The sequence below is a fragment of the Aerococcaceae bacterium zg-252 genome (genome assembly GCA_016237705.1).
Lineage (GTDB): Bacteria > Bacillota > Bacilli > Lactobacillales > Aerococcaceae > Globicatella > Globicatella yangjingiae.
Map to the genome: position 1 here is coordinate 1379726 of CP066204.1, position 115343 is coordinate 1495068.

Consider the following 115343-nt stretch of genomic DNA (forward strand, 5'->3'; position numbering starts at 1 on the left):
CAAACCACGTGCATAAGTATCCATTCCGGCAATGTGTGCTAAGAATAAATCTTCCATTTCATGTGATGAACGTCTTACTTTCGCATCAAAGTTAATACCACCTGGTGCAATTCCACCATTTTCTAAAATTTCATACATTGTAAAGGTTGTATCGTAAATATTTGTTGGAAACTCATCAGTATCCCAACCTAATAATAAATCACCTTGGTTGGCATCAATTGAACCTAATGCATTGTAGTTGCGTGCTACATTTAATTCATGCTCAAATGTATGACCAGCCAATGTCGCATGGTTCGCTTCTAAGTTCAATTTGAAGTAATCTGTTAAATCATATTGTTGTAAAAATGCCATTGTTGTCGCTGCATCGAAATCATATTGATGTTTTGACGGTTCTTTTGGTTTTGGTTCAATTAAGAATTGTGGTAAATGACCAATTTTCTTACCATATTCCACTGCCATTTTGAACAGACGAGCGATATTATCTTGTTCTAATTTCATGTCTGTATTCAATAATGATTCGTAACCTTCACGTCCACCCCAGAATACATAATTTTCGCCACCTAATTTTTTAGATAAATCTAATCCTTTTTTCACTTGTGCTGCTGCATAAGCGAATACATCAGCATTATTTGATGAAGCTGCCCCATTATTGAAACGTGGGTGTGAGAACATGTTGGCAGTATTCCATAATAATTTAATTCCTGTCTCATCCATTTTTTCTTTGATTAAATCAGTAATTTCATCTAAATTCGCAAAAAATTCTTCTAATGAATCACCTTCTGGTGCAATGTCCACATCGTGGAAACAGAAGTATTCAACACCTAATTTTGTTAAAATTTCAAAGAATGCCTCTACACGATTTCTTGCTGTATCCATTGGCGTTTCACCCATCCATGTACGAATATTCGTTGGATTACCAAACGGGTCACGACCATCTTGAGTCATTGTATGCCAGTATGCCAATGCAAAACGTAAATGCTCTTTCATTGGTTTACCTAATACGACTTCTTCAGCATTATAATGACGGAACGCAAATAAGTTTTTACTTTCTTTACCTTCAAATTTAATTTTTTCAATATTTGGGAAATAACTCATGTCTAAACACTCCTTAAATTTTATCATCTCGTTGGTTAGTTTGTTCTCTAAACCAACTTACAAAGTAATCATAATGTATCCAATTTAATTTGTCAACTGTTTTTTTGTAAATGTTTACAAATTTTTATAAAAAATGCATCGCAGGTACCTCTAGTACCTCAGCAACAAAATGAAACAGCCACCTAACGCAATTGTTAGATGACTGTTTCAAGGTCGTTCAATTTTGCACCCAAAACAATATACTTTTGGGTGCAAAAATCAAATGAAATATCTTACAAAATGAAAAAAGTTACCTAGAAGACAATGAACATCTAACATATTCAACCACCCCAACAATCCGACAACCTCAAAAAGAACCCAAACATCATGTCTGAGTTCTCGCTTATATATACAAACTATTTTTGCTCTAAAATATCTTCCATTAAACGTTCATTGAACTGCCCACTTCGCAACATTGCAATTTCCTGTTTATAAGGTGCAACCTTGTCTTTCGGATTATTCGGTAATGGCACCCAAGGTGTTTCTAAAATTTTGGGAATCTCCATTAACTGTGGGTGATGAACAATTTTATTTAGCGTTTCAAAACCAATCGAGCCTTGTCCGATATTCGCATGACGGTCTTTATGACTACTAAATGGATTTTTAGAATCATTGATATGCAATACTTTCAGACGGTCTAAGCCGATTACTTTATCAAATTCATTTAAAACACCGTCTAAATCATTGACAATATCATACCCTGCATCATACACATGGCACGTATCAAAGGTAACCGATAATTTTTCATTATGCGTGACACCGTCAATCATGCGTGCAATTTCTTCAAAAGTACGACCTAATTCCGTTCCTTTTCCTGCCATTGTTTCCAAGGCAATTTGTGGCTGTTGATCTGCACGTAAAACAGCATTCAAGCCAGCAATAATTTGATTAATCCCCACATCAACACCGGCTCCAACATGGCTACCAGGGTGCAGTGTTACTTGATTTGCACCCACTGCTTCTACTCGTTCAATTTCTTGTCTTAAAAAATCAACTGCAAAGTCAAAATACCCTTCCTTAGTCGTATTTGCCAAATTAACAATGTATGGTGCATGAACGGTAAAAAATTCAATTCCATTTTCAGCCATAAACGCTTTAGCCTCTTCAATACGAAAAGTTGAAATTTCTTTTCTTCTCGTATTTTGTGGTGCACCAGTATACATCATAAAGACATTTGCTCCATAAGATGCTGCTTCTTTTGCCGACCCTAATAACATTTCCTTGCCACTCATCGACACATGTGAACCTAAATACATGCTCTCACTCCTTTAATCTTGGTTTACTTAGACTGCCCTTGACGTCCACCTCACAAAGCTCTTGAAGTGCCTTCGCACTTCTACAACCTTTGCTCCAGTGGTTCATTTCAGAACGCTCATTGTCGCACTATTTATATTCCGGCTCGCTCAGCTTGGCTTGACGTCCACTTCGCAAAACGCTTGGAGTGCTTATCGCACCCCGACGCATTTTACTCCAGTGATTCAAGCCAGAACAGCCTCGCTCGCACTATTTATTGCTCTTGTATGCGTAAGTGTAATTCACGTACTTGTTCTTGTGCTACATAGCTTGGTGCTTGTGACATTAAGTCGATACCACGACCTGTTTTAGGGAATGCGATGACTTCACGAATATTCGGCTCTTTTGCTAATAACATAACCAAACGGTCTAATCCTAATGCCAAACCACCATGTGGTGGGAATCCATATTCAAAAGCATCCATTAAGAATCCAAATTGATTTTTCGCTTCTTCTGGTGTAAAGCCTAATAATTCAAACATTTGTTCTTGCATTTCACGTGTGAAAATACGAATACTTCCCCCACCGATTTCATAACCATTCAAGACAATATCGTACGCTTGTGCTAATGTATTAGCAGGGTCTGCTTTTAATGCTGCAATGTCCATATTTTGTGGTGCAGTGAATGGGTGATGCATTGCAACATAACGTCCAGCATCTTCATCATATTCAAACAATGGCCAATCCGTAATCCAAACAAATGCCAATGCATCTTCGTCGAATAATTGATGTTTTTTCGCTAAATGAACACGCAACTCACCTAATGATGCCGCAACTACATTTGGTTGGTCAGCTACAAAGAATAAAATATCACCTGGTTGTGCTGCTAATGGTTCAGCTATTGCTTGATAACTTGTCTCATCAGCAAAGAATTTTGCGATTGGTCCATTAAATCCTTCTTCAGTTACTTTTAACCATGCTAGACCTTTCGCACCATAAGGTTTCACCACTTCTATTAATTCATCAGCAGTCTTACGAGTGTACGCATCAGCTAAGCCTTTTAAGTTAATTGCCTTAACTTGTCCACCATTTTCAATCGTTGATTTAAAGACACCAAATTCAGATTTACCAGCAAATTCAGATAAATCAACTAATTTCATCTCAAAACGAATATCTGGTTTATCAACACCATATTCTGCCATTGCAGTCGCATAAGTTAAAGTCGGAAAGGCATCAGTAATCTCATAACCTTTTGTTGCTTTCACCACACGTTTTAACATTTCTTCGACTAGACCTTGAACTTCTTCTTGCGTCAAGAAACTAGTTTCTAAGTCTACTTGAGTAAATTCTGGCTGACGGTCACCACGTAAATCTTCATCACGGAAACAACGGACGATTTGATAATAACGGTCGATACCAGCACCCATTAATAATTGCTTAAAGATTTGTGGTGATTGCGGTAAGGCATAAAATTTACCAGCCTCACGACGTGTCGGCACTAAATAATCACGTGCCCCCTCTGGTGTAGATTTTGTTAAATAAGGTGTTTCAACATCTAAGAAATCTTCACCATTTAAATACTCACGAATCGTTTGAGTCACTTGATGACGTAGACGTAAATTCGCAAACATATTCGGACGACGTAAGTCTAAGAAACGGTGACGTAAACGTACTTCTTCATCAACATCTAATTCTTCTTCAATATAAATCGGTGGTGTTTTTGCTTTGGATAGTACGGTTAATGAACTTGCCATTAATTCAAAATGTCCTGTTGGAATATTCGGATTAATTTGTTCTTGTACACGACGATTTAACACACCGGTTACTTCAACAACATATTCACCACGCAAATGGTCAGCTGTATACATTGCCTCTGGTGTTAAATTTTCAGCATTAAATACTACTTGGCAAAAACCCTCGCGGTCACGCAAATCAATGAAAATAACGCCACCTAAATCACGTCGTTTTTGTACCCAACCTTTTAATGTAATTTCTTGTCCGACTAGCGAATCATTGACTAGTCCAGCATATACTGTTCGTTTCATATTCTGTTACTCCTTTTTGCTATTAGTTTCAATGAGCTAAAATAATCTCTACTTGTGCATTACACGTATGGCAAAAAATTTCATGTCGCTCACACTATATTATCTAATTAAAGTATTTATCAATTGTTGAAGTATCTGTCGTTAATTGGCGATAATAATGTTCAAAATCGTCTAATAAATCATCAATTACAATCTCTTCCTGTTTATTTAAAGCTTTATTTTTAACAATCACTTTACCTGATGCTAATTCATCTTCACCTAAAGTCAATGTTAATTTTGCTTGTAACTTATCGGCAGTTTTAAATTGCGATTTCAAGCTGCGTCCCAAATAATCTCGCTCAGCGATATAGCCTGCTTGACGTGCAGCTTGAACAATTTGTAAGGCTGTTAAGTTGACATCGTCCCCCATACTCAAGACAAATAAATCAGTTGGTTCTTCTGCTGGAATTTCAACTGCTTGTTGTTCTAACAATAGTAATAAGCGTTCCATCCCTAAACCAAAACCAAATCCTGGAGTTTGTGGGCCACCTAGTTGTTCCACTAAACCGTCATATCGTCCACCACCGACAATAGTCGATTGCGAACCAGTTGACGCATCATCAACCATAATTTCAAAAATAGTATCTTGATAATAATCCAAGCCACGTACAATTAATGGATTCACTTTGAACGGTATTTCTAGTGCTGTTAACATCGCTTTTACTGCTTCAAAATGTGCCTGACTCTCTTCGTTTAAGAAATCTAAGATATTTGGTGCATCAGCAACTAAGGCTTGGTCTTCTTTCGCTTTACTATCTAAAATACGCAATGGATTATCTTGCAAGCGTCGTTTAGAGTCTTCACTTAACTTATCTTGCAATGGTGTAAAATAGTCCACCAATGCTTGACGATATTTCAAACGGTCTTCTGGTTTTCCTAAAGAATTCAAGTACAAGGTTACATTACGAATTTCTAATTCTTGTAAAATATCCCAAGCTAATGCGATAACTTCAGCATCAATAGCTGGATTAGTACTACCGAAAACTTCCATACCCACTTGATGAAATTGACGTTGTCGCCCTGCTTGTGGACGCTCATAACGAAACATTGGCCCCATGTAATATAATTTCAATGGTTGTGGGTGCTCTGGGCCAAATAATTTATGTTCTACATACGCACGAGCAATCGCCGCCGTTCCTTCTGGACGTAACACGATTTCACGGTCACCTTTATCTTTAAAATCATACATTTCTTTCGATACAATATCAGTCGTATCCCCTACTGAACGTGCAAATAATTCCTTTGCCTCAAAAATCGGTGTCCGAATTTCTTTTACTTGATACGTATCAAAAATAGCACGAATTGTATCTTCTAAAAATTGCCATTTATAACTATCTTTAGGCAGAATATCTTCTGTCCCTTTCATTTTCTTAATCATCTAAGTCTTACCTCCATTAATCTTTTGTACCCGATGCGTCAAAATAAAAAATCGCCCTAGAGTCATTCATACTCTAGGACGTCAAATTATAACGTGGTACCACCTATTTTTATAAAGCATGAGTTATCTCATCGCTTTATCTCAACACTTTATCGCAGTGAACGGAATAACTTTGCATTATTCTTCTCGATAGTGTCTTCATTTATTCCGGGTATAACTTTTTCAGCCACGAAGTTATTCTCTTTAATAAGTGGATAAACTACTTGTCTACGTTATCGAATAGCTATTTACTTTACGTATACCTTACCGTTAGTTTTAGTTTTTGTCAAGTAGCTCTTAATGATTTTTATTAACAATTATTAAAAATCACTGCATTCACTTTAATAAAACTTTTAGAATTCAACTTAGCAAACGAATTACTCTTTGACTACAAATACTTGACCGTCATGTTTAACCACTTTGAGATTATCGACTTCATAGATAATCTCTTCTTTTTCATACGCAAGCATTTCAGTCGGAATTAAGCGTTCATCAAATGGCATTTCTGCTGAAACTTTCTCACCAAAGACAACCATTCCGTCATCTGTTAATAAGACAAATTCATTAGCCGTAATCCACACTACTCGTGCAGTACTCGCCATGCTTTTACTATACTCTTCATAAGTAGTCTCTTCTTCATAAGTTATCGGCGTATCATCAGCTAAAGATAAGTCTGCTTTTAACTGCACAATCGCTTTAGCATCTTTTGGGTGAACATCATGCGATTGTAACATCAATTCATCAGTCGTGCGAATCATAGTTGCTTGTTGTATATCTTTGACATACAGCAAATGCTTTTTACCTACTTTGACAATGAAACCGTCTTTTACTTCACTGACCACATCATCTTCTTTAAACTCATACTCTTTCGGCACAAGCAAGGATTCACTGAAAATTGATTCATACGGCACTTGACCATTATAATAATGATAATGGTCACCATGTGATGTCACATAACCGTCTTCTGAAATATTCACAACAATTTGCTCTGCCGGTAATAAATCATCTGCTGTGCCCTTATTTTCTGCCTGTGTCGTCTCATCTGATGACTTCGGCACATATTGAATTTGGGCATGGGTAACCACTGTCGTACTACATAATGCAGCAAGTGCTAATGCCACTAAGCCTTTCATTTTGCGATTCATTCGATTTCCCCCTATTGCTCTGCTGCCAGTGCATCACTTAATGTTTTTAATACATTATCTAAATTTTCAATAAAGCTCAATGTATTTTGTGGGTCGCTTTCCAATGGACTAAGCGATACAATGCTTACTCCCGTTGCTTTCGCAATCACTTGAGCAATTCGGTCACTCACATTTGGCTCTACAAAAATTGTTTTAACATCGTATTGTTTAACAAATTCTTGAACTTCCCCAATTTTTCTAGCTCCAGGTTCTGCGTCCGATGAAATTCCAGCAATTCCTAATTGCGTTAAACCAAAGCGATTGGCTAAATAGTAAAAAGCAGTATGCTGCGTCACAAAAGTTTTCTTCTTCATCGAATCAAATACTGATTTGTACTTCTCGACCAATGCTGTTGTTTCTTTTTGAAAAGCATCTGCATTGACTTTAAAGTCACTAGCATGGTCTGGGTCAATTTCAGATAATTGTGCAGCAATCAATTGAACTTCTTCACCAGCTTTCACTGGGTCTAACCAAGTATGTGGGTCGTACAATGAGGCTTGTTCTTGACCTTTTACAGATTCCACTGTTTCTAAGCCCGATACTTTATCCATTTCCAAATCACGTGCCGACTCAACTAAAATAACTTTTGCATTCCCTTTATTTTTTTCTAAATTTTTCGTCCAAGACTCGAGTGCTACCGAATGATATATAAAAATATCCGCATCATAAATCGCTGCAATATCATTGGCAGACGGCTCAAATTGATGAATGCCATTACCAGAGTTCACCATATACACATCATATAAATCGCCGACAACAGCTTTGGTCATCGCATACATTGGATAAAAACTTGTTACAATGGATAATTTTGATTCCTGTGCCTGTACGGTTATAGGCATCAGACATAATAACATCAGTATCGCTAATATTTTTTTTACTCTCTTCACTTTATGATTATTCCTTTCTATTTCGTTAATCAAAAAACTACTTATTACACTGATTTTCATGAAAACCACTACTCTTGATAGTAACGATTACTGATTTGTTTGTCAAGTTTTTAACCTGTTCAACTCCCTAGAGAAATTGTGTCATCATTATATCAACCATATTAATGTTTTGTAACAATAATAAAATGATTATGAATTTTTTATGAATTTCGCATATAATATGTACTAGAAATATTGAGCGTATAAGAGTTTGAAACTGCTAGATACATACCCTTTTTTAAGCAGACGTTTCAAAACATAGGAGGTCAAATGGATAATCAATTTAAACGTTATATCAACATGATACTATCCCCTAAATATTTTCCGCCTATCATCACTTTTACTATCTTATGCCTTTCACTTTTAGCCTTATCACAATTAATTACACATAAAACCATTGTGATTGAGCGTGAACAGGTAACGGTACGTTTCGAACCGGCAACCAATGCTGAAAGTGTCGGCGAAACTAAAAAAGGCGATGAATTAATTGTCTTAGCCGAAGATAATGGGTGGATAAAAGTTCGCTTAGACTCCCAAAAAGTTGGTTGGATTCCAAAATGGTATTTAGAAAACACAACATTAAAAGATGACCAAAATCTTGCAGCACAACTCTTAGTTGATACACCAATTTATATGGAAAAAGATGATAAATCTTCTGTATTAGCTACCGTATCGGCTGAAAATTATTTAATTGTACGACACGAAACAAAAGGTTGGTTACAAGTTGAATACAATGGGCTTTATGGTTACATTCGTACACGCATGGTCAATGTCATCAATCAATCGGATATTCCAAAATCTGAGGAAGAATTAGCTAAAGAGGCTGAACAAATTGTCGTTGTTCGTTATGCAGGAGAACCACTCTTTGAGAAACCAGCATTTGATTCAACACAACTCTACTCCATTGCTTATGGACAGAAATTCAAATACTTAGATGAAGTAGAATCGTATGATGCGAATGGCGTGTTAACTTACTTCCTACACGTAGAAGATAGCGAGGGGTTACAAGGATATGTCGAATCTCGTATCAGTGCCATGGAATCTGACTCCATTGGTCACGTAACTGAGAAAACAGTTAATTCATTAGCGAATGCCACAATTATGTTAGACCCTGGACACGGTGGTGCCGATAGTGGTGCTGTAAGTACTGACGGTACAACCTATGAAAAAAATGCTGCATTAGCTACTGCCCTTACTTTAAAACAAAAACTAGAAGCTATAGGAGCTAAAGTTATTCTAACACGCTCTACCGATGAGTTTATTGATTTAATTCCACGTTCGGATTTGAGCAATGAAAAAGAAGTCGATGCCTTTATTAGTTTGCACTATGATGAAGGCCCTTATGCTGACTGGCGAGGTACAACAACGTATTATTTCCATGAGGCAGACCATGAATTAGCTAAAAAAATTAATGATGCTCTCAAAACATCGTCCTTGCCAAACAATGGTGCACTCTTCGGTAACTATTCAGTCTTACGTGAAAATAAACGACAAGCTATTTTAATCGAATTAGGATATATGTCCAGTCCAGAAGATTTACAATATATTCGTTCGGATAAATATTATGATGAAGTAGCCACACTGATTACTACGGCATTGGAAAATTATTTCAAAGAATAAGAGTAAAAAACATAGTAGATTTTCTCACTGTTTTGGGTGGGACTACTATGTTTTTATTTGTCTATTTTGTTTGCATTGTCATATTTTTTATGGTTCTATAATATTTGAGTTGGCTGGGCGTCCACTTCGAAAAGTTCGAAGCAAGAAGCCTTTGCTCGCACCATGTTTATGCCGGCTCCATTGAGCTGAAATGACGTCCACTTCAAAAGGCATCTTTGTGCGATTCTCGCACAAAGATGCCTTTCTCCAGTGATTCGAAGCAAAACGCCTTCGCTCGCACCATGTTTTAATTTTCTAGGATTTCTGCTTCTTTTGCTACTGTTACTTTTTCTAGTTCTTTAATTGCGTTATCAATGATAGTTTGAATATCTTTTTCGTAGTTTTTCACATCATCTTCTGTCAATTCATTGTTTTTTTGCATTTTTTTCGCACTATCAATCGCATCACGCCGAATATTACGCAAAGCAACTTTAGCATTTTCTTGCTCTTTTCCGACTACTTTTACTAATTCTTGACGACGTTCTTGTGTCAATGCTGGAATTACTAAACGGATAACTGAACCATCATTAGACGGTGTAATACCAATATCTGATTGCAAAATAGCTTTTTCAATATCTGCTAAACTTGATTTATCATATGGCGAAATCATTAACATACGAGCTTCAGGAACAGTAATTCCTGCTAATTGATTCAATGGTGTTGGTACTCCGTAATAAGTCACATTTACACGGTCTAAAATACTCGCATTCGCACGTCCTGCACGGATTGATGCTAATTCACGTTGATAAGCCTCGATTGATTTAGCCATTCTTGCTTTTGTATCTTTTAATAAGTCTGTCGACATCTTTCATTTCCTCCTGATAATCGATTTAGTTTCATTTAAAATTATATCATATTTAACATTAGATTGCTTAATAAATTTAATTTATCGTAATATTTCAACAACATTTTTCCTTGCAGCTGACCTTGCAGGGAATACACTGAAAACAATCCCAATCGTAACCGAAATTGCTACACTTAATACAGCTGTCGGAACATCAATCGACGCTTTAAAAGGTAAAAAGTTCCCAGCAATCGTAGCAATTAAGACACCTAAATTATAACCAATTATTCCACCCAATGTGGTAATCGATATACCCTCTAGTAAAAATTGCCATTGAATGCTTTTTTGAGTTGCTCCTAGCGAACGACGAATCCCGATTTCTTTGGTGCGTTCAGATACAGAAATATACATCATATTCATAACCCCTACACCAGCAATAAATAATGAAATACCTGCAATTGAACTAATAAAGTAGGTAACCAATTGAAGTTGCTCACCAATTGTTTTCATTATTTCAGATGTATCATAGTACTCATAAGAGCCGTTTTCTTTCTCTGGTCCGTTCTCTTTCAAAAATTCTGAAACAATATGATTCATACCTTTAATGTCAACTTCTGGTTGATAGTAAACCGTTATCGAATAACTAATATTTTCAAATGGTCTAAATTGTTCATATGTTCCCTTTGGAACAACTAATTGCGGAATATCAGAAGAACCATATCCGAATTTCGAAAGTGATTCTAGTGCTTCTCCCGTCAACTGAGTAGGATACACACCTACAATGATGTAGTTATTTCCATCAATTTTTAACGTTTTTTCGAGTGCGTCTTCAATCGAATCAAATAAATTCATCGCAACAATATCATCCACAATTACATAACGACGATAGGCATTTGAATCCATTTTATTCAAATTACGCCCAGCAAGCATCTGATAATTAGTTGATTCAAATAATCCTATATCATAAGAAACTTCATCTTTATTTAAATACTTTATTGTAGAACGACTAGTAGGACTAGCAACTTCTTCAGATGTTTTCACTTCGTCGACACCCGGAATTTCTGCAATTTCTTTTAAAAATTTATCCGTAAAGGGTTTTATTTTTTCAGAGTTAATCTCAAAATTAGATAAATTAAAATAAAAATCTTGACTTGGTCGTCCTTTTTCATCTTTAGCTAATTCTTCAACCATTTGTTTACGATATCCATTACCCAAACTTAATATGGTAATGACAGCAGCAATACCAATGATAATACCAATCATCGTTAAAAATGTACGTCGGCCATTCATTTTCAAGGTTGATAATGACGATTTAAAAATTTCACTCATCCTCATGATTCATCACCTCATCAAATATTAGTGGCTTATCAGGTAACTCATAGGTTGGGACACTCACTTCATTGTAGTGAATTTTACCGTCAACAATTTTAATGCGTCGAGTAGCATATTGTTGTAAATCTGGTTCATGCGTCACCATGACAATGGTAACACCTTTTTCACGATTTAAACGAGCTAAAATATCCATAATGACACTTGACGTCTTCGTATCCAAAGCCCCTGTCGGTTCATCTGCAATGATAAATTTAGGATTATTAATCAAAGCTCTCGCAATTGCAATCCGTTGCTTTTGCCCCCCAGATAGTTCGCTCGGTTTATGATGATATTTATCTGCTAATCCGACACTTTCTAGAGCATCTTTTACAATTTGTACTGTCTTACGAGCAGAGAAACCACTATACAATAATGGTAAGCGGATATTTTCACCAACTGACATGGTCGGAATCAGATTAAAATCTTGAAATACAAATCCTACCATTTTGTTACGCAAGTGCGATATTTGCTTGTCAGTACGTTGCTCTATTGGTTCCCCAGAAAAAATATAATCGCCGTCAAATTTATTATCTAAAAAGCCCATAACATTAATAAAGGTTGATTTCCCTGAACCTGACGGCCCCATAATCGTTACAAATTCTTTTTCATAAATTGTCACACTTACATCTTTTAAGATATGCAGTGACATTTCACCCATTTGATAATATTTATTAATGTTTTTCATTTCAATGAGTGGCTGTTCCTTTATTTCTTGCAGCATCAACATCACCCTACCCTTTATTTAAGGCTGGTTGTTCTGTTTCATCAAATGGCTGTGTTTCAAGAATTTTAATTTCTTGTCCATCCTGTAAATCATCTGGGAACATCACTAAGCGGTCGCCGGCATTTAATCCTTTTAATACAACTTTTTGTAATCCTTGTTGAATTAAATCAATCGCTGTTTTCTTCACACGACCGTCACGATATACAAAGACATAAAAATGATTATTTTCTTCAACGACAGCATCATTTGGAATCACAAATCCTGGTAGCGAAATATTCACTTTCGCAGTAAATCCAGGTTGAATATATTCAGACGGTTTGACCACAAAACCGAAGTGTGCCGAATTATTACTGCTATTACCACCAGAGCCGAAATTCGTATTTTGTTGATTGTCTGAACTACTATTAGCAGCACCGCTATAGGCAGGAATTTTATCATAGTTAATAATCTTCCCTTGTATCGTGCGATTTTCTGCTGGGACAAAAATTGTTACAGGTCGCTCATCAGCTAATGCGTAGAAATCATACTCATTGACGCTCCCCACTACTGATATATCTTCAGATACAATCCGTACTAATGGAACAGAATTACTATCTTTTCCTTGTTCATTTAATAAAACTACACCGTCAGTATTGGCAACCACTCGATTGTTTTGTTTTTCTTTTTGACGAACGAGTTTTATTTCAAGCTCTTCAATTTGTTGATTCACTTGACGGATTTGTGCTTTAATCCCCTCGCCGTCACCCATATCCATTTCACTCATTGAATCACTTGCACTGTCTTGATTTGCATTATTAGATGAAGTAGTCGCTGGTGCATTACCAATCGCCTCTACGATATAATAATTTTGTTTACCATTATCGCCCCAATAATAAGCAATTTGGTCGCCTTTATAATTATATAAATTGCCTGTTGCTTCTTCTAATTGACTAATTAACTCTACTCGTTGATTATATAATTTAGTTTGCTCTCTCAATAAATCTTCTAGGGCATATTGCGTGTCTTTATCTGTCGATACATAGGTAAATAACACTGCCCCTTTCTTCACTTTTTGACCGTCTTTTACAAGAACTGTATCAATTTTTCCATTTTGAGCATCATAAAAATACGCTGAATCTGTCTGCAATTTAACACTTGCATCAACTGTTACTGGGTCTTGTTGGTAGACATCAAAGGTCGTATATTTAATTTCTCCGTCGTCCATTGTCCCGTCAGCATTCATCATGCCTATTTCGGATTGATTATTCATAAATGCATTTGGGAAGAAGATTTGTTTAAGGGCAAAAGCCATTGACAACAATGCCACTAAACCGATGATTATTCCAATTATTAATTTTCGTTTTAAACTCATTATTTCTACGCCCTCCATTATCCAAGATTGTTAGCTTTATTATACTTAACTTTCTGCAAAATGAAAATGCTTTACATTGAATTTTGTTTGACTTTATTAATAATTTTACACTCATTAAAAGCAAAAAAAGAATAGGGTTGTTGGACTCTTTCCAAAACAACCCTATAAATAACCCAAACATAATCTACTTTCTCAAATCAAGTAAACTATTACATGGCACGTTTTTCTCTCAATGCTTGTTCAATAGTTTCCTGTTGCTTATCTAAACTTGAAAATTGTGAAACACTCAATGCCATTAATACCATACCTATCATTGGAATAATACTATATAATATTTTAATCATTAAGAGTGTACCCTCTGTTTGAACTGCAACCGAACCTTCATAACCCGCCATACCTAATAAAACACCAAGTAAAGCCGTCCCTATTCCTCCACCAATTTTTGCAAATGCCCCTCCGAGTAATCCAACAGAACTATCTAATCGTGACAATCCAATATATTCATTATAGTCAGCCATTTGAACAGATAAATTTGCTTGTAAATATACAAACGGAAATTGTCCTACACCAGAAACAAACGCACCGATGAGTAAAAGTGCCATATTTCCGCCTGCAAAGAAATAAATCAAATAACCTACAGCACTAATTAGTGCTCCACCTGCTATCATCTGTGAAACAGTGTACTTTTTCATTAAATACGGAAATAGTAATGTAATCGGTAAGACTAAGATTCCAATAAATTGAATCGTACTATATAAACCAATATCCCCTACTATATATGAAAAATAATATGTAGCAGCATTCATACCAATAACAACATTATAAAATCCCGTCATGCCTGCTGTCGCCCAAGTATATTTATTACGTTTCAACATTATCAGAATATCTTTAAATGAAATTTTGTCTTGACCACTTGTTTCATCAATAATTGAATTTTCACTGACTAAGAAGAATCTACCTAATCCAATCAATAATAGTGGTAAGGCATAAATCAAAATTAATGATTGCCATCCTTCAGGATTAATAGCTAATTTTGCCATCATAATTGGAAATGAAACAGAGACAATCATTCCTCCTACCATTGTTAATAAACCAGCATAGATTCCTACCTTGGCAATTTTTTCATTATCATTATCAAACGCTCTAATCATATAAGGCGTTTGACTAGCTAAAAGTAAAGTTGTAAATATCGAAAAAACCATAGTGTACATTACAAAAACCCAAATTGCCTTTATATACAAACTCCAACTAACTGGTGTATAAAATAGTGCAATCGTACATAGCCATACTCCAACAATACACCATTCATACGGTCGCCCTTTCCCCCATCTAGTTTTTGTATTATCTACCATAAATGAAGCAAAAAAATCAGTAATTCCATCAAATATTTTACTCGCCATCATTAAAGAACCGACTAATGCTGCTGGCATTTTTAAAGTGTCTGTGCAAAATATCATCAAATATCCTATGATAATTGTGTTTGCAGCAACTGAAATAGCTCTACTAGACCAACCTAAAACTTTTACAGCACCAATATTATTTTTTTTCTGTTTTGAATTAATTTTCTTTTTAAACATTTTGATGTCCTCCACATCTAGAATTAACAACAGATAAAAGTCGCCCAACATTATCTTTGAGTCTCAATAAATCAATTTCCCCTTGTTTAACAGCCTCAATGATTGGCTTTGTATATGTATCATCTGCAGAACCAGGTGTTATCCAAGTATTTCCAGCACTAACAGCTTTGATAATATCAATCGAATCATATGAATTCCAATCCGTCATTACAAAACCTTCAAATCCAAACTCTTCTCTAAATATTCCTTGCAACAATTCTGAGTCCTCTGCTGTAAATACACCATTACATGCATTATAAGCTGTCATTATTGAATCTGGCTTATGAATCGTCATAGCAATTTCAAATACTTTTAAGTAGATTTCTCTAAGTGCTCGTTCGCTAATAAAACTATGATTTCTCTTTCGTGATGATTCACAATTATTCGCAATAACATGCTTATAACAACCTGAAATACCATTTTCTTCTAGTCCCTTAGCGTGGTATCCAGCCATATATCCTGCCAATAAAGGATCTTCGCTATAATACTCAGGATGTCGACCATTTAATGGATCTCGATGTATATTCATGGCTGGGGCTAAAATCATTTGAATATTTTGTTCTTTAGCTTCTTTTGCAATCACTTCACCAACCTGATAAGACAAGTTTATATTCCAACTAGAGCAAACTGTATTACTGCAAGGCATACCAATATTAGGTTCGTGTACATTCACACCATTATTTCCGTCTGAAACAGCAAAACGTGGTAAGTTTCTATTTTCTAACGAATAAATTCGACCCGCTTCACCAGTCTCATGCATACCCCAACCTGCTGATGCACATACACTAAGTCGAGCCAATTCTTCAATAGAATAATCTTCAACCAATTTTGTAAAATAATTTTCCTCTAATGTAAAACTTTTTCGAGCTGAATATGGTTGTAATTTTTTGTAATGTTTCTTCATTCCAGATTTTTTTCCTAATGGAAATTGATTATTACTTTTCGTCAGCACATCTATTTCTACAGGTGAAATCATATAATGCTGAGATTTCCGATAAAGTACTTCATCCTGAATCTTAATAGTGCCTACCTGAGTTGTTTCTTGTACATTTTTACCCACAGAAATTAGATAGTCACCTGATTCTAAAATCCAATTTGCAGATGTTGTATCAAAAGAAGTTAAATATTCCTCATTTATTTCAAATACTAACTCTTGACTTTCTCCAATATCTAAAATATCTGTCTTTTTAAAGGCTATTAATCGTTTTTTCGGTTGTTCCATTTTACCTTCTGGTATCGTCGCATATACTTGAATAATATCCATACCAGAGTAATTTCCAATATTTTTAACATTAACTACTAGTTGATTATTTTCTAAACTGGATTCCCAACTAAAATCTGTATATGAAAGACCAAAACCAAAAGGAAAAGCAACTTCTTTGTTAAATGTTTCAAAATAGCGATAACCAACATAAATATCTTCTTCATAATATGTATCAATAAAGTAAGGTGAATCGGCTTTAGCCTTGGATTCTCCATTAGCTGGTTGATAAAAATTTGAACTTGACGGATAGTCATAATAGTCTAATGCCCAAGTATCAGGAAGTTTAGCCGAAGGAGAAATACGTCCGTCTAATATTTCAACAAGAGCTCTTCCTCCAAGCATACCAGGAAAACCACACCATAATACTGCATCTACCTGATAAGTTTCTATCCAAGAAACATCTATCGGATAACCTGAGTTAATTATGACAATTAGTGAATCACTTGTTCTTCGCAATGCTTTTAGTTGTTCTTCTTCCTCATTCGTCAAATAATACTCGCCTGCTTTGGCTTCATTGTCAAAATTTTCACCAGATGCTCGGCTAATAACTATCAAACCAATAGCAGCATCAGAAGAACGCGTAAAATTAGAAAACTCATCAATTGCACGTCTAAGATTAATTTGATATCTTGGATTAATTTTTCCTGCTCCCACAGCTGCTAAACGAAATTGATTCTCATTTATTACATTTAAACTGCTATTCTTAGGAATAGGTAAAACATTATTCGTATTTTTTAATAAAACAATACCTTCTCTAGCAGCTTGTAAAGCAACATTGTCATTCTCTTCATACTCTAAATTAATTTTTGGCTTATCCTTAGTATGAACAATTATTTTTTGTGGTTCCATTTCATTGCCATCAATATCAATATATCCGTCAACCAGTAACTCATAATCCATATTATATTCTAGGCAAATATCTCTCAATGGAATACCTAACATCTGTACTCCACCTGCATCTTCTATACTTGTTAATAATGTATTTGGTATGCGGGTTCCATTATAATACACATTACCAGAGATTGAGAGATCCATTTCTTTAGTGAATCTCACAATCAAAGCCCCAGCAAATCCTTTTTCAAGCATATAAAATTTTCCATCTACATCGTCAATATCATAAATAAACGGCTCACTTGTATTAATCTCAGGTTTAATAAAACGTCGATCACGAATAGTTACTGTGACTTCCTCACCATTAGCTAATTGTAAACATGCATTAAGAATATCTTCAAACTCCGGTGCATTACTGATTAATATTGAAATAGGAACAGTACTTATATATTGATAATTCGGTCCATCAATAATTCCTGGTGCAAACTGATTAAAAAAATCTAAAACCTCTGGTTTTTCTAAAAGCTCATACAATGGTGTATCTAATGTATAGTGTTGCATAAATATACCTCCTCGTAATATATATATAGTTAAAGGGAATCTTATGCCCTTTACTATCATTATTATTTTTGTTTGCAAATATTCATTTATGCATCTGTAATTTTTTACGGTATGTTATTTTTCAAATTAACGATTCGAATATTTGCTTACCTGTATTTCCAAGAAAATGTAAACTAGGCTTAATCTGTCTCGCTTTATTTTCTCTATCCACACCTATCAGTCCAAATTTCATACCAAAACCTTTTTGCCATTCAAAATTATCTAGCAAACTCCAATACAAATATCCCATTAAAGGAATTCCATCTTGATAACATTTTTTTAATCCTTTTAAAGCTTCGTGAATAAATTCATTTTTTAAATTATCATCTTCTGTAGCAACACCATTTTCCGTCACAAATATCTTACCTTTAAAATCTTTTGCAACTTTTCGGACAACATTTGCAATTCCTTGCGGATAAAATTCATAGCCCATTTGAGTTAAAATGCTATCTTCAGGAGCCGCTTGTACGCCATTTTTCCCAATGATTACTCTTGTATAGTTTTGAACTCCGAGAAAATCATCTTTTTCGAATGCTGGCTGAAAATCTAAAAAATCATTTTTCCATTTTTCTTCAGCTTCTGTAATTGCTTCCGGTGAATCATCAGCTAATTGAATATCATATAAACTGAGCGTTAGACCTACTTGCAATTTAGAATTTATTTCTTTAATTTTTTCACGAGCTTGTATATGTGCTAATCTGATTACATCATTACCACTTTTAGTTCTCATTGATAAAAATGTATTTGCCATTTCTCCTTCAGGAAATCCTAATATTTTTCTTGCTTCATCCTGTTCTTTTTGTAGATGCTCTGGTAAACCAAAATTTAAACCGACTTGTGGATCGATTCCCATTTGTCTCATAAACATTTTTGCAACTTCAGCTATCTGAACCCCCATATTCGCTTCATTGATAGTACAAATATAATTTAGTTCAGATCCTAACTCTTGAGCGATATACTTGGCATAATTTGCAAAATAAGTAGCTGTTTGAATGTTTTCCCATCCACCTTCACCAATTAACCAAGCAGGACTTGAAAAATGATGTAATGTAACAATAGGCTCTATTCCTTGTTTCTTACAATATAAGATTACATTGCGATAATGTTCGAGTTCATTGCTGTCAAATGTGCCTTTTTGAGGCTCAATTCTAGCCCACTCAATAGAAAATCGGTAGGCATTTAATCCCGCCTCTTTCATTAAATCAATATCTTCCTGATACCGATTATAATGATCACATGCATCTAATGATGGTTCAGTAAAACTAGAATATTCTAAATTTTCCATTACCCAAAAATCACTATTTACATTATTCCCTTCAACCTGATGAGCTGCTGTAGCTGCTCCAATATAAAATTTCATAAAACCCTCCAATGAAAACCTTTTCTTATTTATGTCCGTATTATACAATAAAGATAATTTAGCAGTTATAACATATTAGTTTTTAATATAAAAAATTAGTCAATTTGACTGTTAATAATTTTTACAGTAAATTTCAAAAATATGTTATTCGTAACATCAACACATCAAGATGATTTAATGACATTATTCTGTCTGAATCTTGAATTTTAAAAACAATTTATGTAGTATTTTTTTAGAGGTATTATATATGGATAAATTTAATTTTTTTAAATCAATGATATTATTTTCACATCACTTAGAGATTACCAGTTACGATATGAACGGTACTCCGTCAACAGATAACTCTTCATTATTAAATATAATTTTAAATGAAGATGAATTGGTAACTGCAGCAATTAATAAAGCTAAAATAACTGATAAACCTTTTATTTTATCAAATAGTATAAATTTAACATGGTTTGTAGACATAAAACTTGAAGAAAAGCTTAAATATATTTATTTCTTAGGTCCTATCTTTTTAACGGATTCTAGTTCAAATATTATTTCATCCTATGCTCAAAAAATGTCTCTTCCTTTTAAAGAAAGAATGGAATTAGAAAAATATATCAAATCAGTTCCAATTACTCCCATTCTCAATTTACTTCAAATAGGATTGATGCTTCACTATACATTAACTCAAGAAAAAATATCTTTACACGATATTTTCTCTCATAATAATTCAATAGAAGATATTACACAGAGCAAAATAAATGTATCCGCTGAGCACAGTGCTTGGATAGTTGAATCTCAAATTATGTCCTTAGTTGAAGAAGGAAATACAAATTTCAAAAAGAAACTTAATGACTTATCATTAAATATTAATGTTGGTAAACTTAGTGAAAATGATTCATTGAGGCAAGCAAAAAATATGACATTGGCAAGTATTGTACTTGTATCTAGAGCTGCTATTAAAGGAGGACTTCATCCGTCCATTGCATACCCATTAAGTGATTACTATTTTCGTTCTACTGAAAATTGTCATACAATTTCAGACCTGACAAATATTAACAATATTATGATGGAAGATTTTGTAAATCGTGTCCATCAAATTAAGGAATATCCACTTTCTAATAAGCATCTATTATTAGTGAAAGAATACATTGACAGCCACTTAGATACACCATTATCAATTGATAAATTATCACAATTAGTGAATTATTCGCCTTATTATCTTTCTAGAAAATTTAAAACAGAATTCAATATTGATATTACCCAGTATATTCGCAATGCTAGATTAGAATATTCGAAAAATTTACTTCGCTATACAAATTTGCCGATTCAAGAAATAAGTTCTACACTACACTTTACATCGCCGAGCTATTTCACTAAACTTTTTAAAAAACATTATAATTGCACACCAAAAATTTTCAGAGAGAAATTTATATAAATTAATTTATCTTATCAGTAAGCGTCCAATAACTAGGTATCATAAAATTTTGATAAAAAATAAGACATATGAGGTAGGCAAAAAGTAAAAATTCTAACAAATTGAAGAACAAAGATGTTATTAAATCAGCATCTCTAATTTTATTTATTAAAATTTGTGGACTTTTTGCCTAGCCCATATGTCATTTCTGATAAAATCAGACTTTCTATCACTGCATCAAAAGCACTGATGTATATTCACCAAACAATCTAAATTAAGCATTTCGTTTTGGTTGCCATTCATTTAATATCGTTGCACACAAAATCATCATCGTACCGATTAATTGCATAACAGTCATACCTTGTTGTAAAAACAATAGAGAAAATAAAATGGCTGTAATTGGGTCAAGATACGTTAATAATGATGCAGTCTGTGACGGTAGACGGTCAAAAGCTGAAAATAACAGTACATAAACAAACCCAGTATGCAAACTACCAATAATGAATAATAATACCCACTGTGTAGGTGAAATCAACCATTCTCCCATAGGAATCGTATTGGCAACATATACGCTCATAACAATAGCAGCAATCAGTAATTGCCAAAAGGTTTTCACCATGACATCTAATCCTTTAATCAGTTTATTAACAATCATAATACTCGCATACAAACTAGCTGCAATTAAACCATATAGAACTCCTTGCAATTGAGTTTCCTGATGACCAGTTAGCACCCCAGAAATAAGCACTGCCCCAATGACTGCAAATAGCGTTAACCCAATTTGACGCTTTGTTAAACGCTCTTTAAAAAATAATGGCGACAATAAGATAATAATAATTGGTGCCATATAATAACATAAAGTAGCAATCGCAATAGTCGTATATTGATAGGCCTCAAAGAGAAAAATCCAATTAAACCCCATTGCAAAACCCGAAATCAATAACCCTAATCCATTTTTCTTAATGCTTTTCCAGTCAAATGAGCGTCCTGTTACTTTTATCCAAGCAAAAATGAAAATCGACCCAATAACAGCACGACATAGTGCAATAAAAGCAGACGGCAATTGAATATAATGTACAAAAACACCAATACTACCGACAACTGTCATTGCAAAAATTAATTTCAACTTATCATTCATATATACCTCACTGCTCCTTATTATAAATTAATTCGTTTTTTAGTCGATGCGAATACAATTATCAATCTTCACTTTTTCCATTAAAATATTGATTCATCACATCAACTAATCCGTCATCATCATTCGACTTGGTTATTTCATCTGCTAATGATTTTAAATAGTCCGTTGCATTTGCCATTGCCACTCCGACACCGGCAACTTCAATCATTGACGCATCATTATTGCCGTCACCACACGCTACTACTTGCTCGACCGTATAACCTAAATGCGATACTAATTTCTTTATCGCATCTCCTTTTGATACTTCACGGTGCATAAATTCAATAAAATATGGTTTGGAAGTTGTCGCATAAGTAGACTGACCAAATTGACCGTCTAATGCTGTATTCACTTCTTCAACGATTGTTGGATTGCCCACTCCAATTAATTTAAGTTGTGGTGTTTCAATTGAAGATATATATTCCGGACTATAATGATACGGAATACCTGTTAATTCCGCTTCAATATGTGAGTAATCATTCTCATAATCAATAATAATTTCATCATCTGTATAAGAAATCACTGATAAGGATTGTGCTTGAATATAGTCAATAATTTCACGTTGCTCTTCTAATTCTAAACGTTTACTATATAACTCACTTTCATCGTCCATTTTCGTAATGACTGCTCCATTAAAGGAGATAATATACGAATGATACTGGTCTAATTTTAACTCTTTCGCTGTTTCAATCATCGACTTAGTCGGACGTCCACTCGCTAAGACTAAATAATAACCGTCTTCTTGCAATTGCATTAAACGTTCACGTGTCTTAGGGGTGATTTGACGCTGACTATTCAGCAATGTATCATCAATATCCAATATTAAAAATTTGTAATTCATTATAGTCCTCCTATTTGACTCAAATGTAATAAAACAATGCCCATGTCATAAGTTTAAGTCAGAGCATCCTCGCTCTCACTATTCATTAAAATAACGGTAAAACAAAGTGTTGCCACAGCCAACTAATTGGTATGACTAACACCATTGCCGGTATCATCTCTGCTGTTGGCGTTCGTTTTAAATCTAACATTCGAAAAGCAACTGCTAAAATTAAAATACCCCCACAGGATTTAAAATCATTAACCATTATCGGATTCATCAATGGTGCAATCCAATGCGATAGCATAAAAATGGATAGAAAAATAATGGTTTGTGGTATTGCAATCATACTGACAACAAGTCCTAAATTACAGGCGAAAATAGCCGCAGTAAAAAAATCTAAAATCGATTTGGTAATCAATAAACTATGGTCACCCTCAATCCCTGAAATTAATGTGCCGTATAATCCCGTTCCACTCGCACAAAATAAAACTAAAATCGTTAACAATTCATTATCAAAGGTTTTCCCTTTTAACCCATTATGTTGTATCGGCAGCACTTTTTGAATCATTCGATTAAGCCATTGCCCCATTTTAACCATTAACTCTTCTAAATTAAGTGCAACACCTAAAATCGTACCAAAAATAATAGCAAAAACAACGGCAGACAAATTTTCCATTAAAATAATGGACGGAATCGCCATTGCAAATGAACAAATACCAAACACAATTACTAATTGTTGTTTCATACGCTCACTTAAATAGTTGCCGAACAAGCCACCAAATAAACCACCTGCAATAATGGACAGGGAATTAATCAAAACTCCTATTGGCATACATTTAATCCTTTCTTGCTAAATAAATTAAACAACCTTGTGGTAGGACATTATTTCCTTGCCCCACTTGATGATGTAAGAGTATTTGCTCTATATTAGGCACTTCAATCGCTCGATTATCCGTTCGATTCCAAATCGCTATCAATTGATGATTTTCTTCATCTACATCATCAAAACTTACTACCAATCGTGTATTATCCCATTCGATACGTGATACTTGATAGGTAATGGTAGGTTGATATTGTTTTCTCAACTGAATCAAAGCGACAAACCACTGATACAACTCACCTTTTTGTGCAACTTTATCCCACAACATCACTCGTCGACAGTCAGGGTCATGTGCCCCCTCCATTCCGATTTCTGTACCATAGTAGATACATGGTGAACCGGTCATTAAAAATAGAAAAGCAAATGCCGATTGGACGGCAGCGACATTACCATTAGCTGCTGTCATCACTCGTTGCGTATCATGCGAGTCTAACAAATTAAACATCACTTCAACGGTTTGTCGGCGATACAACATTTCATAATCAGCTAATCGCTCAACGAACGCAGCAGTCGAAAGTGTCTGGTCGATAAAATATTCTTTGATGTAATCCGTATAGGCATAATTCATCACACTATCGAGTTCATCACCATTCAACCAACTTTGTGAATTGTGCCAAATTTCTCCTAAAATAAACACGTCAGATTTAACGGCTAAAACTTCTCGCCTAAATCTCTTCCAAAAAGCATGGTCAATTTCATTCGCCACATCTAATCGCCAGCCGTCAATATCAAATGTTTCAATCCAATATTTTGCTATGTCGATTAAATAATCAGCTACCTCAGGATTCGCCGTATTTAATTTCGGCATTTTTTCAACAAATGCAAAAGTATGATACGCTGGATTATCGACATTAAACACTTCGTCCATTGGCCAGTGTTGAATATGAAACCAATTATAATAACGAGATTCTGTTCCATGTAATAGCACATCTTGCCACTGTGGTGAACGTATTCCTATATGATTAAATACAGCATCCAACATAATGCGAATGCCTCTTTGATGTGCAGCTTGTACCAATTCAGCAAATACTTCTTTTGTACCAAAATGAGAATCAATTTCATAATAATTAATCGTATCGTATTTATGATTGCTCGGCGATTCAAAAATCGGACATAAATAAATCCCATTAATTCCCAAAGCACTCAAATCATCTAAATGCTGAATCAGTCCCCTTAAATCGCCACCATAAAATTGATTACTCGATAACACTGGACTATCTTCCCATGCAAGACTACCTTTAGGACTAATAGTAGGGTCGCCATTAGCAAAGCGTTCTGGAAATATTTGATACCAAATGGTTTCTTTCACCCATTTAGGTGCGTCAAAACGGTCAATCTCATGCAAATATGGTAAACGGAAATAATCCGACGGATTAGCAAAGTTATCAAATGAGAAAAATCCTTTTTCCCCATAAAAATACGCTACTTGGTCTTTCATCAGCTCAAAAAAATACATCAGACGCTGATGTGGCATCGTCAAACTTACTTGCCAATAGTCATGGCAAACACCTTGTGCAATCCGTTGCATCTCTAGCACTCGAATTGCTGCTGGCTGGTTAAATAAATATGGGTCGACTACATGTACACGTACTAATTCAACATCATTTTTTGCCGTTCGAATTCTAAGATGAACTTGTTGCTGCTTATATAAATAGGCAAACTCTGATTCTGGACGATGATAGACACCTGCTTGATTCATTAACTCACTCTTTTCTAGTTTACTTAGGTTGACTGGGCGTTCACTAAAGCATAGCTCTTATATAAATAATACTTCAGTGGTTCAAGTCAAAACACCCTCGCTTGTCGCACTTTTGTAATCCGGCTCGTTCGGGCAACCTCGACATCCACTTCGCATAGCTCTTGAAGTGCTTGCACACTTCTACGACCTCTGCTCCAGTGATTCGAGGTAAAACGCCCTCACTCGCACTTTTGTTTATAAAATTTGGGCATTAAGTATCACAATGACTTGCACGCTATAGCTGATACATCATGCTATTGACAAGTAATATAAACACTTATGCCCTACATAATCGATATGGGCTGATTAATAACACCTTTAAGCATTATTAATCCACCCATGTCCAACTAATTATTTGAAACTCGATTGACTTCATAAACATCTGGAATATTACGCAACTTATTCATTAAATCATTCAATTGCGTAGTATTAGAAATCGCAATTTTTACCGTTACGGTAGCCGTACTATTACTGTCCACTTTCCCATTTACACTGCGTAAATTTTTAACCGTATGGTTCACAACATGTAGAACATCATTGATTAATCCGGAACGATCAAATCCAGTAATTTTGATTTCTGTTTCATAATCAGCAGTTAAATCAGCTTGTTGTTCCCATTCCACATCAATCGTACGATTCATTAATTCTGGTTCATTTAATAAATTCGGACAATTTTTATGGTGAATCGAAACTCCACGTCCACGTGTAATGTAACCGACAATTTCATCACCAGGCACTGGATTACAACAACGACTCAAACGAACCATTAGATTTTCAACACCATTGACTACCACACCACTTTCATGGACAGTTCGCACTACTTTATGTGCCGGTAATTCTTTCTTGACAGTCTGCAAATTATTTTTTGATTCGCTTGCCTCTTCAACTGGTCGTAAACCTAAATAATTAATAATCGTTTGTGGCGAAATCTCATTTAAGCCGACAGCTGCATATAAATCTTCAATTGTATTGAAATTAAAGCGTTCTAACAATTCTTTTTCACGATTTTTCTTCGTCAATGCTTTAACTGATGAACCAACTAATTTTAAGTCACGATCTAACAAATTTTGTCCTTGCTCGCTATACCGGTCACGGTCCAATAATTTGAAATAGCGTTTAATACGATTTCGAGCTTTACTCGTATGCGTCATTTTCAACCAGTCACGACTTGGCCCATTCGAATTCGGATTTGTTAATATTTCAATAATATCGCCATTTTTCAATGTATAATTCAATGGCACAATATTCCCATTAATTTTAGCCCCAATAATTTTATTACCCACTTCCGTATGGATATGATAAGCAAAATCAATTGGCCCAGACCCAGCTGGCAATTCAAATACATCGCCTTTCGGAGAGAAAATATACACTTGGTCTTTGAAAATATCTTCTTTTACAAAGTCCATAAATTCACTTGCATTTTGTGCATCATCTTGCAATTCTACAAGATCTTTAAACCATTTCATTTGACGCTCAATTGTATCTTCCACTTGAACTTTTTCAGTTTTACCCTCTTTATAAGCCCAATGTGCTGCTACCCCGTACTCGGCTACTTCGTGCATTTGATGAGTACGAATTTGAATTTCAACTGGTTTTCCGTATGGTCCAATAATCGTTGTATGAATTGATTGATACATATTCGCTTTCGGCATTGCAATATAATCTTTGAAACGTCCTGGCATCGGCTTCCATTTAGTATGGATAATTCCTAAGACGCTATAACAATCCTTAATAGTATCCACTAATACACGAATCGCTAACAAATCATAGATATGGTCAAAGTCTTTGTTTTGATCCACCATTTTACGATAAATTGAATAAATATGTTTTGGTCGACCATAGACATCTGCCTTGATACTCATATCTTCAACCGCAATATTAATTTCATTGATTGCTTCTTGAATATATTTCTCACGTTCATTACGCTTAGAGTCCATTAGACGAACGATTCTGTAATATTCAGCTTGATTAATATAACGTAACGCAATATCTTCCAATTCCCATTTAATCAAGTTCATACCAATACGGTCAGCTAATGGTGCATAAATATCAATCGCCTCTTGAGATTTCTCCACTTGTTTTTCCGGCTTTTGAAACTTCAATGTACGCATATTATGCAGACGGTCAGCCAGTTTTACCATGACAATACGCATATCTTTCGCCATAGCGAGTAACATTTTACGGTGGTTTTCGGCTAGTGCTTCTTCTTTACTTTGGAATTTAACTTTACCTAATTTAGTAACCCCGTCTACCAAAAAGGCAACCGCACTACCAAATTCTCGTTCAATATCTTCCAATGTATATTCAGTATCTTCGACGACATCATGTAAAAAACCTGTCGCAACTGTGGCTGGATCTGATTGTAATTGTGCTAATATCCCAGCTACTTGAATGGGATGCACGATATAAGCTTCACCAGATAACCGCACTTGATTTCGGTGGGCATGTGTCGCATAATCCAATGCTTTTTTCACAAAAGCGACATTTTTCTCGTTCATATAAGTTGCACAAATATCAATAACTTCTTGTGCTGTTAAATCTTGTGTTCTTGCCATCTTCTTCACCCCATTCACATTTATTATGTTTTCTAAATTATACGACAAAATATATTATTCCACAATGTTAAAAGCATATTGCTCCAATGGGTAAAACGTTTACTTTTTAGCCACTCTGCCCTACCAAAAAAGGAGTCGGTGTTCCCAACTCCAAAATAACTTTAACTTATTAAGGTTCGTTCGGCTTGGCTTGACGTCCACTTCGAAATCTTCCTCTGTGCGTTTCACGCACGCCGTCTGTTTTCTCCAGTGATTCAAGCCAAAATAGCCTCACTCACACCATGTTAATTAAGGTTCGTTCGGCTTGGCTTGACATCCACTTCGAAATCTTCCTCTGTGCGTTTCACGCACGCCGTCTGTTTTCTCCAGTGATTCAAGCCAGAACAGCCTCACTCACACCATGTTAATTAATATCCACTTGTATCAGCGGGTGCTTGATTTGTTACAATTGCGATTCCTTTAGACGCACCGATACGGGTTGCACCGGCTGCAATCATTGCTTCTGCTTCGGCAGTTGTCGATACACCACCACTCGCTTTCACACCTAAATCTGCCCCTACTGTTTTACGCATTAAACGAATATCTTCCACTGTTGCACCACCAGTAGAAAATCCAGTTGATGTTTTAACAAAGTCTGCACCAGCAGCAACTGCTGCTTGACAAGCTTTCACTTTTTCTTCATCAGTCAATAAACATGTTTCAATAATTACTTTAACAATAACTTCAGTCGGAACTGCCTCTACAACAGCTCGAATATCATCTTGAACTAAATCCCAATTACCCGCTTTTGCTGCGCCGATATTAATCACCATATCAACTTCATCTGCACCTAATTCAACCGCCTCTTTCGCTTCAAAGGCTTTTAATGTTGAAGTATTAGCACCTAAAGGAAAACCAATTACTGTACAAACTTTAACATCTGTATTTTTTAATGCTTCAGCTGCTGTTTTAACCCATGTTGGATTTACGCACACCGACATGAAATCATACTGTGCTGCTTCACTACATAAAACAGCAATTTGTGCTGCTGTTGCGTCTGCTTTTAATAAGGTATGATCGATATATTTCGCTAATTTTGTCATCTTAATTCCTCCAAATTATAATTCTAATTGATAACTTATCGCACTTAAAAAGACAATCGGTGCTGTTTCTGCACGTAAAATGCGTGGTCCCAAACTACACGAAACAAATCCTGCTTGGGTTAATTGCTCAACTTCTTCTGCAGCCAATCCACCCTCAGAACCAAATACCATTACAATCGAATCGGTTGGTTTAACAGCTAATAATTGTGATTTTAATTGTTGATGTTCCCCAGCTTTTGCCGTTTCTTCATAGGCAATTAATTTAACTGTATAATGTTCTGTTTGCTTGATAAATGTTGATAAATTCTGCTGCGACTCAATGACTGGCATCATCACACGATGACTTTGTTCAGCCGCCTCTTTGGCAATTTTCGTTAATCGCTCAACTTTTTTATCGGCTTTATTTTCTTGCCATTTCATCACATCACGTTTCAGTGCCAATGGATAAAATTGATGCATGCCACATTCTGTCGCTTTTTGCACAATCCATTCTAATTTATCATTTTTAGATAAACCACACGCAATCGCAATATGTGGTGCTAATTCAACTCGTGTATCCATTAACTCTAACATGACTAAACGTGCCTGAGCCGATACTTCTTCGAGTAATTCAGCCACGAAAAGTTGACTCGCACCGTCAACTAGGTATACCTTTGTGCCAATTTTAGCTCGCATCACTCTTAATAAATGATGACTATCTTCTGCTGATAATAATACTGTATCTTCTACTGCCAAATTCTCTGATACAAAATATCGTTGCATGACTTATGCCTCCGATTTTTTAAGCAATAGTGATACCCACTCGTGCATGATTGTTTTTTGTTCTAATTGCCAACCACGCTTTGCCAGTTCCGATTCTAATTCCGAACTCTTCTCTTCTAAGATACCACCTAAAATCAGCCAGCCATTCGGTTTTAATAGTTTTGCAGCATCATCGAATAAATTCACTAAAATATGCGGCAAAATATTGGCTACAATCACATCTGCTTGATGTGTAATCCCCACTAATAAATCATTGACTGAGAATTCAATATTCGATTGCTCAGGTTGTAAGAGTAAATTTTGTTTCGCACTATCAATCGCCTGTGGGTCTAAATCATAACCGTAAATGTGTTCAGCTCCTAATTGTTTCGCTACAAATGCAAGAATACCAGAGCCCGTTCCTACATCTAGCACCGTTTCGCCACCACGCAACACCATTTCCAATGCCTGTGCACCTAATTTAGTAGTCGGATGATTTCCTGTACCGAAAGCAACACTTGGGTCTAAATACACCACTCGCTCATCTAATCTAGCCTGATAATTCTCATACCATTCCGGCACAATTGTTAAAAAACGGCTAATCATTTGTGGCTGATAATGTGCCATCCAATTTGTTTGCCACTGCTCGTCTTCTTGTTGTCCTTGTTCTAATTGAAACGGTAATTCGCCAAAAATCATAGCTAATTCTGCTTTTATATCTGCTAAATCCACTTCATCTTCAAAAAAAGTAATAATCTCTGTATCATGATTCAATTGACTTTGAATTAATTCATCTCGTATCTCACCAAAAAGATTCGGATGATTATCTAAATAACCTGGTGCGTAATTTACTTCTACTCCAATTGAGCCGAGTTCAAAAAATAAATTGCTCGCTAAATCAATTAAAGACGCTTCAGTCGTATTTACAGTTAACACAACTTTATTCCATAATTGTTGTTCCATAATCGCCTACTTTCTACTCCACTTTTGGGAATAATAATCGCTGTTCATTATATCGATGTGATGATTTCATTCCTTGTCGAATTTGTTGGAAAGTCTGCTCATTCCAACTTAAAGAAAAATCGGTTGAAGAAGATTCTAAAAATTGCACTCGTGCTCCTGCTAGCAATTGTCGTAAATAATGGATAATAGCATTTACTTCTCCAATCTCAATCCCCTTATTGTAATCGACTGCTGCAGCATATAAGTAATCACCTTCCACAATTTTAACTCGCTCTACATCATAAAAAAGCACCGTAATCGGCTTAATTTGTTGATTCAGTAGCACCAATTGAAATTTTAGCTCAATATACGGCCAAGCTTCTTCCCAATACAATTGCCATTCGTAATGAAAATACGTTGTCTCTAACATTCTTTTCAAATGCACTAATAATTCTTGACGCTTCATCTCATCACCTTCTTTACTTATCATTATGCGTTATCACTATAGGAAATTCAACCGAAAACAAAAAAATGTGAAAAGTTTATGCATTTTTAATGAAACTCTACTAGATATTTCGATACTATCATGTCATAATATATGATATATGATTTTTTATTGAAGAAACGATTTATATCATTCTATTCTCATATAATGTATAGTATACTTTGATATATGGAAAACATTCGAAATTAATGAGGTGATAATGTGGCAGAAAAAAATTTAACCGCTAAAGATATTCTACAAAAAGAATTTACACGTGGTATGCGTGGCTACAGCACAGCTGAAGTTGATGAATACTTAGATATGATTATTCGTGATTACGATGCGTATCAAAAAGAAGTAGCCTATTTAAAAAATGAAAACGAACGTTTAGTAAGTAAAATTGATGAATTAACTAAGCAATTAGCACTAAACAAGAAAACGGCACCGACAACTCCAGGTAGTGGTGTCACAAACTTTGATATTTTAAAACGTCTTTCTAATTTAGAAAAACACGTATTTGGATCAAAGATTAATAATCATGATAATACGATTGATTATTCTAACTTAATGAAATAATCATCTTTGCAAGTTTCAGGTAATCGCGGCTAATGAATTTTAGTTGAGGAAAGTCCATGCTCGCACACGCTGAGATGCGTGTAGTGTTCGTGCTTAGCGAAACAATAAGCTAAGGCAATGTAAAAATTGACGGCAGTGGAAAATGCTAAAGTCTTCATCGACCATGTATGAGTACACTTGAAAGTGCCACAGTGACGAAGCATTATCGGAAACGGTAATGGTGGAACGCGGTAAACCCCTCGAGCGAGCAACCCAAACTTTGGTAGGGGCACTTTTTCTAATGCGGAAATGAACGTATGAAAGAGGCACAATATATGTGTAGATAGATGGTTACCCATTGATAAAGATACCTATGCTTTATCAATTGACAGAACATGGCTTATCGAAACTTGCATTAATAGGTTTTTTAGCAGGACATAGTCTTGCTTATTTTTTTATAAAAGTGTGAGTAAGGGCGTTTTGCCTCGAACCACTGGAAGAAGTCACTGACGTGCGAGCAGCGCACAAAAGGGACTTCTGAAGTGGACGTCGAGGCTGCCCGAACGAACCGGATTAGACATGGTGCGAGCGAGGCTGTTCTGGCTTGAATCACTGGAGCAAAAATGTGCAGGAGCGCATTAGCGCTACCAGCGTTTTTGTGAAGTGGACGTCAAGACAAGCCGAGCGAACCGGATTACAAAAGTGTGAGTGTAGGCATTCTGCCACGAATCACTCACTCCCCTACTCAAATTTAAACGAAAGGAACAATCAATGAAAACTTACTCACTTATCGCCACTGCAGCAGCAGGAATTGAAAGTTTAGTAAATCAAGAATTAAAACAGCATGGCTACCAAACACAAACCGAAAATGGTCGTGTACGCTTTTCAGGTACTGCACGTGATATTGCTTTTACTAATCTATGGCTGCGAACAGCCGACCGAATTAAACTATTGTTCGGCGAATTTAAAGCAATCAGTTTTGAACAATTATTTGACCAAACCTATGCGCTACCTTGGGAAGATATTTTGCCTTTAGACGCTGAATTTCCTGTCAGTGGTAAATCACAAAAATCAAAATTATACAGCGTTCCAAATTGCCAACGTATTGTAAAAAAAGCAATCGCTAAACGCTTAATGGACTACTATCACCGTCGTACCCCACTCCAAGAAACAGGAGCAAAATATCCAATAGAAGTAGCGATTAATAAGGACATTGTCATGCTAACTCTTGATACAAGTGGTTCTAGTCTCTTTAAACGTGGCTACCGTATCGATAAAGGTGGTGCACCATTAAAAGAAAACATGGCAGCTGCTCTCATTCAATTGACGACTTGGCACCCAGACCGTCCCTTATATGACCCAACCTGTGGTTCTGGTACGATTCTAATTGAAGCAGCATTAATCGGTCATAATATTGCACCTGGATTTAATCGTTCATTTGCTGCGGAAGAGTGGTCAATGCTAAATCCTGAAGTATGGCAAGAAGTGCGTGACGAAGCTGAATCACTCGCTAATTATGATATTGAACTCGATTTATTAGGAACAGATATTGATCATCGCATGATTGAAATTGCTAAACAAAATGCACTCGAAGCCGGTGTCGCTGACAGTATTACCTTTAAGCAAATGCAATTGAGTGATTATGTACCTGATAAAGAATACGGTATTTTGATTTCAAACCCGCCATACGGAGACCGTTTATTAGACGAAGAAAAAGTTCACGAACTCTACCGTCAAATGGGGGAAGTCTATCGCAAAATGCCAACATGGAGTAAATACATTTTAACTAGTGACGAAGCATTTGAAACCTATTATGGTGAAAAAGCTACTAAGAAACGCAAATTATATAATGGTGCGTTAAAGGTTGATTATTACCAATTTTGGTCAACAACCAAACAATAATTTCGATTTTATTAGTCTCAGTCCCCCTAACTTTAAGGGCCACTGAGACTTTTTATTTTTTTGCTAACAAAATCATAACCACCCGTCTAACGGGTGGTTTGAACAGGGGCTATAAGCCCAAAAAGCCAGCCAGCGCCTAAAGACGCTGGCTTTCACTTTGTTCAAGCCTTATTGCTCTTGACCCGTCACTCGCCTCTCAAAGAGGCGTTTGTATTACTTACCACTATCCCTAAAGGGATTTTCATATTCCTTCACACTCAATTTATCCAAGGCTATATCATGTTTCTCTTGCTCTTGAATATATTTCTTTATCGTGGCTTCATTTAATCCCACCGTACTCACATAATATCCTTCTGCCCAAAAATGTCGATTCCCAAATTTATATTTCAAATTTGCGTGTTTATCAAACATCATTAACCCACTCTTACCTTTTAAATATCCCATAAAACTCGATACGCTTATTCTTGGTGGAATACTGACCAACATATGTACATGGTCCGGCATCAGATGTCCTTCTATAATTTCGACTCCTTTGTAACTGCATAATCGTCGAAATATTTCTCCTAAACTACTGCGATATTGATTATAGATGATTTTTCGTCTATACTTTGGGGTAAACACAATGTGGTATTTACACATCCACTTTGTGTGCGATAAACTATGTGCCTTTTGTGCCATACATTTTCTCCTTTCACTTTACAGTTGGCTTGAACACCACTATTGTATCGCGTTTGGAGTTTTTTTTGGTATAACCGTCGTTGCGCACCCGCATAGCGGGTGGTTTATTTGTCACTCACCTTACGGTGCGTGACGGACTAAAGTCACAAAAAAAAAAAAGCTCTTGCGAGCCCTTTTCTGTGATAGATTGTTATATTTTTTAGGAGAGAGAGTTATTGTAATTGGGTGAATCATCGCTTTATCAATTTCTTTTAGGCGACAAATCTATTAGTTAATCTATCACTTTATGTCATCATTATATTCCCTAAACCTAAAATAAAACTAAAATGATGAACTAATTTTTATTCAATCACATCAATAAGTGGCACAATTTCGATTCCCTCATCTTGAAATGCTGTTCGAATCGCTTGTACAAAAGCTAATGCTTTTTCTCCGTCACCATGCACACAAATAGAATCTGCTTTAATCGCAATTTCCTTACCATTCACACTCGTCACTGTACCTGTTTTCACCATTTGAATGACACGAGTAATCGCTTCGTGCTCATCATGAATCATCGCTCCTGATAAATGACGTGCTACTAAAGTTCCGTCATCATTATACCCACGATCAGCAAACACTTCACTCGCAACCTTTAAACCACAGTCTTTAGCTGCACGAATCATTTCACTACCAGATAATCCTAAGAATATTAAATTCGAATCAAATTCAGCGACTGCCTGTGCAAGAGCCAATGCTAATTCGTAATTTGTCGCTGCCATATTATATAAAGCACCATGTGGCTTTACATGTTGGAGTGCTGCACCATTCGCCTTAGCAATCGCAGCCAATGCTCCTAACTGATATAGCATATAGGATTTAGCTTCCTTTGGTGTAATCATCATCTGACGGCGTCCAAATCCTTGTAAATCTGGTAAACCAGGGTGAGCCCCTAGCCCAACCGATGCATTGCTGAGTAATTGAATCGTATCACCCATTACTAGTGGATCTCCTGCATGGAAACCACAGGCAATATTCGCTGATGAGATGAGCGGTGCTAATTTGTCATCTTGCCCGATAGTATAAGCACCAAAACTCTCACCTAAGTCTGCGTTTAAATCTACTTTCCACATTTTACACTCCCCCTTTCTGCTTTATTCCGGCTCCAATGAGCTGAAATGACATCCACTTCAAAACGCTTATTGTCGCACTATGTTTATTCCGGCTCGCTTGGGCTGCCTCGACGTCCACTTCGCATAGCTCTTGAAGTGCTTATGCACTTCTGCGACCTCCGCTCCAGTGATTCGAGGAAAAGCGCCCTCGCTCGCACTATATTATGACATCATTCGTTCTATAAATCCGGTGTCTGCTCTGCCTTCAACGAAAAGTGGGTGGCGTAATAATTGATATTGAAAATCTAAATTCGTTTCGACACCGATAATCACCATTTCATCTAAAGCAGAACGCATTTTTAATATTGCTGCTTCTCGTGTCGGTGCGTGAACTAAAATTTTCGCAATCATCGAATCGTAGTCAGCTGGAATACGGTACCCTGCATACAACGCTGAGTCCACTCTGACTCCATTTCCAGCAGGAAAATGCAGATGCTTCACTAGCCCTGGATTTGGCATAAAGTTTTTTTCCGGAATTTCTGCATTAATGCGACATTCAATCGCATGTCCTTGCAGCTGAATCGATTCTTGTGTAAAACTCAATGTTTCACCATTCGCAACACGAATTTGCTCGATAATTAAGTCCAGTCCAGTCACTAATTCCGTTACACCATGCTCAACTTGAATACGAGTATTCATTTCCATAAAGTAAAATTCACCTGACGAATCTAAAATAAATTCAATTGTCCCAGCATTTGTATAACCAACAGTTTTGGCAGCTAAAATCGCTGCTTCATTCATCGCTTGGCGAGTTATTGCATTAATCGCAGGTGACGGTGATTCTTCAATTAATTTTTGATGATTTCGTTGCACCGAACAGTCACGTTCACCTAAAGCAGTCACATTACCATGTTCATCTGCCATAATTTGTATTTCCACATGCTTTGGATTTACAATATAACGTTCTAAATACATCGCATCATCACCAAAGGCATTGATTGATTCCCTTTGAGCAATATTAAATAATTGCTCAAATTCATTGGCATGATGTGCCACACGCATACCTTTTCCACCGCCACCGGCAGATGCTTTAATCATCACTGGATAACCAATTTGTTTGACTGCTTCTACGGCACTTTCGACATCATGTAAAGTTCCGTCTGTCCCCGGAACAATTGGGACACCTGCTAATTTCATAGTTTGACGCGCTCTCGACTTATCTCCCATGCGTTCCATCACTTCAGCAGTTGGGCCGATAAATTTGATACCATGTTCTTGGCATAGTCGTGCAAATTCCGGATTTTCCGATAGGAAACCAAATCCTGGGTGAATCGCATCAGCTCCAATATTGAGTGCTGCCGTCAAAATGCTTTCCTTGTTCAAATAGCTATTACGAACTGGCCCCTCACCGATACAAATACGTTGATCAGCCAACTTTACATGTAGACTATCTTGATCTTCCACTGAATAAATAGCCACACTACGAATGCCCATATTGCGACAGGCACGAATAATCCGAACTGCAATCTCGCCACGATTGGCAATTAAAACTTTTTTAATCATACACTATTCCTTTCTCAATACTTGAACAGTTGATTAGCGTTTTTTGATACGAAATAGTGGCTGTCCGTACTCAACCTTTTGCTCATTACTTACTAAAACAGCTTCAATTTCACCGTCATAAGGACTTTGCAATTCATTCATTAATTTCATTGCTTCTATAATGCAGACCGTCTCGCCCTTTTTCACCGTATCACCAGCACGTACATAGGCTGGAATATCTGGACCAGAAGCAGAATAAAAAGTTCCTACGATTGGCGAAGTAATATATAATTCTTCTTCCACCTCTTCTTCTGCTATCTCATCGCTTACTTTTGTCATAGCAACATTCGGTAGAACAGCAGCACTACCTACTTCTCCTTTACGACTCATCGCAATCTTCAAGTCTCCTTCTTCAATTGAAAATTCCAATAAAGACGAAGCCTCCACGACTTCGATTAATGCTTTAATTTTTTCTAAATCCATTTTTCGTTTACTCCTCGTCTAATCCTGTTTCTTATCAAATAAAGTTGCCACTCGTTTTGCCACAAGACGTACATCTAGTACTTCTTTACTTGGTTGATGTATTTTCTCACGCATTCGATTAAATTCTTTTTGTTCAGCTTGCAATAATTGTTGTGCCTGCTCAATCGTAATAGCAACAAAACGTACTTTATGATCCGTTTTACGCTGAACCAATTTAGGAATATCCACCGATGCGATTGTCGCCATTTTAGTATATCCTCCAGTTGTTTGGCGGTCTGCCAAGAGAACAATTGGCTTGCCATGAGCTGGTACTTGAATAGCACCAAATGCAATTCCCTCTGAAATAATATCGGCTGATTCTTTATGTGCAATATAAGGTCCTTCTAATCGAAATCCCATACGGTCAGCGTCACTGGTCACTGTATATTCTTCAGATAAAAAGGTTTGACGACCCTCTTTCGTAAAATATTGGTCTTGCGGCCCCATTACAACACGAATAACAGCCTCTTCTTGATTAAATTCATCAATGTCCAAAGTACGAGATAAGAAATAAGGCAAATAACGACGTTTAATACGGAAACCAATATAATCATCTTCTTTCAAACGACGTCCCTTAAAACCACCAATCGCACACTTAGTATTGGTAGAGCGACTTCCCATAACAACTGGAATACTCAAGTAGCTTGAAAAGGCAATGTAACCCCTTGTCCCAGTTCGTGCACCTTGAAATGATAGCACATCACCTTTATTCATGTATATCGCCGTATACATGGCTGCTGGCTCTCCATTTATCAATGGCTGAAAATCCCCACCAGTAATTGCAATAATCGTTTCAGCCGTAAATTCTAATGTCGGCCCAGTCAAAGTAAATTCTAACACTGCCTCATTTTCAGGATTATCAATTAATAAGTTCGCAATTTTAAATGAACGAACGTCCATTACACCGGAAACACCAAATCCTTGACTTTGATAGCCCACTCGGCCTAAATCTTGAACCGTCGTATACAAACCTGGTTTTAAAATACGAATTCCCATTTTTAAGCCTCCTCTTCAATAACTTGATATTCATAGGTACCATTCGCAACCATTTTTGCAATTGCCACAAATTCCTCCGGAGAAATTGGCACAAAACGAATATAATTGCCTGCCTCAAACAAAATCGGCTCTTTTCGAATTGGGTCATACGTTTTAACTGGAGTTTGTCCAATCAATTGCCAACCACCTGGTGAAGTCAATGGATAAATTCCTGTTTGCGAACCACCAATTCCAACACTACCTGCTGGAATCGCCATTCTTGGATTGGCTAAACGTGGTGTATGAATCCGTTCATCTAAGCCACCTAAATATGAAAATCCTGGTAAAAATCCTAACATATAAATTAAATAATCAGGCTCTGTATGCAAAGCAATGACTTCGTCTACACTCAAGTTTGCATTTTCAGCAACAAATGGTAAATCCGGCCCATATTCACCACCATAACAAACTGGTATTTGATAAATTCGCTTAATACGTTTTGCTTGTGATAGTTCCATTTTTAAAAGTGATTCCACTTTTTTGACAAGCTGCTGATACCGAATCACACGTGGATCGTAGTTGACTAAAACCGAACAGAATGCTGGAATTAAATCAACGACACCCTCAATTCGTTGTTCACGCATTAATTGCACAAAAGCACTAATACGATGATTCATTTCAGGAGTAATCGTTTGCTCCCAACTAATTAATATCGCCGCATCTCCTTGCGTTTGTATTGTTACATTTTCCATTATTTCACCTTTTCTATCGGTATTGTAGTAAGCATAAGAGAGTTTCCCCAACACTTACACTATATTAAAATAATTGAGCTAAATTTCCTAATGATTGAATGCCTATATAAGCAGTTAAGCAGACTACAATAATTCCAGCAATCAATAACCAAGTTGGGTGTTTATAATCATCACCCATAATGTCACTACGTTGTGAAGCCACTAAACAAATACCTAATGTTACCGGTAAAATTAAGCCATTTAATGACCCGGCAATCACCAATAATGTAGACGGACTACCTAACAATGCCATTACAACTGTTGAAATAGCAATAAAGCCAATAATCACCCATTTTTCATGCTTTGCAACTGGCTGAATTAACGTCTTTAAGAAAGATACTGAAGTGTAAGCTGCTCCAATAATAGACGTAAGAGCTGCCGATAATAAAACTAATCCAAAGAAACGATAACCCAATTCGCCAGCACCTTGACGAAATGCATCAGCAGCAGGATTCGCTGTATCTAATGTTACACCTTTGACTACCACACCTAAAATCGCTAAAAATAAGAAAATACGAACAATTGATGCAATTCCAATTCCCATTATAGAACTTTGTGTAATTTGAGCTAAATTTTCTTTCTTCGTAATACCAGCATCAATTAAACGGTGTGCTCCAGCAAACGTAATATATCCCCCAACTGTTCCACCTAGTAAAGTTAAGATAGCTGGAAATAAACTTGACGCTGGTACACTTGGTAAAATCGTTTCTTTTAATGCCAAACCAACTGGTGGCTTAACAATTAAAATCACAATAAAAATAACAGCAATCATAAGACCACCTAATATTTTCGTTAAATTATCCATTGCTTTCATCGCATTTTTTAATAAAAACAGAACAATTGCTAACCCACCTGCTAAAAAGTATCCAATTGATGTTGGAATACCAAGCAATGCATTAAATCCTAGTGCCGCTCCACCAACATTTCCGATATTAAAAACAAGACCACCTAACACTACTAAAGCTGCAACAAAATAACCTAAACCTGAAAATAAACGATTTCCAATATCTTGCCCACGCATACCACTCACACATAGCACACGCCAAACGTTTAGTTGAACAATCATTGCTAATAATATGGTAGATAAAATAACAAATCCAAAACTTCCTTGTAAATCACTTGTAAACTTTGCACTCTGAGTTAAAAAACCCGGTCCAATTGCTGAGGTTGCCATAATAAAGGCAGCTCCTATTAAAGTACTTGTATTCTTCCTTTTATTCATAATAATTCCCCCTCGTTCTATTGATTAGTACGATTATAAGGGTATGAATTTTTATAGTCAATTTTAATGTTACTTGGTATGTAATAAAATATAACATGGATTGTGTGGGGAAAATAGCTTTCAACTAATTAGCTCGGTACTGTTCTTTAAATAGATATTACGCATTCCTGAACCTAGTTCATCATTCAAACCAATTTCTCTAAACACATTTGAAATCATTGACTTTTAGAAAAACATCTAAATATTTCCTACACAAAATTTATTGTGTATATAAAACCACAAACCGAATTGAAATGACTTTCATCTTGTCATTCCAATTCGGTTATAATTTAATTCATATCTTTTTTTCTACTACTATTACTTCAACTTCTCCAACGTCGCCATTAATAATTGGTTAACAACTTGTGGATTAGCTTGCCCTTTAGTCGCTTTCATAATTTGACCGACAAAGAAACCTACTGCTCGGTCTTTACCATTACGGTAATCTTCCAATGACGCTTCATTTTTACTAATAATCTCGTCGATAATTGGTTGTAATTTCGCAGGATCGCTTAATTGAACCATACCACGTGCTTCAACGATTTCTTTCGCATCGCCACCTTCAGTCGCTAAAATCTTGAAGAGTTGTTTAGCAATTTTAGATGAAATCGTGCCGTCTTCAATTAATTGAATCATTTGAGCTAAGTTTTGTGGTGTTAAAGCAATTTCTTCTAATGTTTTCTTCTCGCTATTTAAGTAAGCCGACACATCACCCATTAACCAGTTTGATGCCAATTTAGCATCTGCACCAGCTTCAACCGTTGCATCAAAGAAATCAGACATTGTTTTAGACAAGGTTAACACCATTGCATCATAATCAGGCAATCCATATTCCCCAGTATAACGTGCACGACGCACATCTGGCATTTCTGGAATTGATGCTTTAACTGAATCAATCCACTCCTCACTAATGTGTACAGGTGGTAGATCTGGTTCTGGGAAGTAACGATAATCAGCTGCCCCTTCTTTCGTACGCATTAAAATCGTTTTACCAGTTGATTCATCATAACGGCGTGTTTCTTGTTGAATTTTATCACCAGCTAATAAAATTTGTGCTTGACGTTTTTCTTCAAATTCTAATCCTTTACGCACAAAGTTGAATGAGTTTAAGTTTTTCAATTCTGTTTTCGTACCAAATTCAACTTGACCAAATGGGCGAATCGAAATATTACCGTCACAGCGTAATGAACCTTCTTCCATTTTCACATCTGATACTTCGGTATACATAATTTTTTCACGTAATGCTTCTAAAAACGCATAGGCTTCTTGTGGTGAACGAATATCTGCTTCGGTAACAATCTCAATTAATGGTGTTCCTTGACGGTTAAAGTCCACATAAGAGTATCCGTCTGTACCATGCGTATTTTTACCCGCATCTTCTTCTAAATGCACACGTTCAATGCGAATGCGACGTTTATGTCCGTCTACTTCAATATCAATGTATCCATTGCGTCCAATCGGTAAATCCGCTTGAGAAATTTGGTAAGCAGTCGGATTATCTGGATAGAAATAGTTTTTACGGTCAAAACGCATTTGACGAGTAATTTCGCAATTTAATGCCAATGACGCACGCATACCAAACTCGATAGCTCGCTTATTCATTACCGGTAAAGCTCCAGGATAACCCCAGTCCTTTTCATTGGTATTTGTATTTGGCTCGGCACCAAAATGAGCTGGTGACGTACTAAAAATTTTTGAGTCAGTTTTTAATTCCACATGGACTTCTAAACCAATTACTGTTTCAAAATTCATCTTCCAACCTCCTATAATACTGGTGCTTTAGCAGCGAAATCATGGCTGCGTTCAAAATCATATGCTACTTGATACAAGGTCGCTTCATCTAATGGTTTCGCCATTAATTGTAACCCAATCGGTAAGCCAGCTTGATCAAATCCTGCAGGAATTGAAATACCAGGTAATCCTGCAATATTTGCCGTAACTGTCAATAAGTCTTCCACATACATTGCGATTGGATCTTTAACACGACCACCAATTTCAAAGGCTGTACTCGTTGTTGTAGGTCCCATAATCACATCATATTCTGCAAAAACTCGGTCTAGCTCTTGTTTAATCATTGTTCTTACTTGAGCTGCTTGTTTAAAGAATTTGTCAAATTGACCTGAACTTAAACTATAAGTTCCTAACATAATACGACGTTTTACTTCTTCACCAAAACCTTCGCTACGTGATTGCACATATACTTGCTCTAATGTTTTAGCAGATTCAGAACGATAACCGTAACGAACTCCGTCAAAACGTTGCAAGTTAGATGACGCTTCTGCAGATGAAATGATGTAATACACATTAATACCGTATTTCAATAATGGTAACGATACTTCTTCTACAATCGCACCTTGACTTTGGAAGTATGCAGCAGCTTGTTCCATTGCTTCACGAATTTCGGGTGCAATTACTTCTGCTTTATATTCCTTAGGAAAAGCAATTTTCATACCTTCAAGTGATTGTCCAATTTTAGCACCATAATTCATCGGTAAATCTGATAAACTCGTTGAGTCATGCACATCATGTCCTGCAATCACATCTAATAATAAAACATTATCTTCAACAGTTAATGTCATTGGCCCGATTTGGTCTAATGATGAACCAAATGCAATTAATCCGTAACGTGATACTGTTCCGTAAGTTGGTTTTAAACCAACAATCCCATTAAATGCTGCTGGTTGACGAATACTACCACCAGTATCTGTCCCTAAACTTGCTGGTACTTGACGGCTGGCAACAACCGCTCCTGAACCACCAGATGAACCACCTGGTACACGGTCTAAATTCCACGGGTTACGTGTAATTTTATATGCTGAACGCTCCGTTGATGCTCCCATCGCAAACTCATCTAAGTTCACTTTTCCGATAATGATTGCACCGGCTGCTTTTAATTTTTCAACTACTGTCGCATCATAAGTTGGCACAAAATCTTCCAACATTTTACTGGCTGCCGTTGTCGTTAAGCCTTTCGTTACGATATTATCTTTGACAGCAATCGGCACACCATTTAATACTGGCGCATCATCACCATATCCACGTTCATCAGCCAATCTCGCTGCTTCTAAGGCTGCTTCTTTATTCAATGCTAAAAAACTTTCAACTTTTGCATCAATTTCATCGATTTGGCGATAAGTATGCTCGACTAATTCAACTGCTGTAAAATCGCCTTGTTTTAATCCTTTTTTGATTTCAGTAATCGTTTGTGGAAAAACCGTCATATTATGCCTCCTCACTTTCAATAATTGCTGGTACTTTAATAAATCCGTCTTGTGTCGTTTTAGCATTAGCTAAGAAGTCTTCACGCTGCGTACCACGAATCACTTTATCTTCACGAAATATATTAATTAAATCATTACCATGATATGTAGGCTCAACACCTGTTGTGTCTACTTCTTGTAAATGTTCAACTAATTCAATAATACTACCAAATTCACTTGCAAAGGCATCTAAATTCGCTTCATCAAACGTTAATTTTGCTAAGTTGGCTACACGTAGAATTTCATCACGTTCTGTCATTGGTTAACCCCCATTATTCATTCTTAGTTATTGTTCATAAATATGTGCTTTAAATTGTGTATCATTTGCCGTTTTAGAAATCAATGCTTCTGCTCCATGTGCAGATACAATACTAATTTCAATCGGTACTCCCTCTGGAAGTTGACTATTCGCCACATCTGTAACATGCTGAGCTAAAGCCGTAATCTCAGTCTGTTGATAAAACTGCGTTACAATTTTAATATTCAATGATGCTAATGCATTATCAATATAAAGAGCATCCCCAGTAATTCCATTTAAATGCGGGAAGAAATTATTTACTTGGCTCATAAAATTATTAAAATAATTATACTGCTCATTATAATCAGAACGATTTACCATTGGTAAAGCGACACGATATTCATTTTGTTCAGTCCAATCAGAAATATAATTTCCTTCACGTGAAATACCATGCATTACATAGGTTCCACCGACAATATCATTAGCCCCAGACTGTCTAAATAATCCGACTACAATCGGAATCGAACGCAAAGCTTCCGTATTACGCAAACGACCCACGATGATGTTCGCATACGAACGTGCTCGTTCACGCATTTCACCTAATGAAATTTCTTGCTCATAATGAACCCCTTCACTGTCCGTATACTCATAGACACTATTCATTGCTAAACCAATAACAATTCCAGCCAATGCATAACCGTCTTCCGTCTCAACCATTAAGTTTTTTTCCATTACTTGCGTTAAATAAATTGGGGTTGAAGATGAATCAACAATCACCTGTGAATTGTCTTGTGTTGTTTCACTATTTTCTGTTTCATCATTTTCATCTGTTGTTTGGTTTTGCGTTTCTCTTTCATTGCGTGCTAATGACGGATTCAATCCTTCTGGATTATTTTCTGATTCACGTGCTAACCAACTCGTCATCGTTTCTTCATTAATAATCTGACCTTCACGCAAGAAATATTGTTCCGTAGGGAAAATCCCTTTACTAATACGCATTAATCCCTCTTCAAAAGCTAACACATTTCCTGCTGAACTAAGATTAGTATTACTGCTAGCAACAATTCCCATTTCATAACGTCCATCAGTAATGACGGCACGATAAAAATCACTCGACAGCTGATTTTCTGTTGATTGCACGGCTACTTGGTCTGCTGAACTAGAAGATTCACTCACTTCTTCATCCAAATTACTCAAGCAGCCCGACAATAGAGCTACGAGCGAACAATATGTCGTCACTTTTAGCCATTTTTTATTCATTGATTCACATCCTTTATTACTAACATCGTCGCTTTAATACTTATTGCAGTTTTAACTCCTGCAATAACATAGCTTCGTCCATGATGTCGATGCCTAATTCCTCTGCTTTAGTTAATTTACTACCGGCAGCTTCTCCTGCCACTACTATATCCGTTTTTTTCGAAACACTACCCGTCACTTTCGCACCTTGCTGCTCAAGGATTGCTTTCAAATCATTACGACTAAATTGTTCAAATGTTCCGGTAATCACAACCGTTTTATTTAACCAAAAACTATCTGCTAAATCGGCTGCTTCTATTGTAACACCTTGATACGATAATTGCACTCCTAGCTGAGAAAATCTTTCAATTAACGCTCTTGAAGTTGGCTGACTAAAATAGCGTATCACCGATTGACTAATAATCGCACCTAAGCCCTCTATCGCACTCAGTTCTTCCTGTGTCGCCTCCATGATTCGAGTAATATCACCAAAGGTTTCAGCCATTAATCTAGCTGCTTTTGCGCCAACATGACGTATACCTAAACCAAATAAAAGTCGCTCTACCGATTGATTTTTACTATCTTCAATGGCTGCAAGCATTTTTTGAGCAGACTTCTCCTTAACCTTATCTAATGTAAGAAAATCTTCTTGCATTAAAGCATATAAATCAGCTGGTGTCTGTACTAATTCTTTTTGCACTAACTGTTCAATAATACGTTTGCCTAATCCTACAATATTCATCGCATCACGTGATACAAAATGCGACAATTGTGCTACTTGTTGTGCTGGGCATAATGGATTTACACAACGCAATGCCACTTCCCCGTCAGCCTGTTCCAATAGCGTTTGACATTCAGGGCAATGGGTAGGAATCGCTAATGGCTGACTATCACTCGGTCGCTCTGCTAATACCACTTCAATGACTTCCGGAATAATATCGCCTGCTTTATGTAAATGAACCGTGTCCCCAATACGTACATCTAAATTTTCAATGAAATCAATATTATGCAAGGTTGCTCGTTGAACAGTAGTCCCTGCTAAAAAGACTGGATTCATCACTGCTGTCGGTGTGACAACACCAGTACGACCTACTGTCCACTCAACTTGTTGCACAACTGTCTTAGCAATCTCCGCCGGAAATTTATAAGCAATCGCCCAACGTGGTGCTTTGACCGTAAAACCTAAAGCTGCCTGCTGCTGAAAATCATTGACTTTAATGACAACACCGTCAATATCATAAGGCAAATCATGACGAGCCTGTCCTACTTCATGGATAAATGCCATAACTTCTTCTTTAGTATCACAGAGTCGTCGAAAAGCATTCGTTCGCAGTCCCATTTCTTGTAATTGGTCAAATAAATCGGCTTGAGAATTGGGATTAAATGACTCATTTACCACTGCGCCATATAAAAAGATATTCAATTGACGCTCTTTAGCTGCTTGTGGATTAATTTGTCTAAGTGCACCGGCTGCTGCATTGCGTGGATTGGCTAAAGGTACTTCTCCTTGTTCATCACGCTTAGCATTTAAGGAAGCAAATACTTCTTTAGGCATATACGCTTCGCCACGTACTTCCACAGTGGCAGCTTGACGTAAAGTCAATGGAATTGACGGAATAGTACGCAAATTTGTCGTAATATCTTCTCCAATAGTACCGTCACCACGAGTTGCACCTCGAACAAAACGTCCATTTTCATAAGTCAATGCGACAGCGAGACCGTCAATTTTACATTCACACATAAATTGCACAGGTCCAGTTGCCGCTTTAGTCACACGGTCAATAAAACTTTCAATATCCGTCTCGTTAAATGCATTCCCTAAACTATACATCGCTTGCGCATGACTTACTTTTTTAAATCCGTCCAACAATTGATCACCTATTCGTTGAGTTGGCGATTCTGGCGTAATCCATTCTGGATGTTGCTTTTCAATTTGTTCAACTTGATGATACAAGGCATCATATTGGGCATCAGTCGCAATCGGTGCGTCAAGTACATAGTAATGATACGCATAATCATTTAATTGTTGAATTAATTGTTGTAAATCCGTTTGAGTATAATGATTTGTCATCGGTTCACCTCACCATTATAGTTTTGTAATCGGCGCATAAGCTGCAATTAATTGTTTTATTCCTTGATTTGGAAAGGCAATGCTCAAAGTAGTATCCAATTTGTTTTCAGTTACTTGTACAATCGTGCCGACACCCCATTTTGGATGTTCTACTTTATCACCGGCTGTCCAAGCTTGATTGCCATTTGAAGTCGCACCTATTTTCGTCACAGGTGTCGGTCGCTTGCCACTGAGTGCCACCTTATTCGCTGCTAATTGTGCTGCCTTTTGTGCTGTCGGCTGCGGTTTCGGTGTTATGCCTAATCCTCGTTGCATCATTGCTTGTTGTGATGCAAAATAAGGATCACTGTCTACTCCTATTTTTTCTAATAAAGTCGCATCAATTTCATTAATAAAACGGCTCGGTAAATTATGTTGATACCGTCCATATAGTAAACGTGAACGTGAACCAGATAAAAACAATTGTTTTTCTGCTCGGGTCATTCCTACATAAGCCAAGCGACGTTCTTCTTCGAGTTCATCATCATCTTCCATTGCACGTGATAATGGGAATAAACCGTCTTCCATACCTACCATAAATACAACTGGAAACTCTAATCCTTTAGCAGCATGGAGCGTCATTAAAGTAACCAAATCTTCCATTGTTTCATCTTCGACCGTATCACTCACCAGTGAAATATCCGTTAAAAATCGTGTTAATTGCGTCACCGACTCTGTATCATTTTCATCTACTGCCAAAATAAATTCAGCTTGTGCCTCATCATTTTCTACTTGAACCGTTGGTTGCATAAAATCTGGGTCGACTTCTTCTGCACCTAAACCGTCTGATTCATCAAATTGTTTCGTAACTGAAGCAAATTCTTCTAAGTTTTCAATACGGTTCAATGATTCAATATCTCCAGCCTTTTGTAATGCCTCGATATAACCGGTTTGCTCCCACACTTGTTCTACTAATTCGCTCATATTCAAAAATTCAACCTGTTGTTGCAACTGACGAATCAATTTCGCAAAGACAGCTAATTTCATTTGAGCCGACTTACTTATCGTTGACTGATTCAAATAGTCAATCGCTTTAAACCAACTAATATTTAATTCACTAGCAAAACTCGCCAATTTATCAATCGTTGCTTGCCCAATCCCACGTTTTGGTACATTAATAATTCGATTAAAACTAAGATTATCATCAAAGTTATCAATTAAACGTAAGTATGCCAATGTATCTTGAATCTCCTTGCGTGAGTAGAATTTCAAGCCCCCAACAATTTTATAGGGGATATTCGCATGCAAAAACTGATCCTCTAAGTTACGAGACTGGGCTTGTGTCCGATATAGTACAGCAAAATCACGATTTTTATACGCAAATTCTTTCTTAATTTCGTGAATATTTTTAATTACAAATTGTGCCTCTTCACGATCTGTTTCAGCTTGATAATACTTCACTTTCTCGCCTGACTCTTTATCCGACCACAACGCTTTGTCTTTGCGTTTAACATTATTAGCAATCACACTATTCGCTGCTTTTAAAATCGTTTGCGTTGAACGATAATTTTGTTCCAGTAATATTACTTTCGCATCTGGATAATCCTGTTCAAAATTCAAAATATTTTCCATATTTGCACCACGCCAACCGTAAATACTTTGGTCTGCGTCCCCTACCACACAAACATTACGTAATAAACCTGATAATAGTTGAACTAAGTGATATTGACTGTGGTTTGTATCTTGATACTCATCGACATGAATATATTGAAATTTTTGCTGATAAAATTGACGAATCATTTCATTTGTTTGTAACAAACGTACCGTCAATAAAATTAAATCATTAAAATCCATTGCATTGGCAGCTTTTAAACGTGATTGATACTTTTGATACACATCTGCATGAATATTATCGATATAATTTCCAGCTTCATTCGCAAATTCTTCCGGCATCTTCCCCTCGTTTTTAGCCGTATCAATGACCGACAATAGCTGCTTATAATTGAAACGCTCACTATCTAAGTTAAGGTCTTTTAATACTTGTTTCATTAGGGTTTGTTGTTCACCAGTATCAATAATCGTAAAGTTACGGTCATAACCGATATGTTCAGCTTCACGACGCAAAATACGTGCACACATCGCATGGAATGTCGCCACCCATATTTGACCCGCCTGTTCTCCTACGAGCTGTTGCACACGCTCACGCATTTCACTCGCTGCTTTATTGGTAAAGGTAATCGCTAAAATATTCCATGGATTCACCCCTACTTCTTCAATTAAATACGCAATACGGTGCGTCAAAACACGTGTCTTCCCACTACCTGCCCCGGCTGCGATTAACACTGGCCCATTAGTCGTCAGCACAGCTTCTCGTTGTTTATCATTTAACTGTTCAATATTTTTTAATAATGTTGACACTTTTTCGCCCTCCAATACTCATCTTTTGGATACGTGTCAAAAATTCACACATCGTGTTCAATTATAACAAAAAAAACAGCTTAAATCACGAGAATAATCGTTCTTCCAAACGAATTATCCACGCTAAGCCGTTTGACTTTTGTTGAAAGATATTAGTACTTTATTAGTGCTTATTCATGCTTTAAAGTTTGAGTCGCCACTTCAAGCATGCGAATCGAATTTTGGTAACTGGTAATCATTAAATTATAGACAGCATCTTCAGATAAGACATCATGAGCAATCCCTTTATATTCATCAGTTTGGTTTGATATTTCAACATCACGATGATACTCTTCACTATAATAATACTCACGCAATGCTAACATTTGTGTTTCATTATCAGCAATTTTTTCCAATAAATCTTCTAATTGGTCATATAATACTTGCGATTCATTTAATATTTTTTCAAAACGGATAACGTCTGCTTTCATAATTACACCACTCTCTTTATTTGTGAATATTATACTATAAAAATTACATACATGTCCTATACTTACTATTTTGTTTTCGCCTAATTTTATATATTTTTAGGCGATTTAGTTACATTATATATACAATATGATTCAACAATTTTCAAATATACATATGCTACGTACATGATTATCGTTTTGAAACTTTTACAAGTAAAAAATCAGGCTTGTGATACAAATCAACATAATTAGGATACTTTTGAAGAAGTACTTCATCAGGAAATGGTTCTATAATTTTTTCAAGACTAAATCCTTCTTCTATCAAATTATTGATTACAGTTGAAAATGTCCGGTGGTATTTCTTTATTCCTTTAATAAACCACTCTGAATTTCTTACCCCTTCGATGCCATAATTAGCTAAATTTGCATATTGCTTATTTCCATTTTCATTCATTGTCCAACGTTTGAATTCATAACTTTCATATGTGGTATTAATCGGATGTTCTTGAGAAAAAACAAATAATCCTCCTGGACGCAACCTATGATAAATTTTTCTCACTAATTCTCGATAATCTTCAACATAATGAAATGCCAAGGAACTAACTACTACATCAAATTTCATATTTAATTCATCAATATTTTCCATAGGTATATTCATGTACCCAATGGCAGAATCACTATTTTCACTATTAGCTACTTCAATCATTTTTGAAGATATATCAATACCGATAACTTTTAAGGCCCCTTTCTCAATAAAAGCTTTACAATGTCCACCATATCCACAACCAAGGTCCAATATTTCTTTACCCGATAAATCACCTAATAGTGAGAATAATGCTGGAATCTCAAACAAAATATTAGCATTATCACTCCGATTTCTAACTTCTGAATAACCTTCAAAAAAAACTTCGTTATCAAATATATTTTGTTTGGACATATTATTTCCCCCATACTAACTAGTTGCTATATAAACCATTTAAGTGTATTTAATTTTTCTGCAATTCCCTATCAAAATTTAAACTTTTTTACGTAGTAAGTTGCAAGACCTTTGCCATGCCTTTCAATATATGCTTCCTCTACCTATTGTTTCAACATATTTTCAATCGTTGCTTTTCTTACACTTGGTACACGTTCCATAATATCAGACTTAGTAAATTTGCCCAATTTATTATCAACTGCACTTCTTACTAATTCAATTGTTGGTTTCTTTTCACCAACATAATCCACTCTTTCTTCAAAGTCGATATAACTTGCAAGAATCATTCTAAGTATATATTTAATGAAATAAGTAACATCTTCTTCATTTTCATGCCAATGAATACCACTTCTTTCAAGAGAGAAATAGTAACTACCTTGATTTTTTTCGATTTTACTCTCTAAACTGATATATTTTCCAATGACATATCCCTGTCTGTAAAGTAATAGAGTGGTTAATAGACGACTCATTCTTCCATTTCCATCATTAAAGGGATGAATACATAAAAAATCATGAATAAAAATTGGAATAAGCAATAATGCATCTACTACTTTTTCATCTAATGCACGATTTAACTCCCCACAGATATTATTAATTGCTAGTGGTGTTTCATACGAAGATAGTGGTTTAAACTTCTCGATAATCAATCCATCTGCATGCTTTTCAATAATTGAATTTTGAGTATTTTAAAATCTTCCTCCTATACTTTCTTCTTCATTTTTAGTTTTAGGTGTCGTTTTTTGATTCATTAGTTCTTTAATTCTTATTGCTGTGGTTACAATCCCTTCAATTTTATTTGAATCTTCTATACTTTGAATTTTTGCAATTTCAACCAACCTATCTAGAACAGCAGGCTTTCTTTGTAAATAAAGTTCTTGTTTTCCTTTGTGTTCATGGATTTTTACTAACAAATTGATAATTTCACTGTCCCACTTATATTCTTTATATTTACTATAATTAAAATATTTCATAGACCTAAACCATTTCTTTTCGCCTAATTTTATCATATTTTTAGGCGATTAAAGGAATAGTACACCTTAATTATATTTCATTTTCGACTTCTTCAAAAGAATGTATTCTTCCATTCTCAAAATCATTATGAGCTTTTAACATTTCCATATCAAATTCTGTTTCTGATAATTCAGTTAAAGAAAGTGGTTTTGCATTAGGAATTTTAACTTCAAAAGGCAAAACATTTTGCATTACAACCTGTCTTAAAAAAAATAGATACAGCATTTGACATAGGAATGCCCAGTTTCTCAAGCACAGCTTCTGCCTGTTCCTTAATATTAGGTTCTATTCTTACATAAATATTTGATGTTCTTGCCATATTTTTCACTTACTTTAATTTGAATTAAGCCACTTTTTGATTGCGAATAGCAATACATTCAATAACGTAGAGTTCTTGAAAAATCTTGTCATAAAGATATTTAACCGCTATTAGTTCCCAACCCAAAAAGGCTAGCATATGCTAACCTTTCAACACTCTATACTCGTTTTAACTCGTCCAAATGATATTTACGCTTATGATATGTAATCGCTAATGGAACGGCTGACCCAATCCATGCCAATGGACTTGATAATGCAAGCCCTAAAAAGCCCCATAAATTTCCTAAGACAATAGCTGCAACTACACGCATGATTAACTCCATAATACCAGCAAAGGTCGGAATTTTACTATCACCCAAACCTTGTAAAGTGTAACGATACACAAACAGTAAACTAAGCACCCAATACATAGGGCCATTCATTTGGAAGTACATGAAACCATAATCAATCATTTTTTGTGAATCTTCACCATTAACAAATAATGCCACTAATTCTTTACCGAAAATCCACAACACAATACCTGCTACAATCGCTACGGCAACCGATAAAATTGAAATCGAACGTACCCCTTGACGAATTCGATCAAATTTACGTGCACCGAAGTTTTGCCCAACATAAGTAGCCATTGCGACACCAAAGGACATTAAAATCAAGATGACGACTTGGTCAACTTTTTGTGCTGCTGAATAACTTGCGACTGCGACTGCCCCTAATGCATTCAATGCCATTGTCACAGCAATCGTACCAATTGCGATAATTGATGATTGAAATGCCATTGGCAAGGCGATACGTAAGTGATACATTAATTCTTCTTTTTTAATGCCCACATCTAAACGCACTTTTAAAATAGGCCATTGTTTATGAATCGCAATTAAACATAAAGTAACAGCTAAACCTTGCGATAAAATTGTCGCAATTGCCGTACCAGCTACTCCTAATCCAAAATAAATAATAAAAGCATAGTCCAACACAATATTGGTTAAAGCTGCGACAATCAAGAAATATAACGGAGTGCGACTATCGCCTAATGAACGCATTAAATTATTTAACATATTGTATAATACCGTTACAAACATAAAACCGAAAATAATCGATAAGTAGCTGTAGGTATATTCTACAATATTGTCTGGCGTTTTCATAAACGTTAAAATGGCTCGTAATGAAAATAAACTAATCGCAATCAAAATAGCAGATACACTTAATGCGAGTATCCAGTTGAGCAACACACTGCGTTGTAATTTCCGATAATCTCGTGCCCCATAGGCTTGAGCAATCGGAATCGCTAAACCCGCCGTAAAACCTTGTGAAAATCCTAAAATCAAAAAACTCACACTTCCTGCTGCACCAATCCCTGCTAGTGCCTCAAGTCCCATTGTACGTCCTACAATCAGCGTGTCCACCATATTATAAAGTAGCTGGAATAAATTTCCGATAATTAATGGTATCGAAAAAATAATGACTTTTTTCAGTGGTGATCCTGATGTCATATCATTCACACGATAACCTCCTCAATTATTTATGATATCCTTTAACATTGTAAAGTTTTCTTGCAATAATGTAGTATACGCTGAATTTATTAAAACTTCAATCTGTTTTAATAATTTTTGTTTATATATTTAATGATATTATCGCATTTAATAGTATAATTTTTTCTCATATTTTCTATAAAAAATGATTCCCCAATTAAGATGGGAAATCACTTTAAATTTGTAACATAAAAAAGTTACACTGCTATAAAATATACAACATTTATTCAACTGAATACTTTTGTTATTTCTTCAAAATACCAGTAATACCACGTGTAATCGCACGTCCAAGTTCACGACCAACCGAACTCATAATGTTTTTAGTCAGGCGATCCATTGGCGAATCAGAGCGACGGCTAGATGATTTAGGCACAGATTTTTCTTGTCGAGTACGTGCTTTCTCGGCCTCTTTTGCCAAACGTTCTTGTTCACGCTGATATTCTTTATTCAAACGCTCTTGCTCTTTTTCAGCCTCTTTACGTTCTGCTTCCAACACCATTTCTTGCTCACGCTCAGCCGTTTGTGCCAAAATCATTTCATGTGCACTTTCGCGGTCAATCGGTGTTTCATATTTTGGTAATAATTCAGATTGATTAATAACACTCGCTTGAACCGATAAATCAACCGAACCAAGATGGCTTTGTGGTGGCCAAATGGTAACAATGTCTGCCACTTTAGGAGTACCGTCCTCATTCAAGGTAGATACAACCGCTTGCCCTACTTTTAATTCTTGAATGGCACGTCCTAAATCAACTCCGTCTGCTTGACGGAAACTCTCTGCCACAGCATTAACTGTTTTTAATTCTTTCGGTGTAAACGCACGTAAACCATGTTGAATCCGATTCCCTAACTGTGACGCAACACGATCTGGAATGTCCAATGGATTTTGCGTTACAAAAAAGACTGATACACCTTTGGAACGAATTAATCGAACAATTAATTCAATCTTCTCTAATAGAACATCTGAAGTTTTATTAAACATCAAGTGGGCTTCATCAAAGAAAAAGACCAATTTAGGTTTAGATAAATCGCCTACTTCCGGTAAAGTTTCATAAAGATTTGCTAGTATTGCTAATAAGACAGTCGCATAGAGTGTTGGCTGCTGACTTAATTTTACAGCATTTAAAATATTAATTACACCTTGTCCTTGCTCATTCGTACGCATCAAATCAGACAATTCTAAGGCTGGTTCGCCAAAAAATTTACTTGCACCTTGTTGTTCCAGCACGACAATCGACCGTAAAATCGCACCTACTGAAGCTGTGGCAATATTCCCATAATGTTGACTTAATTCTTTGGCATTCTCTAAAATATAATTCAACATCGCACGTAAATCCATTAAGTCAATCAATAATAAGCCTTTTTCATCTGATACCGAAAAGACAATGTTTAAAATACCTGTTTGTACATCATTAAGACCTAAAATACGTGCCAATAAAACTGGGCCAATTTCAGAAATCGTCATTCTTAATGGAATACCATTTTCGCTGAGTGCATCCCATAACTCTACTGGAAACTCTGCCGGCTCATAATCATTATACTGCGTTTGAACTAGACGGTCATTATCCACTTCACCAGTTCCTTGTTGTGCCAAACTAGTTAAATCCCCTTTAATGTCCGCTAATAAAACAGGTACACCAGCTTTGCTTAATTGTTCTGCTAAAACTTTTAATGTCACTGTCTTACCAGTTCCGGTAGCCCCCGCAATAATACCATGACGGTTTAATTGGTTTAAATTCATTAACGCAGGTGCTGTCCCATATCCAAATTGAATTGTTTGACTCATACATTCCATCCTTTCAAAAATTTTCAAGTGTCTTGTTTAATTGTTCAAATCTTCTATGACTATCATAACATATTTACATCAAAATAGCCCTTTCATTTGATATTTTTTGTGCATACTGTCGCTCAACGTATCGTAAACGAAAGACCAATCCAATCCCAACTGACAGCAGCCCAATAATTAAACCAATCCAAAAACTATACGGCCCTAAATTTGAAAATTTGGATAATAGTACACCGGTTGGAATGCCGATACACCAATGTCCAATAATTCCGATAACAAACGGTACAACCGTATCTTTATAACCACGTAATACTCCTTGAATCGGTGCTGCAAAAGAATCCCCTACTTGAAAAAGCAATCCATATCCTAAAAATGTTTGTGTCAATTGAATAAATTCTGGCGTCTGTCCATATAAATGTGCTACTCGCTCTCGATTGAAAAATAAGAAAGTCATCGTAAAGACAGCAATTCCTAATGACATCGCCAACCCAATTCGTGTTATTTTTTTCGCACGCTCATAAGAACGTGCTCCTACTTCTTGAGCCACTGCAATCATCAATGCACTTGAAATACTCAATGGAAAACTATAGAGAAACGAAGTAAAATTCATCGCTGCTTGATGCCCTGCAATGACTTGTGCACTATACAAACTCATCAACAAGCCCACAAAGGAAAAGATACTCGTTTCAGCAAAAATCGCTAATCCGATTGGAAATCCCATTTTTGTATAAGATTTCCATGTAGTTAAGTCAATCTTTTCATAATGCAAAATACGATAATCAGCAATACCTGGCTGATATTTAATAATTAATAAAATCACACCTAAAACCAGCCAATAGCTAATCGCCGTCCCTAAACCTGCTCCACCACCACCTAATTCTGGAAAGCCGAAACGTCCATAGATAAATAGATAGTTTAAGACAACATTAAACGGCACTAGTAATAACATAAAGAGCATGGATACACGTGTTTTCCCTAAGCCGTCAACAAAGGAACGTAGAACGGTAAATAACATTGACGGAATAATCCCAATTGATAAATAAGATAAGTATTGAAAGGCAATGCCACGTACCTCATCTGTTAATGTCATCATATTTAAAATGGGACGTAAAAATAACCCCCCCATAATAAAGAAGATAATACTCAATACCAAACCTATCCACATAAATTGACGCACTGAATAGGTAATATCTTTATATTGTTTCGCCCCAAATGCTTGCCCGACAATCGGAGTTAGTACCGAAATAAAGCCTGTAAATAGAGTGAAAAAGGGCACCCATAAATTACCACCAATTCCAACACCTGCAAGATGAATTTCATGGTAATTTCCTGTCATCATAGCATCAATAAATTGCGCAGAAAAACTGGCTAATTGATAAATTAAAACTGGAATCAGCAGCTGTGCTAGGCGTTTAATTTCTTTCAGCATCTGAAAATCTTGTGTTGATTGTTCATTCATTCGATTTTATTGAGCCTCCTTTTTATTCCAATAATCTCGACTTTCTTGATAAGCTAATTCTAAAATTTGCGTGTCTAACCCTTGTTTTTGATAGGCTGACTCGATTGTTTTATAATATCGTTCACTTGGAAAACCATAATCATTTTCAGGTTGCATATAATAATACATCACCACTTCATCATCTAGTTCTAAAGTCGCTTTGCCATAAAGTTCAGGCACACGTTCATATTGGTCGAGTGTCGCCTCATCTTGTGCATTTATCTCCCAAATCATCACTGGAATACGTGACGATGTGTCTTCAACAATTGTTGCATAAGCTTGTTCACGTTCTCCCTTAAAGACAAGACGATACCCCTCTAACCACGTAACACGCTTGAAGATTGCCTCAGGGCAGCGAAATGCCATTTGTTCTAAATTCATATTACTGCCATACGCTAAATAATTTGTTGTCATTTATATTCTCCTAATTCTCGTTTGATCGGACTGCTACAGCATCCACTTAACTTAGTTCTCAAAGTGCATTCGCACTCCGGTATTATTCTACAGTGATTCAAGCCAAAGCAACCTTGCTCTTATTATGCTTCAAACAATGCCGACCCTACTCTAACGAAGGTAGCTCCCTCTGCTACGGCAATTGGATAATCTTGACTCATTCCCATACTCAATTCATGGCAAGGTGCATGAGAAAGTTGCTTTGCTGCAATCATTAATTGTAATTGTTTCAAGGCACTAAAATATTGATGTAAAGCTGCGTCATCAGCGTCAATCGGTGCCATTGTCATTAGACCAATGATGTGAAGATTCGGATAATCTGCCAATTTATCAATCCAAGCGTGCGTCAACTCGGCAGTTCCACCAGCTTTACTTTCTTCCCCACTAACATTCACTTGCACAAAGCACTTCACTGGTTTGGTTGCACGTTTATTTATTTCTTCGGCTAATGACGGTCGGTCTAAGGCATGAATATAATCGATATATGGCAATACGGCTCTCACTTGTCTAGTTTGTAAGCGACCAATATAATGCCATACAATGTCCGGACAACTCTTCAACACTTCATATTTTTCTAAAAATGTCGTCACACGATTTTCAGCAAAATGACGAATCCCTAAGTCATACAATTGTTTCATAGTTTCAATATCCACCGTTTTCGTCACAGCAACCAATGTTACTTGCTGATTTTCAACTTGATTGGCACGAATTTGTTGCTCAACCGATTGTAAATTTTTCGCTAATTGCTCGACTTTCATTTACTCACACCTTTCTCATTCGTCAGCTTATTATAGCATATTTTAAGATGAAGTTTAAAAATGATTTTCGTCTTGAATTACCTATCATTTAACTCGCATTTCATAAAATTTAAGGTATAATAGAAATAAAGAATAGGCTTACATTTTCTAGTAAGCTCTGTTTTGAATCAAATGAAAGGACGATATGACGATGCAAACAGTATATACCAATTATTGGATTAATCAACGTGTAAACGTGAAAAAAGAACATGGAAGTTATTTAACTGAAGAAGATGCGATTAAAGGTATTGAAACATGGTGGGAAATTCATAAAGAGCACTATAAAGAAGTCGAGCATAAGCGAACTAATTCTGGTGCACTTGAAATCTATTATGGCGACCCACACTATTACTACCGAATTGAAAAACGTCAACTGACCGAACCTTTGCCAAGCCGAACTTATCGTCTTAAATCAGCTGGCGAAATACAATCAACTCGTAAAATGAATCAACTACGTGATGGTGTCTTTCTTTTTGATGAATTAGCAGAACCGTATCGTGACCGTCTAATCGTTACAATGGCTGACGCTCAAAAAGTACGAGAGTATGTCTATACCGACCATGGCGAACCGATTATTAAACTGGCTGATATCAAACAACTGAAATAACAGAAAAAACTGCTTAATATACACAAACACCCCACTGCCAATCGAACCATTTTTGCAGTGGGGGTAATAGTTTATTTATTAAACTAAATCATCAGTCTTTTCATTCAAACGATATTCTTTACCATAATCATCTCTTACAAGGAATCCATAATCCACCAAATAACGTCTAATAATCGCATAATCATCATAAATTTCTGCAATAATTTGATTTAATTCTTTTTCAGTGAATGTTTCTTGTGGCTGTTTTTTCAAGGTTTCGGCAAAAAATTGAAAAATCTCAATTTTATTTTTTTCTTTTCTAGGAATTACCTTTAGTTTTCCGTCTTTTAAATATTTTTCAATATTTTCCATTATAAGAGTTCCTCCTCACTCATCATCACGATGTATTCAAATTGGGCACGCATTAGATAAGGATTGATTTCTTGCTCCAATATCTCAGCTTCCTCATCCATTCCTAACATAGCTATCAATTGATTTGCCCACATTTCTGCAGTTAATCCAGTCCGTTCATAATATGGAAAAAGAATCATCGTTTGAGCCGTAAAATATTCTAATACCATTAATTCCATATGGGGATTGTCTTGCTCTAAATAATCTAATAATTTTGCTTTCACTTCTTTCACAAGTGGATACTCATTACTTATCACAAGCTCTGACAATTCCAATGTTTCTACTTGTCCAAACCAATTATATTGCACCTGACCACTTGCTCCATTGATAATAAAATAATGCAGCACATCATTTTTAATAAAATTCAAAAAGGTATCTGATTTCAAAACCCACTCGAAAACAGGTCGTACAATGGTACTCTCTAATTCATATAAAGGTTTTAACTGTACTAATTGTTCATATGGATCGCCTTTAAAATAATTAGCTAGCCACTGTTCCAGTTTGCCTTGTTGTGATACCGTTTCAATTTGCAACTGTAAAACAGATAAATCTTTTAGATAATCTAATTGCTCATCTACAATATCAGTAGCTAAATGCTGTTCATGCATCGCTGTCTTTAATGCCGTTAATGTCAATAAACGTTGTTTAAAAGGCTGCAAATGTGGTAAACATTCGATGTATATTGGAATTAAGTTTGGCACTAATGCAATAGCTTCTACCGTATTAAAATATGTAGTCCAAAGCTGTTTCATCAGTGGTACCCTTGCAAAAATTAAGGTCGCTTGAATTAATTCCTGAAAAACATCATCTTGCCATTCAAGTATTAATGATTTTTGTAAATATTCTAGCCCCTCATCAACTTTCCCTGCTTCCAATTTCTGCATACCTATGCGATAAAAAGCCTTATCATTTTCTGGTAACTCTAAAATATCATGCATACATCTTCCCTCAATTATTATATTATTTTCGTAATGTGTCACGTTCGATTAATCGTGCATCACAAAAGTTAGCGACATTTTCCAATTGTTTTCCGTCAATTCGTTCCATAAGTAACTGCACACATTTTTTGCCCATTGATTCAATATCTTGCTTCATGGTCGTCAACTTAGGCGATGCGATGCGATCTAAAAACACACCGTCAAAACCGGTAATGCCATACTCTTCCATATTTAATTGCTGACTAATTAAGGCTCGCTGAATACCGATTGCGATTCGGTCAGTCGCACAAATAAAGCAACTATTTGGTTTAAGTGACAGGGATTCTAATAATTGTTCTGCTGCCATTGATGAATTTTTAATACGATGTACATCATAACGGACGTCTTTCGCTTTAGACATTGCCTTTAAAAATCCTTGTTGGCGTGATTCAGCAAATAGTTCCGGTACATCAATTCCAACAAAAATAAAATGTTCGTACCCTTTCGATAGTGCAAAGGTCGTTATTTCTTCCATTGCCTTTTGATTATCCGAATCAACAAATGGCAGCTGAATGTCATTTTCACCGAAAATAATGACAGGATCCTGAATCTCTTTTACCCAGTCATAATCGGCACGTGTCATGCCGGTAATAATATAACCGTCGCCACCACCTAATTCATAGGTGTTTTCAGTTACGAGTTGCAAAGCATAATGATACTGATCCAAAGCCTCCGCAATCCCTTTAAGCAAATACATGTAGTATGGTTCTGTACTATCCCACTCTTCTAAAATAAGCACCTTAACAATCATAGTACGATTTTGAGCCAATGCACGTGCAACCGTATTTGGTTTATATCCCAGTTCTGTCATCGCTTGATGAACTAATGCTTTTAATTCATCGGTCACAAGCTCTGGATGATTAATCACTCGAGACACCGTCATTTTAGATACATTCGCTTTTAATGCAACATCCTTTAATGTTACCAAAACCTCACCTCAATTTCTTGTCACACTATTTTATTATATCGTATTTTATCTATTTTTGTTAGAGTATCACTGATAAAAATCGCTTTATACTTGCTTTCTATACGAAAAAACTGGCAAAATCTCCTTTTACCAGTCCTATTAATTCATTATTTAAAATCATAGATGCGTTGCTGATTCGTCAATTGTTTAAAGTAATGACCTGTTTCAATCGCCTCATACGTTTCTTCTTCAGTCACTTTACTTAAAAATACTGTTTCATACTCAGCAACCGTTAAGGCTTTACGTCGCTCTAAATGATTAAGTATTGCTTGTTTATCAATCATCGTTTCAAATCCAGCTTGCAAAGTACCAGTAATTAATTCTGCTACTGCACCTGAGCCATAACTAAATAATCCCAATTTTTGTTCTGCTTGTAGTGATTCGTCCATAACTAATAATGATAATAAACTTAAAAACATCGAACCAGTATAAATATTACCAACCATACGATTCAAATAGCTCGACTCATCATAGTGCGATAGCCAACGTGAAATTTGTGTTGCTGGTGCACCCGATTCTTCATATGCTTTTAAGGCTTTACGTCCCATTTTCGTAAACGGCAAATGGAAAATCATCGCTTCTAATGAATCTAGTAACATTGGATTTTGTCGGGTTGCTTCTTCGAGTAGCGTCACAAATTCTTCTTGATATAATTGTGTTGAAAATTGACCGTCCACTAGAGCATACTCTGCATAATTAGGTCGCCAAAAATCATATTGATGATTCGTATGCATATAACTCTTTTCATCAAACGCTAAAATACGTGGATTAGCACTGACTAACATCGCTACCGAACCTGCACCTTGTGTTGGTTCACCACCTGTATTTAATCCATAACGTGCAATATCCGTTGCGATTACTAATACTTTACGTTCCGGACGCAAACGAACATAATCACATGCCATTTGTAAACCAGCTGTTGCCCCATAGCATGCTTGTTTAATTTCAAATGCTTTGGCAAATGGTTGAATACCTAACATTTCATGGACGAATGTTGCGATTGACTTAGAAAAGTCAACACCCGATTCTGTTCCGACAATTACTTGATCGATCAATGCTTTATCTTCTTGCGTTAAAATAGTGGCTGCTGCATTGGCTGCCATAGCCACGACATCTGAAGTCAATGGTGCAACTGCCATTTTCTCTTGTCCAATTCCGATCGTCCACTTATCTGGATCTACTCCACGATAAGTCGCTAATTCACGCATATCCATATAATAATTCGGTACATAAAAACCAATTTTATCAATTCCTGTTTTCATTTGATTTTCTTACCTCCTCAGTTCACTGATGTACTCACGACATCTAACTAAAAATTTTCGCTTATCATCATAACATTATTAAACTTAACTTGCTAGTTTTTTCGCTTTTGCTTTAAAAATCGTTTGAGTAAACGCTATTTGTTCTCATTAATCAAACTGCTTTCGTCACGTTTATTTTGTCGCACGCATTTGTTCAAGCAATTCTTTAGCAATACTGTGACTCATCGCTGGAGCTGCTTTCAGTTTTGCGACAAGTTCTCGTTGCTCATGTTCCGTTGCACCAGCTTGAATCGCTAATTGCCGAGCATGCAAGCCCATGTGGCCTTTTTGAATCCCCTCAGAAACAATGGCTCGTAAAGCTGCAAAATTTTGTGCCAAACCGACAGCTGCAATAATGCGACTTAATCGTTCTGCAGTAGGTCGTCCCAATAATTCTAGTGCCCACTGTGCTGTTGGGTGAACGGATAAAGTTCCCCCAACTGTTGCTACTGCTAATGGCAATTGAATTTTACCAACTAAATAATCATCTTCCACTGTCCATATCGTTAAAGGTTGATAATGGCCGGTACGACTTGCATAAGCATGTACGCCTGATTCTACTGCTCGCCAATCATTACCGGTAGCCAATAAGACCGCATCAATCCCATTTACTATCCCTTTATTATGAGTAGTCGCACGATAAGGGTCTAGTTGTGCATAACGGCTCGCTGACGCAATACGCTTAGCTAGCAATTGTGCTTTTTCAAGGTCATCATGCAAAGTATGAATTGGCACACGGCAAATTGCTGTCACAACCGAATCTGGTTGATAATTTGACAAAATGCGCATGAGAGCAATCGCATCACTATGTGATTCAATCATCGGACTTAACCCTTCTAAAATATGATTGATGACATTAGCTCCCATCGCATCACAAGGATTAAATCCTAAGTAGCAAACAATAAATTCTTCCTTACAGTCAAACCAAATGCGTGTAGGCCCACCACCACGTGCCACCATAGACGGTGATAATGCTTTTGCTTGCTCTAATAATTCTGGCACTATCTCCTCTAATTGTAATACAATCATCGCACTATCGCTTTCACATTCAAATACCATTTGACCAATTAATTCTCTCGGTTGTGCTGACGTTTCAATATTGCCAATCCGCTTAGCACCATTGCTCGCAGCTGCTATAACGGACGGTTCTTCAATTGCCATTGGTATAGCATACGTTTGTCCGTCAATAATAAAATTAGTTGCAATCCCTAATGGTAATGCATATTGACCAATGTAATTTTCAATCATCGCATCTCCAATTGTCTCTTCCAACATACAATCCGATAACTGAGGTAAATGTGGTAATGCTTGTTCAATCGCCTTAACTCGTTCCTTAGGTGATAATCGATATAAACCAGATAATTTCATCTGTAATACTCCTCGTAATATATAATTAAAGGGATATTTCACGCCCTTATTTATCACTGTTATTTCTGTCATTATCTCCACTCTAGTGTATCATAATTGATTTAATTTTTCCTGCTGTTAACTATGCGAAAAAACTCTTTTAAAAATCAACACGATTCCTTAAAAGAGTTTCTTCGTATTATTGAGCTGATGTGGTTTCTTCCATAGTAGTTGTTTCACTTGTTGGTGACATTTCTTCTAATTTTGATACAACCTCTAATTTGTCATCAATAAATTGTTTTAGCACAGGCACCCAACCAAATTGCGCAGTATACACCGTTTCGCTATCGGCTGCCAATGTCGTCGTTTCATCTTCTGAAATAAATTCTTCTACCTGTTCAACATTGTTATTTTGATTATTCACAGCTGTGTCGTCAACTTCTGATTTGACCGGTGATAATAGAATATTTAACAAGATTTCTTTATTTTGCCAATTTTGCTGATATGTTTTCTTGTCGAGTGCAAATGATTTAATAATAGTTGTAGACTGCCATGGTTCTAAACGCTGGCCATATAATTGATTAATTAGCACATAATCACTATTGATAACATTATTATTAATCGTTAGCATCACTTGACTATCCACTGGTAACAGGACTTTCTCCGTCCGATTTACCACTTCCATTTCGACTGACACAATCACTTGCCCATTTGGAAAATATTGGAACGATTCCTCATGATGTTCTTTTGGAGCAAAATCAGATACTTCAATCCGTTTCAAATTGAATGTGACCCCATTATCCGTCACCGTCATATCCAAGTTTTCATCGGCAAGTACATTTTTCGTGCCCCACCACTCTGCCGTCACACGGTCTTGAATGTGTGTCGCATTTTCGAGTAATTCTGCCTCAACTTTTTCGTTCAGTGGTAAAAACAATGGTAATTCAGAACCTAAGTCATTCGCCTCTAAGCCGACAATCGCATCATTTGATGCAACCGGTGGTACAACCGTCAAGTAAAGCGAACCTAGCGCTTTAGCTTTCTCTAAATCATCTTTTGACAAAGCAAAAGCAAGATAACCCTCCACCGTCGAACCAGCTGCCATTTCACCTTTTCCATTATTTAGTAAAATCTTTTGTAAATTACCAGATTCCATTGGATATAAAAATTGACTTGCATAATGTGCTACCGGTGCGTCAGCATAAGTTAAACGCAATTCATCAATTGGAAAATAAAATAATGTTTTCGTTGTATTGGTGATAGCCACATTAATAAGAACAATCGCCCCACCATCCTTAGATAATCCAGAAATCGTCTCATCAGATGACGCTTCAAAGACGACCATTTGCTTAACAGTTAAATCAAAGCCTGCTTGCGAATGTAAAATCGGTTGCTTCAAACGGTATAGTTCTGATTGAACATCAAGCTTTTCGATTGCTTTTATTGCTTGTTCCACTTCCATTTGCTCCGGTACAAAACGAATATCAACCACTTGTGATGTTTCATCATCTGCATTAGTAGTAATACTTTGCGTCGTCGATACCTCAGCCTTCTTTTCTATAAATGATTGATACTGATTACTAATACGACTACAACCCGAAATTAATAAGGAAGTCATCAAAATTAACATCAGTTTATTCGACTGTTTCATCCGTATTCCCTTCATTTTCTATTTCATTATTTGCTTCATTAACTGAGTGCTCTGGAGCCTCAGTTGCCAACACCAGTTTTTGATACTGATACAAATATTGGTCATCATCACCATAAGCATCGCTTGATTCACGATACCATGAATAAATTTCAGTAGCAATTACTTTTATCACCGCATACATCGGCACTCCAATAATGACACCAACCACTCCGAATAATTTTCCGGAACCTAATAAAATAAATAAAATGGTTACTGGGTGCACTTTTAAACTATTTCCTAATACTTGTGGTGAAATAAACCGTCCTTCAATGGTTTGTTCTACAATCATCACAATCACTACTTTCAATAACATTATCGGTGAAGTGATTAAGCCAACAATAATAGCCGGTATAACTGCAATGATTGACCCTAAAAATGGAATAATATTTAAAATTCCAGCTAAAATAGCTAATGTAATCCCATATTCTAATCCGATAATTGCATAGCCAATCGCAAACATGATAGCGACACAAATCGCAACAATAATTTGACCACGAATATATTGCGATACTTGGTAATTTCCTTGATATAGCATACGACTAACTGACTGACGATATTTCGTTGGTACATAGTAGAGTAATTTTTTCGGAATACGCTCACCGTCAACTAATAAATAATATAAAATAATCGGAATGGTAATCAATCCTGTTACTGCCGAAATCACCGTTCCTAAAATATTTCCGATTCCCCCAAATGTAGAAGACACAATCGGATTTAAGCGTGCCGTCAAATTATCAAGCGAAAAATTATCTAATAAAGGTTGTAAATCAAAATCTTTAAATAGTTTTTCCAATGAAAATGGCAAATTATGAATCATTGACATCAATGTTTTATAATAAACCGGTGAATTTTCAACAAATGATTTCGTTTGATTTTGCACAATCGGTACAATTGACCCGATACTCAAACTAATCGCTAAAATCAAAAGAATAAAAATTCCAAAAACCGAAATGGTTTTATCGACCCCTTGTCGCTCCAATGAATTAACCACTGGTGCAAATAAATAATATAACACCGCACTAGTTACAACTGGAAATCCAAAGAGACTGACAACACTTTGTAATGGTGCAAATAAATAAGCAATTTTGGTAAAAATAAAAATAATTATTAAAATTAATAGCACAATCAGCAAACTACTGACTAATTTATTATTTAAAATAACTTCCCAAAACACTGGCTTTTTACCCAATGGCTTGGTTTCAAACTCACGTTTTTGAGGCATTCTATACTCCCCCACTTCTTTTGTCATTATGTATATTTTAGCACAATTCACAACTATTTACTTCATAATTCACTTTACAGAACGATAACAAATTACAGCTCTGACGCTCATCTTTCATTTAAAAACGAAGTAAAATAACTCGCTTCCCAGTAAATTTCCCAATTTTTCAACAATCCATGTTATACTATTCTTAAAAACTAATGGAGGTACCATATGGCTGAAACATTTTTACTAGGTGGATATACAAAACGAACTAACACAGGAATTTCAAGCATTCAATTCGATGAAACAACTCAAACTTTTTCAAATTTCCAAGCGATTGCACCATTAAACAATCCAACATGGGTTACATTATCAAGCAATCAAACTTATTTATTTGCGATTGATAAAGAAGAACTTGGGGGACTCGCTGTATTCAAAAAAGATAGTAACCAAGAATATGCACGTCTAACTGCTTGTCACGCAACCGATGTGCCTGGCTGCCATATTAGTTATCATGAACCAAGTGGTGCTGTCTATGTTTCCAATTATCACCAGGGTAGTGTCGATATTTACCGCTTTAATGATGAAACATTAACTTTTGTTGAGCAAGTAAAACATAGTGGTAGCAGTGTCCATGCAAATCAACAATCGCCACACGTCCATATGACACATTTTAATGCAGATGAAACACAATTATATGTCTGCGACTTAGGTACTGACGAAGTAGTGTTGTACAATATTTTACCAAATGGAACATTGGAAAAAGAATTTGTGGCAAATGTCCCAGCGGGAACAGGTCCACGACACATTACATTCCATCCAACATTAGCGATTGCCTATGTTATCGGTGAATTAGCCAATACCGTATCTGTCTTTACAGTGGCTAACAATGGTCACTTGAACTTAATTCAAACTGTGACAACAACACCAGACGCTTTTGCAGCAACATCAGCTGGTGCTGCCATTCGTGTCACACAAGACGGAAACTATTTATATACTTCAACTCGTTTCTATAATATTATTACGGCTTACAAAATCGAAACAGATGGCACATTAAGCATGTTACAACAAATCGAAACAGGTGGCGAAATCCCACGTGATTTCATTTTAAATGCTAGCGAAACTTATTTATTAATACCACATCAAGATACAGATAATATTACAGTGCTGAAACGTGATGCACAAACTGGATTATTAACACAAACTGATATCACTGCGACTGCTCCAGAATGTGTCAATATCGTCCCTATAATGCCATAAATTTCAGTATCAGTGCGATAAGCATTAACGTTTATCGTACAATAAACAAGGGAGAATCTAGTTAAATGAATACCCAATACAAAAAATATGCAGATGTGGCAGCATTAGCCGGACGCATTATGCTCGAAAGCCATGCTGAAAGCTATCGTGTAGAAGATACGGTACGGCGGATTATGCAGACCAGTGGTTTAAACATTACCGAAGTGGTATCGACAACGACTGGTTTATATATGACACTCGATGATACCAACCCGGAAATTACGCCGATTACACAAGTTCGCCGGATTACAGAGCGTGGCAATCATTTGCGAAAAATATATCATGTTAATAATGTTTCACGTCAATTAACAGCTGGACACATTTCAATTGATGAAGCAAAACAAAAGCTAGAATATATCGATGAATCAGAATACACAGCTTACAGTAAAGATATGGCGATTATTCTTATGGTAGTTGCTTTTACTTTACTACTCGGGGGTAGCTGGCTCGAAATGTTAATTTCTATTATTGCTGGAGCGATTGTCGCTCTATCACGAATTGGACGTGAACTTACTGGAATGAATCACTTGATGTTTGGAACATTTGCCACTGCCTTAACAGCGTTTATCATTCCGATTGTGCTATCATTTATTCCACAATCGCTCAATAGTGATATTATTATTATCAGTGCTTTGATGCCCCTATATCCTGGAACTGCCTTTATGAATGGTATTCGTGATACCTTGAAAGGCGACTATAATTCTGGTCTGGCTCGTATCGCAGATGCACTCGTTATCGCAGTCAGTTTAGCGATTGGAGTAGCGATTGGCTTATCGCTATCATCGGGGGTGATTGGCGCATGATGACCTTATTACTACAAGGCATTGCTGCTTATGTGATTACCGTTACGGCTGCAATGCTAGTTGAAGCACCTAAATCCTTAATTTTTAAAACTGGCTTTTGTGGAGCAATTGGTTACATCGTCTACTACTTAATTTTACCGTATATGAATAGCATCAGTGCCACTCTTGTAGCCTGTATTGTCATTTCAATGACCGGTCAATTATTCGCTAGATTATTTAAAGCACCCGTTACTATCTTCTATATTCCGAGTTTTTTTACCTTAGTACCTGGGGCTGCCATTTATCGTACTGCTTTTTATTTAATTCAAGGAGATAGCGAAAAAATGGGCTATCACTTTATTCAAACACTACTCATTGCCGGTGCTATCGCCTTGAGTGTCTTTATTGTCGATTCTTTTATAGAAATCTACCACCATTTCAAACGATAGGAGCAAATATATGTCAATGAACACGATTGATTTATCACAAAATGTGCATCAAACGATACAAGAACACCCCGAGATTAAGCCATTATTGATTGAACTAGGGTTTAAACTACTTGCTAATCCCCTACTATTCAATACAGTTGCACGAAAAACTAGCATTAAACAAGGGGCAAAACTTATTGGTTTATCTCTCAAAGACATTCAACAGCAATTGGAATGGAATGGGTATGAAGTGATTGGAGTGCAAGACGATGAGTGAACGGATTGAAGTTTTAAAAAATATTTTATTAGATTTACATCATGGTGCAACACCTGAATCTGTTCAAGCTCAATTTGACGAACACTTTACCGGAGTCAGTGCAATCGAAATTTCAATGATGGAACATGAATTGATGAGCAGTGACACAGGAATTACCTTCGAAGATGTGATGAAATTATGCAATGTCCATGCCAATTTATTTAAAAATGCCGTACAAGAAGTCGGTGTAGCAGATAGCGAGCAAGCTGGACACCCAGTCCATACCTTTCGCATGGAAAATATGGCATTACGTTCTGCTATATTGCGTATCAAGCGTCTGCTTGCTGCTGTCCAAGCACAACCTAATGTAGAAGACGGATTACTCGCCGGACTTAAACGTCAATATGAGTTACTCGGGCAATTCAAACGTCATTATAGTCGCAAAGAATATGTGATGTTTCCGATTATGGAACGTTACGGTCATGATGCACCACCAAAAGTAATGTGGGGAGTTGACGACCAAATTCGTGATTTATATGACAAAGCCTATGCTGACTTATTGGATTTTCCAAATATTCCGATTACACAAGTGATTGAAAGCTTTGAAATATTTGAACATGAATTTTTGGAGATGATTTTTAAAGAAGAGTCAATTTTGCTAATGATATTACTCGAAACTTTTTCGCAAGATGATTGGTTAGCAATCGCTAAAGATAGTGAACAATACGGCTATGCGATTATTAAGCCAGAAAAAGAATGGGTGCCAGAACGAGTGGATTTTACTCAAGCACAACCGTCTTTAAGCGTTGAAACGGACATTGCTAACAAGGAACAAATCATCGAAACAGAACAAGGAACGCTAACGATTAAATGGGAACCAAAAACTGATGCACCACAATTAAATGACCCACATCAGTTATTACCTTTTGGTCATGGGCATCTAAGTTTGCATCAAGCCAATTTAATTTTAAATCATTTACCAATTGAGCTAACCTTTGTCAACAAAGATGATATTTTCCAGTATTATAATAATCATGTTCCATTTGAAGAAATGATATTCAAACGTAATCCAAGCCAAGTAGGACGTAATGTTGAATTATGTCACCCACCCAAATTGATTGAACGTGTTAAAAAAGTCATCAGCTTATTACGCTCTGGTGAACGTGATAAAGTCACCATGTGGTTTAAACGTGACGAACAATTCGTCCATGTCACCTATATGGCAGTACGAAATGATAACGGAGAATTTGAAGGTGTACTCGAACTCGTACAAGACATACAACCCTATTTTGACTTAGACAATGAAATGAATCGAGAAATAACATAACAAAAGTGGACACACCTGAAACGAGATAAGTCATTTCAGGTGTGTCCACTCTTTTTTCGTTCGCCTGAGCAGCCACGCTCTCACCATGTTCTAGTTACAATATTTAGCTCGTGCATCTTGAATCATTTGATGTGCTTTATCAATGATTGGTGTATCTGCTTCGGTTACTTGTGCTAATGGACCACGTACGTGACCGATATTCAATCCTTCACGTTTTAAAATAGTTTTCATTACATCATACAAATTACCTTGGCATTGAACCATAGTGAAAATAATTTCTGTAATTTTCATCTGAATTTCTTGCGCAAGTACCAAGTTATCGTTTCTAAATGCAGCATCTGCAGCTAAAAATAGTTCTGGCATTACACCATATGTACCACCGATACCACCTTGAGCACCCATCGCACGTCCACCGATAAATTGCTCATCTGGACCATTAAAGACAATCACTTCACGATTTGCTTCTAAGCAGAATGTTAAAATGTCTAAAACTGGCATTGAAGAATTTTTCACACCGATAACATGTGGGTTTTCCAACATTTTTTTGTATAATCCAGTTGATAACGCATATCCTGTCGTTTGAGGAATATTATAAATGATGAAATCAGTTTGTCCTGCCTCAATCATTGCATTCCAATATGCTTCAATTGACGCTTCTGGTAAACGGAAGTAAATTGGTGGAATTGCTGCTAATGCATCAACGCCTAAACTAGCCGCGTGTTTTGCTAATTCAACACTATCACGTGTTGACGGTGCTGCTACATGGGCAATAATTGTCATTTTACCACCGACAGCTGCCATAACATTTTCTAATACTAATTTACGTTCTTCAACATTTTGGTAAATACATTCACCTGAAGAACCACCAACATATAACCCTTTAACGCCTACTTCTAAATAGTGTTTAGCTAATTGTTGAATACACTCTGGGCTAATGTTGCCCTCTTCATCATAACATGCATAAAATGCTGGGATAATACCTTGATATTTTGCCAATTTACTCATAATTAAATAATCCTTTCGTTTTAGACACTTCAATGTCTGTTGATACTAACCAATTAAATACCACGTCATTTACTAAGACATTTAAGGCTTCATGTGAATACTCACGTAATACATGAACTTCTTTTTCGGATTCAATGCGATTGTAAATGGCGAACTGTGTCGACGGTGGACACACATCATCTTGTAAACTCACATGCATTTGTACAGGTACTTTAATGCGATGCGCTAAGTTTTTCACATCAATATACGCTAATGTATCTAACAATTGCGCTTCTGTTTCATGATATGGGTCAAAGAATTTAAAGTAACGGAACAATTCATTGTATGCTTCTTGTTTGTCACCTAATTCCAATACACGTGCATAATCTGATAAAAACGGATAAATCGTTGCAACACGTGTAATCTTCGGATTCAAAGCACCTGTTACCACTGCTAAGGCACCACCTTGTGATGCACCATAACTCATTAAAGTGTCTTCATCTGCCCAATCCAATTGTGCGATGATATTCACTAATTGATAACAATCTAAGTAAACATCTTTAAAGAACAATTTATCACGACCTTCGATTGCACCACGAATAATTTGCCCCTTAACAGTATTTCCTTTGACTTGCAATTGGTCAATTGAACGACCAGATTGACCACGCACGTCCATGCAAACAACAGCAAAACCAGCCGCTACATAGTTTAAACATTGTGACCAGTCTGGACTTGAGCCTTGATAGCCATGGAAGTAAAATAACACCGGCACTTTTTCTTGACTAGACGGTTTTACCACTTTCGCAAATACTTTTCCTCCATTAGTACCGTCAAACCATAATTCAAAGCATTCGCAATTTGGAATTGCAAACGACTTTGGAATCAATTGATAGGCTGGTAATTCAGCTACTTTCGCTAATTCATTGTCCCAAAACTCATCGAAGTCTGCTGGAACTTCTCTTTTACCACGATACCGATACATATCGTCAAGCGTCATTGTATCGAACATATAAACACCTCTTTGCATTTATAAAACTTTTTATTGCCAACATTTACTCAATTGATACATCTCGTAAATATTAGTTCATTTTGATAATGGTCCTTCTTCATTTTGAATCGGAGAGTCATGCAAAGGCTGACCACGCCGAATGAGCCATAGTACAATATTGAACACGACACTCGCTGCAACAATCGGCATATAAACAAAGAATACACTCGTCAAAAATTGATCTCCAGTAAATTGTTTCAAATACAGCATTAGCATTAATGCAATGACACCAAAAGCGTTAATGATTAATGGCGCTGTAAAATAACGTTTTGCTACACGATTAATAATCACTGTTGCCATAATTGATAAACCCATATAGAAAATTCCATAATAGAACCAACCAATAATTAACTGTCCTAATGACATTTCATGACCTCCTTTTCTTAAAAATTTTCGTACACTTTGCTTAAAGCATCGTACCTTATAGACAACTCTATGCTTCTGGAACTACTGCCATAAAGCGTCTTGCGATTTCCAATGGACGAGTAATCGCACCACCTACCACAGCCGTATGAATTCCTTGTTCAAATGCTTTAGCTAAATCTTCTGGCGAATGAATTTTTCCCTCTGCAACAATCGGAACATTCGTTTGTTCCACTAGTTGCTTCATCAATTCGAAATTCGGCCCTTTTGATTGTCCTTCTGTATACGATGTATAACCATTCATTGTTGTCCCAATCAAATCAAAGCCTAATTCTGCAGCATTTAAGCCCTCTTCTAAATTCGAAATATCTGCCATTAATAATTGTTCTGGATATTTCGCTTTAATGGCTTGCACAAATTCATTGACCGTTGAGCCGTCACCTCGCTGACGTAATGTCGCATCTAAAGCGATAATGTCACTACCAGCTTCAACTAAAGCATCTACCTCATCCATTGTAGCAGTAATATAAGAATCATATCCTTCATAATTCTTCTTAATGATACCAATCACAGGTACATCAAAAGCTTCTTTAATTTGCTTAATATCTGTAATACCTTGTGCTCGAATCGCCACAGCACCTGCTTCAAGTGCTGCTTTTGCCATTAACACCATAATACCACCTTCTGGACGATATAATGGCTCGCCTGGTAATGCTTGGCATGAAATAATTAATTTACCTTTTATTTGTTCAATTAAAGGATGTACCATTAGCCCTTCACCGCCCCTACAGTAATACCTTGTGCGAAGAAGCTTTGGAACATTAAGAACACAATAATCATCGGTAATGACGCTACTAACGCCCCAGCCATTAATAAACCATAGTTCAATGAGAACTCAGCTTGTTGTGCCATTGATGCCAAACCTAATGGTAAAGTTTTCATCGCTTCAGAGTTCGTGAATACTAATTGTGAGAAGTAATCGTTCCAACTTGAAATGAACGTAAAGATTGCTAACGCACCGATACCTGGTTTTACAATTGGTAATACAATATTGACGAATTTTTTGATTTCTCCACAACCATCAATATCAGCAGATTCCAATAATGAATCTGGAACTGAATGTGAGAACTGTTTCATCAAGAAAATACCGAATGGCCAACCAACAGCAGGTAAAATCAATGCACGATATGTATCCATTAATTGCATTTCAGTAATCAAACGTAATAATGGAATTAAGATTACTTGTTTTGGCAATGCCATTGCACCAATAAAAATGGCGAATAATAGTTTCACACCTGGGAAATGTTTCTTAGCTAGAGCATAACCAGCTAATGACGCAGTTGCACAAACTAAAACCGTAGTCGCTAATGACACAAACACTGAGTTAAAGAACCATCTTGCAGTTAATGGCACTAATAATTGTCGAAAGTTATCGAGCGTTGGTGAAGTAGGAAACCATTGCGGTGGCAAAGCAATCGCTACATCTTGTAATTTAAACGCCCCTGTCGCAATCCAATAAAATGGAAAGATGAAAAAGATTGTTAAAGCTGATAACAATGTAAAAGATAAAATATTATATAATCCAAATTTTTTAAATTCCATAATTGTTACCTCCTAATCAATATCGCGGTTCAAGTATTTGAATTGTAAAGTAGAAATTACCGCAATAATTGCTGCTAAAACAACACCCATTGCACTCGCTTTACCATAATCTTGAATCTTGATTCCTGTTTCATATACTAAATACATAACGGTTGAAGTCGCATAATTAGGCCCACCTGCCGTCATCAATTGAATTAACGCAAAAATTTGGAAACTATTAATTGTCGTTGTTACAACGATATATAATGTCGTTGGAATAATTAATGGCCAAATAATATTTTTAAAAATCACCCAGTTTGATGCTCCATCAATTTTAGCTGACTCTATCAATTCAACAGGCACATTCCCCAATGCAGCGATATATAAAATAATCGGTTGACCAATACTTGTTGTAATTAAAACGATAATAATTGCATAAATTGCAGTTGCTGAATTTCCCAACCATTGTACATTTCCGTTAACAACATGCATTGATTTTAAAACATAATTTAAAATCCCAAAGTCTGGGTTATAAATCCATAACCATACTACCGTAATTGAAACAACAGATGATACTGCTGGTAAGTAAAATACTCCACGGAAGAAACTTCGAACAGCAGCTGATTTATTATAAATATTGATGGCAATAAAAAGTGATAGTACAACAACAATCGGTACGGCGATTGCTACGATAAACATGGTATTACCCATTGAACGTAAAAATACATTATCAGATAGTAATTTGACGTAATTTTCAAGACCTACAAATAATTGTCTGCGCCCACGAAAACGAAACAGTGACATATGCATCCCTTTTAACATTGGATAAAGGACAAAGGTCACAAAGAATATCATCGACGGAGCAATAAATAGGTACCCACTCAAATCATACTTACGTTTTAAACGATTTAACATGTATACTCAACTCCTTATATCATTTTTAAGAGAAAAAAGCCCAAATTCATTCGTCGACAAATACACGATTTCGATAAAACAAGATGAGTAACAACTCTGCACCAACACAATCGTTGTAGCAAGGAATTTACGAGTGATATTAATCTCAACGATTAGTGCAATCTCTGTTAACTCATCTTATTTTAATGTCAATCTTACGTCAGTCTAGAATGAATTTGAGCTCTCAATTCATCTATTTATTATTGTTTTAATAATGCAGCTTCTTCTTCATAGATTTCAGTTGCTTCTTTTACGAAAGCATCTAATGCTTCTTTTACATCTTTAGTATCGCCAGATAATACACCTTGTAATAATGGGAACCATAATGGACGCATTCTAGCATATCCAGGGATAGTATTGTAGTATGCACCGAAGTGAGCACTTAATTTTTCAGCAAATGCTAACTCTTCATCATCATACAATCCAGTTTCATCTTTCTTAGCAGAGAAGTTACCTGTTGCTTTTAATGTACGAATACCCCATTCTTCATCGTTAATCATGAAGTCAACGAATTGTTGAGCAGCTTTAACTTTAGCTTCATCACCATTGTCAAATACTGCTGGACCAGCTACTAAATATTCATATTTAGGTGCTTTGTCAACGTTAGGGAATGGTAAGAAACGAGCAGTTAAGCCTTCAGCATCTTTCCATTGAGCTAATAAACCAGGACTTGCTAAAATTGTTAAAGCAGCTTTACCAGATTTGAAGTATTCTAAAGCATCTTTAGCTTCTAAGGCAGCACCTTGTCCGATAATTCCTTTAGGTGCTTGCTCTTGAATCCATTCCATAGCTTTAACACCAGCTTCGTTGTTAATTGTGTATTCTGTTACTTCATCATTTGTAATCCATGATCCGAATAAGTTTGAAACAAATGCACGTGGACCTTGGTCCCCAGCAGCTGATTTAGAGTAAAGTACAGTCGGAATCATTTCTGAATCTTTTTCTTGCACTGCTTCTAAGAATTTTTGGAATTCATCAACAGTCCAGTTACGATCTTCTGAATTAAGTGGTAATAAATCAGTAACACCTAATTTATCTGTTACTTCAGTGTTAACTGCCATTAAGAATGGTGCAATACCTTGTGGATATAAGTATAATTGACCGTCGAATGAGCTTGCTTTAACTGCTGATTCATTTAATGTAGCAGTATCTACATCTGAGAATGGTGCTAAGTATCCTTTACTTGCCCAGTCAATAACACGACCTGGTGCATCATAAATAACATCTGGGTTTGTTTGTGATTGTAATGCAGTTTCTACTTTAGCAGGACCGTCAGTGAAGTCTAATTTTTGATACTCTACTTTGATGTTAGGATATTTAGCTTCAAATGCAGCGATTAAAGCTTTGTCATATTCTTCTGGTGTTTTGAATTCGCTATCACTTGTAAAGTTAGGGAAGTTCCAGAATTTAATTGTTACTTGGTCTTCAGCATGAGCAATTGCTGGAGCAAATTGAGCTGTAATACCTGATAATAAAGAAGCTGACATTGCTAAAGCAACTAATTTTTTAAATTTATTCAATTTCATGATGTTAAATCCTCCGTAAAATTAGTATTTTGTAAAATTTCTTGAACCGTTGTCTTCATTTTTGTTGCATAAGTTTGATTTTCTAATAAATTAAGTGTAATCACATCGACCAAATAGAAAAATGGCAATTGTGTGTTTGCAAACTGATCATTATTAACAAAACGACTACTATGCACAAATAAAATCTCGTCTGATAATTTTGTAATTGTACTACCTTTAATACTTGTGATACTAATGGTTGTTGCTTTATTTTGTTTGGCATTCTTTAATGCATGAATCACTTCCTTCGTTTCCCCTGAATTACTGAACCCTATGACGACATCACCTGCTTGCGTAATCGCACTTCCGATAATCATCATATGAGAGTCTGATTCTCCAATCGCATTCAATCCCATTCGAGATAGACGAATCGCAAATTCCTTTGCCGTAAGCCCTGAACTTCCCATGCCATAAATGACAATCCGATTGGCATTCATCAACAAATCAATCACACGACTAATCTGCTCTTCATCAAGAAGTTCTGCTGTCCGTCCGATGACACGATTGTAATACTGTAATACCGTATGAAATTCATCCAATTCTTTCGTATCCACTACCGGATTAGCACTAGCTTGTAGTTCCATCTTTAATTCGACAAAACTTTCGCAGCCAATCTTGCGACAGAATCGTGTAATCGTAGCTGCCGATGTTCCGATTGAACTGGATAAATCATGGATACTAATATTTTTTAACTGATGCTGTTCTTGAAGCAAATAAGTAGCAATTAAACGCTCTTTTGGCGAAAAATTTACGAAGTTCGCTTCAATCTTTTTAACCAAATTCATTGATGCATCCCCTCAAAATTAGTTTGCTTCATGTAAATGGTAATATAAGGCTCCTAACATTCCTGCATTGTTACCGAGTTGTGCTGCTGAAATTTTTGCAGATAAAAAGCGTTGGTCGATAACAATTTCTGATAAGCGTCGTGTGAGTGCTGGTAAAATAACTGTTTCTTGAGCCAACACTCCTCCACCAAGAACGATTTGTTCCGGATTGAGAAGATAATGTATCGTCAGTAACCCTTGAGCTAAACTGTCGATAAACGAATCAAATACCACTTGTACTTTTTCATCATTAGCAGCTAATAGCTCAAAAAATTGTTCGCCTGTCACCTGATAACCGAGTGCACTTTCAGCCTGTGCTAAAAGAGCTGTTGTCGATGCAGCATCTTGAAACATTTTTCCATTCGCTAATGGTAAGTAGCCAACTTCTCCTGCCATGTACGATGAACCTTCGTACAGATGACCGTCAATAAAGACCGCTCCCCCGACGCCTGTTCCAATCGTCAAACAGACAAGTGATTGTGGACGATTCGCTTGTCCAAACCCTTTCCAGTATTCCCCTAAACAAGCAGCATTCACATCATTGATAACCGTACACCGTCGACCTGTTGCCGATTCAACTTGTCGCTTAATCGGTGTTCCTGTGTACTCAGGAATCGTATATCCTGCATAAGCAATTGAGCCATCACTTGAATTTACAACGCCGGCTGTTCCCACTGCTACACCTTTAAAATCATACTTAGCTTGCATTTCTTCGCAAATCGCAATTACTTGCTCTAAAATATAATTCGTTGATTCGGTACAATGCGTCTTTACCTTATACGTTTCTGTTAATGCCTCACCTTGTTCATCTAATAAAGCATATTTGATAAATGTTCCGCCGATATCTATCCCTAGATATGACACATTCACACCCCCAAACATTGTTTAATCTGTTTCCAACTGTTCGAAATCAGCATACATATTAAACGCTTTCTTGATTACGGTTTCATTATAACATGTACGAAAATAAATTTCAACACTTTTTTTTATGAAATTTATTTTATTTTATGAAATTTTATTTATTCGCCTAAAACGCACTTTTAGCAACAAATCACCATTGGCATCGCACTCCTATGTAAATAAGCAAAAACTAAGAAAACCTCTTAGCCTTTGCTCATAAATACTATTGAATTACTTTTACAATGGTACGTCCAACATGAGCCCCTTGTTTTAATTGTGCCAATGACTCAGCAATTTCTTCTAATGAAATTTCATTAACCACTAAATCATTCAAAACATCCCATTCAGTTGCAAATTTTTCTAATATCGCCATGCGTTCTTCCAATGGAATATTAACTGAATCAATACCCAATAAATTCACACCACGCAAAATAAATGGTAAAACTGTCGTATGCAATTGGATGCCACCTGCATTACCACACAGAGCCATACTACCACCATAGCGTATTTGTGGAATCAGATGTGACGCTACTTCTCCACCTACATTATCAATGATGAAATCAAATTTCTCTTTTAAAAGTAATGGATTTTCTTTAATGAATACTTCGCTAGCGTCCATAATAGCCGTCGCCCCAACCGAACGAACTACAGTTTCTTGATATGACTTACGAATAAGAGCTGTTACTTGCTCAAACCCAAGTGCACGCAATAAGCGAATTGCGACACTTCCTACTCCACCAGATGCACCCGTCACTAAAATTGATGGTTGCTGTTCCACACGCATTCCATTTGCTAATAATGCTTGAACAGCTAAAGCTGCCGTCAACCCCGCAGTCCCCATTATCATCGCCTGTTTTGCTGTCAGCCCATTTGGTAAAGGCATAATCCATTCTTTTGGCACTTGAGCATATTCACTCAATCCCCCAGTATGCGAAACACCCACACCATATCCAATTACCGAAACCAATTGTCCCGATTGATACGTTCCAGTCGAATCTTCCACTACTTCTCCGCTTATGTCAATTCCTGGAATCATTGGATACTGACGAATCACTCCCCCTTTTGGAGTCGCCGCTAACATATCTTTATAATTAAGCGAACTATAATGAACTTTGATTAATACATCTCCAGCACTTAATTGAGTTCGTTCTATTTCTTTTAACTCAAACGAATGTTGTCCATTGATTTCATCTACTATCCATGCACGAAATGTCATAAAAATTCCACCTTATCATTTTATCATCTATATGTATGTCCTTAAAGATATCGACATACTCGACTATCACTTTCACTTTACACAAAAATCACTTGCATTTCCAACGAAACACAAGTGATTTATTAAACTATTTTTAATCCTGTACAGCTTGAACAAAATGTCCCGGTGCAATTTCCTTTAGTGGTGCATTCGCATTCATTTGTTGCTCATCGAAAATAATACGTTGACGCTGACGCTCATAATCCGGATCCGGCAATGGAATCGCTGATAATAAACTTTTCGTATATGGATGTTGTGGATTATCATATAAAGTTTGTGCATCAGCTAACTCTACTAATTTTCCATGATACATCATTCCAATACGATCACTGAAATATTTTACCATTGACAAGTCATGGGCAATAAATAAATAAGTCAGACCATGATCTTGTTGCAGTTTTTCCAATAAATTAATCACTTGTGCTTGAATGGATACGTCCAGTGCTGAAATCGGCTCATCACAAACGATAAATTCTGGCTCAACTGCCAAGGCACGTGCAATCCCAATCCGTTGACGCTGCCCACCCGAAAATTCATGTGGGTAACGTGACGCATGGTCAATATTCAAACCAACCGTTTCCAACAATTGATTCACTCGGTCATTACGCTCCTTAACATTCGCTGCTAAACCATGCACATCAATACCTTCAGCAATAATATCACGCACTTTCATACGTGGATTAAGTGACGCATAAGGGTCTTGAAAAATCATTTGAACCTTTTTATTAAATGCACGACGAGCAGCTAATGATTGTTTAGCATTTACCGTTTCGCCGTCATAAATAATTTTCCCGTCGGTCGGTTGCAGCAAATTAACAATCGTTCGACCAATTGTCGATTTCCCACTACCCGATTCACCAACGAGCCCAAATGTTTCGCCCTTATAAATATCAAAACTCACATCGTCCACTGCTCTAACTTCTTGCGGAGTTCCTTGATTATAGTAAAGTTTTAATTCTTTTACTTGAATTAATTTTTTGCTTTCTGTCATCATTGCACTCCTTTCTGTTTTGTTTCAAAATATTGATAACGTTCTAAAATCGTTTGTGGTGGTGTAACCTTAGGTGCTTCGGGATGTAACAACCAAGTTGCAGCATAATGTCCCGGTCCTACTTCAAACATCGGTGGTTGCATTTCAAAATCAATCGCTAGCGCATACTCATTGCGTAAAGCAAACGCATCACCCTTCGGTGGATTCAATAAATCTGGTGGTGTACCAGGAATCGCATATAACTTACCTTTTTGATTAGGTGTCGGCATCGCACTTAACAAGCCCCATGTATATGGATGTTGTGGATGATAATATATGTCATCCACACTACCAATTTCCACCAACTTGCCAGCATACATTACAGCCACACGATTCGCCACATTGGCTACTACACCTAAATCATGCGTAATAAAGATAATTGACATACCTTTTACACGTTGAATTTCTTGTAGCAATTCAATAATTTGAGCTTGAATCGTCACATCTAATGCCGTTGTCGGTTCATCAGCAATTAAAATTTCAGGGTCACCAGCTAACGCAATCGCAATCACTATCCGTTGACGCTGACCACCAGAAAATTGATGTGGATATTGTTTCAAGCGTGACTCTGGTTCACGAATACCACAGAGAGTGAGTAAATCAATCGTTTCTTTTATTGCCTCAGCACGTGACATTCCACGTTGTTTCGTCAACACTTCCATAATTTGTTGTCCAATCGTTAAAGTAGGATTTAACGATGTCATTGGGTCTTGGAAAATCATCGCAATTTGCGTTCCACGAATATTACGCATTTGACGCTCTGAATACTGCAATAAATTTTCACCATTAAAAATAATCTCACCAGATTTAATATCTGCATTCTTCCCAAGCAATCCCATAATCGAACGCGTCGTCACCGTCTTACCAGAACCAGACTCCCCCACAATAGCTAGTGTTTCTCCCTTTTTCAATTCAAAGTTCACACCACGAATCGCCTGTACCTCACCAGCAAATGTCTTAAAATGAACGTGTAAATCTTTCACAGTTAAAATTGTTTCACTCATCATTACACCTACTCTTTCATTTTAGGGTCAAAGGCATCACGCAACCCATCTGCTAATAAATTGAACGATAACATCAGAACCGAAATAACAGCAGCTGGATACCACATCAAGTGTGGTAAAAAACGAAATGTTTTATAACCGTCATTAATTAAGGTACCCAATGATGCATTTGGAGCTGGAATCCCAATTCCGATAAAACTTAAAAATGCCTCGAAAAATATTGCTGACGGCAATGCAAACATCACTTGTACGATAATAATACCAACCATATTCGGTAAAATATGTTTCAACATAATTTTAACCGGATGCTGTCCTAATACTTGCGCAGCTAACACATATTCTGTCTGCTTTAAACGTAAAGTTTGTGCTCGTACAACACGTGACATCGTAATCCAACTTGTCAAGGCAATTGTTATGATAATCGACGTAATCCCTGGTTTTAATACTAGTAACATTAACACCACGATAACTAAGTTAGGGATACCGGATAGTACTTCTAAAATACGTTGCATCACCGTATCGACTTTTCCCCCAAGCCAACCAGAAATCAAACCATACACAATACCAAATACTAAGTTAATTAGCGCTGCTACAAAAGCAACCAGTAATGAAATACGAGTCCCATATAAAATACGTGATAATAAATCACGACCTAAGCCGTCAGTTCCCAAGTAATAATACACTCCCTCAGGAATCCCAGCTTTTTCATAGCCGTCAACTAATTTCCCACCACGATTGAGTGATTTACCGTCAAACCAAGACCAAGATTCCAAACCTGGAATTTTTGGTGCTAAATTCGCATGAGCAGGGTTTTGAGTAAATGGCGATGCTGGAGCAATCACCGGAGCCAATATAGCTACTAAAATAATTAATAGTACAATCACTAAAGAAATCATGGCACCCTTATTCTTTTTCAAACGACGCCAAGAATCTTGCATGAAGTTAAGTGAGGGCACATGAATCGCTTCACTTTCTTCTTTGGTCTGACGCTCATCAATTCGCAATAAATTCGAATCAATTGCTGCTAAATCATTTAAAATAGCTTCATTATAAGATGTATTTGCGATACGTTCACTCATCTACTTCCCTCCTTGTCCCATTCTCAATCTAGGATCAACCACTCCGTATAAAATATCAACAATTAAAATCATAACAACTAATAATGTAGAATACATAATTGTAATCCCCATAATCGTTGGATAATCATTGACTAAAATGGATTTGGTAAATTGTTCCCCAATACCTGGAATTGAAAAAATTTGTTCAATAACTAAGGACCCTGTCATCAAACTAGCTGTTACCGGCCCTAAAATCGTCAATAACGGAATTAAAGCATTACGCAAGGCGTGTTTAAAAATAATATAAAATTTTGAAAAACCTTTTGCTCGTGCCAATTCAATATAATCACTATTTAATACTTCAATCATTTCCGTACGGATAAAACGTGCCGCTTCTGCCATTGGTGAAATCGATAACGCAACTGTCGGTAAAACAGTTGATGCAAAGCCATTACGCCAAAATGCAATTGGCAATACATTTAACCATACTGCAAAAATAAATTGTAAAACCACTGCAAAGACAAAGTTTGGTACACTTCGTCCACCAATCGCAAAAACAGACGTAAACGTATCAATCCACGTATTTTGCTTCACAGCTGCAATGACACCCAATAACATTCCTACTATTGTTCCCAATACCATCGCTTGTAATCCTAATTGCATGGATGGACCAGCACGGTCAGCAATAATTTGCGTTACTGGTAAGTTATTAAATTGAAAGGAAACTCCGAAATCTCCACGCGCGACATTAGAAAGGTATGTAATATACTGTTTGAAAATCGGTTGATTTAATCCATACTTTTGATTCAATAATTCCAATTGCTTTGCTGTCAATAAATCTTGGTTCGCAAACGGCGTCCCTGGAAGAAATTGTAGCAATAAAAATGTTGCCGTTATAATGACAAACAATGTCAGTGCCATATATATAAAACGTCTTAATAAATATTTCCAATAGCCATTCATTCTTTCACCTTCTTTTTAAATTGTTGTTTGAGCTTTATTCAAGTTCTGCAAGTGCGTGTTGTTTAAATAATGAGAAATAGTCAAACTTGCTAGCTGAGTCGTTCGCTTGATGTATTGAGTGTAGGTTCAAGGCAGACACTCATTATCGCACTATATTGATTCCGGCTCGTTCGGACTGCCCCAACATCCACTTCGCATTGCTCTTGAAGTGCTCATGCACTTCTTCGACCGCTGCTCCAGTGTTTCGAGGCAGAAAGTCCTCTCTCGCACTATATGGTATTATATAATTTTTTTAGGTTTTAGTTAAATAATTTGTTTCAGTATGTTAAATTTTCAGGGAAATATTTGTGTTTTTAGTTTATTCTGATTGAATACTGAAGTTGATGATAATTGACATACATAAAGGAGCTAGAATAATATGCCCTAGCTCCTTCTCATTTTATGTCGATAACTCGTTTATTTAAACGTTAATGTAGTAAAATCAACACCTGACCCATTCGGATTTGCCTCAATATTATCAATACGATCCGATACTAATAAAGTAGTATTGTTTTGAATTAACGGAATTAATACACGACGGTCTAACAAGTAATTTTCAGCTTCGTGCAATAGTTCATAACGGCGTGCTGGATTGGCAACAGCCTCCGGTGAGTTTGCTTCTTTTACTAAAGCATCAAAATCCTTATCAAAGAATTGAGCGTGATTGTGTTCTGCATTCGTTAAGAAGTTGACTAAATATTCATCCGCATCTCCTAAGCTTGCACTCCAACCACCAACAGCAATATCAAAATCAAATGACATCATTTCAGCAAAACGGTTTTTAGCTGGTAATGGACGTAAACTTAACTTAAATCCTTCTAAATTACTTTCAACTAAACCTTGAATAAATTCACCAATCATTTTAGTTGTTTCACTATCTGTAACTAATAGCTCTAACTCAACAGTATCCGTACCTAATTCTTCTTTGGCTTTTTCCCAATGTTCTTTTGCTTTTTCAACATCAAACACACCGTAATCTTGTTGGTCCTCAACATAATCTTTACCTGTAACAGTATTAAATACAACATTTTGTGGTACTAAACCTTTTACAGCTTCTGCTCCTCCACTTAAAATATTTTTTGTTAATGTTTGACGGTCAATTACATAAGATAATGCTTTACGTAAATTTTCATTTTGTAACGGTTTGCTTGAACTAATGCCCATTTCAATATATGAATGTGATAATCCTGGGAAACTTACTAAGTTTTCACTGTCTTTAAATTCAGCTAATAATGGTCCAGAAATCGCAGCTGCATCAATCTCTCCTGCTTCAAACAATTCAACAGCAGTGTTAGGATCCTTTACAACGTCAATATGAATTTGATCAACTTGAATCTTATCAGCTCCATAATATTCTGGGTTTTTAGTGTAAGTCCATTCCAATGCTGTTGCATTCCAATTTTCAACTGTGAACGGGCCATTACCTAAAAACGCATCACTTGATGTACCATAAGCATCACCAGCTGCTTCAACAGCTGCTTGATTTTGTGGGTAATAGTTAACGTGAGCAACATAATTTACAAAGTTCGCTTTTGGCTCTTTTAATGTTACTTTTAATTCATAATCACTAACTGCTTCAACACCTAAATCTTCGACAGCAGCTTTACCGTCTGCGATTTCAGCTGCATTTTTAACAACAGTGAATAAAAAGGCATTGGCAGACCCTACTTCTGGATTTACAGCACGACGCCACGCGTAAACATAATCCTTGGCTGTCACTGGTTCTCCATTAGACCATTTCGCATCTTCACGTAATTTAAACGTATAAGTCAAACCGTCCTCACTAATTTCAGGTAATTCAACAGCTCCTGCAGGTTGAATACTTCCGTCAGTTGCAGTACGTAATAAGCCTTCACCAAGTTGACGCAACGCTGTATAAGCTACAGTATCATATGATTTTGCTGAATCTAATGTTGTAATCTCAGATGCTTGAGTCCATTTTAACAATTGTTGCTCTTGAGCTTGTACAATCGCTACATCCGATGTATTTAATAGTTGATTGGCTGGTATAACACCACTGACTGTTGCTAATACTAATCCTGAAATACATAAACCTTTAATCCATTTTTTTGACATATTCTCTCTCCTCCATTTTGTTACTTTATATTCAATAGTGTATATGCGAGTGTTACAATCAAAAAACGCCCATCCCGCATAATATGCTAAGGATGAAGCGTTCACTCCATGGTACCACCTTAATTCGTGATTTTATTACTAAAATCACCTCTATGAGTACATTCTTATTTAGAAGATACTCGCTCTCGCTATCGGGAGAACCCGGTTGACTCTCACTAATGAATTAACTCAATTTCTCACTAGCTTAAATCAACTTGACTCCAAGACCATCTTCATTATTATTCCAGACTTGTTTGCACCCTCCACAAGCTCTCTAAACTGTTCAAACAACTACTCATCTCTTCACTGTCACTTTATTAAGTTTATATATTTATCATAAAGTCTATAGCGTTGATAGTCAATAGTAATCATTGTTATTGGTAATAGTTGTTTTTTATGGTTGTGTATAGGTGGGGGTTATAAGAAATTGGAGATCTTATGACATCTTTTCTTTCACCTCAATAAACTATCTCTACTATGCTTGTGATACTCCACTCAATGCCTATACTTTCCAAAAACTAAAAACCACCACCCATATAATATGAGTAGTGGTCGCTATGACATAATAATCTTATCCAAATGCGCCTCCGTGGCCAAATTCATTAAAATGAACAGTATCTGATTTAAGATAATTGATAATATGTTCTGGAATTTCAATTCCATGTTTCAAGTGTTGTTCTGTCTTGATAATAGCAATTTCCCCAGGGTAATACACTTTATCAAAACCTTTTGCAGGTTTTATTCCATGTAAATCACTAACCATTGTTTCAATATTGGCTGTAAATTTCTCCAAAGTAGTAAATTTCTCAGGGGCAACTGTTATATAAACATGTCCCAAATTACGTCCTTTATCCAAATTCAAATACATAGAAGACACTTTATTTCCAAAAGGTAAGTCAAAAATCATTCCAGATAATATATCCACCATCATCATTAACCCATAGCCTTTAGGCCCAGCAATTGGTAATAACCCAGATACTTCATGTGGATCAGTTGTTGGATTTCCTTCTGAATTTACTGCCCATGTATCAGGTATCGATTGACCTTTTGAGCGTGCATCTAATATTTTACCCCACGCTTGAACAGTTGTTGCCATATCGAAAATAATTGGACGCCCATTTTTTCTTGGTGCTCCAAATGCGATTGGATTGGTACCATAGTAGTTTTCAGCTCCTCCAAATGGAACAACCATAGGGTCAGATTGTGTCATGACAATTGTTACAAGACCTGCATCCGCAATTTTTTCAGCATAATACGCCAGCATACCAGTATGACTTACATGAGTTACACCGACCATTGAAATCCCATTTTCTTTAGTCAATTCAATTACCTTATCAACTGCAAGATTAGCAATATAATGACCTTGACCATTATCACCGTCTAATACAGCAGTTCCTGGACCTGTTTTTGTATATGTAATGTTTGGATTTAAAGTAACTCCACCCTTAGCAAGACGCTCTGCATAATAGGCAACACGAACCGCACCATGTGAATGGATGCCAGATAAATCAGCATAAACTAAATGTGTTGCTGTTTCAAGAGCTGCATCTTCTGGTAACCCAGCTTGCATTAATTTATTTTGTATTAATTGTCTTAGCTCTTGATGCTCAATTCTCAGCAATTTATTCATATCAGCCATGTCATCACCTATTATAAAACAGGATTACGATTAGCGTCTTTAGAATAAATATATGCTAAAGGCTCATCACGTCCTACTGCATACGCACATTGCAATGAATAACGTCCCATAAAGATGTAATCACCTTTTTCTACTGGGAACCATTCATTATCTAAGTTGTACATACCTTGTCCAGATAATAGGTAAGCACCATGTTCTTGATAGTGTGTTTCAACATATCCATGACTAGCACCCGGTTGAAATTCTAAAATATGAATGTTCATATCAAAACCAAAATCACCTGTCGGTAAGAAATCCCATAATAAAACATCTTTCATGCCTTCATATTCAATCGGTTGTAAATCAGCTTTATTACCTACAACTTTATAAGCACTATATCCTTCAAGTGCCTCATATCTTCTTTGGTATAAAAATACTTCCGTTGTTTCAGTTTGAGCATTTGCAAAATACATTTTTTCATTTACAGGGAAGAATGCATATCCCCCATCTTCTAGTAGATACTTTTCTTGTGCATCATTCGATACTTCTAATTTACCAGAAATAACATACACAAATGTTTCAAGACCTTCGCCACCAAAACCTCTAGTATTTCTACCATTTTCTAAAAATTCTGCAATATAATCGTTGAAACTTGCACCTAAAGCTGCTGATCCTAAAATAGAAATTCTAACATTTTCAAATCCCGGAATCGAATTATTGACTAAACCATCATGTGGTAAAATTGCATATAAACCTTTTTTTACAACAGCACGTGTTTCTAATAAACTATCTCTGTACCCAATATTATTATTTTTATAGCCCATTATCTTAACCTCCTACATCATTTGTTTGACAATACTGTCGCAGAACCACCATTAAAGTAATTTTGAACATTCGTTAATGATGTTATAACTGCAACACCGTCTGCTTTGTTTTCCACAAATTCTATTGCCGCTTCAATTTTAGGCAACATACTTCCAGGAGCAAATTGTCCCTCTTCTATCCACTCTTTTGCTTGTTTAATTGTAATATTTTCAAGTTTTTGTTGATTTGGTTTATTAAAGTTAATATATACGTTATCGACACCAGTCAAAATTAATAACACATCAGCATCGATTAATTCAGCTAATTTCGCAGATGCAAAATCTTTATCAATAACAGCCTCAACGCCTACCAATTGCCCTTCTTCTTCAACAACTGGTATTCCACCACCACCAACAGCAATTGTAATCACATCATTATTAACAAGTTTTTTAATCACATTTGCTTCAATAATATCAACCGGTTTTGGAGAGGCAACTACTTTACGAAAACCACGTCCAGCATCTTCAATAAATTTATCATTTGATTTTGCTTCTAGCTCTATTTTTTCTGCTTCCGAATAAAAAGGTCCAATTGGTTTTGTTAAATGCGTAAATGCTGGGTCATTCTTATCTACTTTTACTTGTGTCACCACAGAGATAACTTCTTTTTCAATATTTAACGAAGTTAATTTTTTCTTCATTGCATTTTGTAACCAAAACCCAATGCTACCCTGTGTCATCGCAACGCAGGTATCAAGAGGCATGGCAGGATTTTTTTCAGAATCAGCTGCCACTTGTTGTAACAAGATGTTTCCAACTTGTGGGCCATTACCGTGACTAATAATAAGTTGATGACCTTCTTTAACCAATTCTACTAAATAATCCATTGTCTTTTCAACAGCTTGAATTTGTGCTGCTGCTGACGGATCATCAGATAAAATAGCATTACCACCTAAAGCAACTAATACTTTTTTCTTCATTTTTTCAACTCCATATTTTTGTTCGTTCGGACTGCCTCAACATCCACTTTGCAAAACTCTTGAAGTGCTTATGCTCTTCTGCAACCTTTGCTCCAGTGATTTGAGGCATATCGTCCTCCCTCACTCCATGTTTTGTTATATTTTATCAATCAGAGATAGAAAACCTATTAACATATCCTGTCCAGAGGTATGTCCAATGTTCAAGATAGTATCAATCGCTTTTTCCGCTTCCCTTATATTCTTACTTTTTACTGCTCTTACCAAATTCAACCACATTGTTGAAGTATATTGCCGACTGAGTGCTGCGTAATATGCCCAACTCACATCAGTAGTTGTATGAGTCAGTAATAAATCAAACAATATCTTTTCAAATTCATCTGAATTTTGTCCTGTTAATTTTAACGCCAATAAATATCCTTGCAAAAAATCATCACCAGAAGGAGTCAGCCCTTTTCCATTACCGATTAGTTTCTCGATTAATGGGAAGAATTTTTCAAACGCATCTTTATGAAATCCTAACGAATGCCACTCCTTTAATATCTGATTTAACCTTGGCAAGTCAAATCCAGATTGATGAACATAATGACAGTATGAGAGATTTTCCTTAAAATAAATTAAATCATCCTTACTTAATTGGCAGTCTAATATACTCGTATCAATATAATTTATTTGCTTTAATTTTATTGAGATTAATTGATTAATCGAATATATCACCATTTTTTTAGGGGTAAAAACAATTCGATCATCCAGATGTAAGTTTTCAAGTATATATTTAAATAATTCAATATCTTTTAATCCACAATTTAAAACTGAAAATCGATTTTCATCTGAAATTGAAACATAAATTAAATCAAACGGTCGACTACTTTTAACAGGCTTAATATTAAAGCCACTTTTAAAAATTGATACGACCCTAAATAGTTGATGTTCTAATAGTAGAGAGTATAAATAATTACTCACATCTATTGAATCCGTCACTACAATTTGATTAATCATCCACTTTAATACCTAATGATTCTGCATAAGCCACTAAAGCTTTTTCGAAACACGCAAGTGGAGCTGTAACAGTTCCGGCACCTACTTGACCGACACCAGCATTTTTATGTGCAATCCCTGTATTAATAATTGGTTCAATACCAGTTTCTACAACTTTACGAATATCAATACCTAAATTTGCTCCTTTGAAATCCCATGTTGGAATAGTCCAAGCAGAATTTTGACTTGATACAATTTTAGCTTGTTCATTGGAAATTCGAACAGCATCTTGGAATCCACCAGCTCCAATAAAACGAGTCACTCCTGGTGCTGCTACAATAGCTGAACCACCCAATCCAATCGTTTCAGTAATAGCAGAGTCACCGATATCTTTATTTCCATCTTCTTCACTAAATCCTGTGAAGTATAGACCTTTTGGAGTATTTACCGGTGCAGTGAACCAACGATCTCCAAATTCTGCAATACGGATACCAAAGTTTTCACCATTTCTCGCCATAGTTGTAACAATTGTACCTTTTTCAAATTTTCTTGCATAATCCACAATTGCTTTTCCTGTCGCCATTGCAATATTTAAGAAAAATTGATCTGTATCTGCTAAAAATTGAATTACAGCTTGTTTTTCTTCAGCAGGTATATCTAATCCCACAATAATAGGAGAAATCTCTTTTAAGAACACTAATGATGCAGCAATATTTCGTTGATGGAATTCATCTCCCATCGCAATTGCTTTTGCAATCATAACATTGACATTAATGCCTCCATCAATAGTACGTAATGCTTTTCCTAATACTGGTCCTAAAACATCACGCATCCAGTTCAAACGATTAATTACTTCTTCATTATTCGCACCGAATCGTAAAACAGTACCGATACCTTCATTCATGATACAGTATCCCGTTGTACCGTCTATTTTATTTTCCACAACCAATACAGGGAAATTCGCAGTTGTTATACCACCCATAGGTCCAACGGCTCCAACATGATGACATGGAATAAATTTAACTTCTCCTGCCTCAAGTTGTACTCGCGCTTCTTCATGGTCTTTTGCCCAACCTTCAAAAATCATAGCACCAATCACTGAACCTTGCATCGGACCGGTCATATTTTCAAATAGAATTGGTGGACCTGCATGTAAAACTACTTTTTCGTCAGTATTTAACTCTGGAATCACTTCTTTAGCATATTTTACATCCACTAAATATGGCTGTGATTCCTTCATACGTCCAATCACTTTTTCATTTGCTTCATTAATTGCTTCTGCATGCTCATTTAACTGATTCAAAATACGAATTAATTTTTTATTTCCACCAGCAATTGGTCTCCATGTATATTGAATGGCTTTACCACCAAATTTTTCAATTGGTTCAACAAAACTTTCTAAACCAATATTGATAACACGTGGTGTACTATTCAATAATTCTAAAACTTTTTGACTTGGTGTCGGTAATTCTTTTTTCTCACCAGTAAACGCAGTATGTTTCTTATCTGCAAATCTATATTGAACTCCCATTAAATGTAGAGCCAATCGAACTGCTTTAGCATTCGTTGATTCTACTAATACACCAGCATCTTTTAAATCATTAACTGCTTTATTATAATTTTGAGGGTCATTATTAGTACCTGTCACAGTCCCAACAATATATAGTTCACGATTTGCTACTCTTGCTTTTTCAAGATACTCTTTAATCGTCGGTGCTAATGCATTAGCCATATCAGGATGTGAACCGTATCCTAATACAACATCTAATAAAATAACACCGGTTGTCGTATCTTCAAATGCTTCTTTCAACTTCGCAACACGTACTGACGGATCAATCATTGGATGTGGTTTACCTTGAGTATAGATATCATCACCCAAATCCATTACTTGGAATCCTTGCGTATTTAATATATATCCTTCTTTATTTTGAATTGAGCCTAAATCTAATGCATCAGCAATTAGAGTAGCTGCTTCATTCGCTAAAGTTCCTCCGGAATACAAACCTTTAACAGTTTTTCCTTCTAAGGTTGAATTTACTTGATTACTCAATTCCTCTGTATAGTTATCTTTAATAATTGATCCATTTGCTAAATCAACTGCAATTTTTGCTGTTTCTTCAAGCGTATATCCAAAATAAATATTTCCAATATGTTCAGTTGGTTTTTCTCCTAAAAAGATTGCTACTACTGGTTTTGAAATTGATTGTAATAATGCTACTACCTCGTCACGTACAGCTTGTGCAGGTGGTTTTGAAATAATACAAATAACATCTGTCAAAGGATGATGCTCTAAAGCAATTATTGCATCCATCATTGTTCTTGCTCCAACAGGTTCTTTCAAATCACGACCACCTGTACCAATCGCATGAACAACACCACCACCTAAACGGTCAATAATTGTCGTCACTTCTTGAATACCTGTACCTGAAGCTCCAACAATTCCAATATTTCCTGGATTAATAACATTAGTAAATGCCATAGGAATACTTGAAATAACACCAGTACCACAATCTGGACCCATTAATAATAAGCCTTTTTGATGTGCTTTTTCTTTTAAACGAACCTCATCTTCAATTGGAATATTGTCTGAAAATGAAAATACATGTAGTCCTCTATCTAATGCATTTTCAATCTCAAATGCTGCATATTCACCTGGAATTGAAACTAATGCCATATTAGCATCTGGTAAAGCTGTCAAAGCATCTTCCCAATTATCTACGCTGACTTGTTGATCAACCGCCTTTTTACTAGATAAATCATTTAAAAATTGATCAATCTTTGTTAATACTGTTTCAAGTACAGATTCATCGTTTGTTTCTACTACCACTGCCATATCATTAGGACCAGCTGCAGCCAACTCATCTGTATAAAGACCTGCTCCTTTAAAAATATCTTTATTTGCATCTGTTGCCATCATTACCTGTGCTTGAATGACACCCTCTACGCCATTCAATTCAGCTGATAACAACATTAAATTTATTGAATCTTGATAATTACCTTTTTGAATTTTTGTAAGTAACAAATAAATCACCCCTTTATACGTAATTATATACGTTTTCATTGCTTTCATCACTCACGTTTACAACAAACTCCTACTCAAAATTTGTTCATTTATAACAAATGATTTTATGCTACACTGACAGTACAATAAACATATTGAGAGAGTGGACATTATGTACAAAAAAATATTAACTGTAATCAATCATTCAGCCTATTCTATACAGATGACGCATTACTTTAATGACTTAACACCTAATAACAAAATTATTTTATATCTTCATGGTGGTGGCCTAATTTTCGGAAAACGAGATGATTTACCAGAAGAATATATGACTTTATTTCTGAATAATGGCTATTCAATTGTAACGCTTGACTATCTATTAGCACCGGAATCTAAATTAAATAGCATCTTAAATGTTTTAGAAGAAACAATTCAAACGCTAATAGATAATGCTGATACTTATTTTGACTATCACCAACCTTTATTTTTCTTTTTTGGAAGATCCGCTGGAGCTTACTTATCACTTTTAATGGCAAGTCGTTTGACATCTTCCAAACTTGCTGGCTTAATTTTATTTTATGGTTACTACACTTTGAACGATGCTAATTTCCTATATTCAAATCGACAATTTAATCAATATCTTGATGTAAACGAAAACATATTAGCATCTTTATACTCTAAAGAACCTATTACACAAGAGCAAAATATCAATCGCTATCTCATCTATCTTGATGCTCGAAAAAAAGGAAAATGGCTCGATTATTTATTGGATGACAAGACTGAGTCAAATCAATTTTCTCTAACTGGACAGGAATTATCAAATTTACCACCTGCCATTTTAGTTCATTCAACTAATGATCCCGATGTTCCTTATCGTCAATCAATTAAAATGCAACAACTTATCAAAAATGCACAACTCATTACGATTCAAGGAAATGAACATGATTTTGACAGAATGGATAAAATTAAAGGTATCGAAATATATTCAAAAGTTGTGGAATGGTTGGAGAGACTATCTACAGGAGTTTGAAAAACTTATTTTCTATTTAGTTAAAATGATAATGATGTGATGCATATATATAAAAAACACTCGGTGAAAAACGCCAAGTGTTTTTTGATTTATTTCAATAAAATAAATTCTCAAGAAATCTCAAAAATTATAACTTTAATACTCAATCTCATCTCAAACTAAATTTTCAACATTGTATCTTCCTTATTTTTACTCCATTTTAGAATAAAATTATCCCATATCTATAAAAAAAGTTCTATAAATTATAAGTTTCGCAACACCTTATACTTTATAGAACTTTAACAAAAACTAGATACTTAAATAATTATATCTCTCTATTTAAGATTTCATCATCTAATTCATTTTCTGACTTAGCTAAAATCATTGCTATGGTTGCATCCGCATCTACATTTAAAACAGTTCTAAACATACCAGAAAACCAATCTATTCCTGCTAAAATTGCAACACTTTCTATAGGTAATCCTACTGCAGGAATAACAATAGCTAATGCTACTAAACCTCCCCCTGGTACAGCAACCGTCCCCAAAGTTGCAAGTGTAGATAATAATACAATAGAAAATGCCTGAGAAACTGAAATTTCAATGCCATACATCTGAGATAAAGTAATAGCTGCTAACGCTAAGAAAATAGCGAGTCCATTACTATTCATAACCATTCCTAATGGTCCTACTAAGCCTGATACCCTTTTACTTACACCTAGTAATGTTTCTTGATCTCTCATTTTAATTGGTAATGTAATTGCTGATGAAGTCGTAGTAAACGCCATTATCGTCATACCAGTCAATTTTCTTGCCAAGAGTAATGGATTTACTTTGCATATAGATGCAGTAAGTAAAATCCACATCACTAAATATATAAGTGTAGTGAGTGCCATAGTTATAAGAAACTTACTTAATGGAATCATCACACTTAATCCAATTGTTCCTGTTACCCATGATAATAATGCGAAAATTCCTAAAGGAGCCATTTTCATTATTATAGTAATCATTTTTACAATTATTTGATTAAATTCATTTACCATTTTTTTGACAGTACTAACATCTTTTTCTACCGATAAAATACTGATTCCTAAACCGAATAATACCGAGAAAATGATAACATGTATCATGTTTGCTTCTGCCATAGATTTTATTATATTAGTTGGAAAAAAGTTTAAAATTGTCTCGTATAATGTTAATTCATTTATAGGAGCAACTGCTAAATTGGTTGATAAATCCATTTGAACACCTACACCAGGTTTCAATATAAAACCAAAGAAAATGGCAATACAAGCTGCAAACAATGTTCCACCTAAAAACCATACCGCCATTTTCCACCCTAAACTTCCCAATTCTTTGGGATTTAATGAACCCACAGCTTCAATGACAGCTCCCATAATCATAACCACAACAGACATTTGAATTAGTCTTAAAAAGATGTCCCCCAATATCTTTATCGGTTCAATAGCCGGTCCAACCAATAAACCACAAATAATACCAAGTATTAATGCAATCAATATTTGCGTTGGTAAACTAATAACTTTTTTCATATTATACCCTCCTAAGTTTTAAAAGGTTGGTTCCTTTAAACTCGGTTAGCTGCTCTCTTTGATGCAATTAAAAATACGATAGTACCAAAAATTAAAAGTCCTGCTCCAATATAAAAGCCAATTTCTCCTGAACCAGTTTTATCAATAATTAATCCAGTTAACCAAGGTGCAACAACTGAAGATGACATACCGAAAAAGTTAAAAGTACCTAAAGTTGATGCCATTTTTCCTGGCTCTGCTTTATCTGATACAAAAGAAATTAAAACAGGATCTACTGCTAATTTACCCAAAAATCCATATGCCAATAATACAATCGCTAAAATTGAAGCATTTGAAGCTAAAATTGAACCTGCTACTAAAATAAAAGCAGCAATTTCTAATCCAATAATAATTTTTTCTTTATTATTTTTATGCTTATCTGATAATTTTGCAAAGAATAATGCACCCGGAACAGCTGTAACTGCGATCATTGACGTAATAACCCCAATCATTGATCCAGTAATTCCACGCTCAGATTCTAAGAAATTAGGTAACCAAGTAACAATTAAATAATACGCATAACATGTTGTAAAATATAATAAATAAGAAGCTAGTAGTTCTTTTTTAAATAGACCACCTTTTGTTTCTGTAACAGGAGCAAAGTTTTCAACGACTTCATTTTCAACTTTTTCCATTTCTTCTACTTTACTAGTTGTTACACTTTGTACAGGTACTTTAGAAGAATCAATAATCATTACAGCAAACCAAATTACTAAAAATACAATCAGCCCTGCTGAAATAAATACCATTGTTTGCCAAGGTAATTGTAATTGTTTTACAACAAATGATGATCCCGTTAAACCTAAAATCATCCCTAGTGCTGATCCAGAGTTAACAATAGCAGTTGAAAATCCTTTTTTCTCTGCTGGTACATGTTGAGCAGTCAATGAGAAAGCCGCACCATAATATGTACCACAACCCACACCAGCTGCTACAGCACCTAAGTAAATCATCATTAAATTTCTAGCAAAAGCAATTGAAAAAACGCCCAATGCAAAAAATATAAAACCTGGAATTAAAACTTTTTTCTGTCCAAATTTATCAACTAAAAATCCTGACGGTATTTGTAAAGCTGTATAACCAAAAAAATAACAAGAAGAAATTAACCCCATAGCAGCATTTGACTGCTGACCTATTGTTCCTTGTATTTCTGAATAAATTGGTGATAACATTGCTCTATAAATCCAAATGATTGTCCAACCCATACAAAATGTAAATACAATACGTTTCCAGTAATTTGCTGGATATGTTTTTGCTGTTGTTTCCATAATTCTCTCCTCTTAATATGCTAATTCTTTTAACGCTTCTTCTAAAGCTTCTACACCTTGTACAATATCAATTGCTTCTGTATGTTCTTCCGGATTATGACTAATTCCTTTAATTGATGGCACAAAAATCATTGCCGTAGGTACTCTTGGAGCAAAAATTTGTGAATCATGTCCAGCTCCAGAATGCATTACTTTATAAGATAATTCATGCTTTTTACACGCATTTTCAATAACATTCACAATGTGCTCATCCATTGGAACAGGTGCTTCATTCATCCAATTATTAATATCAAATGTTATATCTCTTTCGTTTGCATATTTTGCAATTGTATTTTCTATATATTTTGCAAATTGATTTAATTGCTCTTGATCTGTATGTCGAGTATCAATAGAAAACTCAATTTCACCTGGGACAACATTCACAACATTCGGTTTAACATTGATATTACCAAAGGTTACAACTAAAGGATCTCCCAGTCTTTTTGCTTCATCAATTACTTCAGACACAATTTTTGCATAGCAATCGACCACATCATGTCGATATCCCATTAACGTTGTACCTGCATGATTTGCCTCGCCGAACAGTTTCACTGTATATCTCTTTTGCCCTACAATAGCATTTACTACACCAACTTTTAAATTTGAGTTTTCTAAAAAATTACCTTGTTCAATATGCAATTCAATAAATGCGTCCATATTATTATATTTCGGTTCAGATGCAAGATAATCAAAACCAGCATCATGCATTGCTTTTTCAAAGCCTATACCTTCACCGTCTTTAATATTTTCTACATCTTCTTTGTTAGCTAAACCGAAAATGTTTTTTGAACCCCAAAATACATATGGGAATCTTGAGCCTTCTTCTTCAGCCATTGAAATAATACGTAATGACTTCTTAGGTTTTCCATATTTCTCAATCAATGATTTGATTGCAAGATAACCTGCCATAATTCCTAATTGACCGTCTAATCGACCACCATTGACCACTGTATCGATATGAGATCCGGTCGCAATAATTGATTCGGGTGACTCTTCACCTTCAATAGTGGCAAACATATTCCCTACCGAATCGAATTCAACTTTCATACCTTCACTCTCAAATAATTCTTTCAACTCATTTTGAGCAGTTTTCCAAGATTCACTATATAATAATCTTGTTGTACCTTTCATACCTGGTTTATCAGAAATACTTGAAATCCAGTCCATAACACGATCTATTTCTTGTGGTGTTATTATAGTCATCCAATTTCGCCTCCATATTTTTTAATATAAGTATAATAGCATAAAGCGTTTACAGTTCCATTGTCAGTTATGCTCATAATTATCATTACCTTTTGTTATTATTGACAATAATATTATTCACCCTCATAGAATAATATATTTAGCTTTTTCTAATTGTACAATTCATATAGTATTTTTAACTGTTTGCTCTTCTAAATTTAAAGATATCTAAAATATATTTATTATTATCATTAAATATGCTACACTAAAATTATAGAAAGCGTTTTTAGTTTATATTACTGTTTCTTAGGATAGGAGATGTATACCTTGGTTTTAGTATCAGAGTTTTTACAAATCGAATACATAAAGGATTTAGAATTATTAACAAATAATGACTCATTGCATAATAAAAATATTTTAAATGTTGAAATTACTGAAACACCCGATGTAGAATACTATATTTCACCAAATACCTTTATTTTAACTACTGGCATGATATTTAAAGATAATCAATTAGATTTAATCGAATTTATTAATTCACTGATTAGAGCGAAAGCAACTGGATTAGCCGTAAAAACTGGAAGATTTTTAAATGGGAAAATTGATGACAGAGTAATTGAACATGCTAATCGTCTTAACTTTCCAATAATTAACATTCCTGATAAATATCCATTAGGAAGATTATTACATCAATTATCCAATTATATTTGGAATCATAAACAAGAGGAGATTGAATTTGCACTAAAAATTCAACAGCAATTTTCAAGTCTGCTATTAAATAATACTTCTATTGAAACGATTATTAATGAATTTAGCAATATCATTAAATGCCCTATTATATTATTAAATCCCATTAAACGGCTGTTAGTTGCCTCTGATTACTTTAAAGGGAGAACTGAATTAATTTCACAGATTGAAAATCAATTTCAAAACTTGTTTCATAATAAGACGGTACCGGATGATTATGTCAAAATAAACATTTCTAGTGAGACAAAGGTTATTTCAGTTAGCAATGTTTTTGTCTATCAGTATTTCCCACATTATTTATTAATCTTAAATCCAGAAAAAATGACTTATCCTACCTCAACTTTTGCTATTGATCAAGCAAAATTAGTTTTATCTTATAGTTTATATAAGAGTGAAAAAATACATGATACTTACTTACAGACTTCATCAACTATGCTATTAGAGTCACTTAACTTAAATTCTATTACCACTGCAAGTCTGTATAATCGCAGTAATGATATACCATTTATCGATTCTCAACATTATCAAGTAATTGAAATTACAGATAAAATGGCACTTAAAAAATTAGGGAATGGAGTTCGTTTATCTGAAAAAAAAGCATTAATTAGAGAATGGTTCTCTTTATATGGTAAAGATTATTTTGGAAAGATAGTCTTAGTTCAAACCAATTCATCCTCAAACTTTTTTGTAATTATTCAAGAAAAAATTAAAGACCTTGAAAAAGTATTGATTAAATGTAGAAACGATTTACGAAGATTAGTTGATATTTCTCTGATTTATAGTGTTGGAGAGGTCGTTACAACGATTAATCAAATTTCACGTTCACTAGACCAGTCATTGATTACTTACCGCTCAAGAATAGTAGAAATGAATGAAAATCCTGTAGAATACTATAATAGCAAAGGATTGCAAACATTATTTCAAGATTTAAATGAAAAAGAAGTCATCTATTTTTGCGTTACTGTTTTAAAAGAATTGGCATACCCAGAAACTGATAGCCAGCGAGAATTAAGAGAGACATTAAAAGTTTATCTTGACTGTCAATGTGAAGCTACTTTAACAGCTCATGAATTATTTGTGCATCGTAACACTGTGAAATACCGAATTGAAAAATGTCAAGAATTATTGGGAATGGAGATACGAGATCCGAAAAATTCACTAAATATCCGATTAGCATTAACATTAAGTACGAAATAATACTGTTAGTAATCAAGATAATATTTTAAAAAAATAATTGTCGTCTATGAAGATTGAAAGTATAAATTTGATATGATTGCTCTAGTAATAGTAATTCATACTAAAATAAAAACAATAATAGATATATTCATCTTATTTGCTGAATACAAAGTTAAAATACCTACATCTGTAATAGTTTTAATTTATCAAGCATATAACCAAGAAAACAAAAATGAATTAGAGGTACATTTAGAATTCCCTATCTGTGACAATTGTATTAACTCTTTACGATAAATAGATCACAGTTTAATATACGAGGAAATGAAGCTTAGAAAACATAAAAAATTTCAATAGATACTTCCTTCACCCCTTGATGAATATTGTTTACGAAAAGTAAAAGCAACAAATGCAACTTTTCTGGAGTATGCAATCAAGTAAATCCATAAGAAAAACAATCTAAAAATCCTTTACGAAGAAATTAACAATTTATATAGAAAGCAGACAAATCACTGAATTAGGAGGTATGAAATTTTATGAATAATGAAGTTATTATTTATAAAGACGGTGAATTGGAGCTTCCTGTAGAAGTTACACCAGATAAAGAAACTGTTTGGTTAAATAGAAATCAACTCGCTACTTTGTTTGATCGTGATATAAAAACTATAGGAAAACACATCAATAATGCACTTAAAGAAGAATTAGATACTTCAGTTGTCGCAAAATTTGCGACAACTGCTTCTGATGGTAAAACCTATAAAATGGATTACTACAACCTAGATATGATTATATCCGTTGGCTATAGAGTAAAATCTCAAAGAGGCATTGCTTTTAGAAAATGGGCTACATCTATCTTAAAAGAATATATTGTTCAAGGTTATGCAATTAATAACAAACGATTAAAAGTATTGAATAAAGTAATAGAAATCCAATCACACATTATTGCCGATGTCCTTGAACTAGATTCTAAAGAAGTTTTTGATGTTATTCAAAAATATACTCAAGCACTCGAGTTGTTAGATGATTATGATCACCAAGTTGTTCAAAAGCCTCAAATAACTGATAAAGAAAACTATCAACTAAGCTATACCGAGTGTCGTAATCTCATTGATAGTATGACATTTAATAATACATCAATTATATTTGGAAAAGAAAAAAGCAGAGGTGCATTAGAAGGTATAATTAACTCCGTTTATCAAACTGCATTTGGAGAAGATGTATATCCATCCACGCAAGAAAAAGCAGCAAACCTCCTTTATTTCATTGTCAAAGACCACCCTTTTATTGATGGATGCAAAAGAATTGCTGCAAGTATCTTCCTACATTTTCTAAACAAAAATAATTTATTGTTTAAAAATAATGAAAAAATAATTTCTGACAGCACCTTGGTGGCAATTACTTTACTATTAGCAGAATCTAAATCGGAAGAAAAAGAAATTATGATTAATATAATTATGAATTTCTTAGAATGGTAGATTATATTTTCTCAAACCATTTATGTAAATAGCAAAAAAGCCAGCAAAATTTTACATTCTGTTGGCTTAATTATTTTCTCTTTAAAAACGCTTCAGTTAACCGCTTGAAACCCTAAAATAACCAGTAATATCAATGGTTACACTTAGTGTTAATCTATTCCCACTCAATATGTCCATTGATATCATTTTGTATAAATGGCATAAAATCAATGTTTCTGTTATCAGCTTTATCCTTATTATCCATTTTATTTCTGTTTATCGGATTTTTTGCAAGCATATTGCAAGCACAGCATTATTCTTTATCCAACAAATCTAAACATTCTTCATCATTTAGTTTTGATACGGCATTTCTAACTGTTTTAATCATTATCTGCTATGCAAAAGTCTTCTCTTTTCTATTCTTTAGTTTGACACCTCATATTTTCTATAGCTTCAATAATTGCAGCATTATCCGCCTTAGTATTTTCCCACTCTATCCAAAAATTTTTAGTTGCGCTCATAGGTTTTAATTGTGGCGTTTTTAATCTAATCTTACTTGGTAATAATATTGCATCTCCAACCGCTATTGCTTCTCCTACATCTAATAGGGGGAGTTGATCTAAAATGCCTTTTAAAGCATCTGGTAGTAAATTTCTTATTACAGACTTATCTCTGTCATTCGACAGTCGTAGTACCAAAAAGTTATTACATTGGCTTAAAATTGTCTTACTTACATCTGAAGGTCTCTGACTAATAACAACTAAAGAGATTCCATACTTTCTACCTTCTTTTGCAATCCTTTCAAAATTTCCCAATGCTTGTTTTTGAACACTATCAGCATCCTCTTGTATTGGAAGATACAAATGAGCTTCATCACACAAAATAGCGAAAGGAGTTCTTTTTTCCTCATCCATCCATATTTGCACATCAAACAGTAATCTTGAAATAATTCCCGTAACTATAGGCAAAACATCGGAAGGTACTTCTGAAAAGTCAATAATTTTTATACCTTTTCTTTCGTCATCTGCACCAATCATCTTACACAATAACTTGGATAGCCAATCATAATTTAATGTATTAATATTGGGTTGAAACAAAAATCCGTATCTTTTGTCCATGATTTTTGTTTCTAGCCTTGATATAAAACGAGTAAGTTTACCTTCCCACTCTCCTTTTACTGGTTTGTTATTAGCTCCAATTCCTTTTTTTGTATCATCCTCTTTCAATCTTGTAATCAGTGCTTCCATATTAAATGGAATAGGTGAATCAACTGTAAAAGTACTTAAAACTTTAGATTTGCCCAATTCTCTTAAAGTCTCCTCTTTTAGTTCCCTTACATGAAAAGTAAAACGTGAAGCTTGATTAGGAGCATTATTATCTGATCTATCTAAAATCATAGATAGCATTTCATCTCTATTTAATAACCAATATGGCAAGAAAACATATTTTTCATCGTCGTTTTCTAAGTCTCCTGGTCCTGCAATCTTATAATAATCAGCATATTTCTTATCTGTATCACATAATGACTTATATTCACCATGCATATCAAGAACAATAATATTAGGATTATTAAGTTTGCTGGCTTCCTCTATCAAATTTGCAACACACCAACTTTTACCTGAACCTGTACTTCCCAAAATAGAAGCATGTTTTTGAAAAAATTTATCGCCGTCTAAAATTGCAGTAGCATTGTCATCAATTGCAAATTTTCCTATAACCAATTGTTTTTCCAAGGAAACATCATCACTAATAATATTCATAAATAACTTTAAGTTATTACCATTAATCGAATAACAATGATGTGTAATTTGTGGGAAAGTATCAATTCCTCTTTTGAAACAATTTTTAGTATCTCCGTCAACCGTTTTGTATGTCCCAATTAACGAAACTTGGATTACATCTGATGAAATGTAGGCTTCTTCTTCAAGGCTTTCATTATATTCATCAGTTAAATCTTCTAATTCCATTAATTCATTTGCTTTTCGTCTTACTTTATCTATAATACCAATTGTAAATTCAAAGGATCTTGTGGTTTGAATAGCAACAATACTACCAACATTTAATAATGATATTTTCTCATTATCTTCCACTTCAATTAAAACCTGATTAGTATCCACATATGTAACAGAACCTATTGTATCATTTTCTTGAAACACTAACTTATCCATCAAAACACCTCCTTAATCAATTCAGCTATATCCCATATTTTTTTATCCTTAATTTCATATATTTGTTTTTCAAAGTAAATTCTTGTTCCACAACTCTTATCATTTGTTTTCATCTCTTCTATAGCTATAGTATTTGGCGAATTATCAACAATTTTTTTCGCATTACCATATAAGGTTCTAGTTACAATTAGTTTAGGTTTAGAAATATTTTCTGGTTTATTTAAATGAGTTTCCAAATGGTTATCATTAAAACCATATCCAATAAAAATTAACCTTTTTGCATTATCTATCTCCTGCCCCATTTTTCTAATATGATAATCAAAAGGCTCTTCATATCCTTTTTCATATTTATTAGAACCTGGGGTAATTATGCAAGGAGTACCACAATTTACATGATTTATCTTATTAAGTTTTCCATTGATGAGTTTCCAATTAATTGATCCATGTGGTTTATATATTTTTATATGTGGCTTGTAATGATTCATAGGTTTCTTACCTTTTTTTATCCCTTTAAGCATTTCTTTTTCAGCGTTTTCGGGTGAATAATTAGAAATGATTTTCCCATAATATGAATCTGAATATACCAATCCTTTGATTTCACAAGCATACTCTATTAACAAATCATAATTAGTCGTTATTACAACCAAATTATACAAATTAACATTAAAGCATGATAAATACTCAGAAAATCTTAATGTTCTACTTTTTTCTATAATTTCCTTAAAAATAAATATATCTTCGCTGGAAATAAGTTCATATGCACTCTCAATAATTGCTTTTTCAATGTTATTTGTTGCTTTATTTTGTTGTAGTGTAGATTCTAAATCTGTTCCATTATTTAAGGTTTCCTCTATGTTTCTCCAACACTCCATATCTTCGTTACTTAGCTTATTAGGAACATCTTCCATCAGCTTTTCAGATAGTGCTTTCATTCCTGAAATACCTTCAGCACAAGATAGTCCAGAACCTACTATTGTTACAGTTCCTTGGTCAAAGAAACTTTGGATGTTTTTTTTTAGATTATCCATATCTATATCCATCTTCTTACTCCTTTAAGTAAAATATGTCACTCTACTCTATTCCTCCTTAGACTATTCCATACATCATATATTTCATTAATTTCAAATTTATTGAACCCTGATAATGGTTGAATTAAATTATCCACCCATTTCACAATTTCTGTGAACTCATGATTTTCTCTAAGTTTTTCATCTATTTTTTTTGAGATTTCAATATAATCTAACCCATTATTAATTTTAGGTAATCTAATATTTTTTAAATCACCTGGCAGTATTTCTAAAGCTCCCCCACCAAAAACTCTTCCTTCTAGTTCAAAAGATAGAAGTGATACTGATGAATAAAATAATACCAATGCTTTTGCAACATCAATTCCTTCATTAAATCTGATTCTGTGAAAAGTATCTGTACTCGTAGCTTTAATTTCATTTTTGACTATCTTCGGAAAATTCCCCATCCTTCTAAGTAAAAATGCATCTGGAATCCATATAGATGGAACTTCGTACCATTTATCCCTTAAACCTAATTTATATCCTTTATGTTCGTTTCTACTTTCTACTTCCTTTATATATTTTTTGGCACCTCTATTTAATTTCTTATTATTGAAATCTAATAGCCAAACTTTTCTACCATTTAAACTATTATTCGAAATATCATTTTCTGTATAAAACAATCCAAAGACATCTAAACTTCTCCCTACCAAAGGAACTTTATAATCATCTAGGCTATACTTATTAACCGTCTCATTATTTACAACAAATACTTTATTATTTCCAGTAGTAATACCTACTTCAATGGTACTAATATCTTTGATTGAAGTAGTCTCATTAATAAATTTATCTTCATAGAATTTCATAAAGTTTTTGCTTAACAAAAATTTTCTCCATTTGTCACTGTTGTCAAAATCATAATATTCAAATGGAATAGCATAGATTTTATTAGATAATTGAGACATATCTTTTACACTAATATTCCTTATTAATGTTTTTTTGCTTTCCATATCTCTTTTTATTCCAAAAATAAGTACAACATCCTGTTGTATTCCAGAAAACACAATGTTATCAAAACGAATAATAGTTACTTCTTTCAGTTCCATGAAAATAAATTTTCTAAGCTCCTTAGCATAAGACACTTGCAAAAGATCCGTTGGCAAAACAAATGCAAATTTTCCACCCAAACATAATAATTCAATGCTTGCTACTGTAAAAGCAACCCATGAATTTATCAATTTATTAGGTTTCATGCCATTACGTTTTAATATATCACTTTGATAATTTCTCTGTTCTTCTGATAAAAATTGATATCTAATATACGGAGGATTTCCTATTACAGCATCATATTTGATTCCTATATCTTTTATCTCTTCGTAAAAATTATAAAAATCATCATTTATAACCTTTGTATTATCAATATCTTTAATTATTTCACATTCCAAAGGATCGATTTCAACCGCTGTAACATTCGCTTTATCTGCAAGTTCAACTATCTGTTTTACAAATCTACCATCTCCCGCCGATGGTTCTAATACATTAGAAATTTGTTGTTTATCTGTAATCCATCTTGTAAGGAAATCAACAATTTCAAAAGGTGTATAGAAAACGCCATTTAATTTTTCTTCTGTTTGCTTACTTTTAACATTCATTATTTTCTTCCACCTTTAATTCTATTAATTCGTCTATTTGAGTATTTATTTTTGATATTATATTCTCTTTAATCCTTAAATTAAGTTCTTTTTTTCTTGAATCAGTCTCATTTTCTATCTCTTCATTTATAGTATTAATACTCTTTACCAATTCGGAAATCCTATCAAAAATTTTATGTTCATATTCATTTTCAAAATCAATCGGCAGAAGTGGTATATCCTTGTACATATTTGTTCCGTGAGTGTAAAAGCCTCCTTCAAAATCACTGCCAATAGTTTTAAAAATTTCATCTGTAAACCAGTGACTAAGCCAAGCTTGAATATATTCCAAGTTGTATTTTGAATTATCTCTCAAATACAATCCTATATAACCTGCTGTACCTCCCGATGAATATGCAATATTATTCCTATCTATATTAAAGTTTGGTTCTTTAGAAAGCACTCCAACAATTATTTTTTCCTTATCAACTTCTCGTAAGGCTTGGGAGCGACCATACTGATACCATTCAAAATCACCTTCATTTCCTCTTACATCTCGTTTACCTCCTAAACTTTTAGGAAGTAATTTATCTTTAAAACAGTGCAGATATCTCCATGTATTTGGATAATTTTCTTTCATCTCTTTTTCATGTATGATTTTTCCATTAATATATGGGAAAATCACATAGTTTGTTGATTTTAGATTTTGGTATGACTTATTTTCACCATCACTTTTACTTGGCAAATAATATTCTCTCAATAGTTCTATCTCTGCTTTAAATTTCTGCCCCTCTTTTATAAATGTAACTACACCATTTTCATTTGAAACTATTGTATTTTTGGGTATTTTATAAACATCATTCTTGCTAGTTTGTATACCGTTAGTAGGTATTATTTCTTCCTCAATACAAGGAAATTTTTCTTTTGCATATTCATACTTATTAAGAATTGCACTATCATCTGTTAAAAACCAATGTGAAATATCTAATTTTGAAACATCAAAAATTAATCCTTCTTTGTTGTTATAAATATCTTCTGGCGATGAAACTTTCGTATATTCAAAAGAATTTCCATAATTTTTTTCTAATTTTAAAACACATACATAGTTAATAACACCTTTAAACAATTGTTTACTTCCAAAATCAAAAATTTTAGCTATACACTTCTTCTTCAAAAGAAAATCTCTTAATTTCAATGCAGATGCAACATTAAAAAATTTGTTTGGAACTATAAGTACACCTTGTCCATCTTCATTCAATAGGTTTACTATTCTCTCGATGAACAAAAAATATTTATCATACTGTTTATATGCACTTTCATATTTCACTTCATATGCTGATATCTCTTCTTTTGGAGTTGAATTAATAATATCTTCTTTCTTCAAATATGGAGGATTACCAATAATAATATCAAACTGCATCTGCCTTTCATCTTCACTTCTCATAGGCATAATCTCATACAAATCATCTTTATTTACAGATACTATATCTATATCAGCATCACTGATTAGCGAATTCGCACATACAATTGTCTTAGTAAGTGATGGCAATATTGGTGAAATATCCTCTATTCGTTCCCTATCTTCATTGGATAATAATCTTAATAATAGAGAGAAACGTGTAAGTTGAACTGCTTGATTATTTATATCAAATCCTAATAACACCTTTTCTATCAACGCTCGTTTAACAGCAAACGGCACCACTTTTTCATCAATAAATTTGCTATTTTTATCCGCATATAAATCTACTAAATGTCTTTCCAGAAAATTATAAATCTCAATCAAAAAAATCCCAGATCCAACAGCGATATCAATTATTCTTAATTCCAGTATTTCTTCAACCGATTTTCCAATAATTTTATCAGATAAAGCCTGCTTCACCATTGATACCGCTATTTCATCAGGTGTAGATATTACAGATTTAATTTTTGCACTTTTTGTTTTCTCTAATGTCGCTATTCCATCATTAATTACAATTTCCTGTTGCAAAAAATTTTCATATATTTTGCTTAAAATCGATAAATCAATTACAGAAAAATCATAAGACACATTAGGAAAGTATAAATTCTCTACTATACTGCTCAAAACATTTTCACTCAGATCTGTGATTATACTAAAGTTTCTAAATAATTCCGAATTGTATTTTTTGTCTAATGTTTTGAAATAATCTTTATAACTTCTATGACTTAATATTTCATTTTTTAAGCTATTATGATTTTCAAATCTATTATCTTCTGCAAACCTCAAAAACACTAATTGATTCAAAAATGTCTGTATACATTCATTAACATTTCCATATGAATTTATATTGCATCCAGAACTTAATAAATCATTTGCAATCAAAACTCGCCAACCATTCAACTGATCTAAAAAAACTTTATCTAAAGACATTTTAGTTGCATCTTCTGGTCGTACAGATTCTATCCACTTATTAAATGTCCCGTCAAAAAGACTCTCTCTTGATAATAAACTATATATTTCTTCAAATTTTTCTTCATACTCAGAATAATGATAAAGTTTATATCTATACTTACTAGCAACATCAGATTCTCTGGGCATTTCATGGGTTAAATATATTGCTAAATATTCAAAATTTGTAAGTAACGAAATATCATGTCCAGCATTCCATCCGTATCTTCTAGCTTGTAAAGCTGGGGCTTCTTCTAAACTGATATCAACACTAACTTTTTTTGCTTCGACATAGAACTTGCTCATTCCATTCATTCTAATTGTATAGTCTGGTCTATCTTTACTGTTAACTGTAGAATATTCTTCTGCTACAACTTCTCGTTCCTTAAATGATAATCCATCGGGATTAGAAATATCCCAGCCCAATAACCTTAAAAAAACATCTATATATTGTTGCCTAGTCATCTGCTCATTAAAATTATTTTTTTGATTTTTATAGTATGGTAAATTTTCAGAGAAAACATTCACAAGTATATTTAACTTTTGTTTTTTCACTTCTAAATTCATATCATTCCTCCACGCATTCTACAATTTCCGAAATATCACACTCTAAGACATTGCATATCCTTAGCAATACATCAGTAGTAACATTTTCGCCATTTTTTATTTTGTAGAATGTACTTTTACTTACTTTTGCTTTTTCCATAAGCTCAGTATTTTTCATTTCTATATCTATTAATTTCTTAAATAATTTTTTATAGCTTAGTTTCGACATGATTATCCTCCAGTCTTATACATCTTAATATCATATCGTTTCTATTATAACATAACAATAGAACTTTTAGTGGTATTATCTTCTTTTTTCTCGAACCAATTTTATAATCATAACCACCCGTCTAACGGGTGGTTTGAACAGGGGCTATAAGCCCAAAAAGCCAGCCAGCGCCTAAAGACGATGGCTTTCACTTTGTTCAAGCCTTATTGCTCTTGACCCGTCACTCGCCTCTCAAAGAGGCGTTTGTATTACTTACCACTATCCCTAAAGGGATTTTCATATTCCTTCACACTCAATTTATCCAAAGCTATATCATGTTTCTCTTGCTCTTGAATATATTTCTTTATCGTGGCTTCATTTAATCCCACCGTACTCACATAATATCCTTCTGCCCAAAAATGTCGATTCCCAAATTTATATTTCAAATTTGCGTGTTTATCAAACATCATTAACGCACTCTTACCTTTTAAATATCCCATAAAACTCGATACGCTTATTCTTGGTGGAATACTGACCAACATATGTACATGGTCCGGCATCAGATGTCCTTCTATAATTTCGACTCCTTTGTAACTGCATAATCGTCGAAATATTTCTCCTAAACTACTGCGATATTGATTATAGATGATTTTTCGTCTATACTTTGGGGTAAACACAATATGGTATTTACACATCCACTTTGTGTGCGATAAACTATGTGCCTTTTGTGCCATACGTTTTCTCCTTTCACTTTACAGTTGGCTTGAACACCACTATTGTATCGCGTTTGGAGTTTTTTTGGTATAATCGTCGTTGCGCACCCGCATAGCGGGTGGTTTATTTGTCACTCACCTTACGGTGCGTGACAGACTAAAGTCACAAATAAAAATGATCGGTGCAGCCCGAAGACCGCACCGACCATATATTTATCTCTCGGCTTCCTGTGAATCTTCTTTCTTTACTATATTTCTTCTACCTTATACTTCTTGATTTTACCAATAACAGATTCCTTTTTCTCCTCCGTTTTAGTCCTTCCAAGATATTCATTCATATTAACTTTCAAATGTCCCAGCTCCTCATATTGTGCTGATAATAAATTATGTTTCTTTGCAATTTCCTCTTGTTTAGCCTGTAATTCTTTTGAATGCTCATTTAATTTTCTGAAAAGATTTTTACCTAATTTTTTCTTCAATCCTTCTAATACAGTATCTTTCAAACGCAGAAATTGCTTAAGAAAAATATCTATTTCCTCATAGGATTTCTGATAGGCTTCTATATCTTTTCGGTTCATCATCATATAAATTTTATCATTCGGATTTTTGCGATAACCCTGATAATGCTCTCTTTTGCTGATACAGATTTGAATATGCTTTACTACTTCTTTTATCCTCTTTTGTTCCTACGAAAGTTTATCAAATTCTTGTTTCAATTCATTTTTTTGAAATGATATTTTTTGAATTCCTTTTTCCAATGCTTCCATAGAGTTAAAACCTTTATCTCTTATTTTTAATAGAATTTTGGTTGCTACTTGCATGTTGGTGTGAACTACCCAATCCTGATTTCCATATTTGGTTTTATCAACCAACTCTCCTATTTCTTTATCTTTATTTCGGATTCTTTCTTTGATTTTTTCTTCTGTGTAATTAGTCCCTATGGTTTTCGCTCTAGTAAATCTCTGCTGATTTTTCTGTTTGAAAGAAATATACTTTCCAAACCTAATTTCATAGCCATATTGTTCCATTATTTTAAGAAAACGTTCCCAGTTTATTGCTTTTTGAATTACTCTATCCATATCAAATTGAAGTCTTGATTTATAACTTTTACCTTTTTTATCTTCATTCCAGTCATACCAATTCACAAATTTTCTTTGCTTGATTTCATTGATTTCTTTTTGCGTTTCCAGGTCGATGACAGATAAATTATGTTCCTTACATAACTTGTCGCTTTGATTTCTGATATTCATATATGAGCCATAATAGGAATGGTATACTTTGCCCTCATCAACATCAATGGAATTAAGTAGGCTAAGCATCCAACGCCTTGCATTATTTCTAATGTAGGTTTTTAGATACTCGCCCCCAAACCGTACGTACACCTCTCGATGTATACGGCTTTCCATTTATTCTTCATTTGAGTTGTTAATTTTTTCAAAACATTCATTACAAACTACTAGCGTTTTTCTGTTAATGCTTTTCATAAAAACATGCCAAGCATGTTCATCAGTTAAATCTTTAAGCTTTTTTACTTGATACACTTTTAGATTATTAGTTTCTTTCCCGCACCATTCACACTTATTATTTTTTAATCTTAAACCTAGCGTTGGTTTCTTAAGATAGAATTTTTGCTTATGAATCACATCAGCATTATCACCTTGGGGAATTTCTTTTCTAGCCAAGCTATCTTTCCAGAGAAAACGAACTTTGTTGTTACCATTTTTATCTGTGTAACTTATACCAAAATCTTTACCAATGTGGTACCTAATAATGATATCCGTTACTTTCGTTCTATATTTGCAAGCCAATGTTTTATACAGACTGTATTCCATAATATATCTAAACTTATGAAGCTTTGAAGAATTATTTGCGAGTCTGTAGTAGTTACAGAATCCTCTAATTTCTCCGTTATATTGTTCCAAAATACTTAAATCTGTTCTTGATGTTAGCTCAGTTCTTTCTTTAGGAAACCATACTTCTTTTCCGTTTAGACTTTTAATTCTTAATGCTCCAAGCTCTGTTAGTTTATTTTGTATTGTTAAAGTTGATAATTCAAGTCTTACATGCCCACCAAAATTTCTTGCTTTTATACCTGTTTTTGTCCTTTTTGTATGATTACTTCCAGGGGTTACTCTGATATCAAAACCTAGAAACTTGGCTCTATCTGTTGATTTTGTTACTAGTGTTTTTTCATCAGATAGTTCGAGGTTTAATTCTAATTTGATAAATTGACCAATGTCTTGTTTTACCTTCTCAGAATTTGCCTTAGAACCTATAATTCTAATAATGAAATCATCAGCATATCTAACGTACTGTATTCTCTTGAAGTTTTCATCCATAGGATTTAAGCAAGGTATATTGAAATATCTTTTGTTAATTTCTTCAATTTCTGATTTGATATCATCGATTTCAATTTCATTGGTTATCTTGCTTAACTTATTTTCAAGTCTTTTTCTTCTATCATAAAGAGCTTTATATTCCTTATTTTGCTTTCTTTTATTACCTTTATCAAAGTTTTCCTTGTAACTTTTCATATACTTGTCAAACTTATCCAAGTAAATATTTGAAAGTATGGGACTTATTATTGACCCTTGGGGCATTCCACTGTAAGTGTTGTGATATTCGTTTTGTTCCATGTATCCGGCTTTAAGAAATTTCCTTATTAATCTTAGGAATCTTTCATCTTCAATACGCTTGGATAGAATGTCTATCATAATATTATGGTCTATATTGTCGAAGAAACCTTTAATGTCTCCTTCAATAAGCCATTTACATCTTACAAATCTATTTTGAATTTGTCTTAAAGCGGTATGACAACTTCTATTATCTCTAAAGCCATGAGATATGTCCTCAAAGCTTTCGTCATAGATAGAATTTAATAACATCCTACATACTTCCTGTACTAATTTATCATCAATACTTGGTATGCCTAAAGGTCTTAATTTCCCGTTTTTCTTTGGAATATACACTCTTTTTGTTGGTGTGGGTGAGTAACTTTCATCTTTTAGTGAATCAATGATTTTGTTAATTCTTTCTAAGCTCATTGCACTTATTGTTTGATTATCTACACCTTTAGTCATATTTCCTGTGTTAGCATAAATATTTTGGTATGCTTGCAAGAATAGGTCTGTATTGTAAAGGTTACGATACAATCTTTTGTAAGTGTAGATTTCTTCTTTTGAATGTTTTCTCAAACTAATCAATACATTGTTGGGATTTCTCATAGTGCCTCTCGCACCTCCTTTCCTCTGAATGGAATGAATAAACTGCCTTCCTTCACCATGTGAGAGTCATTATCTCTCTCGGATTACTACGAAGGCTCCGTTACCATATCAGATATTCAGGTTCTTAAAAACCATAGCATTTTATCGCTTTCTGACTTAGGTAATCTCCATTTAGTATCGAAGTGAAAAGCAATGTTGATTATCGGATATGCTTTTCGCCCTTTCATGCTTATACAAGCGGATTGAGTGTAAAGTTTTGCCTAATGCATTAATCTTCGCTACATAGGTACACTCAACATAACGTATATAGATATCTTTCGTTATGACCACCACAAATGTTCCTCGGACTGGCATTCAATCAGTTTAGACTTTATCCTTATATCAACTTTAGGTCTCGCCATTCAGCTGTGGAATGATATCTATCCAACTTATGACTTTAATAACGTGCTATTGTCCTCTTTGGATTTCTCCTCTAAGTTAGTTATTGACCTTAGATATTAAAACTACTATTCTACCATTTTGCTAAAATAGATTTACTTCGTACCTTATGGACGCACAACTGATATGATTATGAATATGGTCTTTGTCGATATGTGTTGCTAAAACATATTCATATTTCCCGCCTAAAATCTTTTCGCAAAATT

General features: G+C 35.2%; 92 protein-coding genes, 1 other RNA gene, 4 pseudogenes and 1 other annotated feature (2 of these 98 running past the window's edge). Of the genes and pseudogenes, 14 read left to right on the plus strand and 83 right to left on the minus strand.

All coding sequences use genetic code 11. The annotated features are described in order from the left end of the window. The 6 genes from xylA to JDW14_06470 form a co-directional block, all read right to left on the minus strand. Positions 1-1095, minus strand: partial view of a xylose isomerase gene (gene xylA, locus JDW14_06445; GenBank protein ID QQD64968.1) — the 5' portion only. The gene continues 213 nt to the left of window position 1, outside the view; only the first 1095 of its 1308 coding nucleotides appear in the window; the start codon lies at positions 1093-1095; its stop codon lies off the left edge, out of view. 395 nt (positions 1096-1490) lie between these two features. Continuing rightward, entirely contained in the window at positions 1491-2390 is a 900-nt protein-coding gene (locus JDW14_06450; protein QQD64969.1) for a deoxyribonuclease IV, read from the minus strand. Positions 2391-2641: 251 nt separating this feature from the next. Continuing rightward, positions 2642-4411 (minus strand): aspartate--tRNA ligase, encoded by a 1770-nt coding sequence (gene aspS, locus JDW14_06455; GenBank protein QQD64970.1) that lies wholly within the window; start codon positions 4409-4411, stop codon positions 2642-2644. Positions 4412-4514: 103 nt separating this feature from the next. Next, entirely contained in the window at positions 4515-5828 is a 1314-nt protein-coding gene (locus JDW14_06460) for a histidine--tRNA ligase (protein QQD64971.1), read from the minus strand. A 416-nt stretch (positions 5829-6244) separates the two neighbouring features. After that, positions 6245-7012: a pneumococcal-type histidine triad protein gene (locus JDW14_06465; protein QQD64972.1), complete on the minus strand. Its 768-nt coding sequence runs from the start codon at positions 7010-7012 to the stop codon at positions 6245-6247. An 11-nt stretch (positions 7013-7023) separates the two neighbouring features. Then, the gene (locus tag JDW14_06470; GenBank protein ID QQD64973.1) at positions 7024-7938 is read right to left on the minus strand and encodes a zinc ABC transporter substrate-binding protein; all 915 of its coding nucleotides are present in this window, start codon (positions 7936-7938) and stop codon (positions 7024-7026) included. 309 nt (positions 7939-8247) lie between these two features. Here JDW14_06470 and JDW14_06475 point away from each other — a divergent pair, with 309 nt between their 5' ends. After that, complete coding sequence (locus JDW14_06475; protein ID QQD64974.1) at positions 8248-9597, plus strand: N-acetylmuramoyl-L-alanine amidase; 1350 nt, start codon at positions 8248-8250, stop codon at positions 9595-9597. A 286-nt stretch (positions 9598-9883) separates the two neighbouring features. Here JDW14_06475 and frr read toward each other — a convergent pair whose 3' ends face one another. The 7 genes from frr to JDW14_06510 all read right to left on the minus strand — a co-directional run bounded on the left by frr (position 9884) and on the right by JDW14_06510 (position 19537). After that, a complete protein-coding gene (gene frr / locus JDW14_06480) occupies positions 9884-10441 on the minus strand; it encodes a ribosome recycling factor (GenBank protein ID QQD64975.1) in 558 nt (185 codons plus the stop codon). 81 nt (positions 10442-10522) lie between these two features. After that, entirely contained in the window at positions 10523-11755 is a 1233-nt protein-coding gene (locus JDW14_06485) for an ABC transporter permease (protein QQD64976.1), read from the minus strand. After that, on the minus strand, positions 11742-12512 hold the full coding sequence (locus JDW14_06490) for an ABC transporter ATP-binding protein (GenBank protein ID QQD64977.1): 771 nt from the start codon (positions 12510-12512) through the stop codon (positions 11742-11744). The genes JDW14_06485 and JDW14_06490 overlap by 14 nt, the downstream gene beginning before the upstream one ends. A 10-nt stretch (positions 12513-12522) precedes the next feature. Then, the gene (locus tag JDW14_06495) at positions 12523-13866 is read right to left on the minus strand and encodes a biotin/lipoyl-binding protein (GenBank protein QQD64978.1); all 1344 of its coding nucleotides are present in this window, start codon (positions 13864-13866) and stop codon (positions 12523-12525) included. Between the two features lie 209 nt (positions 13867-14075). Continuing rightward, complete coding sequence (locus JDW14_06500) at positions 14076-15443, minus strand: MFS transporter (protein QQD64979.1); 1368 nt, start codon at positions 15441-15443, stop codon at positions 14076-14078. Continuing rightward, the gene (locus JDW14_06505) at positions 15436-18138 is read right to left on the minus strand and encodes a glycoside hydrolase family 3 protein (GenBank protein ID QQD64980.1); all 2703 of its coding nucleotides are present in this window, start codon (positions 18136-18138) and stop codon (positions 15436-15438) included. Before JDW14_06505 ends, JDW14_06500 begins: the two co-directional genes overlap by 8 nt. A 121-nt stretch (positions 18139-18259) precedes the next feature. Further along, complete coding sequence (locus JDW14_06510) at positions 18260-19537, minus strand: glycoside hydrolase family 1 protein (protein ID QQD64981.1); 1278 nt, start codon at positions 19535-19537, stop codon at positions 18260-18262. 247 nt (positions 19538-19784) lie between these two features. Here JDW14_06510 and JDW14_06515 point away from each other — a divergent pair, with 247 nt between their 5' ends. Next, a complete protein-coding gene (locus JDW14_06515; protein QQD64982.1) occupies positions 19785-20963 on the plus strand; it encodes a helix-turn-helix transcriptional regulator in 1179 nt (392 codons plus the stop codon). 253 nt (positions 20964-21216) lie between these two features. On the opposite strand, the gene JDW14_06520 is transcribed toward JDW14_06515, so the two are convergent. From JDW14_06520 to JDW14_06560, 9 genes are all read right to left on the minus strand, one after another. Continuing rightward, positions 21217-22080: an EamA family transporter gene (locus tag JDW14_06520; protein QQD64983.1), complete on the minus strand. Its 864-nt coding sequence runs from the start codon at positions 22078-22080 to the stop codon at positions 21217-21219. Between the two features lie 61 nt (positions 22081-22141). Continuing rightward, on the minus strand, positions 22142-22960 hold the full coding sequence (locus JDW14_06525; GenBank protein QQD64984.1) for an HAD family phosphatase: 819 nt from the start codon (positions 22958-22960) through the stop codon (positions 22142-22144). A gap of 85 nt (positions 22961-23045) precedes the next feature. Next, positions 23046-23774, minus strand: coding sequence for a DUF554 domain-containing protein (locus JDW14_06530; GenBank protein ID QQD64985.1), 729 nt, complete (start codon positions 23772-23774; stop codon positions 23046-23048). Positions 23775-23778: 4 nt separating this feature from the next. After that, positions 23779-25521 (minus strand): alpha-glycosidase, encoded by a 1743-nt coding sequence (locus JDW14_06535; protein QQD64986.1) that lies wholly within the window; start codon positions 25519-25521, stop codon positions 23779-23781. Between the two features lie 386 nt (positions 25522-25907). After that, entirely contained in the window at positions 25908-28115 is a 2208-nt protein-coding gene (locus tag JDW14_06540; protein QQD64987.1) for a bifunctional (p)ppGpp synthetase/guanosine-3',5'-bis(diphosphate) 3'-pyrophosphohydrolase, read from the minus strand. Between the two features lie 407 nt (positions 28116-28522). Then, complete coding sequence (deoC, locus tag JDW14_06545) at positions 28523-29197, minus strand: deoxyribose-phosphate aldolase (GenBank protein ID QQD64988.1); 675 nt, start codon at positions 29195-29197, stop codon at positions 28523-28525. A gap of 15 nt (positions 29198-29212) precedes the next feature. Then, entirely contained in the window at positions 29213-29959 is a 747-nt protein-coding gene (locus JDW14_06550) for a 16S rRNA (uracil(1498)-N(3))-methyltransferase (GenBank protein QQD64989.1), read from the minus strand. A gap of 3 nt (positions 29960-29962) precedes the next feature. Next, a complete protein-coding gene (gene prmA / locus JDW14_06555; GenBank protein ID QQD64990.1) occupies positions 29963-30901 on the minus strand; it encodes a 50S ribosomal protein L11 methyltransferase in 939 nt (312 codons plus the stop codon). 13 nt (positions 30902-30914) lie between these two features. Further along, positions 30915-31370, minus strand: a complete 456-nt coding sequence (locus tag JDW14_06560; GenBank protein ID QQD64991.1) for a DUF3013 family protein — start codon at positions 31368-31370, stop codon at positions 30915-30917. A gap of 216 nt (positions 31371-31586) precedes the next feature. Here JDW14_06560 and gpsB point away from each other — a divergent pair, with 216 nt between their 5' ends. The 3 genes from gpsB (at position 31587) to JDW14_06575 (ending at position 33821) form a co-directional block, all read left to right on the plus strand. Continuing rightward, a complete protein-coding gene (gene gpsB / locus JDW14_06565; GenBank protein ID QQD64992.1) occupies positions 31587-31940 on the plus strand; it encodes a cell division regulator GpsB in 354 nt (117 codons plus the stop codon). Between the two features lie 11 nt (positions 31941-31951). After that, positions 31952-32327, plus strand: an RNA gene (gene rnpB, locus JDW14_06570) — RNase P RNA component class B. Between the two features lie 363 nt (positions 32328-32690). Further along, entirely contained in the window at positions 32691-33821 is a 1131-nt protein-coding gene (locus tag JDW14_06575; protein QQD64993.1) for a class I SAM-dependent RNA methyltransferase, read from the plus strand. Between the two features lie 213 nt (positions 33822-34034). Here the strand turns inward: JDW14_06575 and tnpA (JDW14_06580) are convergent, their stop codons facing one another. The 22 genes and pseudogenes from tnpA (JDW14_06580) to JDW14_06685 form a co-directional block, all read right to left on the minus strand. Continuing rightward, positions 34035-34499 (minus strand): IS200/IS605 family transposase, encoded by a 465-nt coding sequence (gene tnpA, locus JDW14_06580; protein QQD64994.1) that lies wholly within the window; start codon positions 34497-34499, stop codon positions 34035-34037. A 341-nt stretch (positions 34500-34840) separates the two neighbouring features. Continuing rightward, positions 34841-35611, minus strand: a complete 771-nt coding sequence (locus JDW14_06585; protein ID QQD64995.1) for a LamB/YcsF family protein — start codon at positions 35609-35611, stop codon at positions 34841-34843. Positions 35612-35812: 201 nt separating this feature from the next. Further along, on the minus strand, positions 35813-37153 hold the full coding sequence (accC, locus tag JDW14_06590) for an acetyl-CoA carboxylase biotin carboxylase subunit (protein QQD64996.1): 1341 nt from the start codon (positions 37151-37153) through the stop codon (positions 35813-35815). A 33-nt stretch (positions 37154-37186) separates the two neighbouring features. Beyond that, positions 37187-37615: an acetyl-CoA carboxylase biotin carboxyl carrier protein gene (gene accB, locus JDW14_06595; protein QQD64997.1), complete on the minus strand. Its 429-nt coding sequence runs from the start codon at positions 37613-37615 to the stop codon at positions 37187-37189. Between the two features lie 18 nt (positions 37616-37633). Further along, positions 37634-38650 (minus strand): biotin-dependent carboxyltransferase family protein, encoded by a 1017-nt coding sequence (locus JDW14_06600; protein QQD64998.1) that lies wholly within the window; start codon positions 38648-38650, stop codon positions 37634-37636. A 2-nt stretch (positions 38651-38652) separates the two neighbouring features. Continuing rightward, positions 38653-39381 (minus strand): 5-oxoprolinase subunit PxpB, encoded by a 729-nt coding sequence (gene pxpB / locus JDW14_06605; GenBank protein QQD64999.1) that lies wholly within the window; start codon positions 39379-39381, stop codon positions 38653-38655. Between the two features lie 64 nt (positions 39382-39445). Further along, on the minus strand, positions 39446-40642 hold the full coding sequence (locus JDW14_06610; GenBank protein ID QQD65000.1) for a divalent metal cation transporter: 1197 nt from the start codon (positions 40640-40642) through the stop codon (positions 39446-39448). A gap of 357 nt (positions 40643-40999) precedes the next feature. Continuing rightward, positions 41000-42433, minus strand: coding sequence for an Asp-tRNA(Asn)/Glu-tRNA(Gln) amidotransferase subunit GatB (gene gatB / locus JDW14_06615; protein ID QQD65001.1), 1434 nt, complete (start codon positions 42431-42433; stop codon positions 41000-41002). 11 nt (positions 42434-42444) lie between these two features. Further along, positions 42445-43902 (minus strand): Asp-tRNA(Asn)/Glu-tRNA(Gln) amidotransferase subunit GatA, encoded by a 1458-nt coding sequence (gene gatA / locus JDW14_06620; GenBank protein QQD65002.1) that lies wholly within the window; start codon positions 43900-43902, stop codon positions 42445-42447. Position 43903: 1 nt separating this feature from the next. After that, a complete protein-coding gene (gene gatC, locus JDW14_06625) occupies positions 43904-44200 on the minus strand; it encodes an Asp-tRNA(Asn)/Glu-tRNA(Gln) amidotransferase subunit GatC (GenBank protein ID QQD65003.1) in 297 nt (98 codons plus the stop codon). A gap of 27 nt (positions 44201-44227) precedes the next feature. Further along, positions 44228-45439, minus strand: coding sequence for a CamS family sex pheromone protein (locus JDW14_06630; GenBank protein ID QQD65004.1), 1212 nt, complete (start codon positions 45437-45439; stop codon positions 44228-44230). A gap of 40 nt (positions 45440-45479) precedes the next feature. Then, positions 45480-47489, minus strand: coding sequence for an NAD-dependent DNA ligase LigA (ligA, locus tag JDW14_06635; GenBank protein ID QQD65005.1), 2010 nt, complete (start codon positions 47487-47489; stop codon positions 45480-45482). A 15-nt stretch (positions 47490-47504) separates the two neighbouring features. Further along, entirely contained in the window at positions 47505-49886 is a 2382-nt protein-coding gene (locus tag JDW14_06640; protein ID QQD65006.1) for a UvrD-helicase domain-containing protein, read from the minus strand. Between the two features lie 170 nt (positions 49887-50056). Further along, positions 50057-50356 carry a DUF4298 domain-containing protein gene (locus tag JDW14_06645; GenBank protein QQD65007.1) on the minus strand — a complete coding sequence of 100 codons (300 nt, stop codon included), beginning with the start codon at positions 50354-50356 and terminating at the stop codon, positions 50057-50059. A gap of 169 nt (positions 50357-50525) precedes the next feature. Next, complete coding sequence (locus JDW14_06650; protein QQD65008.1) at positions 50526-51272, minus strand: class I SAM-dependent methyltransferase; 747 nt, start codon at positions 51270-51272, stop codon at positions 50526-50528. Between the two features lie 143 nt (positions 51273-51415). After that, positions 51416-52282: pseudogene (locus tag JDW14_06655) on the minus strand (Fic family protein). A 70-nt stretch (positions 52283-52352) separates the two neighbouring features. Then, a pseudogene (locus tag JDW14_06660) lies at positions 52353-52641 on the minus strand (type II toxin-antitoxin system RelB/DinJ family antitoxin). Positions 52642-52798: 157 nt separating this feature from the next. Then, positions 52799-54127: an MATE family efflux transporter gene (locus JDW14_06665; GenBank protein ID QQD66521.1), complete on the minus strand. Its 1329-nt coding sequence runs from the start codon at positions 54125-54127 to the stop codon at positions 52799-52801. Between the two features lie 283 nt (positions 54128-54410). Next, entirely contained in the window at positions 54411-55952 is a 1542-nt protein-coding gene (locus JDW14_06670; protein ID QQD65009.1) for a DUF853 family protein, read from the minus strand. 73 nt (positions 55953-56025) lie between these two features. Further along, positions 56026-57381 (minus strand): MATE family efflux transporter, encoded by a 1356-nt coding sequence (locus tag JDW14_06675; protein ID QQD66522.1) that lies wholly within the window; start codon positions 57379-57381, stop codon positions 56026-56028. A 36-nt stretch (positions 57382-57417) separates the two neighbouring features. Then, positions 57418-57864: a gamma-glutamylcyclotransferase gene (locus tag JDW14_06680; protein QQD65010.1), complete on the minus strand. Its 447-nt coding sequence runs from the start codon at positions 57862-57864 to the stop codon at positions 57418-57420. A gap of 122 nt (positions 57865-57986) precedes the next feature. After that, positions 57987-58661 carry a YggS family pyridoxal phosphate-dependent enzyme gene (locus JDW14_06685; protein ID QQD65011.1) on the minus strand — a complete coding sequence of 225 codons (675 nt, stop codon included), beginning with the start codon at positions 58659-58661 and terminating at the stop codon, positions 57987-57989. Between the two features lie 190 nt (positions 58662-58851). Here JDW14_06685 and JDW14_06690 point away from each other — a divergent pair, with 190 nt between their 5' ends. Beyond that, complete coding sequence (locus JDW14_06690) at positions 58852-59307, plus strand: hypothetical protein (protein ID QQD65012.1); 456 nt, start codon at positions 58852-58854, stop codon at positions 59305-59307. 78 nt (positions 59308-59385) lie between these two features. Here JDW14_06690 and JDW14_06695 read toward each other — a convergent pair whose 3' ends face one another. The 7 genes from JDW14_06695 to JDW14_06725 all read right to left on the minus strand — a co-directional run bounded on the left by JDW14_06695 (position 59386) and on the right by JDW14_06725 (position 67201). Next, positions 59386-59658: a DUF2087 domain-containing protein gene (locus tag JDW14_06695; protein QQD65013.1), complete on the minus strand. Its 273-nt coding sequence runs from the start codon at positions 59656-59658 to the stop codon at positions 59386-59388. Further along, positions 59658-60635 carry a hypothetical protein gene (locus tag JDW14_06700; protein QQD65014.1) on the minus strand — a complete coding sequence of 326 codons (978 nt, stop codon included), beginning with the start codon at positions 60633-60635 and terminating at the stop codon, positions 59658-59660. The genes JDW14_06695 and JDW14_06700 overlap by 1 nt, the downstream gene beginning before the upstream one ends. Positions 60636-60657: 22 nt before the next feature. Beyond that, positions 60658-61602 (minus strand): LacI family DNA-binding transcriptional regulator, encoded by a 945-nt coding sequence (locus JDW14_06705; protein ID QQD65015.1) that lies wholly within the window; start codon positions 61600-61602, stop codon positions 60658-60660. A 146-nt stretch (positions 61603-61748) separates the two neighbouring features. Next, a complete protein-coding gene (locus tag JDW14_06710) occupies positions 61749-62903 on the minus strand; it encodes a hydroxymethylglutaryl-CoA synthase (GenBank protein QQD65016.1) in 1155 nt (384 codons plus the stop codon). Positions 62904-63074: 171 nt separating this feature from the next. Continuing rightward, positions 63075-64310, minus strand: a complete 1236-nt coding sequence (locus JDW14_06715; protein QQD65017.1) for a hydroxymethylglutaryl-CoA reductase, degradative — start codon at positions 64308-64310, stop codon at positions 63075-63077. A 178-nt stretch (positions 64311-64488) separates the two neighbouring features. After that, entirely contained in the window at positions 64489-65940 is a 1452-nt protein-coding gene (locus JDW14_06720; protein ID QQD65018.1) for a hypothetical protein, read from the minus strand. After that, positions 65924-67201 carry an AI-2E family transporter gene (locus JDW14_06725; GenBank protein ID QQD65019.1) on the minus strand — a complete coding sequence of 426 codons (1278 nt, stop codon included), beginning with the start codon at positions 67199-67201 and terminating at the stop codon, positions 65924-65926. The genes JDW14_06720 and JDW14_06725 overlap by 17 nt, the downstream gene beginning before the upstream one ends. Before the next feature lie 213 nt (positions 67202-67414). Between JDW14_06725 and JDW14_06730 the strand changes: the two genes are divergently transcribed. The 5 genes from JDW14_06730 to JDW14_06750 all read left to right on the plus strand — a co-directional run bounded on the left by JDW14_06730 (position 67415) and on the right by JDW14_06750 (position 71275). Then, entirely contained in the window at positions 67415-68443 is a 1029-nt protein-coding gene (locus JDW14_06730) for a lactonase family protein (GenBank protein ID QQD65020.1), read from the plus strand. Between the two features lie 65 nt (positions 68444-68508). Beyond that, on the plus strand, positions 68509-69285 hold the full coding sequence (locus JDW14_06735; protein ID QQD65021.1) for a threonine/serine exporter family protein: 777 nt from the start codon (positions 68509-68511) through the stop codon (positions 69283-69285). Then, a complete protein-coding gene (locus tag JDW14_06740; GenBank protein ID QQD66523.1) occupies positions 69285-69713 on the plus strand; it encodes a threonine/serine exporter family protein in 429 nt (142 codons plus the stop codon). Before JDW14_06735 ends, JDW14_06740 begins: the two co-directional genes overlap by 1 nt. A 10-nt stretch (positions 69714-69723) precedes the next feature. Then, entirely contained in the window at positions 69724-69969 is a 246-nt protein-coding gene (locus JDW14_06745; protein ID QQD65022.1) for a DUF1858 domain-containing protein, read from the plus strand. Then, entirely contained in the window at positions 69962-71275 is a 1314-nt protein-coding gene (locus JDW14_06750) for a DUF438 domain-containing protein (protein QQD65023.1), read from the plus strand. Before JDW14_06745 ends, JDW14_06750 begins: the two co-directional genes overlap by 8 nt. A gap of 90 nt (positions 71276-71365) precedes the next feature. Here JDW14_06750 and JDW14_06755 read toward each other — a convergent pair whose 3' ends face one another. The 20 genes from JDW14_06755 to fdrA all read right to left on the minus strand — a co-directional run bounded on the left by JDW14_06755 (position 71366) and on the right by fdrA (position 94356). Further along, positions 71366-72280, minus strand: coding sequence for a dihydrodipicolinate synthase family protein (locus tag JDW14_06755; protein QQD65024.1), 915 nt, complete (start codon positions 72278-72280; stop codon positions 71366-71368). Then, positions 72273-73268, minus strand: a complete 996-nt coding sequence (locus tag JDW14_06760; GenBank protein QQD65025.1) for an acetylxylan esterase — start codon at positions 73266-73268, stop codon at positions 72273-72275. The genes JDW14_06755 and JDW14_06760 overlap by 8 nt, the downstream gene beginning before the upstream one ends. Positions 73269-73343: 75 nt before the next feature. Continuing rightward, positions 73344-73673 carry a hypothetical protein gene (locus tag JDW14_06765; protein QQD65026.1) on the minus strand — a complete coding sequence of 110 codons (330 nt, stop codon included), beginning with the start codon at positions 73671-73673 and terminating at the stop codon, positions 73344-73346. 67 nt (positions 73674-73740) lie between these two features. Next, positions 73741-74439 carry an N-acetylmannosamine-6-phosphate 2-epimerase gene (locus tag JDW14_06770; GenBank protein ID QQD65027.1) on the minus strand — a complete coding sequence of 233 codons (699 nt, stop codon included), beginning with the start codon at positions 74437-74439 and terminating at the stop codon, positions 73741-73743. Further along, on the minus strand, positions 74439-75272 hold the full coding sequence (locus tag JDW14_06775) for a carbohydrate ABC transporter permease (protein QQD65028.1): 834 nt from the start codon (positions 75270-75272) through the stop codon (positions 74439-74441). Before JDW14_06775 ends, JDW14_06770 begins: the two co-directional genes overlap by 1 nt. 12 nt (positions 75273-75284) lie before the next feature. Beyond that, positions 75285-76166, minus strand: a complete 882-nt coding sequence (locus JDW14_06780) for a sugar ABC transporter permease (protein QQD65029.1) — start codon at positions 76164-76166, stop codon at positions 75285-75287. A gap of 239 nt (positions 76167-76405) precedes the next feature. Further along, on the minus strand, positions 76406-77731 hold the full coding sequence (locus tag JDW14_06785; protein ID QQD65030.1) for an extracellular solute-binding protein: 1326 nt from the start codon (positions 77729-77731) through the stop codon (positions 76406-76408). After that, positions 77728-78555: a MurR/RpiR family transcriptional regulator gene (locus tag JDW14_06790; GenBank protein QQD65031.1), complete on the minus strand. Its 828-nt coding sequence runs from the start codon at positions 78553-78555 to the stop codon at positions 77728-77730. Before JDW14_06790 ends, JDW14_06785 begins: the two co-directional genes overlap by 4 nt. A gap of 18 nt (positions 78556-78573) precedes the next feature. After that, a complete protein-coding gene (locus tag JDW14_06795; GenBank protein QQD65032.1) occupies positions 78574-79458 on the minus strand; it encodes an ROK family protein in 885 nt (294 codons plus the stop codon). A 259-nt stretch (positions 79459-79717) separates the two neighbouring features. Further along, positions 79718-80710: a YhdH/YhfP family quinone oxidoreductase gene (locus JDW14_06800; protein QQD65033.1), complete on the minus strand. Its 993-nt coding sequence runs from the start codon at positions 80708-80710 to the stop codon at positions 79718-79720. 133 nt (positions 80711-80843) lie between these two features. Then, on the minus strand, positions 80844-81740 hold the full coding sequence (locus tag JDW14_06805) for an ABC transporter ATP-binding protein (GenBank protein ID QQD65034.1): 897 nt from the start codon (positions 81738-81740) through the stop codon (positions 80844-80846). Then, positions 81740-82783 (minus strand): ABC transporter ATP-binding protein, encoded by a 1044-nt coding sequence (locus JDW14_06810; protein ID QQD65035.1) that lies wholly within the window; start codon positions 82781-82783, stop codon positions 81740-81742. The genes JDW14_06805 and JDW14_06810 overlap by 1 nt, the downstream gene beginning before the upstream one ends. An 8-nt stretch (positions 82784-82791) precedes the next feature. After that, positions 82792-83862 (minus strand): ABC transporter permease, encoded by a 1071-nt coding sequence (locus JDW14_06815; GenBank protein ID QQD65036.1) that lies wholly within the window; start codon positions 83860-83862, stop codon positions 82792-82794. Beyond that, positions 83863-84804, minus strand: a complete 942-nt coding sequence (locus JDW14_06820; protein ID QQD65037.1) for an ABC transporter permease — start codon at positions 84802-84804, stop codon at positions 83863-83865. It lies immediately after the preceding gene. Positions 84805-85260: 456 nt separating this feature from the next. After that, positions 85261-86919: a peptide ABC transporter substrate-binding protein gene (locus tag JDW14_06825; GenBank protein ID QQD65038.1), complete on the minus strand. Its 1659-nt coding sequence runs from the start codon at positions 86917-86919 to the stop codon at positions 85261-85263. Between the two features lie 85 nt (positions 86920-87004). Further along, positions 87005-87274 (minus strand) — a binding site (T-box leader). 255 nt (positions 87275-87529) lie between these two features. Continuing rightward, on the minus strand, positions 87530-88588 hold the full coding sequence (gene allD / locus JDW14_06830; protein QQD66524.1) for an ureidoglycolate dehydrogenase: 1059 nt from the start codon (positions 88586-88588) through the stop codon (positions 87530-87532). A 20-nt stretch (positions 88589-88608) separates the two neighbouring features. Next, a complete protein-coding gene (locus tag JDW14_06835) occupies positions 88609-89400 on the minus strand; it encodes a (S)-ureidoglycine aminohydrolase (GenBank protein QQD65039.1) in 792 nt (263 codons plus the stop codon). A 17-nt stretch (positions 89401-89417) separates the two neighbouring features. Continuing rightward, positions 89418-90359 carry a carbamate kinase gene (arcC, locus tag JDW14_06840; GenBank protein ID QQD65040.1) on the minus strand — a complete coding sequence of 314 codons (942 nt, stop codon included), beginning with the start codon at positions 90357-90359 and terminating at the stop codon, positions 89418-89420. Between the two features lie 135 nt (positions 90360-90494). Further along, positions 90495-91355, minus strand: coding sequence for a DUF2877 domain-containing protein (locus JDW14_06845; GenBank protein QQD65041.1), 861 nt, complete (start codon positions 91353-91355; stop codon positions 90495-90497). Next, complete coding sequence (gene fdrA, locus JDW14_06850; protein QQD65042.1) at positions 91348-94356, minus strand: acyl-CoA synthetase FdrA; 3009 nt, start codon at positions 94354-94356, stop codon at positions 91348-91350. The genes JDW14_06845 and fdrA overlap by 8 nt, the downstream gene beginning before the upstream one ends. A 151-nt stretch (positions 94357-94507) precedes the next feature. Here fdrA and JDW14_06855 point away from each other — a divergent pair, with 151 nt between their 5' ends. Next, the gene (locus JDW14_06855; GenBank protein ID QQD65043.1) at positions 94508-95365 is read left to right on the plus strand and encodes an alpha/beta hydrolase; all 858 of its coding nucleotides are present in this window, start codon (positions 94508-94510) and stop codon (positions 95363-95365) included. Between the two features lie 304 nt (positions 95366-95669). Here JDW14_06855 and JDW14_06860 read toward each other — a convergent pair whose 3' ends face one another. Genes JDW14_06860 through allC form a run of 3 tightly spaced genes read right to left on the minus strand, consistent with a single transcriptional unit; the run spans position 95670 to position 99442 of the window. Further along, entirely contained in the window at positions 95670-96893 is a 1224-nt protein-coding gene (locus JDW14_06860; protein ID QQD65044.1) for a dicarboxylate/amino acid:cation symporter, read from the minus strand. Between the two features lie 35 nt (positions 96894-96928). Then, the gene (locus JDW14_06865; GenBank protein ID QQD65045.1) at positions 96929-98200 is read right to left on the minus strand and encodes an MFS transporter; all 1272 of its coding nucleotides are present in this window, start codon (positions 98198-98200) and stop codon (positions 96929-96931) included. A 12-nt stretch (positions 98201-98212) separates the two neighbouring features. Continuing rightward, positions 98213-99442, minus strand: coding sequence for an allantoate deiminase (gene allC / locus JDW14_06870; GenBank protein QQD65046.1), 1230 nt, complete (start codon positions 99440-99442; stop codon positions 98213-98215). Positions 99443-99748: 306 nt separating this feature from the next. Here allC and JDW14_06875 point away from each other — a divergent pair, with 306 nt between their 5' ends. Both JDW14_06875 and JDW14_06880 read left to right on the plus strand, forming a co-directional pair. Beyond that, complete coding sequence (locus JDW14_06875) at positions 99749-101365, plus strand: PucR family transcriptional regulator (GenBank protein ID QQD65047.1); 1617 nt, start codon at positions 99749-99751, stop codon at positions 101363-101365. Positions 101366-101877: 512 nt separating this feature from the next. Then, positions 101878-102816, plus strand: a complete 939-nt coding sequence (locus tag JDW14_06880) for a virulence protein RhuM/Fic/DOC family protein (protein ID QQD65048.1) — start codon at positions 101878-101880, stop codon at positions 102814-102816. 395 nt (positions 102817-103211) lie between these two features. Here the strand turns inward: JDW14_06880 and JDW14_06885 are convergent, their stop codons facing one another. The 9 genes and pseudogenes from JDW14_06885 to JDW14_06925 form a co-directional block, all read right to left on the minus strand. Further along, the gene (locus JDW14_06885; protein QQD65049.1) at positions 103212-104963 is read right to left on the minus strand and encodes an ATP-binding protein; all 1752 of its coding nucleotides are present in this window, start codon (positions 104961-104963) and stop codon (positions 103212-103214) included. Continuing rightward, positions 104963-106003, minus strand: a complete 1041-nt coding sequence (locus JDW14_06890) for an SIR2 family protein (protein QQD65050.1) — start codon at positions 106001-106003, stop codon at positions 104963-104965. The genes JDW14_06885 and JDW14_06890 overlap by 1 nt, the downstream gene beginning before the upstream one ends. 26 nt (positions 106004-106029) lie before the next feature. After that, positions 106030-107622, minus strand: a complete 1593-nt coding sequence (locus tag JDW14_06895; protein QQD65051.1) for an N-6 DNA methylase — start codon at positions 107620-107622, stop codon at positions 106030-106032. Continuing rightward, a complete protein-coding gene (locus JDW14_06900; GenBank protein QQD65052.1) occupies positions 107612-110575 on the minus strand; it encodes an Eco57I restriction-modification methylase domain-containing protein in 2964 nt (987 codons plus the stop codon). The genes JDW14_06895 and JDW14_06900 overlap by 11 nt, the downstream gene beginning before the upstream one ends. 1 nt (position 110576) lies before the next feature. After that, the gene (locus JDW14_06905; protein QQD65053.1) at positions 110577-110783 is read right to left on the minus strand and encodes a helix-turn-helix transcriptional regulator; all 207 of its coding nucleotides are present in this window, start codon (positions 110781-110783) and stop codon (positions 110577-110579) included. A 248-nt stretch (positions 110784-111031) separates the two neighbouring features. Beyond that, the gene (gene tnpA, locus JDW14_06910; GenBank protein QQD65054.1) at positions 111032-111496 is read right to left on the minus strand and encodes an IS200/IS605 family transposase; all 465 of its coding nucleotides are present in this window, start codon (positions 111494-111496) and stop codon (positions 111032-111034) included. A gap of 227 nt (positions 111497-111723) precedes the next feature. Beyond that, a pseudogene (locus JDW14_06915) lies at positions 111724-112794 on the minus strand (relaxase/mobilization nuclease domain-containing protein). A gap of 87 nt (positions 112795-112881) precedes the next feature. Then, complete coding sequence (ltrA, locus tag JDW14_06920) at positions 112882-114699, minus strand: group II intron reverse transcriptase/maturase (protein QQD65055.1); 1818 nt, start codon at positions 114697-114699, stop codon at positions 112882-112884. A gap of 561 nt (positions 114700-115260) precedes the next feature. After that, a pseudogene (locus JDW14_06925) lies at positions 115261-115343 on the minus strand (relaxase/mobilization nuclease domain-containing protein); it runs 250 nt beyond the window's last position.

What these genes read in the sequence shown, in the direction of transcription:
- JDW14_06670 (QQD65009.1), bottom strand. Translation starts at nt 55,952, where the DNA reads ATGAGTCAAACAATTCAATTTGGATATGGGACAGCACCTGCGTTAATG.
- JDW14_06700 (QQD65014.1), bottom strand. Translation starts at nt 60,635, where the DNA reads ATGCATGATATTTTAGAGTTACCAGAAAATGATAAGGCTTTTTATCGC.
- JDW14_06890 (QQD65050.1), bottom strand. Translation starts at nt 106,003, where the DNA reads ATGGATATAGATATGGATAATCTAAAAAAAAACATCCAAAGTTTCTTT.
- JDW14_06770 (QQD65027.1), bottom strand. Translation starts at nt 74,439, where the DNA reads ATGGTACATCCTTTAATTGAACAAATAAAAGGTAAATTAATTATTTCA.
- deoC (QQD64988.1), bottom strand. Translation starts at nt 29,197, where the DNA reads ATGACAAAATTAGCGAAATATATCGATCATACCTTATTAAAAGCAGAC.
- accB (QQD64997.1), bottom strand. Translation starts at nt 37,615, where the DNA reads ATGGATTTAGAAAAAATTAAAGCATTAATCGAAGTCGTGGAGGCTTCG.
- JDW14_06520 (QQD64983.1), bottom strand. Translation starts at nt 22,080, where the DNA reads ATGAATGATAAGTTGAAATTAATTTTTGCAATGACAGTTGTCGGTAGT.
- allC (QQD65046.1), bottom strand. Translation starts at nt 99,442, where the DNA reads ATGACTATAATAACACCACAAGAAATAGATCGTGTTATGGACTGGATT.
- allD (QQD66524.1), bottom strand. Translation starts at nt 88,588, where the DNA reads ATGAATAAATTGCTGAGAATTGAGCATCAAGAGCTAAGACAATTAATA.
- JDW14_06790 (QQD65031.1), bottom strand. Translation starts at nt 78,555, where the DNA reads ATGAATTTGGTTAAAAAGATTGAAGCGAACTTCGTAAATTTTTCGCCA.
- JDW14_06735 (QQD65021.1), top strand. Translation starts at nt 68,509, where the DNA reads ATGAATACCCAATACAAAAAATATGCAGATGTGGCAGCATTAGCCGGA.
- JDW14_06895 (QQD65051.1), bottom strand. Translation starts at nt 107,622, where the DNA reads ATGAATGTTAAAAGTAAGCAAACAGAAGAAAAATTAAATGGCGTTTTC.
- JDW14_06475 (QQD64974.1), top strand. Translation starts at nt 8,248, where the DNA reads ATGGATAATCAATTTAAACGTTATATCAACATGATACTATCCCCTAAA.
- JDW14_06825 (QQD65038.1), bottom strand. Translation starts at nt 86,919, where the DNA reads ATGTCAAAAAAATGGATTAAAGGTTTATGTATTTCAGGATTAGTATTA.
- JDW14_06515 (QQD64982.1), top strand. Translation starts at nt 19,785, where the DNA reads ATGGATAAATTTAATTTTTTTAAATCAATGATATTATTTTCACATCAC.
- JDW14_06730 (QQD65020.1), top strand. Translation starts at nt 67,415, where the DNA reads ATGGCTGAAACATTTTTACTAGGTGGATATACAAAACGAACTAACACA.
- JDW14_06710 (QQD65016.1), bottom strand. Translation starts at nt 62,903, where the DNA reads ATGAAAACAGGAATTGATAAAATTGGTTTTTATGTACCGAATTATTAT.
- JDW14_06560 (QQD64991.1), bottom strand. Translation starts at nt 31,370, where the DNA reads ATGATAAGTAAAGAAGGTGATGAGATGAAGCGTCAAGAATTATTAGTG.
- JDW14_06585 (QQD64995.1), bottom strand. Translation starts at nt 35,611, where the DNA reads ATGTGGAAAGTAGATTTAAACGCAGACTTAGGTGAGAGTTTTGGTGCT.
- JDW14_06575 (QQD64993.1), top strand. Translation starts at nt 32,691, where the DNA reads ATGAAAACTTACTCACTTATCGCCACTGCAGCAGCAGGAATTGAAAGT.
- JDW14_06860 (QQD65044.1), bottom strand. Translation starts at nt 96,893, where the DNA reads ATGAAAAAAGTTATTAGTTTACCAACGCAAATATTGATTGCATTAATA.
- JDW14_06835 (QQD65039.1), bottom strand. Translation starts at nt 89,400, where the DNA reads ATGGGCTATAAAAATAATAATATTGGGTACAGAGATAGTTTATTAGAA.
- JDW14_06755 (QQD65024.1), bottom strand. Translation starts at nt 72,280, where the DNA reads ATGAGTAAATTGGCAAAATATCAAGGTATTATCCCAGCATTTTATGCA.
- JDW14_06760 (QQD65025.1), bottom strand. Translation starts at nt 73,268, where the DNA reads ATGTTCGATACAATGACGCTTGACGATATGTATCGGTATCGTGGTAAA.
- JDW14_06675 (QQD66522.1), bottom strand. Translation starts at nt 57,381, where the DNA reads ATGCTGAAAGAAATTAAACGCCTAGCACAGCTGCTGATTCCAGTTTTA.
- arcC (QQD65040.1), bottom strand. Translation starts at nt 90,359, where the DNA reads ATGAAGAAAAAAGTATTAGTTGCTTTAGGTGGTAATGCTATTTTATCT.
- JDW14_06510 (QQD64981.1), bottom strand. Translation starts at nt 19,537, where the DNA reads ATGAAATTTTATATTGGAGCAGCTACAGCAGCTCATCAGGTTGAAGGG.
- frr (QQD64975.1), bottom strand. Translation starts at nt 10,441, where the DNA reads ATGTCGACAGACTTATTAAAAGATACAAAAGCAAGAATGGCTAAATCA.
- accC (QQD64996.1), bottom strand. Translation starts at nt 37,153, where the DNA reads ATGATTAAAAAAGTTTTAATTGCCAATCGTGGCGAGATTGCAGTTCGG.
- JDW14_06905 (QQD65053.1), bottom strand. Translation starts at nt 110,783, where the DNA reads ATGTCGAAACTAAGCTATAAAAAATTATTTAAGAAATTAATAGATATA.
- JDW14_06855 (QQD65043.1), top strand. Translation starts at nt 94,508, where the DNA reads ATGTACAAAAAAATATTAACTGTAATCAATCATTCAGCCTATTCTATA.
- JDW14_06765 (QQD65026.1), bottom strand. Translation starts at nt 73,673, where the DNA reads ATGTCATTAGGACAGTTAATTATTGGTTGGTTCTATTATGGAATTTTC.
- JDW14_06540 (QQD64987.1), bottom strand. Translation starts at nt 28,115, where the DNA reads ATGGCAAGAACACAAGATTTAACAGCACAAGAAGTTATTGATATTTGT.
- JDW14_06680 (QQD65010.1), bottom strand. Translation starts at nt 57,864, where the DNA reads ATGACAACAAATTATTTAGCGTATGGCAGTAATATGAATTTAGAACAA.
- JDW14_06460 (QQD64971.1), bottom strand. Translation starts at nt 5,828, where the DNA reads ATGATTAAGAAAATGAAAGGGACAGAAGATATTCTGCCTAAAGATAGT.
- JDW14_06465 (QQD64972.1), bottom strand. Translation starts at nt 7,012, where the DNA reads ATGAATCGCAAAATGAAAGGCTTAGTGGCATTAGCACTTGCTGCATTA.
- JDW14_06750 (QQD65023.1), top strand. Translation starts at nt 69,962, where the DNA reads ATGAGTGAACGGATTGAAGTTTTAAAAAATATTTTATTAGATTTACAT.
- JDW14_06665 (QQD66521.1), bottom strand. Translation starts at nt 54,127, where the DNA reads ATGACATCAGGATCACCACTGAAAAAAGTCATTATTTTTTCGATACCA.
- JDW14_06880 (QQD65048.1), top strand. Translation starts at nt 101,878, where the DNA reads ATGAATAATGAAGTTATTATTTATAAAGACGGTGAATTGGAGCTTCCT.
- JDW14_06630 (QQD65004.1), bottom strand. Translation starts at nt 45,439, where the DNA reads ATGAATAAAAAATGGCTAAAAGTGACGACATATTGTTCGCTCGTAGCT.
- JDW14_06505 (QQD64980.1), bottom strand. Translation starts at nt 18,138, where the DNA reads ATGCAACACTATACATTAGATACACCATTGTATGAGCTTTTAGAAAAA.
- JDW14_06815 (QQD65036.1), bottom strand. Translation starts at nt 83,862, where the DNA reads ATGAGTGAACGTATCGCAAATACATCTTATAATGAAGCTATTTTAAAT.
- JDW14_06610 (QQD65000.1), bottom strand. Translation starts at nt 40,642, where the DNA reads ATGAATAAAAGGAAGAATACAAGTACTTTAATAGGAGCTGCCTTTATT.
- JDW14_06695 (QQD65013.1), bottom strand. Translation starts at nt 59,658, where the DNA reads ATGGAAAATATTGAAAAATATTTAAAAGACGGAAAACTAAAGGTAATT.
- JDW14_06740 (QQD66523.1), top strand. Translation starts at nt 69,285, where the DNA reads ATGACCTTATTACTACAAGGCATTGCTGCTTATGTGATTACCGTTACG.
- JDW14_06775 (QQD65028.1), bottom strand. Translation starts at nt 75,272, where the DNA reads ATGGAATTTAAAAAATTTGGATTATATAATATTTTATCTTTTACATTG.
- JDW14_06745 (QQD65022.1), top strand. Translation starts at nt 69,724, where the DNA reads ATGTCAATGAACACGATTGATTTATCACAAAATGTGCATCAAACGATA.
- JDW14_06720 (QQD65018.1), bottom strand. Translation starts at nt 65,940, where the DNA reads ATGAAACAGTCGAATAAACTGATGTTAATTTTGATGACTTCCTTATTA.
- JDW14_06780 (QQD65029.1), bottom strand. Translation starts at nt 76,166, where the DNA reads ATGTTAAATCGTTTAAAACGTAAGTATGATTTGAGTGGGTACCTATTT.
- JDW14_06535 (QQD64986.1), bottom strand. Translation starts at nt 25,521, where the DNA reads ATGAATCAAGCAGGTGTCTATCATCGTCCAGAATCAGAGTTTGCCTAT.
- JDW14_06785 (QQD65030.1), bottom strand. Translation starts at nt 77,731, where the DNA reads ATGAAATTGAATAAATTTAAAAAATTAGTTGCTTTAGCAATGTCAGCT.
- gatC (QQD65003.1), bottom strand. Translation starts at nt 44,200, where the DNA reads ATGACAGAACGTGATGAAATTCTACGTGTAGCCAACTTAGCAAAATTA.
- JDW14_06800 (QQD65033.1), bottom strand. Translation starts at nt 80,710, where the DNA reads ATGACATTTCGTGCATGGATAGTAGATGAAATCAATGGACAACATTCG.
- JDW14_06650 (QQD65008.1), bottom strand. Translation starts at nt 51,272, where the DNA reads ATGTCCAAACAAAATATATTTGATAACGAAGTTTTTTTTGAAGGTTAT.
- JDW14_06885 (QQD65049.1), bottom strand. Translation starts at nt 104,963, where the DNA reads ATGGATAAGTTAGTGTTTCAAGAAAATGATACAATAGGTTCTGTTACA.
- JDW14_06725 (QQD65019.1), bottom strand. Translation starts at nt 67,201, where the DNA reads ATGCCTCAAAAACGTGAGTTTGAAACCAAGCCATTGGGTAAAAAGCCA.
- tnpA (QQD64994.1), bottom strand. Translation starts at nt 34,499, where the DNA reads ATGGCACAAAAGGCACATAGTTTATCGCACACAAAGTGGATGTGTAAA.
- JDW14_06485 (QQD64976.1), bottom strand. Translation starts at nt 11,755, where the DNA reads ATGAGGATGAGTGAAATTTTTAAATCGTCATTATCAACCTTGAAAATG.
- JDW14_06900 (QQD65052.1), bottom strand. Translation starts at nt 110,575, where the DNA reads ATGAATTTAGAAGTGAAAAAACAAAAGTTAAATATACTTGTGAATGTT.
- JDW14_06845 (QQD65041.1), bottom strand. Translation starts at nt 91,355, where the DNA reads ATGATTAATCAAATTGTAGTGACGGATTCAATAGATGTGAGTAATTAT.
- JDW14_06500 (QQD64979.1), bottom strand. Translation starts at nt 15,443, where the DNA reads ATGTTTAAAAAGAAAATTAATTCAAAACAGAAAAAAAATAATATTGGT.
- JDW14_06495 (QQD64978.1), bottom strand. Translation starts at nt 13,866, where the DNA reads ATGAGTTTAAAACGAAAATTAATAATTGGAATAATCATCGGTTTAGTG.
- JDW14_06810 (QQD65035.1), bottom strand. Translation starts at nt 82,783, where the DNA reads ATGAGTGAAACAATTTTAACTGTGAAAGATTTACACGTTCATTTTAAG.
- JDW14_06865 (QQD65045.1), bottom strand. Translation starts at nt 98,200, where the DNA reads ATGGAAACAACAGCAAAAACATATCCAGCAAATTACTGGAAACGTATT.
- aspS (QQD64970.1), bottom strand. Translation starts at nt 4,411, where the DNA reads ATGAAACGAACAGTATATGCTGGACTAGTCAATGATTCGCTAGTCGGA.
- JDW14_06645 (QQD65007.1), bottom strand. Translation starts at nt 50,356, where the DNA reads ATGAAAGCAGACGTTATCCGTTTTGAAAAAATATTAAATGAATCGCAA.
- gatA (QQD65002.1), bottom strand. Translation starts at nt 43,902, where the DNA reads ATGACGGTTTTTCCACAAACGATTACTGAAATCAAAAAAGGATTAAAA.
- JDW14_06550 (QQD64989.1), bottom strand. Translation starts at nt 29,959, where the DNA reads ATGCAACGATATTTTGTATCAGAGAATTTGGCAGTAGAAGATACAGTA.
- prmA (QQD64990.1), bottom strand. Translation starts at nt 30,901, where the DNA reads ATGGAACAACAATTATGGAATAAAGTTGTGTTAACTGTAAATACGACT.
- JDW14_06715 (QQD65017.1), bottom strand. Translation starts at nt 64,310, where the DNA reads ATGAAATTATCTGGTTTATATCGATTATCACCTAAGGAACGAGTTAAG.
- JDW14_06685 (QQD65011.1), bottom strand. Translation starts at nt 58,661, where the DNA reads ATGAAAGTCGAGCAATTAGCGAAAAATTTACAATCGGTTGAGCAACAA.
- JDW14_06525 (QQD64984.1), bottom strand. Translation starts at nt 22,960, where the DNA reads ATGAATTACAAATTTTTAATATTGGATATTGATGATACATTGCTGAAT.
- JDW14_06690 (QQD65012.1), top strand. Translation starts at nt 58,852, where the DNA reads ATGCAAACAGTATATACCAATTATTGGATTAATCAACGTGTAAACGTG.
- JDW14_06600 (QQD64998.1), bottom strand. Translation starts at nt 38,650, where the DNA reads ATGGGAATTCGTATTTTAAAACCAGGTTTGTATACGACGGTTCAAGAT.
- tnpA (QQD65054.1), bottom strand. Translation starts at nt 111,496, where the DNA reads ATGGCACAAAAGGCACATAGTTTATCGCACACAAAGTGGATGTGTAAA.
- ltrA (QQD65055.1), bottom strand. Translation starts at nt 114,699, where the DNA reads ATGAGAAATCCCAACAATGTATTGATTAGTTTGAGAAAACATTCAAAA.
- ligA (QQD65005.1), bottom strand. Translation starts at nt 47,489, where the DNA reads ATGACAAATCATTATACTCAAACGGATTTACAACAATTAATTCAACAA.
- JDW14_06820 (QQD65037.1), bottom strand. Translation starts at nt 84,804, where the DNA reads ATGAATGGCTATTGGAAATATTTATTAAGACGTTTTATATATATGGCA.
- gatB (QQD65001.1), bottom strand. Translation starts at nt 42,433, where the DNA reads ATGAATTTTGAAACAGTAATTGGTTTAGAAGTCCATGTGGAATTAAAA.
- pxpB (QQD64999.1), bottom strand. Translation starts at nt 39,381, where the DNA reads ATGGAAAATGTAACAATACAAACGCAAGGAGATGCGGCGATATTAATT.
- JDW14_06530 (QQD64985.1), bottom strand. Translation starts at nt 23,774, where the DNA reads ATGCCAATAGGAGTTTTGATTAATTCCCTGTCCATTATTGCAGGTGGT.
- JDW14_06490 (QQD64977.1), bottom strand. Translation starts at nt 12,512, where the DNA reads ATGCTGCAAGAAATAAAGGAACAGCCACTCATTGAAATGAAAAACATT.
- JDW14_06450 (QQD64969.1), bottom strand. Translation starts at nt 2,390, where the DNA reads ATGTATTTAGGTTCACATGTGTCGATGAGTGGCAAGGAAATGTTATTA.
- JDW14_06805 (QQD65034.1), bottom strand. Translation starts at nt 81,740, where the DNA reads ATGACAGAAAGCAAAAAATTAATTCAAGTAAAAGAATTAAAACTTTAC.